This is a genomic window from Bradyrhizobium sp. 14AA, from assembly GCF_054185205.1.
On record NZ_JAVAYM010000004.1, the window covers coordinates 1 to 112,760 of the forward strand.

Consider the following 112,760-nt stretch of genomic DNA (forward strand, 5'->3'; position numbering starts at 1 on the left):
CTGCGCGGAACCGCTTGACCCATTTGGCAACGGTCTTCGGCGTCGTGTTGAATTGGAAAGCCGCGTCGGCCTGGCTCAGCCCGCCCTCGACCACGCTTCGGACCATCGCCTCTCGACCTTTAGGCGTTAAAGGCGCATTCTTGTGGACGTTCATCTGGTCTCTCCTTGGAACACTGAAGCTTCGCAACCTCAGCTTCCTCGGTTCAGACCAGATGGACAACCTCCTGAGAGACCACAACTAGGCCGGGACGACAAAGGTCACTGCCCGTGCTCGGTCAGCACCTTGTCGCAGCCCTTGCTCAGCCGCGTGCGGTTCTGCTTCAGGCAGGCGAGCACGGCCTGATCACCATTGTTCATCACGGGACGGCAGAAGCGCGTGACGTCGCGCGCGCAGGCATCGTGGCCGGGCTGCTGTTGCGCCGACGCGCTCGATGCGCACAGGAGCAAAGGAAAAATGAAAAGAAATCTGGTCATCGCTTAATGCCTCTACCCTTGAGATGTGCGGGCGAAGCTAGTGCGACGATCCCGGAGCCGCAACGGCTTTATTGTCTGGCGATCAGCGCCGCGTGGCCCCGGCTTGACGCCGGGGCACATCGCGAGGGGAGCTAACCGACGCAACGCTCGTGGTTGCGCGTGCTTACTGACTGTCCTGGGCGTCAGCGACCTTGCGTGAGGCGCCCTTGGCGAGGTCCTTGTCCATCACGGCGCGGCAACCGGCGCTCAGATCCGAGCGATGCTTCATCATGCACGCGGTGATCTTCGGAATGTTCGGGATTTCCGACGAGCACAGGCGGAAGGCATCGCCGGTGCACTGCTGCTGCGCTTCGGCCGAGAAGGCGAAGCTCGAGGTCGTCGAGACGATCGAGACGATCGAGACGATGGCGGCAAAGCCCAGTGCCAGGCCGGTGTCGCGGATCTTGCTACTCAGGGACTTGGCAGTGAACGACTTGGTCATTTGAAGCTCCCATTGGCACCGCCGTGGCGGGCCCGTTGTTAATGGGAACTACGATGCTCCAGCAAAACAGTTTCCACTGTGATGACGGTCACGGGAGCCCCACCCTCTGTGACTTCGGTCACTTTGGCGCACCTCGCTGAAATTCCACCGCATCCGCTGTCGTGTTGGTGTCACGTTAACTGTTCCTTCGCATTAATGGCTCGTCGCGCGGGGGATTCCGCCGGTTTGGTTGCGTAATTGGAAAGAGTAGCGATGCGTAATGCGTTGGGCCTGATGCTGGCCAGTGTAGTTGCGGCGGTCGTGATCGCCGCCGGCGGTTGGTTTTATTATTCCATGAGCGCCGATCAGGGTGCTCCCAAGACAGTTGCCGCCCGTGCCGCCGATCAATTGCCGGCACAGGCGAAAATCGCCGCCAGGGACGACGTCGCGACCACCGCGACGATCGCGGCGAAGCCAACGGCAGTTGCCCAGGCACCCGCGCCTGCGCCCGCTCCGGTCGCGCCAGTTCAGCCGAAGCAGGCCTGCGCCAATCCGAACGCTTTGGGCGTCGCCCGCGTGGTCGAGATCGACACCACCGGCGGCCCCGGCTTCGGCTTCGATCACTTCAAGCAGTTCGACTTCCTCACCGAGAAGGAGGTCGTGCTGACCTTCGACGACGGTCCGTGGCCGAACAACACGCCCGCCGTGCTCAAGGCGCTCGCGGACGAATGCACCAAGGGCCTGTTCTTCTCGGTCGGCAAGCATGCGACCTATCATCCGGAGATTCTGCGCCAGGTGCTGGCACAGGGCCACACCGTCGGCACGCACACCTGGTCTCACGTCAATCTGAACGGCAAGAAGATGACGGAGAGCCAAGCCAAGGATGAGGTCGAGAAGGGCTTTAGCGCGGTGAAATACGCGCTCGGCACCAATCCGGCGCCGTTCTTCCGCTTCCCGCAGCTTCAGCACAATCCGGCGATCGTGAATTATTTCGGCACCCGCAACGTCGCGATGTTCTCGACCGACATCGACTCCTTCGACTTCAGGAAGGGCGCGACGCCGGAGAAGATCGTCGAGACCGTGATGACCAGGCTCGACAAGCTCGGCAAGGGCATCATCCTGATGCATGACTTCCAGAAGCACACCGGCGAAGCACTGCCGACGCTGCTCGCGCGCCTGAAGGCCGGCGGCTACAAGGTCGTCCAGATGAAGGCCAAGACGACGCTTCAGACGCTGCCGGAATATGACGAGGCGCTGATGAAGGATCTCAAGGTGCCGACCGCTGCGACGAACGCGCGCCCGATCTCGAGCGTGGTGCAGACGGTTTCGCAGTAAGCGCGAACCAGCAGCGCTCCTCAATACACGCATGGCCGGGCTCTTGCCCGGCCATTTGCTTTGCAGCTCACCAGTAGATGCCGTGGCGATGCAGCTCGCTGACGATGCGGCGTTCGGTCCAGCGCTTCGGCTTCGGCTTGTCCGCCTTGGCCGTCGTCCTGGTGGTGGACTTGGTCGTCACCGGCGCTGACGATGTGGAGGCAACGACAGGGGTGGTCGCCACGGGCGCAGGGGCTGCGACCGCCGGCGGACGATCAACATATTTCGGAGCGTCGGTGACGGGAGCTGCCTCGCTCACCTGCGTCGCGGCGGTGGCGGTTGTGATGGCTGGCGGAGTGGCTGCGTGCTCGCTCGCCGCGGACAGCGAAAGGCTGCGGGAGCCGCCAGCCTGAGCCGATGCAGAAACCAGCACCATGGCGGCAACCAGAATGATCTTGCGCATGTGAAATCTCCCCGTATTGGCGTGACGGGGAGACTACGGAAGGCGGACCTGGGGTTCTGTGATCGCGATCACCCAGCCTGCCGTGCGATCGTGAACCGTGCGCCCATGCGGATGCACAGGTCAAAAACGCCGGGCTTGCGAGGATCGGATGAACCGGGGTGCTGGTGCCGCAAGAGGGATTCGAACCCCCGACCCCGTCATTACGAATGACGTGCTCTACCAACTGAGCTATTGCGGCAAACCCTGCCGGGACCGAGCAATGCCGGCCCCGATACGCGCTCCTGATATCGGGCATGGCCCGAATTGGCAAGGACAAGCCGGGTCCGAAATGCGCTTCACGCGCCCCAGCGGGACCAGAATCCGCGCCAGCCACCAGCCTGGGCTTTGGGCGTGCCGATTTGTTCCGCAAATTCATCGCTGGGGCCCTCGTCATCGATCCCGGGATCGTCAGGCGCGCGGACGATCGGGATGACGGCGGGGATCGGGGCCGGTTTGCCGAGGTCGGCGCGGGCCCGGAACACCGGCGTTGCCGCCGGCGGCGTTGATTCGGCAGGCTCGGGGGCCGGTTTGACCGGTTCGGCGGCCGTGGCCGCGGGCTCTTCCAGGGCAGCCGGGGGTGAATTGTCCTGTGCGGCGGGCGCGGGAGCGGGCGCCGTCACGGCCGGTTCCACCGGGCTCTCGCTCGGGCTTACCGTCACCCGCTTCGGCGGCGGGGCGGCCAGCATGGCTTCCTCGAACGCCGAGGATTCGATCGTGGCACCCCTGCCGGACGGCAGGCTCGCAACCGGCGTCTGCCACTGGAAGGCGTCGAGGCGGCCGGTGACCGGGGACACCGGCCGCCAGCGGTCGCTGACATAGCCGTCCGCGGTCCAGGCGGGATCGTGGCGGGCGCGCACTGCGCGCAAGGTCCAGGCACGGGCCCGGCCGCTATCGCCATGCTCGGCGCGCTCGATCTCGGCCATCAGCAGCGCGACGCGCTGGGTCGGGTCGTTGACGTAAGGCGCGAGCACCTCGCGCGCGCGGGTGAACTCGGAGGCATCGATCGCGGCGCGCGCGATCGCGAGCTGGCCTTCGACATGGCCGGGCTTGTCTGCAGACGTCTTGGCGGCGAGCGTCTCGACCCGCTGCAGGCGCTGCCGCGCGGAATCGCCGAGCTTCACGTGGGCATAGGCGTCGGCTAGATCGGGATGCGGATTGGCGAGCCAGGCGGCTTCCACCAGCTTCATGGCCCGGCGCACCTGATGCGCCTCGCTCTCGAACTTCGCGGCGAGCACCGCGGCGGGGACCAGCGTCGGCGCGAGCTTGATCGCGTCCATCACGCTCTCGCGCGCGACGTCGCGGTCCATCTTTTCCAATTCCAGCGCGCGTGCCGTGAGCAGCACGCCGCGCTGCCGGCGATGGGCCCGCTTGTCGATCAGTCCGGTGGACAGATTCGAATCGAGGATCGCGAGCGCACCGCTCCAGTCGCCGCGTGCGCAGCGGAAGCCGAGCACCGCGTGGGAAGCCCAGGTCGAGGACGGCGACAGCTTGATCGCTTCCTCCGCGATCATCACGGCGCCGACCGCATCGTCGGCGCGCTGCGCCTCGATGAACAGGCCGCGCAGGCCAAGCAGGCGCGTATCCTCGCGCTCGGCCATGGCGCGGAAGACGCGCTGTGCTTCGTCGCGATTGCCGTCGAGCTGCGCCGATTGCGCATGCAGGAGAAGCGCCAGCGGATCGTTCGGCGCATGCCGCCGCGCCGCTTCCGCGTGCCGCCGGGCGAGCGCGGTGTCGCCATGGCCGATCGCGAGCAGGCCATGGGTGATGGCGTGGCGGCCCCGCGCGTGGCGCTTTTCGTGCCGGCGGCGGCGCAGACGTCCCGGCGTTCGCCAGATCGTCGTCACGATGCTCCAGAGCACGACGATCGCTACCGCGAATATGCCGAGGCCGAGCACGAACACCGGAATGGTCGGCGAGGCCCGAAAACCGCCCCAGGTCATCACGACCTCGCCGGGCTGGTCGGCAACCCAGGCCGCGCCGGCGCCCACGAGCGCGATCAGAACGAGGAAGAGGACGATCCGAAGCATGGCGATCCCTATACGCGCGGATTGTTGCGCGAATCTTATTGAGCAGGCTTGACCGGAGCCGACTTGGCGAGATCCGCCATGGCATCATCTGCGAATTTGCGGGACGCGGCGAGCGCGGCGTCGCGGGCATCGGCCTTGTCGAGCCAGGCCTGCGCCGGTGCGCGATCGGCCTCGGGCAGCGTCTTCAGCTCGCGCCGCGCCTCCGCGAAATCGTTGCGCAGCGCCGCCGCCGTCACCCGCGCGACGATGGCGCCGCGATCATTGCCGACGCCGTCGGTGCGTTCGATGCGGACGAGTTTCGACGCACCGGCCTGGAGACGCTCGACGATGCCGGTGCCGCTGGTCTGGGCTTCCGCCGGCGGCGACAGTTTCGGCACGATGTTGAGGAGCTCGCGGCTCAGCGCGACCGGCGTCGGGATGCCTGACGATGCAAAGGTGTCGAGCGGCTTCAGCGTCTCGGGCTTTGCTGCCAGCGACCGCGCTGCGGCCAGTTGCGATTCGTAGGCGTCGCCGTGGCGAACGGCGACGTCGAGCAGAGCAGCCGCCACCACATGGCGCAGCGGCTTGTCGTCCATTGCCTTGTTGTCGGCGATCTTCTCGCCCCGCTGCGCGAGCTCGGCACGTTCGGTCTTGCTGGCGCGCTCGAGCTGGGCGATGCGCTCGCTGAGAGCAGCAAGATCAGGTGCGGCAGCGCGCGGCGCCGATTTCGCATCGTTCAACGCGCTCGCGGTCTTGTCGGACTGCGCGCGCAGATTGGCGATATCACTACGCAGACCGCTGGCGGATTTCTCCAGCTCGTCGATCCGTGCCGCCATGGCCGGATCGGCAGCGGGCTTGCCCGCCCTGGCTTCGACAGCTGCGACACGTCCGCTCAACGCATCGACCGTCGCGCTCGTCACCTGCGGTGCGGCCGGCGGCGCCTGCACCGCGGGCCAGCCCAGCATCCAGCCGACCGCGATCACGATCGCCGCTGCGACGGCGCCGGACAACGGAGCGATCACCCAGGGCGATACGGGCGCGGGTGCAACAGGCTTCTCCTCGGCGGGCTCGTGCCGGGGCCCGGCCTTGGCCTCTTCCCCCTTGACCTCATCCGACTTGGCCTCATCCGACTTGGCCTCTTCGAAATTGGCTTGCCCGTGCGCAACCTGGTCCGATGCCGGCGGAGCCTCGGGCTCGGCAGCCGTGTCCTGCGCCTGGGTCGAGACTTCGGTCGCCTCGAGGTCGATGGTGGGCGGAGTGCGCTTGGCACGACCGGTGTCGGGAGCCAATCCTGCGTCTTCAGGCTTGTCGTCGGCCATCGTGACGGTTCCTCACACTTACATGCCCTAAATGGACCCGATTGCGTCGGATTCGGCCCGACCTCTTACGCCAAACGGGTGCGCAAAGCACGCTCCAAGGTGTCGAATAAGGCATTTTCGTCCGGCGTCGCAGCCACCAGAACCTGCGACGCACCGGCATCGCGCAGCACGCTGGCGACCGTCTCGGACAGGCAGCATTGCGGAATTGCCAGCGCCGAGATTTCGACGCCCTCGTCTCGCGCCGCATCCAGGAAAGCCCGCGCGCTACGCCGGGAGTAGTGCAGCACCGCCTCGACCCCGTGGGCGGCAAAGCCCTCGCAGACCTCGCGCGGCAGATGCTTGACCGGCGCCATGCGATAGGACGTCTGCGTCACCACGCTAAAGCCCTCCGCGCCGAGCTCGCCGCCAAGATCCCGCGACAGATCCGCGCCGGCGAGATAAAGCAACGTACTCTTTTTCTTCAGCAGCTTGTCGCGCGCGCTCTGCAGCACCTTGTCGCGCAAGGCCGCGGCATCGCCGCCTGCGACGATGACCTCGGCAAAGCCGGCGTCGCGCGCAATCGCCGCAGTATGTTCGCCAACCGCAAAGAGCGGCAGCTCCAGGAGGCCAAGATCCCGCATTTGTGGCCCGACGGCACGGATCGCATTGGCCGACGTGACGATGACGGCACCGTAGCCCGCCTCGCTCTCGTCATGGAAGGCGACCGGCTCGAACTTGAGCACCGGCGCGAGCAGCACAACATGACCCCGGGCACGCAGATTTTCCGCCGTCGCCTCATTGTCGGGATGCGGCCGTGTGACAAGAATGGACATCGCAGGTGTTCCCGAACCAATTGGCGGCGACGCCTCCACGAGGACGGCTGCGCGTGACGATTGCGCAAGCCGACCCCGGAATGCTACCGGACGTACCAGAACTCTGCTTTACGGATGAGCGCAAGGCCGCAAATTGGATAACAATTCGCCAATGCTGGTATTGGGCATCGAAACCACCTGCGACGAGACCGCCGCGGCGGTGATCGAGCGCGCGCCCGACGGCAGCGGCAAGATCCTGTCCAATATCGTGCGGTCGCAGATCGAGGAGCACGCCCGCTTCGGCGGCGTCGTGCCCGAGATCGCCGCGCGTGCCCATGTCGACGTCCTCGACGGGATCATCGACCGCGCCATGCACGAGGCCGGTATCGACTATGCCCAGCTCGACGGCGTCGCAGCCGCGGCGGGACCCGGGCTGATCGGCGGTGTCATCGTCGGGCTCACCACCGCGAAGGCGATCGCGATGGTCCACGACACGCCGCTGGTCGCGGTGAACCATCTGGAGGCGCATGCGCTGACGCCCCGCCTCACCGACGGAATCGAATTCCCGTATTGCCTCTTCCTCGCCTCCGGCGGCCATACCCAGATCGTCGCGGTCACCGGCGTCGGCCAGTATGTGCGGCTCGGCACCACCGTCGACGACGCGATCGGCGAGGCCTTCGACAAGGTCGCGAAGATGCTGGGCCTGCCCTATCCCGGCGGCCCGCAGGTCGAGCGCGCGGCGGCGAATGGCGATGCCACGCGCTTTGCGTTGCCGCGGCCGATGCTGGGACGCCCCGACGCCAATTTCTCGCTGTCGGGATTGAAGACGGCGGTGCGCAACGAGGCGAGCCGGTTAGCCGAGATCACGCCGCAGGATATCAGCGATCTCTGCGCGAGTTTTCAGGCCGCCGTGCTTGATGCGACCGCCGACCGCTTGAGCGTCGGTCTCAGACTCTTCCGCGAACAGTTCGGCGCACCGCGCGCACTCGTCGCCGCCGGCGGCGTCGCCGCCAACCAGGCGATCCGCGGCGCCCTGCATGACGTTGCGCGGCAAGCCGGGACGCAGCTGATCATGCCGCCGCCAGCGCTCTGCACCGACAATGGCGCGATGATCGCCTGGGCCGGCGCCGAACGCCTTGCGCTTGGCCTGACCGACACGATGGAAGCACAGCCTCGCGCACGCTGGCTGCTCGATGCGAACGCGACGGCGCCGGCCGGCTACGGCAAGACGCGGGCGGGCTTCTAACCATGACTACGTTCCATTCCGTCGCGGTGATCGGAGCAGGCGCCTGGGGCACGGCGCTCGCAACCGTGGCGGCACGGGCGGGACGGAACGTCACGCTGTGGGCGCGCAATGCCGAGCATGCCGCGCGGATCGCCGCGACCCGCGATAATCCGCGGCTGCCCGGCGTGCCGCTTGCTCCAGAGATCGTCGTGACGAACGATCTCGCACTCGCTGCGCGCGCCGAGATGCTGCTGATTGCAACGCCGGCACAGCATCTGCGCGGTGCCGTCAACATGCTGGCCTCGCACCTCTCCAAGCCGATTCCGCTCGTGGCGTGCGCCAAAGGCATCGAGCACGGCACCCACAAATTCATGACCGAAATCATCACGGAGGCCGCGCCGCACGCGCAGCCGGCGATCCTGTCGGGCCCGAGCTTTGCCGACGACGTCGCGCGCGGCCTGCCGACTGCGGTGACGCTGGCGGCGAAGGACGAGGCGCTGGCCAGCAGTCTGGTGCAGGCGCTGGGGTCGGCGACGTTCCGGCCCTATCACACGACGGATATCCGCGGCGTCGAGATCGGCGGCGCAGCCAAGAACGTGCTGGCGATCGCCGCGGGCATCGTGGTCGGCCGCAACCTCGGCGCTTCCGCGCTCGCCGCGCTGACCACGCGCGGCTTCAGCGAGCTAGCGCGGCTCGGTCGCGCCTGCGGCGCGCGCGCGGAAACGCTCTCGGGCCTCTCAGGCCTCGGCGACCTCTTGCTGAGCTGCTCGACCGCGCAATCGCGCAATTTTGCGCTCGGGATCGCGCTCGGTCGCGGAGAGGCCGCGCCGGCGGGCAAGCTTGCCGAAGGCGCATTCACCGCGCCGGTGCTGGTCGAGCTCGCGGCCTCGCGAAGCGTCGACATGCCGGTCTCGCAGGCGGTCGCCGCCATCCTGGACGGCAGGTTGACGATCGACGCCGCGATCGAAGGGCTGCTGACACGGCCGTTCAAGGCCGAGGAATGACGACGGCCTGCGCATAGCAGGTAGCACTTCTCCGTCCGTGCACGCTGGTCTAGCCTAGCGGCACACCGCAGGATCCCGGTCCAACAACAACGAAACGGATCCAGGGGAAGAAACGCATGCGCAAACCGCATCACGCGATCGCATCGATCGCCATCATCACACTTGCCGCCATCACCTTACCCACCGCCGCCTACACCCAGGCCGCACCGTCCTACGACGACCTCGCCAAAAGCGAGGCGGCGGCCAATGCCGAAAACGGCAAGCGGGTCGCACCGGTCAAATCGATCGTCAATCCTGCCAATGAGGTCTCCTCCGACATGCAGGCCATGATCGGCGCGCCCTTTCCGCCGCATTTCAATGCGGACCCGAAGACGTCAGCCGACTGGAAAGAGCTGATCGATCGCCGCGCCAAGCTCTCGATCGCCAATGTTCCGGCGATGAAGGAGAAGCTCGGCGTCAAGGTCGAGGAGACGAAGATCGCGGGCGTGCATTGCTTCGTCGTCACGCCGAACAAGATTCCCGCCGAGAACCGGCGACGCCTTCTGGTCCACGTCCATGGCGGCGGCTACGTGTTCGGGCCCGGCGAGGCAGCGTTACCGGAAGCGATCATGATGGCGGGCTTTGGCGGCTTCAAGGTGATCTCGGTCGACTACCGCATGCCGCCCGACTTCCCCTATCCCGCCGCGATGGACGATGCGATGGCGGTGTGGAAGGAGGTCACCAGGGACCACGACGCACGGCGAATGGCGATCTTCGGGACCTCGACGGGCGGCGCGATGACGCTGGCGATGGTGCTGCGGGCCAAGGATGAGAAGCTACAGAGGCCGGCGGCGATCGCGCCGGGCACTCCGTGGTCCGACATCGACAAGGTCGGCGACACCTATGCCAGCAATGAGTGGGTCGACAACGTGCTGGTGACCTGGGACGGCTGGCTCGGCCGCGCCGCAAAACTCTACGCCAACGGAACGGACCTGAAGAACCCCTACATCTCGCCGATCTACGGCGACTTCAAGGGCTTTCCGCCGACCATCCTGACATCGGGCACGCGCGATCTGTTCCTCAGCAACACGGTCCGCACGCATCGCAAATTGCGCCGCGCCGGTGTGACCGCCGATCTCAACGTCTATGAAGGCCAGTCGCACGCGCAGTACCAGTTCAACGTCAATGCGCCGGAGACGCGGGAGGCCTTCACCGATATCGCAAGATTCTTCGATCGACATCTGAAGGAATGAGCGCTGCGATGGATATCGGGTGCCCGCGCTTGTCGCGGGCATCCGCGTGTCCTAAACATCTCGCACGCGAAATGGCGTAACGGGGCAAGTTGCGATGAACTACTGGCTGGTGAAATCCGAACCGTCGGTGTGGTCCTGGGACCAGCAGGTGGCAAAGGGCGCCAAGGGCGAGGCCTGGACCGGCGTGCGCAATTACACCGCGCGCCAGAACCTCGTCGCCATGAAGAAGGGCGACAAGGCGTTCTTCTATCACTCCAACGAGGGCAAGGAGATCGTCGGCATCGCGGAGATCATCAAGGAGGCCTACCTTGATCCGACCGACAAGACCGAAAAGTTCGTCTGCGTCGACATCAAGGCCGACAAGCCGCTGAAGACGCCGGTGACGATGGCGGCAGTCAAGGCCGAGAAGAAGCTCTCCGAGATGGCCCTGGTGAAATATTCGCGCCTGTCGGTGCAGCCGGTGACGGCGGAAGAATGGAAGCTCGTCTGCAAGATGGGCGGGATGTAATCATATCTAGCGTTCAGATTCGTAGGGTGGGCAAAGCGAAAGCGTGCCCACCATTCAAGATGAAGGCTCGCGGTTGACTGGTGGGTACGGCGCGCGAAGAGCGCGCCTTTGCCCACCCTACGGCTGGGGAGCTCACGTCTCCGGCAGTGCAAACACCTCGCACGGCGCGGCAATGCCGCGCAGCGAATGCGAGCCGAGCGCGATCAGAGGCATGTCGGTCTCCGCGGCCAGCGCGCCCGACACCAGCACGGTTCGCCCCAAGGGCTTGCACAATCCTTCGAGCCGGCTGGCGAGATTGACGGCGGGACCGATCGCCGTGAAATCCAGCCGGTTGGCGGCGCCGATATTGCCCCACAGCATCTCGCCGAGATGAAGCGCAGCACCGAATGCGAGCGGCGGCAATCCCAGTGCGCGGCGCTCCTTGTTGAGATAGGCCATCCCGGCCTCGGCTGCGCTTGCGGCACGCAGCGCGGCCTCGCACGCGCGGCGTGGTGACGCCTCGACCACCGGAAAGATCGCGAGCACGCCGTCGCCGATGAATTTCAGCACCTCGCCGCCGAAGGCGTGAACGGCGCCGGCAATGCGATCGAACCAGGCATCGAGCGCCGCGATGACAGCGGCAGGCGGATTGCCTTCAGACAAGGTCGTGAAATTGCGCAGGTCCGCATAGAGCAATGCGGCCTGAATGGTCTCGCCGAGATCGCGCCGGAGCGGCGCTGCCAGCACGCGCTCCGCGCTGCGCTTGCCCAGATAGGCATCCAGCGTTGCCCGTAGCGTGGCGCGCGCAGCGAGCACGGCGAGCGGTGTCGCAGCAAAGCGCGCGGCCTGGCGCAATCGCTCGATTTCGTCGCCGGTGAATGGACGCGGCCCGATCCAGCCGAGCTGCGGCCCATCGGGCCGTCCGACGACGTCTTCATGCACCTCCCCGCTTGCGATGTCGCGCAGCCAGCGGCGGCCGGCATCGTTGGGCGGGTCCGGTGCCAGTCCGCCCGGTGCGAAGCCGAGCGCTTCGATCACCTGGCCGCCGTCGGCGCGCCACAGCCAGGTGCGTTTCGCGATCAGCGGATGCGGCACCTCCAGCGTCAGGGCGCCGGCCGCAAGCGGCACGCCGTCGGCGACCAGACGGGCGCCGAGTTCCGCAAGCAGGCGGTCGGCCCCGGAACTATCCGAGGCGGCATCGACAAGCCAGGCGAGGGTCGGAGAGAGTTGCATGGTCCGATGATGACGAAGGCGGGCGGTCTTTGTCACGGGCAATCCTTGACGGGCCGCTGTGGCGCCGCCATGTCCCAAGGTCAGCCCAGGGATGATCGCCGATGACCGAACCGTTCATAGTGCGACGCGAGACCCAGATCGCGGCCCCGCGTGCCACCGTTTTCGCCTACCTGACCGATCCCGAAAAGATCCTGAGCTGGATGGGCTCCGACGCCACCACCGAGCCGCATCCCGGCGGGCTTTATCTGCTCAAGGGCGTCGGCCCGCGGGGCGGCGGCGCCCGCGGCGCCTTTCGCGAGGTCGTGCCGGTGCATCGTCTGGCCTACACATTCGGCTGGGAGGGCGGCCAGGAAGTGCCGCCCGGCTCGAGTCTGATCGAGATCGACCTGATCGAGCGCGACGGCGGCACGCTGCTGCGCATGACCCATAGCGGCCTGCCGACTGCGGAACAGGCTGCCGCACATGCAACGGGATGGGCGCATTATCTGGAACGGCTCACGATCGCGGCCGCAGGCGGCGATCCCGGTCCGGACAATGGTGTTTCAACGAAGACGTAGCTCGTAGGGTGGGCAAAGGCGCACTTGCGCCGGGCCCACCATCTATCCCAGCATCCCAGCAGAAATGGTGGGCACGGCGCGCGAAGAGCGCGCCTTTGCCCACCCTACGGCAGCGCGCCGCTACACCGCGGCTGTCGCCACCACCTGCGCCAGCAGCTGCTCGCGCCTCGCCTGTGAACGCTGGCCCTTCATGGTCGCGGCGAAGCGCTCGAGGATGCCGTCCTCGAAGGCGGTGACGATGGTGTCGTGGACGTAGCTCTTGCGGCAGATCGCCGGCGTGTTGGAGAGCTTGTCGGCCGCGGCACGGATCGCGTCCAGCACCTGCTTCTTGCGGCCGCGCTGGCTGGTCGCCGGCGTAATACGCGACAAGGACTCGACGACGACCGCAGAAGCCATCAACGTACGAAAATCCTTCAGCGAAATCTTGATGCCGGCGATCTCGCGCAAGAAAGCATTCACCTGGGTCGTATTGACCGCGCGCACGATGCCGTAGGCGTCGCGATACTGGAACATGCGCTTGCCGGGGACGCCGCGCAGGATGCCGATGGCGCGCACGAGCTTGGCCGCGTCGCATTCCTTCCGCACCGCCTTGCCGCCCTTCGCCTTGAAAGTCAGCACAAAGCAGTCGTCTTCCAGCGTGACGTTGGACTTCAGCAGCGTGGTCGCGCCGCGGGTGCCGTTGAGGCGGGCGTAGGATTCGTTGCCGGGGCGGATCGCGGTGCGCGCGATCAATTCGATCACCGCCGAGAGCGCGAATTCACGCGTCGGCTCGTCGCCCGACAGGAACGCCGAGACCTTGCGCCGGATCTTCGGCAGCGCGCCGACGAGCTTCTCGAGGCGATGCGCCTTGCGGTGCTCGCGGACCTTCTCCCAATCGGCGTGATAGCGATATTGCAGCCGGCCCGCGGCATCGCGGCCCACGGCCTGGAGATGCGAGCTCGGATCGGCCGAGTAGCGCACCTCGCGATAGGCAGGCGGCACCGCCATGGCGTGCAGCCGGCGGATGGTGCGGGCGTCGCGGATGTGGGCGCCGTTGGGGCGGACGAAGGAATAGCCCTTGCCGCGCTTGATGCGGCGGATCTTCAATTCGTTCTGGTCGCCGAGCCGCAGGCCCAGTTCCCTGGCGAGCGCCTCGACCGTCGCCGCAGGCGCCGTGTCGAAGACCTTTTTCGGGCTGGGACGGCCAGAAGCGGCCGGCTTCGGCCATTGTCCGAGGGCCTTGGCCAGCGCAACAGCTGCAGGATCGGCTGAAGCGGGCCGCATCGTCCCGAGATTCTGCTGATCCATCATAGTGTTACGCCTTAGCCCTGTCTGTTATCGGTCAATGCCGCTGTTCTGATCTTTGTTCCAAGGGGTCTCGTTGGACCCGGGTTGGCCATTTAGGGTGTTCCGAACCGTATTGCGAGTCCCGAATCGGTGAGGAAAGGTTTCTAAATACCTACTGCGGGTGCATGGGCCTCTGCGCGGCCCGGTTCCGGGGATTTGGGTAAAGGCCCGAAAGCCGTCCCCGGCCTGTTTCAGATTTGCGACAGTCGCACCTGTCGGCCTTGATCTTCCGCATGGCCGACCGCCCGTCGAAGGTCCAGCTTGTGGTCCTTGTCGGGTCCGGTTAGCCCGACGCATAATCATTCAATGATCAAGTCGGCTCGCCGGTCGCTAGCGTTCGGCCCGCCGTATGTGGAGGGAAGTATGTCCGAGAAGATCTACGACGTCCCCGCGGATTGGGCAAAGCGCGCCTGGGTCGACCAAGCCAAATACAAGGAGATGTACGCTCGCTCGATCTCGGACCCGAACGGTTTCTGGTCAGAACAGGCCAAGCGCATCGACTGGATGCATGCGCCGACCAAAATCGAGAACGTCTCGTTTGAGCCCGGCAACGTCTCGATCAAATGGTTCGAGGACGGCATCCTCAACGTCGCCCATAACTGCATCGATCGCCATCTGCACAAGCGCGGCAACCAGACCGCGATCATCTGGGAAGGCGACGACCCCTCACAGTCGAAGCACATCACCTACAAGGAGTTGCACGACGAGGTCTGCCGGATGGCCAACATCCTGCGCACCCGCAACGTCAAGAAGGGCGACCGCGTCACCATCTACCTGCCGATGATCCCGGAGGCCGCCTACGCGATGCTGGCCTGCGCACGCATCGGCGCGATCCACTCCGTGGTGTTCGCGGGCTTCTCGCCCGACAGCCTCGCCCAGCGCATCAACGACTGCCAATCCAAGATCATCATCACCGCGGACGAAGGCCTGCGCGGCGGCAAGAAGGTGCCTCTGAAGGCCAATGTCGACGCGGCGCTCACCAAGGCCGACGGCGTCGACTGGGTCGTCGTGGTCAAGCGCACCGGCGGCAAGATCGACATGAACCCGACGCGCGACCTCTGGTATCACGAGGCGGCAGCGATGGTGACGACGGAATGCCCGGTCGAGCACATGCACGCCGAGGATCCGCTGTTCATCCTCTACACCTCGGGCTCGACCGGCCAGCCCAAGGGCGTGCTGCACACCTCGGGCGGCTATCTCGTCTATGCCGCGATGACGCATCAATACGTCTTCGACTATCACGACGGCGACGTCTACTGGTGCACCGCCGACGTCGGCTGGGTCACCGGCCACAGCTACATTCTCTACGGGCCGCTGGCGAACGGCGCGACCACGCTGATGTTCGAAGGCGTGCCGAATTACCCGGACAATTCGCGCTTCTGGAACGTCATCGACAAGCACAAGGTCAACATCTTCTACACCGCGCCGACCGCGATCCGCGCCTTGATGCAGGGCGGCGACGAGCCCGTGAAGAAGACCTCGCGCGCCTCACTCCGTCTGCTCGGCTCGGTCGGCGAGCCGATCAATCCGGAAGCCTGGGAGTGGTATCACCGCGTCATCGGCGACGACCGCTGCCCGATCGTCGACACCTGGTGGCAGACCGAGACCGGCGGCATCCTGATCACGCCGCTGCCGGGCGCGACCAAGCTGAAGCCGGGCTCGGCAACGCAGCCGTTCTTCGGCGTTCTGCCTGAAATCGTCGACGCCGACGGCAAGGTGCTGGAAGGCGAGACATCGGGCAATCTCTGCCTGACGCGGTCATGGCCGGGCCAGATGCGCACGGTCTATGGCGACCACGTCCGCTTCGAACAGACCTATTTCTCGACCTACAAGGGCAAGTATTTCACGGGCGACGGCTGCCGCCGCGATGCCGACGGCTATTACTGGATCACCGGCCGCGTCGACGACGTCATCAACGTCAGCGGCCATCGCATGGGCACCGCGGAAGTCGAGAGTGCGCTGGTGGCGCATGAGAAGGTCTCGGAAGCCGCCGTCGTCGGCTTCCCGCACGACATCAAGGGCCAGGGCATCTACGCCTACGTCACCTTGATGGCCGGCACCGAACCGACCGAGGATTTGCGCAAGGAGCTCGTCACCTGGGTGCGCAAGGAAATCGGCCCGATCGCCTCGCCCGACCAGATCCAGTTCGCGCCAAGCCTGCCCAAGACGCGCTCCGGCAAGATCATGCGCCGCATCCTGCGCAAGATCGCCGAGGACGAGCCGGGCAGCCTGGGCGACACCTCGACGCTGGCCGATCCCGCCGTGGTCGACGATCTCGTCAAGAACCGGCAGAACCGGAAGCAGGCGTAGACTCCGCTCTCGTGCCCCGGACGCAGCGCAGCACGTTAGTGATGCGCTGCTGAGCCGGGGCCCATCCGGCCACACGCAACAGAAGAGCTGGGTCCCGGCTCTGCGCAGCAGCGCTTAAGGCGCTCCGCTTGTCCGGGAGACGAGGCTGCCTTTCGCGCCGACCCCTAAAACAACAGCCGTTCACACCCTCACGCACTTGTCAGGGCGCGCGGCGGCGTGGCCGCATCTTTCCAGCCAAGTGTTGTTTTCAGGTCATTTACTTTATTTCGAACATTTCCTTTGTTCCCCCTGCTGGCGGGCCCTTTGCGGCCGTGCGTGGAAACCATCCGGTTAACGGGCGCGGTTAAGAATGTCTGGGCACGCAGCCGATTGCCGGGTTTGCGTAGATTTTGGACGATCCGTTTAGGGCGAGGGGAAGCATCGATGTCGATGAGGATTGCAGTGGCGCTGGCCGCCACCATCGGGGCAGGGGTCTTGATGTCGACGGCGGCGGAGGCGCGGCCGGAGATGGTGGGAGCGCATCTGGCCGACTATTCGCCCGGCACCATCGTGGTCAAGACCAACGAGCGCCGGCTTTATCTCATCCTCGATAACGGTCACGCCGTGCGCTATCCGGTCGGCGTCGGCAAGTCCGGCAAGCAGTGGGCCGGCACCACCCGCATCGACGGCAAATATCGCAATCCGGCCTGGTCGCCGCCCGCCGAGGTGAAGCGCGACAAGCCGCAGCTTCCCGACGTGATCCCGGGCGGATCGCCACGCAATCCGATGGGCGTCGCGGCGATGACGCTGGCCGGCGGTGAATACGCAATCCACGGCACCAACGTGCCGGGCTCGGTCGGCGGCTTCGTCTCCTATGGCTGCATCCGCATGCTCAACGACGACATCACCGATCTCTACAGCCGCGTCTCCGTCGGCACGACGGTGGTCGTGACACGCTGATTGCCGGGATCTAGATAAAGACACCTAAGCCGCGTCCGACGACGCGGCTTTTTTGTTACCAGAAGCGCCAGCCGCGAGCGCACCAGCCGTCGCGGTGGCCACCATTGTAGCTCCGCGCGTAACCGCCGGCGAGCAGCGCCGCCGAGACGTTGGCGGTTCGCTTCGTCGCGACGTCGGCAAGAACGCGACCATATTTGTCGGGGCCAAGATTGCTGATGATCACACCACCCTGGGCGAGCAGATCGCGCAGCGCACGGGCCGCGGCTTCGGCCTTGTTCAGCTCATCCTGACAGGATGCTTTCATCTCGGGCGCGTCGATACCGCGCAGGCGGACACGCACCACGAGATCGCGGCCGTTGCCCTCGCGAAGGCGCGCGACGAAGGTATCGCCGTCAATGGTCCGGATGACATCGACCGGCTCGCGACTGTCGGCATGGCCGGACTGCTGCAGGACGACCTCTGCATTCTTTCGCTCCTGCCCGTCATGCGGAACGGGCCAGTTCATGCCGTGCCGGAATACGAACACCACGGCCATCACCACACCGACCACGAACATCCACGGCAGCAACCCGGAGAATCGCCGCCCGAACGGCGAGCCACCGAACTTTTGGCGATAGACATTGGGTCGGTCCTGGAAGCGCATCGATCCACGCTAGGGCTGAGTCGGGGGAACCCGCAAGCACGACGCTCCTCCAGTTGCAGAGGGACGCATGATCGACCGGGACGGTCCCGCGCCGATGGAGCGCAAGAAAGCGGAAGGCTATTTCTGATGTCCTATCACGAGGCCCCCCGCGATTGCCGCCAACCAGATCGGCTACGTCCATCTCAGCCTCGACCGCCCGCTGGTGTTCGAGGCCTATCGCGACGACCGCGACATGGGCAGCTTCATTCTGATCGATCCGATCAGCCACCGCGCGGCCGCGGCGGGAATGATCGATCTTTCACTGCGCCGCGCCACCAATATTCATTGGCAGCGGCTTGCCGTCGACAAGTCCGTGCGAGCACGGCTGAAGCAGCAGCGGCCCTGCGTGCTCTGGTTCACGGGACTCAGCGGTGCCGGCAAATCGACGATCGCCGTCGACCGCAGGCTTGCCAAACTCGGCCGCACTGCTCGACGGCGACAATCTCCGGCACGGCATCATCACCATCGACACATCGAACTGTCGACCGATGCGGCGTGCGAGCGCATCGTCAATTATCTCAGGGACAATCATTATCTGTAGTGGCGAGGCGGACGCCTTCCAGCCACCGCGGGTTCAGAAGTCGGAGGCGATGCCCTTGCGCTCCCAGTCGCCGTAGCGGGTGGGCTCGGGTCCCTTCGGCCCCTGCAGCTCCTTCGGCGCCGCCTTGGCATCGGCCGCGGCCTGCCGGCGCGCCTCGGCTTCGGCGAGCGCGCGCTGGGCGGCCGGTGTGAGCTGCTTGCGGTCGGGAGCGGGGGGCTGGTCGGTCATCGCCCGGCTTTCTAGCGCAGGACGAGGCGCGGCGCGACGTCCAATAACGCATTCCTGAAATCGGCCCAGAGGGCTGAAAATCCCGCAAGCGATTCTTACATTTGGCATATTCGCGTGCCAGAGATCGCTTTCTCAAGGCATGCGCCCATTGCGGCGGAACTGCCGCTAGCTCAGAACCTTGCTACTGCATGCCATCCCAACGTTTTGCCCCTCCGTCCGAAGTGCCTGGCCTTGCGGCACGGCGGATTGCCGCCGACATCGTCGACGGCGTGCTGCACAAGCACCGCACGCTCGACGACCAGCTCGACGGCAGCGGCGCCCATCCCGGATTGAAGACGCTCGCCGACCGCGACCGCGCGCTGATGCGGCGTCTGGTCGCGACCGTGCTGCGCCGGCTCGGCACGCTCGGCCATGTGCTCTCCCGCCTGCTCGACAAGGGCATTCCCTCCGACGCACCGCGCGCGCAGAGCGCGCTGCTGATCGGCGCCGCGCAGATCCTCTGGATGGACGTGCCCGATCACGCCGCCGTCGATCTCTCGGTTCGCCTCGTGCAATCCGACCGGCGCGCGGCGCGCTATGCCGGCCTCGTCAACGCCGTGCTGCGCCGCTGCGCGCGCGAGGGCCAGGCGCTGGTCGAGGAAGTTGCCGCGCAATCGCTGGATCTACCGCCCTGGCTGCTCGCGCGCTGGAGCGCGCATTATGGCGAGGCGACCACACGGGACATGGCGCTGGCGCTCGGTCACGAGCCCTCGCTCGACCTCACCGTGAAGTCGGACGCCGCGCAATGGGCGAGCCGCCTGCACGGCGAGACGCTGCCGACCGGAACGGTGCGGATGCTGTTGCACGGCTCGGTGACCATGCTGCCCGGATTCGCCGAGGGACAATGGTGGGTGCAGGATGCCGCGGCCGCGCTGCCGGCCCGGCTGTTCGGCGACATCAAGGGCAAGTCCATTGCCGATCTCTGCGCCGCCCCCGGCGGCAAGACCGCGCAACTGGTGCTATCAGGCGCGCAGGTCACGGCGATCGACCGCTCGCCCGCCCGGGTGGCGCGGCTGCGCGAAAACCTGACGCGGCTGTCGCTCCAGGCGGAAACTGTCGTTGCCGACGCCGTGGAGTGGGCCGGCCCGACTGGTGCCTTCGACGGCATCCTGATCGATGCGCCCTGCACCTCGACCGGCACGATCCGCCGTCATCCCGACGTGGCATGGCTGCGGCAGGAATCCGACGTCACCGCCATGACCGCGCTCCAGCAGCGGCTGCTGAAAAAATCGGTGTCGTTGCTCAAGCGGGGCGGGACGCTGGTCTATTGCACCTGTTCGCTGGAACCCGAGGAAGGCGAGCAGGCCGTGGCAACGCTGCTGGCCGCAGAGCCTGCACTTCGCCGGGTGCCGATCGAGGCGTCGGAGGTCGCGGGCCTCGACGAAATCCTCACCGCCGACGGCGACCTTCGCACCCTGCCCAGCCATCTGCCGAACGCCGATCCCAAGCTCGGCGGGCTCGACGGATTTTTCGCGGCCCGGCTCGTTAAATCCTGATTTTGCACTGGATTTTGCAACCACGACGCTGATTCGCGCCGTTCAGGGTGGTGTCAGCCGTCCGATTTTGAGATTAATAAGGATTCGTCGGAATCCTCTCCCCCCTTACAAGGCAAGGCGTGTCGGTCGCTCAACGCAGACGTATCTCGACGCTGGTCATGAACCGCTTCGCGCGGAACATGCTCGCGCGTGCGAGCGGCGGCTCCGTCGCGCTGTCGCGGGTCTGGCCCGGCCGCACCGACCGGCTGATCATCGCGCCGCACGACCTGCGCACGGCCGACGCGACCCGCGCCGCCGAGATCTATGCCGGCCGCTTCGTCTTCGCCGGCAAGATCGTCAATTGCCACGGCCGCTCGATCTTCGACCTCGAGCCGCCGTCGGAGGATTGGGAGGTCGCGCTGCTCGGCTTCGGCTGGCTGCGCCATTTGCGCGCCGCCGACACCGCGCTGACGCGGGCCAATGCGCGCGCGCTCATCGAGGACTGGATCGCCAACCCCGCCAACAAGCGCCGCCCCGTCGCGCGCCGCGCCGACGTGCTGGCCCGGCGCGTGATCTCGCTGCTGTCGCAGGCGCCCCTGGTGCTCAACGACACCGACAACAAATTCTATCGCCGCTATTTGCGTGCCCTGGCGCGCGAGATCCGCTTCCTGCGCTACACCATGGTCAACATCCCGGACGGGGTGCCGAAGCTGCAGGTGCTGATCGCGCTGTGCTACACGACGCTCTGCCTCGCCAACCAGGCCCGTCACATCCGCAACGCGTCGAAAAAGCTTTCGGACGAATTGCAGCGGCAGATCCTGCCTGATGGCGGACATGTTTCGCGCAATCCGGGCGCGCTGATCGAGCTCCTGATCGACCTGTTGCCACTGCGGCAGACCTTCGCCGCGCGCAACATCGCGCCGCCGCCGGCGCTGCTCAACGCGATCGACCGCATGATGCCGATGCTGCGCTTCTTCCGGCACGGCGACGGCAATTTCGCGCTGTTCAACGGCATGAGCGCGACGCCTTCGGACCTGCTCGCCACGCTGCTCGCCTATGACGATACCCACGGCGCGCCGATGGCGAACATGCCGCATACCGGCTTCCAGCGCCTCGATGCCGGCCAGACCACCGTGATCATCGACACCGGCCCGCCGCCGCCGGCCGGAATCAGCCACGACGCCCATGCCGGCTGCCTGTCGTTCGAACTGTCTTCCGGCATCAGCCGCATCGTCACCAATTGCGGCATGCCGACCACGGGCCGCGACAATTGGCGGCCGTTCGCGCGCGGCACCGCGGCGCATTCGACGCTCACCTATCACGGCACCTCCTCATGCCAGTTCGTCGAGATGTCGGCGATGAAGCGCCTCCTGCATGGCGCGCCCGTCACCAGCGGGCCCGTCGAGGTCGAGAGCTATCGCGAAATCGTGCAGAACGGCACGCTGCTCACGACCTCGCATGACGGCTATCTCGCCAAATTCGGCGCGATCCACCGCCGCGTGCTGATGATCGCCAATGATGGCGCGCGCATCGACGGCGAGGACACGCTGTCGCCGCCGCAGGGCGGACGTTTCAAGGGCGCGGATGCCGATTTCGCGGTGCGCTTCCATCTGCATCCGGCGGTGAAGGCGAGCCGGCTGTCCGATGCCCGCGGCGTGATGCTGGTGCTGCCCAACCGCGACGTCTGGACCTTCGAGGCGCTCGACGACAAGGTCGACCTCGAGGACAGCGTGTTCCTGGCCGGCAATGACGGTCCGCGCCGCACCGCGCAGATCGTGATCCGCCAGGACGCCCGCCAGGCGCCCTCGATCCGCTGGAGTTTCGTGCGTTCCACCGCCTCGCCGGCGGTGACCAATGCCCGCCGAAATGCGCGTCGGGAGCCGGAACTTCCGCTGTAAACCCGCGCCATTCGGCCCCATCTCGTCGTTGTGAAAACGGCCGAAAGCTGCTATCGAGCCCTCGCTCGCGCGACTGGCGACCTTGGATGGAGCACCATCGGGAAGCGCGGGACATAGAAGCCGCGCGCCTGGGCATAGACACTCCTTAAGACAGAGGATCTTGCTCATGACTGACCATCCCCGCCGCGTCACCCGCGCCCTGCTTTCCGTTTCCGACAAGACCGGCCTGATCGAATTCGCAAAGGCGCTTGCCGCCCACGATGTCGAGCTGGTCTCGACCGGCGGCACCGCCAAGGCGATCGCCGCGGCCGGCCTCAAGGTGAAGGACGTCTCCGACCTCACCGGCTTTCCCGAGATGATGGACGGCCGCGTCAAGACGCTGCACCCGAAGGTGCATGGCGGCCTGCTCGCGATCCGCGACAACAAGGAACACGCGGAAGCGATGAAGGCGCACGGCATCGCGCCGATCGACCTCCTGGTCGTCAATCTCTATCCGTTCGAGGCGACCGTCGACAAAGGCGCGGGCTTCGAGGATTGCATCGAGAACATCGACATCGGCGGCCCAGCGATGATCCGCGCCGCCGCGAAGAACCATGACGACGTCGCCGTCGTCGTCGAGGCCGAGGACTACAAGGCCGTGCTCGACGAGCTCGCCGCCAACAACGGCGCGACCACGCTGAAGCTGCGCCGCCGGCTTGCCGCAAAGGCCTATGCGCGCACGGGCGCGTATGACGCCGCGATCTCGAACTGGTTCAACCGGCAGCTCGAGATCGACGCGCCCGACTTCCGCGCCTTCGGCGGCAGACTGATCCAGTCGCTGCGCTACGGCGAGAACCCGCACCAGACCGCGGCATTCTACGCGACGCCCGACAAGCGCCCGGGCGTCTCCACCGCGCGGCAGATGCAGGGCAAGGAGCTCTCCTACAACAACATCAACGACACCGATGCGGCCTATGAATGCATCGGCGAGTTCGACACCAAGCGCACCGCGGCCTGCGTCATCGTCAAGCACGCCAATCCCTGCGGCGTCGCGGAAGGCGCGAACCTCGTCGAGGCCTATCGCAAGGCGCTGGCCTGCGACTCCACCTCGGCCTTTGGCGGCATCATCGCGATGAACCGCGCGCTCGACGCCGACACCGCGCGCGAGATCACGAAGATCTTCACCGAAGTGATCATCGCACCCGACGCCACCGAGGAGGCGATCGCCATCATTGGCGGGAAGAAGAATCTGCGCCTGCTGCTTGCCGGCAGCCTGCCCGATCCCCGCGCACCCGGCCTCACCGCCAAGACGGTCGCTGGCGGCCTCCTGGTTCAGAGCCGCGACAACGCCGTGGTCGACGACATGACCTTCAAGGTCGTGACCAAGCGCGCGCCCACTGACGCGGAGATGCGCGACCTGAAGTTTGCGTTCCGGGTCGCAAAGCACGTCAAATCCAACACCATCATCTACGCCAAGGATCTCGCCACCGTCGGCATCGGCGCGGGCCAGATGAGCCGGGTGGACTCAGCGCGGATTGCTGCACGGAAAGCCCTGGACGCGGCGAACGAGCTCAAGCTCGCCGAGCCGCTCACCAAGGGCTCGGTCGTGGCGTCGGATGCGTTCTTCCCGTTCGCCGACGGCATGCTCGCCTGCATCGAAGCCGGCGCCACCGCCGTGGTGCAGCCCGGCGGCTCGATGCGCGACGACGAGGTGATCAAGGCCGCCGACGAGCACGGCATCGCCATGGTGTTCACGGGCACGCGGCACTTCAGGCACTGAGTTTGGTGCGCTGAACTCTCAACGGGTCGTCCCGGCGAAGGCCGGGACCCATACGCCGCAGCAGTAGCTGTTTGAGAAGACTCGGAGTTACGAGCTGGTCCTATAACCACTCCCTGTGGTTATGGGTCCCGGCCTTCGCCGGGACGACATCGGGGTTGTGCTAGTCCTTCACCCGCATCAACAACCCCAGCCCCGCGACGAAGAACACCACCAGCACGGCCATGCCGGCCTTCTGGCTTGCGGTCGCGGCGGTAATCACGCCGATCAACAACGGTCCGATGAAGGACGTCACCTTGCCGGTCAGCGCGAACAGGCCGAAATATTGCGCGATACGATCCTTCGGCGCGAGGCGGATCAGCAGCGAACGCGAAGCGGCCTGGAGCGGCCCGCCGGCGGCACCGATGAGGCAGCCCAGCACGACATAGGCGCGCTCCGCGGCGGCGGCGAACAGCGCACCATCGGGCACCGGTGGCGCGACCTTGATGAAGAAGATCGAATCCCTGTCGACCAGAAGGATCCCTGCCACCGACAGCAGCAGGATCAGCATGCTTCCGGCGATGACGCGCTTCGGCCCGAGACGATCATCGAGCTTGCCGCCAAGCCAGGCGCCGAACGCACCGGCAATCGCGAGCAGGATGCCGAAGGTACCGATCTGGATCGTATGCCAGCCGAACGTTCCCGCGGCATAGATGCCGCCGAAGGCGAACAGCGACACCAGGCCGTCGGTGTAGATCATGTTGGCAAGGAGGAACGCCGCGAGCGATTTCTGCTGCGGCAAGCTCCTGATCGATTGCTTCAACTCCGACAGGCCTTCGCGCAGCGCCGCGCCCAGCGGTCGCTTCGCCGGATAATCCGGCGTGAACAGGAACATCGGAGTCACGAAGATGATGAACCACAGCCCAGTCAACGGACCCGCGGCGCGATCGCCCTGATGGCTGGCAGGATCGAGCCCGAACAATGGCGTGAGGCCGAGCAGCGTACGCCCGGTCGCGGGATTGGCCGCGAGCAGGCCGAGCACGATGATCAGGCTGACGATACCGCCGACATAACCCGTCGCCCAGCCGGTGCCGGAGAGCCGGCCGATGCGCTCCGGCGGCACCAGCGTCGGCATCATCGCATTATTGAAGACGGTGGCGAATTCCGCGCCGACGCTGGCGAGCGCAACCGCGGTGAGCAGCGGCGGAATGATCGAGGGATCGCCGGGCTTGCCGATCCACAGCGTGCAGGACGCCAGCACCAGGACGGCGCCGAACCCCGCAATCCACGGTTTCCGGCGGCCTGAAGCATCCGCGATGGCCCCCAGCACCGGCGACAGCAGCGCGATCGCAAGACCCGCGGCGGCCATCGCAAAGCCCCACAGCGACTGGCCGGTCGCAGGATCGGGCGCGATGCTGGTGGCGAAATAGGGCGCGAACACGAAGGTCGTGATCAAGGTGAAATAGGGCTGCGCGGCCCAGTCGAAGAAAATCCAGCTGACGACGGCGGCGCGCGGCGGATAGGTCCGCTCCACGCCGGCCATGCGTGCATCCTGGGCGATCGTCGTCATTCCGCAGTCCCCATCACGAACAGTTTTGCCTCACTCCGAGCAAACCGTATAGCATTGCGGTGACGCGTGTGAACTGGCCCGAAGCCACGGCGGAAATTTGATGATGTCGTCATATTCGACACGGCGGACATTTTTCGCCTTCATTGCCACTCTGGCGTTCGGTCTTGCACCGGCGACCGCGCAGGATGCACGGCGGGCCTATGTGCCGCCCGCGCTCGACATGGTGCACGCCGTTCCCGCCGAGCACGGCATGGTCGTGGCGCAGGAGAAGATCTCCGCGCGGGTCGGCGCCGATATCCTGCGGCGGGGCGGCAATGCGGTCGATGCCGCGGTCGCGACCGGCTTTGCAATGGCGGTGACCTATCCGCGTGCCGGCAATATCGGCGGCGGCGGCTTCATGGTGATCCATTCCGCCGATCGCAAGGAAGACATCACGATCGATTACCGCGAGACCGCGCCGGCCGCGACCACGCCGCAGATCTTTCTCGGCGCGGACGGCAAACCTGATCCAGCGAAGTCGCGTGATTCCGCACTCGGGGTCGGCGTCCCCGGCACCGTTGCCGGTCTTTCCCTGGCGCTGGAGAAATACGGCTCCGGCCAGTTCACGCTGGCTCAGTTGCTCGAGCCCGCCATTGCGCTTGCCCGCGACGGCTTCATCGTCAGCGACGACATCGCCGACACGCTGCCGGGCTGGCATCGGCGAGTGGCACGCTGGCCCTCCTCGGCCCGGATTTTTTCACGACCTGACGGCACGCCGCTCGGCGAGGGCGACCGGCTGATTCAGAGCGACCTTGCCGAAACGCTGTCGGCCATCGCCGCACAAGGACCGCGCGGCTTCTATGAAGGACCCGTTGCGGACAAGCTTGCCAAGGCGCTGGCCGATGCGGGCGGCATCATGACGCCGGACGATCTGAAGACCTATCGGGCGGTGATCCGCACGCCGGTGCGCGGCACCTATCGCGGCTACGATATCGTGTCGATGCCGCTGCCTTCGTCCGGCGGCGTGGTGCTGGTGGAGACGCTCAACATCCTCGAAGGCTTTCAGCTGGGCGATCTGAAGCAGGGCTCGCCGGCATCGCTGCATCTGCTGATCGAGGCCATGAAGCGCGCCTACGCGGACCGCGCGCGCTATCTCGGCGATCCCGCCTTCGTCAACGCGCCGATCGAGACGCTCACCGCAAAGGACTACGCCGCCAAGCTGCGCGCGGGTATCTCTATCGATCGCGCCACCCCGTCGAAAGAGCTCGTTGCCGCCGCCCCCTCGCCGCGCGAAGGCAGCAACACCACGCATTACTCCGTGGTCGATGCCCGCGGCAATGCCGTCAGCAACACCTATACGCTGAACTTCAGCTACGGCGTCGGCCTCGTCGCCGATGGCACCGGCGTGCTGCTCAACAACGAGCTCGACGATTTCACCGCGGCGGTCGGTGCTTCCAACGCCTACGGCCTCGTCGGCTTCGAGCCCAATCTGCCCGGGCCCGGCAAACGTCCGCTGTCCTCGATGTCCCCGACCATCGTCCTGAAGGACGGCAAGCCGGTGCTGGTGACGGGTTCGCCCGGCGGCAGCCGCATCATCTCCACCGTGCTTCAGGTGATGGTCAACGTGCTCGATTACAAAATGGATGTCGCCGCCGCCGTCGCCGCCCCGCGGCTGCATCACCAATGGTTGCCGGACGAGGTGCGCATCGAGCGCGGCTTTCCCGACGATGTCCTGTTCGAGCTGAAGGCAATGAACCACGTCATCGTCGAGCCGATGGGACAGACATCGGCCAATTCGATTCTCGTGACGCCGAGCGGTCCTCTCGGCGCGCCCGACCCGCGCACGCGCGGTGCGGAGGCAGCAGGGCAGTAACTCTGTCCCTGCATGGCGAGCGGACCTGCCGCGGCTTGCGCAGGCCACCGCGCGTGCTACCACCGCAGCACCAAGAAACTGCCGGGGAAACGCACATGACCACCGCCGATCCGAACCAGCGCATCGAGCGCGCGGAGATCGAGGACACCAGCCTTCTCGCCTTCTATCGCGACATGAACGGCGCCGAGCGCCGGACGTTCTGGGCCTGCGCCGCGGGCTGGGCGCTCGACGGCATGGACTTCATGATCTATCCGCTGGTGATCGGCACCATCATCGCGCTGTGGAAGGTCGATGCGGCCTCGGCCGGCCTTGCCGGCACGGTGACGCTGCTGGCTTCCGCCATCGGCGGCTGGCTCGGCGGTTATCTCTCCGACCATATCGGACGAGTGAGGACGCTCCAGATCACCATCATCTGGTTCTCGTTCTTTTCGCTGGTCTGCGCCGTCGTGCAGAATTTCGACCAGCTGCTGATCGCGCGCGCCGTGCTCGGTCTCGGCTTCGGCGGCGAATGGGCGGCGGGCGCCGTGCTGATGGGCGAGGCGATCCGGCCGCAATATCGCGGACGCGCGGTCGGCTCGGTGCAGTCCGGCTGGGCCGTCGGCTGGGGTCTCGCCGTGCTGTCGCAGGCGATCCTGTTCTCGCTTCTGCCGGCAGAGACGGCGTGGCGCTGGATGTTCGTGATCGGCGCACTGCCGGCGCTGCTGGTGTTCTACATCCGCCGCTCCGTCACCGAGCCGGAGATCGCAGCCGAGGCACGCGCCAGGCACGCCGAAACGGGCAGCCATCCGAAACTCTGGGAGATATTCACCTTCCCGATCGTGAAGACCACGGTGCTTGCGTCGCTGATGGCGACAGGCTGCCAGGGCGGCTACTACGCCGTCACCTTCTGGGTGCCGCAATTCCTGACCAAGGAGCGGCATCTGTCGGTCGTCGGCTCGACCGGCTATCTGGCGACGCTGATCATCGGCTCCTTCATCGGCTATCTCACCGGCGCGTGGCTCGCCGACCGGATCGGACGGCGCAACCTGTTCCTGATCTTCTCGATCGGCGCCATGGCCGTGGTGCTGCTCTACACGCAGCTGCCGCTCACCAACGAGATCCTGTGGGTGCTCGGTTTCCCGCTCGGCTTCTTCGCCTCGGGCTACTTCTCAGGCATCGGCGCATTCCTGACCGAGCTCTATCCGACCCGGCTGCGCGGTTCCGGCCAGGGCTTCTGCTACAATTTCGGTCGCGGCATCGGCGCGCTGTTTCCGTTCCTCGTCGGTGCGCTGTCGGCGACGACGTCGCTTGCGAACGCGATCGCGATCTTCGCGGTGGTGGCCTACGCGCTGTTCTTCATCGCCGCATTCGCGCTGCCGGAAACGCGGGGACGCGTGCTGCACGCGAACTAGTCACACTGTCATCCCGGGGCGATGCGAAGCATCGAACTATGGTGCGCAATTGCGCACCGGGGAATCTCGCGCCACAACCTCGAGATCCTCAGGTGCGCGATTGCGCACCTGAGGTCTGGTGCTTCGCACCATCCCGGAATGACGGGACTAACTACCGCCCCACCTGATACGGCCCGCCCTTCTCCAGCGCACGCGCGTAAGCCGGCCGCGCATGGATGCGCTCCAGGAACGCCATCGCCTTGGGATGACCCTGCTCCAGCCCACCGCGCGCTTGCGCGGCTTCGAGCGGGAAGCTCATCTGGATGTCGGCGGCGGTGAAGTCGTTGCCGGCGAACCACTCGGTCTTACCAAGCTCGCCTTCCCAATAATCCATGTGCTGCTTGAGCTGCGGATTGACCAGCGCGGTCAGCGCCTGGTTGCAGACCTTGCGCACCAGCGGGCGAAGCAGCGCCGGCGCGCGCTTCGGCATCAGCGTGAACAGCAGCTTGAGCAACAGCGGCTGCATCGCCGAGCCCTCGGCATAGTGCAGCCAGTAGGTGAAGCGCAGCCGCTCCGGCGTGTTCGGCGGCGGGATCAGCCGGCCGTTGCCGTAGGTCGCGATGAGATATTCGATGATCGCGCCTGATTCCGCGATGGTGTTGCCGTTGTCGGTGATGACGGGCGACTTGCCGAGCGGATGGATGGCGCGCAGCTCCTTCGGCGCGCGCATGTCGGGCTGACGCTGATAGCGCACGATCTCATAGGGCACGCCCAACTCTTCGAGCAGCCACAGCACGCGCTGCGAGCGGGAATTGTTGAGGTGGTGAACGGTCAGCATCGCGTGGTCCCCGGGGCTAGGCGTGGTCGGTCGGCCGAGGCCGTTCGTGCCAGCCCGGGAACACAATGTCGAGCCATCCGGATGATATTTTCACCCGGGTATATTGACGCCGCTAATTTACCCGGGTATTAAGGCGACCCAAGGTCACCAATATGGCAATGATTCCAATGCAAAAGACTTTCACCGCCTTTCAGGGCCAGCGCCGTCTGGTGTCCGGGCCGGCTGGCGAGGTCGCGCTGGTCGTCAAGCGGGTGGCGCCGCGGCCGGACGAGCCCATCATCATCTTCGAGGACGGCACGGGCCGGTCGATCGACTTCGATCTGCGCGGCGGGGACCGCGAGGTGCTGGCGCGCTTGGCGAAACTGATCCCGCCCCCGGTCGAGGAGACCGCACCACCGAGCGAGCCGCGCGGCCGCGGCCGGCCGAAACTCGGCGTGGTCGCGCGCGAGGTGACGCTGCTGCCGCGGCACTGGGAGTGGCTCAATGCCCAGCCCGGCGGCGCCTCGGTCGCGCTGCGCAAGCTCGTCGACGAAGCCCGGCGCGCGAGCGGCGACAAGGACCGCGAGCGGCAGGCGCGCGATGCCGCCTATCACTTCATGTCGACCATGGCCGGCAACCTGCCGCAGTTCGAGGAAGCTTCACGCGCCCTGTTCGCGGATGACCGGCGGCGCTTCACCGGACTGATCGCCGATTGGCCGACTGACGTGCGCGACCACATCGTCAAGCTCGCCTACAGCGACCGCGCCTAAAGAGCGCGCTCACACTCAACCCCATCGACGGCCGAGCCGCGCATTGCGCGGCAACGGCTTCGCACGCCCTGATGAAAGGTCAACCCATGTCCAACGCCACGCCGCTCTGGAAAACATTCCTGCGCTTCCTCGCGCCGTTGATGCTGAGCAACGCGCTGCAATCGCTGTTCGGCACCGTCAGCAATGTCTATCTCGGTCAGATGATCGGCGTCGACGCGCTGGCGGCGGTGTCGGCGTTCTTCCCGGTGATGTTCTTCCTGTTCGCCTTCGTCATGGGCCTCAGCACCGGCGCCACCGTGCTGATCGGCCAGGCGTACGGCGCCGGCGAGCACGGCAGGATCAGAAACGTGGTGGGCACCACGCTCGCGGTCGGCCTGCTGCTGTCGCTGTCGGTTGCATTGGTCGGCGGGATCTTCAGCCGGCCATTGATGGTGATGCTGGCAACGCCCGCGGACATTCTCGACCAGGCCAGTGATTATGCGCGCATCATGCTGCTGACGATGCCACTCGGCTTCGTCTTCCTGCTGATGACGGCGATGATCCGCGGCGTCGGCGACGCGGTAACTCCATTGCTGGCGCTGGCCATGTCGACTGCGATCGGCCTGATCCTGACGCCGATGCTGATCCGCGGCGTGCTCGGATTGCCGGCGGCCGGCATCACCAGCCCGGCCTGGGCGACCGCGATTGCCAACGTGCTGACGTTGATCGCGCTGGCCATCTATCTGCTGCGGAAGAAGCACGCGCTGGCGCCGGACGCTGCACTGCTGCGTCACCTGCGGCTCGATCGCGCCGTGCTCGGAAAAGTGCTCGGCATCGGGCTGCCGAGCGCGATCGGCATGGTGGTGATGGCGATCGCGGAGCTGGTGCTGCTCGGCCTCGTCAACGCCTACGGATCCAACGCCACCGCCGCCTATGGCGCCGTCAACCAGGTGATGGGCTATACGCAGTTCACGGCGATCTCGATTTCGATCGCGGTCTCGATTCTCGGCGCACAGGCCGTCGGCCAAGGCGACAGGGCGCGGCTCGACGGCATCGTGCGTACCGGTCTCGCGTTCAACATCGTCCTGACCGGCGGCTTGGTGGCGCTGATCTACCTCGCGCCGCGCGTCGTGCTCGGCATCTTCATCACCGACGGCGCCGTGCTCGACCTGGCGAAGGAATTGCTTCACATCGCCTTGTGGAGCTCGGTGCCGTTCGGCCTGGCGACGGTGTTTTCGGGCGCGATGCGGGCTGCGGGTGTCGCGCTCGCGCCGATGCTGCTGTCGATCTTCGCGATTCTCGCAATCGAATTGCCGTCCGCGGTGATCCTGAGCCGCACCGTTGGACTGAAGGGCGTGTGGGCCGCCTATCCGATCGTGTTCTGCGCCATGTTCCTCTTGCAGATGGGCTATTACCTCCTGGTGTGGCGCAAGCGGGCAATTCGGCGCCTGATCTGACCGTCAAAGTATTATGACCGTCATTAAACGGTAGACCTGTGGCGCGCCCTGCGCCACAATGGATGAAAAGCCAGCTCAGAAAGCTAGGTCAGGGAGAATGATTTTGGCCCGCACAGCCCCGCAATTCCTGTTCGATTTCGGCAGCCCGAACGCCTATCTCAGCCACCTCGCGATTCCCGCAATCGAGCAGCGCATCGGCGTGAAGTTCGAATACGTGCCGATCCTGCTCGGCGGCATCTTCAAGTCGACCAACAACAAATCGCCGGCCGAGACGCTCGCCGGCATCAAGAACAAGCGCGAATTCCAGGCGGTCGAGACCGAGCGCTTCATCAAGCGCTTCAAGGTCGCGCCTTACGTCTTCAATCCGCACTTCCCCGTCAACACGCTGAACCTGATGCGCACCGCGATCGCGGCACAGCTCGAGGGCGTGTTCGAGAAATATGTCGAGGCCGCCTTCCACCACATGTGGCGCGAGCCGAAGAAGATGGACGATCCTGAAATCGCGGCGAAGGCGCTGGCGTCCTCCGGTCTCGATGCGCAAAAGCTGTTCGCCCGCGCCCAGGAGCCCGAGGTGAAGGGCAGACTGATCAAGAACACCGAGGAGGCGGTCGCCCGCGGCGCGTTCGGCTCGCCGACCTTCTTCGTCGGCAACGAGATGTTCTTCGGCAAGGAGCAGCTGCGCGAGGTCGAGGAGATGGTATCGGGGAAGTGATTTTCGTATAGTAGATAGACCGAGCAATCATCTCCGGTGTCGTCCTGGCCTAGTGCGCAATTGCGCACGGGAGCCGGGACAGCGGCAAGAAGAAACAATAAGGACAATCCCATGCGTATCCTCGTGGTCGGCGCCGGCGCCATAGGCGGCTATTTTGGTGGCAGGCTGTTGCAGGCCGGCCGTGACGTCACCTTCCTGGTCCGGCCGCGCCGCGCCAGCGAACTGGCGAGCGCCGGCCTCGTGATCAAGAGCCCGAATGGCGATGTGACGCTGAAAAATCCGCCGACCGTGCAGGCCGACGCACTCAAGGAAAAATTCGACGTCGTGCTCTTGAGCTGCAAGGCGTTCGACCTCGACGACGCCATCAAGTCGTTTGCGGCGGCGGTCGGCCCGAACACGTCGATCATTCCCATGCTGAACGGCATGAAGCATCTCGACACGCTCGACGGCAAGTTCGGCAAGGAGCGCGTGCTCGGCGGCCTCTGCGCCATTGCCGCGACCTTGAACGAGAAGCGCGAGGTGGTGCAGCTCCAGCCGATGCAGTCGATCAATTACGGTGAGCGCGACGGCAAGCTGTCGGACCGGATCAAGGCGATCGACGAGGCCTTCAAGAGCGGCATCAACGGCGCCACCGCCAGCCAGAACATCATGCAGGACATGTGGGAGAAGTGGGTGTTCCTCTCCTCGCTCGCCGCAAGCACCAGCCTGATGCGCACCTCCGTCGGCAACATCCTCGCCGCACCCGGCGGCCAGGACTTTCTGCTCGGCATGCTGGACGAGACCAGCGCCATCGCCACCGCGTCAGGCTATCCGCCGGGCGGCCCGTTCTTCGAGCGCGTGAAGGGCAATCTGACCGCCGAGGGCTCGCCGATGACGGCCTCGATGTTCCGCGACATCAAGGCTGGCCTGCCGGTCGAAGCCGATCACGTGATCGGCGATCTCATCGCCCGTGCAGATGCCGCCAAGGTGCCGGTGCCGAAGCTGCGCATCGCGTACACACATCTGAAGGCGTATGAGAAGCAGCGGGCGGGGTAGTTTGCTAACCGCACACTCAGTGGTCGTCCCGGCGAAGGCCGGGACCCATAACCACAGGGTGCAGTTTGGCGAAGACTGATAGTTGTTCGGTTTCCCGCGGTACTAACCTCCACTTACCGATGGATCACGCGGTATGGGTCCGGGCCTTCGCCGGGACGACAATGGAGGTTGCGGCGACACCCAGCACTATTTGAGATACGCCAGATAGTGCGAGACGGCCGTGATTTCCTCGTCGCTCATGTGATAGGCGACATCGGCCATCGCCGCGACGCCGCCGCCCACGCGAGCGCCCGCCTTATAATCATGTAGCGCCTTGATCAGATATTCCTCGCGCTGACCCGCAAGCCGCGCCACCGCCTTGGTGCCGGCAAAGCTGTCCGTGTGGCATGAGGCGCAGCGCCGGCCGACGGCAGCTTGCGCGCCCTTTTTCGACAAGTCGGGATCAGTGTCTTCCGCTGCCTTCGGCGGGGTCATCTGCGAGAAATAGGCGCCGAAGTTGCGAATGTCCTCGTTGGTGATCTCTTCGACGATCGGCTGCATCTGGTCGTTCTTGCGCGAACCGGCGCGGAAGAACACGAGCTGCCACTGTATGAATTGATCGGGCTGCCCCGCCAGCGAGGGGATGTTCTCGGTCTGCGAGATACCGTTCTCGCCGTGGCAGCCGGAACAGACGGCGGCCTTCTCCTTGATCGCGGCATTATCGGCGGCAACTGCGGGAAGAACGGCGAGCGCTGCGAGCGCAACCGTGCTGATTGCGTGAGAGATGAACTGCCGGCGCATGGTGAGAATTCCGATCTGTCGAGCTGGCCATTCCGGGGCGTGCGGAGCACGAGCTACGATGCGCGATTGCGCATTTGAGAATCCATAACCCCCGTTCGTGGGTATGGGTTCCTGACTTGCGCGCAGGTAGCGCGCGATCCGGAACGACAGCGTGGGATTTTGAAAATGAAAGAGGCTGCGGCCCCTCGCGGCCACCGCAGCCTCTTATCGTTCGCGCGCTACTTCTTGCTGTAGCTGATGCGATAGATCGCGCCGGCCCAGTCGTCGGCAACGAGGATCGATCCGTCCTTGGCGAGGATGATGTCGTCGGGACGACCGAGATAGCCCTGGTCGCCCTCGATCCAGCCGGAGGCGAACACCTCCTGCTTGGCATTCTTGCCGTCGGGCCCGACGATCACGCGCATGATGCGGCCGCCCTGGTACTTGTGGCGATTCCAGGAGCCGTGCTCGGCGATCAGGATGTTGTTCTTGTACTCAGGCGGGAATTGGTCGCCGGTATAGAACTTCATGCCGAGCGGAGCGACATGCGCGCCGAGATTCAGCACAGGCGGCGTGAACTCGGAACACTTGTGACCCATCGCGAACTTCGGATCGGGCAGATCGCCCTGGTGGCAATAGGGATAGCCGAAATGCTCGCCCATCTTCGAGATCATGTTCAGCTTGTCTGAGGGCAGATCATCGCTGATCCAGTCGCGCGCATTCTCGGTGAACCAGTATTTGCCGGTGCGCGGATCGACGTCGCCGCCGACCGAGTTGCGGACGCCGAGCGCGTAGATTTCCGCGTTGCCGGTCTTGGGGTCGACGCGGCGGATCTGCGACACGCTGGTCGGGGGCACGCCGACGTTGAAGGGCGGTCCGAACGGAATGTAGAACCAGCCTTCCTTGTCGACCGCGATGTACTTCCAGCCATGCGCGGCATAGGACGGCATGTCGTCATAGACGACCTTGCCGTCGCCGAGCTTGTCCAGATTGGCCTCGGCGTTGTCGTAGCGGATCAGCTTGTCGACGGCGATGACGTAGAGCGCGCCGTCCCTGAAGGCGAGACCGGTGGGCATGTTCAGCCCCTTGAGGACGGTCTTGACCTCCTTCTTCCCATTGTTGTCCTTGATGGCATAGACGTTGCCGAGACCGAACGAGCCGACGAACAGCGTGCCCTTGTCGCCCCAGGCCATCTGCCGCGCGGCCAGCACGCCGGAGGCGTAGACCTCCATCTTGAAGCCCGCCGGCAGCTTGACCTTCTTGACGATGTTGGCGAGCTCGGCGTCGGAGGCGCCAGTCGGCGGGCCCGATGGCGGCGCGAGACCCTTCTGCGCCTCGGTCTCGTCGCCGAGGAACCAGTCATCCGGCGGATGGGTCCAGAACTCCTTGGTCCCGGATTCGTATTTCTTCAGCGGCTTGCTCTTGTCCTGCTGTTGCGCATTGCCGGCGCTGGTCCCCGCAAGAAGGGCCACGGCCGCAAGCGCCAACACGGATCGATGGAACATCGATGTCATCGCGTCACTCCCCTAAGGCAGCCGTCAGGGCTGCGATTTATTTTGTTTTGCTAGTCGAGAGGCGAAGTGGAATCTGTCAGGACGACAGACGCAAAAAGGTTAGCACATCTGCGAGCACTGAGAAGCGCGTCGCGCGCAGTGCGGTTGCGCTCAATAAAAATTGAGACGGAATTTCTTCGAACGCGAACGCGGCGACGAAAACGCTCTCGCTGCAACGCGGAATCAAAACGGCGCGCGCCTCATTTGCGGGCAGCACGAGGCGCGGACAACACAAAAACGCGAAAACAACCCCATGCACAGTAGAACGGCTGAGGTCGCTTTGCGCGCGGTGACTCCCGATAGGCATTTGACCGATCGAGCAAAACGGCAAAGGCGGCGATCATGAGGCGACAGGATAGGGTCCCTCGTCGAATGTCGTCTCGTGATAGCCTTTCGACCCGATCTCGCGCGCCAGCGTGCTGCGAAAATCCGCGCCCGCACGCAGGCTGTTCAGGACGTGCGCAAAGTCGAACCCGGGCCGCCAGCCCAGCTCGCGCCGCGCACGTTCGTTGACATAGACACGGTCGATCCCGGGAAACAGACGCCAGCCGCGCGCCGCATAGAGCTGCCCACAATCCGGATAGAGCTCGCGCACGACATTGGCTGCGTCGCGCGCAAGCGCGGCGAGGTGGCGTTGCTCGAATGGGCTGGTGGCGGAGACGATGTAGCGCGCGAAGCCGATCTCCGGCGCGCGCTCGGCGGCGAGCAGATGGGCACTCACCGCATCCGCTATATCCAGCCGGCGATAGAGCAGCTCGTTGGCCTGCGCATTCTCCAGCGCATAACGCGACCGCATCGCCGGATCGTCATCGTCCTCCGGAAAGAAGCGCGAGGTTCGCAACACGACGACAGGCAGGCCGCGCTCGCGAAAGAACAGCTCGCAGAGAGTTTCCGCCATCAGCTTGGTCGTGCCGTAGATGTTCTTGGGCACCGGCGGCAGATCCTCGGTGACCCACACGGCGGCCTGTCCGTCCCCGGGGCGAAGCTGCGAGCCGAACGCGCTGGTGGTGCTGGTGAAGACGAAGCTCTGCACGCCGGCAGCCGCGGCCGCCTCGAGCAGATTGAGCGTGCCGGTGACGTTGGTGTCGACAAAATCCTGTTTGCCGTGGGTCCCGACATGCGGCTTGTGCAGCGTCGCGGTGTGGATCACAGCGGAGACGCCGTCCATCTGGCGCCGCACGAAGCCCGCATCGACGATCGAGCCGACGGCATCAGTGAAGGGCGATGTCTTCAGATCTATCCCGCGCGCAGGCGAGCCGCGAGCCCGGAGGGTCCGCAGAATCGCCTCCCCGAGGTGGCCTGCGCTGCCGGTGATGAGAATTGTCATTGCTCCTCCGGGATCGATCGTTCTTCGCGGCGCCAGGCGAGGCGGAACTGGTTCAAACCAGCCTCGCGCTTCGCCCACCACCCAGCGACCGTTTGCGGCCGGAAGGGCCTGCCGTCAATCACAGGCCGAAGCGGCGCGCGTCGTCGGCGAGAAATTCCTGGCCGCTGCGATGCTTCACGCTGGGCAGCGCGGCAATCCGTGCGCGCCACGCGATGAGCGCGGAGCAGTCGTCGGGAACCGCGAGACCCGCAGCGTCGGCGAACATCAAGCCGGCGAAGACGGTGATGTCCGCCATCGAAAATGTGTCGCCGGCGATGTACGGCTGCCGCTCCAGCACGCCATTGAAATAGCTCATCCCCGCGCGGGCTCGTTCGCCCTGCCGCTGTCCCCACTCGGCGCGGCCGTTCCAGTCGGGGCTCTTGAAGGCCTGAAGCTGCGGACCGAGACCCGGGGTGGCGTGATGGAAATAATCGCCGACGGCGTCGAGTAGTTCGGCTTCCGCGCGCCGCTGCATCATGTGGATCAGTGCTCTCTGTCTGGGCGTCGCGCCCGTCAGCGTCGGGCGACCATCCAGATGATCGAGATATTCGGTGATGGCCGTCGATTCGGAGATGAAGGTGCCATCTTCGAGCTCAAGCACGGGCAGGACGCCGGACGGGTTCTTTTTCAGGAACGCGGGGCTTTTGTGCTCGGCCCCGATGAGGTCGATCGGGACGAATTCGACCTGGGAGTCGAGCTGTTTTTCCGCAAGGGCGATGCGGATACGGGCGGGGTTCGGGAAGCCTGGACGGTCGTAGATCTTCATACGGCACCTTCATTTATCTGTCTATCGATAGATAGGTTGGCGACCCGCTTTATTCCCCTTCTCAGCGGCCCGGTCAACAGCTATCTATCGGTTGATAGGTAACGTTTCGATGGCAAAGACCAAAACTGACATGCGAGAGGCCGTTCTGGCGGCCGCGCGCGCCACCGTGCAGGCGCGCGGATACACCGCGCTGAGCTTTCGCGAGCTGGCGAAGGAGGTCGGAATCAAGAGTGCCAGCGTGCACTACCATTTCCCGACGAAGGGCGATCTCGGGGTGGCCCTGGCCCGGCGCTACACGGAGGAGGGCACGGCCTATCTGGAGGAGGTCCTCGCAACGGCACCCGATCCGCATGCGTGCTTCGACCGCTATATCGAGATTTTTCGTGCCGCGCTCGCTAACGGCAATCGCATGTGTCTGAGCGGCATCATGAGCGCCGAGCTCGACGATCTTCCTGAGGAAGTGAAGCACGAGATCGATCGTTTCCCTCGCATGAATATCGCCTGGATCACGCGTGTGCTCGCGACGGCCAACGCCTGTGCCAGCGAAGATGAAAGAAGCGAGCGCGCGATGGCGATCTTCGCCGCGATCACGGGCGCGCAATTGATTGCGCGCGGACGCAACGACATCTCGGTCTACGATCGTGCCATCGAGACCTACCGCGTCTCGGGATTGATTCCCTGATCAGCGCGGGGCTCGCACGAGGCAAACCGAAGCGAACTTCGCTTATGGGGGCGCTGGATGCTTGGGAAAAAATTGGAGCGGGCGAAGGGGCTCGAACCCTCGACCCCGACCTTGGCAAGGTCGTGCTCTACCACTGAGCTACACCCGCATCCTGTGTCGGTCGCGTGACGCGCCGGCAACGGCTGTCGTATGCCAAAAGCGGGAGGGGAATGCAACAGCTACCGGCGGGATAGATTGGGTTCTTGAGGCCCTATATGGACCCTGAATGCGGCCAAACCGCCCGAAAACGCCCCGGAACAGCCGAATCGGCCTCGGCGGATTGAAATTCGGCCGCCCCGGCCCAATTTAGGAGCCGACAGCGAAGCATATGTGATGGCGACGTGCTAAAGACCCGCCATTCCAGACATCAGACGAGGGAATCCCGTGACGATCATCGACCAGGGTAACGGAGCGGCGGGCCCGGCTGCGGCCGATCTGATCAAGGACACCACCACCCAGACCTTCGTGAAGGACGTCATCGAGGAATCGAAGCGCCAGCCGGTGCTGATCGACTTCTGGGCGGAGTGGTGCGGCCCCTGCAAGCAGCTCACCCCCGTGCTGGAAAAGGCGGTCAAGGCCGCCAAGGGCAAGGTCAAGCTGGTCAAGATGAACATCGACCAGCACCCGGCGATCCCGGGCCAGATGGGCATCCAGTCGATCCCGGCCGTGATTGCCTTCGTCAACGGCCAGCCGGCCGACGGCTTCATGGGCGCGGTGCCGGAGAGCCAGCTCAACGCCTTCATCGAAAAGCTGACCAAGGGCGTGACCGCGCCGGGCGAGGTCAACGTCGCCGAGATCGTGCAGGAAGCCGATGCCGTGCTCGCCGAGGGCGACGCGGCGGCCGCAGCGCAGATCTATGCCGAGGCGCTTCAGCATGATGCGACCAACATCGCGGCCCTTGCCGGCCTTGCGAAGTGCTACGCTGTCGCCGGTGCGATGGAGCAGGCCAAGCAGACACTGGCCATGGTGCCGGAATCCAAGCGCAACGATCCCGCGGTGAAAGCCGTGCAGACCGCGATCGATCTCGCCGAGCAGGCGGAGCAGCTGGGCCCGGTGCCCGAGCTGGAACAGAAAGTTGCCGCAAATCCGCTCGATCATCAGGCCCGGTTCGACCTTGCCACCGCGCTGAATGCGCAGGGCAACCGCGCGGCCGCCACCGAGCATCTGCTCGAGATCGTCAAGCGCGACCGCAAATGGAACGAGGACGGCGCCCGCAAGCAGCTGGTGCAGTTCTTCGAGGCCTGGGGCGGCACGGATGATGCAACCGTCGAAGGACGCAAGCGCTTGTCGACGATCCTGTTTTCGTAAGGGTTATTGTTGGAGCATGATCTTGTCGGAAGACCGCTTCACACTTTGCGCTAACGCGGCCCTTCGGGTCCGGATCATGCTTTAGCCAAGTCAGCGGGGACCAGATGCCGATCAACATCGAATATCGCGGCCCCGCCGACCTCCCGGAAATCATCCCGGTATTTCCGCTGCCGGGCGCGCTGCTGTTGCCGCGCGGCCAGATGCCGCTCAACATCTTCGAGCCGCGCTACCTCTCGATGGTCGACGACAGCTTCCGCGACGGTCATCGCCTGATCGGCATGATCCAGCCTGATGTGGCGCACTCGCCGAAGAATTCCGACAAGCCGGCGCTGTTCCGCGTCGGCTGCGTCGGCCGCATCACCCAGCTCGCCGAGTCCGGCGACGGCCGCTACATCCTCGAGCTCACCGGCGTCTCGCGCTTCAAGGTGGTCGAGGAACTCGAGGTGCTCACCGCCTATCGGCAGTGCAAGGTGGATTTCTTCGCCTTCGTCGACGACTTCACCGCGCGCATGGGCGAGGACGAGGTCGATCGCGAAGCGCTGCTGGCGGTGCTGGCGGACTTTTTGAAGGCCAACAATCTCAAGGTCGACTGGGAAGGCGTCGAGAGCGCCCCCAACGAGGCGCTCGTCAATGCGCTGGCGATGATGTCGCCCTATGGCCCCGCGGAAAAGCAGGCGATGCTGGAGGCGCCGGATTTGAAGACCCGCGCCGAAATCCTGATCGCGGTCACCGAGATGGACCTCGCCAAGAAACGCACCAGCGGCGATCCGCCGTTGCAGTGACGGCGCGGGTGCTCACGCGGCGCGGACGGCTGCCCGGACACCACGCCTCAGCAATTTCGCGACGCCGGATGCAGGCATCGGCCGGCCGAAGTAATAGCCTTGCGTTTCACCACACCCCTCGTCACGGAGGATGTTCAGCTGCTCCTTCGTCTCGACGCCTTCGGCAGTCGTCGTCTTGCCGAGGCTGACTGCGAAGCGAACCACGGCCCGCGCGAGATGGTGCGCGTCTTCCCTTCCGTTGGACAGTTCGTTGACGAAGCTGCGGTCGACCTTGATCTTGTCGAATGGGAATCTTTGCAGAAAGCTCAGCGACGAATAGCCGGTGCCGAAATCGTCCAGGGCGATTCGCACGCCGAGTTCGCGCAATTGACCGAGTGCTGCGAATACAGCTCCGCTGTCATGCATGATCACCGTCTCGGTAACCTCGAGCTCGAGCCGGTGTGGCGCAACTTTCGAACTCGCCAGTGCGCCGATGATGACCGGGACAAGCTCCTTGCTCCTGAATTGAGCGGGAGACAAGTTGATCGCGATCCTGAGATGGGCAGGCCATTTGGCGGCCTCCGCACAGGCGGTCCTCAAGATCCATTCTCCCAGCGGCACGATCAAGCCGGTCTCCTCCGCGAGCGGGATGAATTCGCCGGGCATGACCAGACCTCGCCGCGGGTGATGCCAGCGTAGCAAGGCTTCGAAGCCGCGGATCTCGCCGGTCGCGGTATCGACGAATGGCTGGTAGTGCAGCTCGAATTCACCGTCGGCAAGCGCATCCCGCATGTCGCGCTCCAGGTTGCGTCGCGCATGCATGAGCTCGTCGAGTTCCGGCTCGAAGAAACGGAATGCACCGCGTCCGCCGCTCTTGGCCGAGTAGAGGGCTAGATCTGCGCCCTTCATGAGCACGTCGGAATCGTCGCCATCGCGCGGCGCGATGGCAATGCCGATGCTGGTGCCCACCGTGACCCGGTGATCGCCGAGGTCAAAGGGTTCGCAAAGCGCCTTTCTGACGTTCTCGGCGAGGGTGGCAGCCTCGACGGCCGGGTTGGTCACGTAGTCGATCACGGCGAACTCGTCGCCGCCCAGCCGCGCGATCAACGCGGTTTCCGTGGTGCATTCGCGCAGACGCGCCGCGACGGCGCGCAACAGGGAATCGCCCGCCGGATGTCCCAGCGTGTCGTTGACTTCCTTGAAGCGATCGAGATCGAGCATGAGCACGGCCAGATCGAGGCCGCCATTGCGCGTAACGGCAAGGGCATGCTCCATCCGCTCCCTGAGCAGCACGCGATTTGGCAGATCGGTCAAGGCATCGTGTTGCGCCATGTGAGCGATCTTGGCCTCGGACCGGCGTTGCTCGGTGACATCAAGATGGGTCGCGACCCACCCGCCGCCGGCCATCGGCTGTCGCGTCACGCAAATCAGCCGACCATCCGCAAACTCGTCGATTCGGCTCGAGACTGCATCGAACGGCAGGGCGGCCAGTTTCGAGATGAATTGCCCGGCAGCGCCCTCGCTGGTGTCGCCCTTGAGGACGCCGTTCGCAACGCGATGCCGGATGATGTCGGAATGTGGGGTCCCCGTTCTCAGCAGTTCCGGCGGCAGCCGATAGAGCAGGGCATAGCGTTCGTTGCAGACGACTAGTCGCTTCTCCGCATCGAACATGCAGAGCGCCTCGACCATGTTGTTGATGGCCGTATCCAGCCTGAGTTTCTGGTCCTGGATTTCCTGTTGCGAATCTTCCACCTGCTGCCTGGCGCGCGAAAGCTGGCTGATGATTTCCTCGAACCTGCTGGTTCTGGTCGCAAGGCGGCGATCCGCCAGCACGCCGACGAAGCTCATCCCGAGCACCGACAGGGCCACACCCGCAATTGCCACGGCGAGGAAGGTCGGCGAAAGCGACAATGTATCGTGTGCCAGCGTCGGGTCTGGAACGATCTGCACGGCCCCCATGGCCGTGAAATGATGCGACACGATGGCGAGCGTCAGCAGCAGCGCCGCGACGAAGGTCCCCGACTTGCTCTTGCGGCCCAGGACAACCGCGAGCGCGGCGTAGCCCAGGACCATGCCGAGGACGATCGAGATGAACACCAGCCCCGGCAACCAGGTCACGCGGCCCGGCACTTCGAGGGCCCACATGCCGATATAGTGCATGCTCGCAATGCCGGCGCCGATGATGCCGCCGCCGGCAGCCGCGCGCCAACGGCCGGAGTTGTTGACGGCAACGCCGAACCCGCCTGAGGTCAAGATCATCGCCGCCGCGAGCGACAGCGCTGTCAGCACGAGGCCGTAACCGGTCGGGACGCCGGGCTCGTAGGCGAGCATTGCGACAAAATGCGTTGCCCAGATTCCGTAGCCGATGGCCGCGCCGGCAATCGCAATCCACATCAGCCGCGTCCACGCGCGCGAGGCGATTGCTCGATGAAAGATGCTGACGGCTACAATGCTTGCAGCGAAGCAAACCAGGCCGGCGAGCATGACAAGCCGCCAGTCGTGCTCCGCCGTGAGGCAGGTAAAAACGCGGAACATTCAATATCGCTCCCTCGTCAATACTATCGAGGATTGATCCGATCGGGCTTTCTCCGCGTTAATTTTCTGCAATGCCTAGTTGCATGCCTATCGCGAGGTAAATGCTTCCCGGCAAATGACGCCAGTTGGAGGTAGTTATGCGGGTTAGGACGGTTCCAGCCCCGTGAAACTACGCGGTTGAGCAGCCTGTGGTTGCATCCGCTGGAACTCAACCGATTCCGTTTAGGGATGATGCCGGATGCGCTTGCGTCCCGTGATCATCGCGCGGATCAAATTCTCGCGCTGGAGAATTCCCATCAGCACCACGCCCACGACGTGGAGCACGACCAGGATGATGACCGCGTCCGACGAATAGTGGTGGGTGTCCTCGACCCACCAGACGCCGAAGAAGGTCACGGTCACCGACATCGCGCCCGTAATCGTCGAGACGGCGATCGCCAGCAGCAGCGCCACCAGCATCAGGGTGCCGGCGGGATTGAGTCCGATATAGCGGCCGGTGATGCCGCGGCGCAGATTCCAGAGATAGCGTGGCGCGGCACGAAGCCTGACGCCGACCATGCGGAAGCGCGAATAGCGGCTTCCCCAGAAGCCCCAGACCAGACGGAAGGCGAGAAGCCCAAGCACCGTGTAGCCGACGATGCGATGAAGCCGATCATAGACGGTGGGCGTGAACCATGCGGCGAGAATGCTCGCCGCAAGCGCCCAGTGCCAGAGGCGCAGCGGGAGATCCCAGACTGCAACCGTCCGCGAAGCGACTCGATCCGCGGGGGTCCCGTCGGACACCCCGCGCGCTTGTGGCACCGCTTCTTCGATCAAGCGAGGATGACCCTTACTTGGCGACCGTCTTCTTCAGGCTGAGATCTTCGGGGCTGTAGAACAGCTCGTAGAGCTTGCCTTCCTTGACGCCATAGACCTCGTAGCAGGAGCCTTCGATCTTCGAGCGCCGCACCTCGTAACCCAGCGCCTTGGCCTTGGCTTCGGCCTCGCTGGCCGGCTTCCACGACGCCTTGTCGAGCTTGGTGCAATCCTTGAAACCGTCGGCCATGGCCGTCGATCCCGCGCCAATCCCAATCGTCAGTGCAATGGCAACAACACGAATGACCTTCACGAACGTCTCCTCCTCTGTCGGTCGCGCTGCGCGGAGCCGCGAAGCGGGACCGAAGGAAGCAAAGGAGAGGGTGAAGTCAATCGGGGTCGGGGCCCGCTGGCTTTAGATTTATTCTAACGGCCGAGAAAAGGTCAGCGCTGTCCGTGGGCAGCACGCATTTGGATGGCCGCTGCGGCCTTACGCCTCACGATTTGGGATAGCCTGCCGACCTCGCCAGCTGCGCTATGCCGCACTTCGCATCCCCGGATAGTTGCGCTGCAGCCAGTCCGTCCAGGTGAGACGTCCGCGCACGCCCCGGCTCACGACAAAACCCATGCCGCGCGCCTTCGCCTCCGGAAGATCGACCGGCAGGATTTTTCGATGCAGTCTCCTCGCATCCTGATACTGGCGGGCAAAGGCGACGAGATCGAGGTCCTCGGGGCCACCAATCTCCGCGCGGACACCGCGCTGCCCATCGAAGGTGCAGGCCACGACGTGGTCGGCAACGTCGGAAGTATCGACGGGATCGAACCGCGTCGTCGGCACCGGCCACACCGGAAGCCAGCCGAGGCCCGCGAGCAGCTTGTCGAGCAAATAGTAGAACGGCATCGCGCGAACGACGGACCAGGACAGGACGGATGCGCGCACCAGCCGTTCGCCGGCGAGCTTGACCCGGGCGTAGGGCAGGGTCGCTTCGTCGAGCCCGACGATCGAGACGTGGAGGAAGTGCCGCACCCCGGCTTCCCCAGCGAGCGACAGCAGCCGCTCCGTGCCCTCGACATCCACGGCCGAAGGCGACCTGAAGAAATCGATCGGGCGAATGCCGCCGCGGCGCGCGATCGGAGAACAGGTCGCCGCGTTGATGACCGTGTCGACGTCATGCAGCGCTGGCCGCAGCCCGGCGCCCGTGGCGAGATCGCCTGCGGCCCATTCGACGTCCGACCGCGCGCCCGGCGATCGCGCAAGGACCCGGACGCGACGTCCATCGCGAACGAGACGGTCGACGATATCCCGGCCGAGATGGCCCGTGCCCCCGGTCACCAGCGTCAGCGCCATGCCTCTACTCCCCTTTGGCGGTCAATAACCGGCGATCGCCATCGCGACGACCGCACTGAGCGCCATCCAGCCGAAGTGCCGGCCGCGCGTCGCCCATGCGTTGGCGAACGCGGAGAAGCCGAACACGCCGGCCATGGTGATGACGATCCAGTGCCGCGCCGGTTCCGAGCTCATCCAGGGCGCCGCGATCAGGAGTACGCCACCGCCGATCCAGGCAACGGTCGAGGCCTGCCAGACCAGGCGAATCAGGGTGCGGAGCCGTTCCGGCTCGATGTGGGCGCGCGCGAAGACCTTGGTCTCGCCGAGGATGCCATGAATGAGGGCCACGACGATGGTCAGGACGCCGGCGCACTGGAGCAGGAGATCGCGCATCAATGCCTCCATACAGTCATGTATGGTCAAATAGGCGCTCGCCTGCCGTCTGTCAATACACTAGTGTATGGTTGGATTTGGAACCCGACATGACGGAACAGCTCTCGGCCGACGACTGGATCAAGGAAGGCCTGAAGGCGCTTGCCAAAAGCGGCTTCACCGCGCTGAAGGCCGATCCGCTGGCAAAAGCCATGGGCGTCTCGCGCGGCAGCTTCTATTGGCATTTCGCCGATCTCGGCGCGTTCCACGCCGCCGTGCTGAAGCGCTGGCGCGAGATCGCGGCCGAGCAGATCATCGCCGACGTCGAAGCCGCCGGCGATGAACCGCTCAAGGCGCTGCTGCGGAGATCCTTCGGCGCGAAGCTCGACCTCGAGCGCGCGGTACGCAACTGGGCGGCGTTCGACGCGGCCGCGCAAGCGGCGGTGCGTGCAATCGACCGCCGCAGGCTCGACTATATCGAGGGGCTGCTTGCGATGCGCGGGCTCGAGGCGGCGACAGCGCAGGCCCGCGCGCAGATCCTGTACTGGACCTTTCTCGGCTTCGCGCTGTCGGGCCCACCGGTGCAGGCGGCACGGCTCCAGGGCATGCTCGACGAGCTCCTGGCGATGATCGCAGCCTGAGCCCGCGATGGGCGGACGCGAATTTCTGTGCTAGAGGCAAGCGATGCCGGAGACCCCCATGAACGCGCCTACCGAACGTCCCGAAGCCAGCGTCGATCCCAAATTGCTGGAGATTCTGGTCTGCCCGCTGACCAAGGGCCCGCTCGAGTTCGATTCCGCAAAGCAGGAGCTGATCTCGCGCAGCGCCAAGCTCGCCTACCCGATCCGCGACGGCATTCCGATCATGCTGCCGGAAGAGGCAAGAAAGATCGATTGAGGTCGTAGCGGAGCTTCGTCGTTTGGAGCGATGCCCGCGCCACACCCTCGGTGTCGTCCTGGCGAAAGCCAGGACCCATAACCACCGAATTGCGTTGCTGCATGCGCTGGCAACTCCGGATCTTCGCAAAACGATTGCTGCGGAGTATGGGTCCCGGATCTGCGCGCGCGTGGGGGCGCGCTTGTCCGGGACGACGACGGAGTGTGTGATGCGAGCGAAACCTATAACGCCTCGCCCTTCAGCAGCCGCGGCACCTCGCCCGTCAAGCCGGCGGCCTGGCGGATGAAGAGGTTCTTCAGCGGCGGGGCGCGGTCGACGAGGCCGAGGCCGATGTCGCGCACGGTGCGCAGCAGCGTCGACTGGTTCGAGAACAGGAAGTTCAGCGAGTTGGTGGCAACGCCCATCGCCATGGTGTCGAAGCGGCGCCAGCGCTGGTAGCGCTCGAGCACGTCGGCACCGCCGAGATCCATGCCGAGCCGCGCGGCGTCGACGACGACCTCGGCCAGCGCCGCGACATCCTTCAGCCCCATGTTGAGACCCTGGCCCGCAATGGGGTGGATGACGTGCGCGGAATCGCCGACCAGCGCGAGGCGCTCGGCGATGAAGGAGCGCGCGACGAAATAAGACAGCGGGAACGCGCGCGGCTTGTCGAGCGCCTTGACCTCGCCGAGATGCAGGCCGAAGCGCTGCTCGAGCTCGCGATGAAACTCTTCGTCGCTGAGCGCGATGATGCGCGCGGCCTCGGCCCGGCGTTCGGTCCACACCAGCGATGAGCGTTTTCCGGTGAGCGGCAGGATCGCGAAGGGACCTGCGGGCAGGAAGTGTTCTTCGGCGCGGCCCTCGTGATCGCGCTCGTGACCGACGGTAACGACGATGCCGGACTGGTCATATTCCCAGCCATGGGTGGCGATGCCGGCGCGCTCGCGCAGCTTCGACCGCGCGCCGTCGGCGGCGACCAGCAGACTGGCGGCGATGACGCTGCCGTCGCCGAGCGTCACGTCGATGCCGTCGGGACGCGCGTCGTAGGACGACACGGTGGTGGCGCGCAGATCGATGCCCTCGGCCTCGGCGCGCAGCACCAGCGCATCGATCAGGCGGCGGTTCTCGACCATGTGCGCAAAGGGCTCGCCGGGCGCGACATCGCCGGCAAAGTTCAGGAACACCGGACGGGTGGCGTCCTCCAGCCTGGAATCGGTGACGACCATGTCGAGGATCGGCTGCGCCTCGCCCTTGACGTCGTCCCAGGCGTCGATCGCCTCGAACAGGCGGCGGCAGGCGGCCACGATCGCGGTCGCGCGCGGATCGCGACTCGGCCGTACGCTGAGCGCGGGATCGGCGACGACGACGGGGATCTCGGGCCCCAGCCCCTGGCGCAGCGCCAGGGCGAGCGCCAGGCCTGCAAAAGCGCCGCCGCCAATGACAATGCTACCCTGTACCGACATACCAAGCTTCCCGGCCACCACTTCGCCAATTCCCGGTCTTGCTAGCAGACTTGAGGTGGGCGAAACAGGGCGGTGAAACAAGGGCTGAACGGCCCGAATGTGCCATTCCGGAGCAGCGGCCCGGAATGACGGCAAGAAAGTTCACGCCATGTCCAAAAGCCTGTTCGACCTCATTTCGATCCTCGACCTCGAACAGCTCGAGGTGAACCTGTTCCGCGGCAACAGTCCGAAAACGGACTGGCAGCGGGTGTTTGGTGGCCAGGTGATCGGGCAGGCGATGGTCGCGGCCTGCCGCACCGTCGAGGGGCGCCTGCCGCATTCGCTGCATTGCTATTTCATCCTGCCGGGCGATCCGCAGGTCCCGATCATCTACCAGGTCGAGCGCCTGCGCGACGGCAAGAGCTACTCGACCCGCCGCGTCACCGCGATCCAGCACGGCAACGCGATCTTCTCGATCATGGTGTCCTTCCACGCCGAGGAAGAGAGCACGTTCGATCACCAGGACAAGATGCCCGACGTGCCGCCGCCGGAAAAGCTGACCGCGGAGGAAGTCGCGAAGCAGCCGATCTTCAAGGAGATGCCGGAGTTCATCCGCCGCTACTACGAGATGGATCGCCCGATCGAATTGCGTCCGGTCGAGATCGGCCGCTATTTCGGCCAGAAGGTCGAGGACGGGCGCATCAACATCTGGATCCGCACGGCTGCGAAACTCCCCGACGATCCCGCGCTGCATCTGTGCGCGCTCGCCTACGCCTCGGATTTCTCGCTGCTCGACGCGATCATGGCGCGCTATGGCCGCACGCTGTTCGACAAGCGCATGATGCCGGCGAGCCTCGATCACGCGATGTGGTTCCACCGCCCGTTCCGCGCCGACGAATGGCTGCTTTACGCCCAGGATTCGCCGAGCGCGCAAGGCGGCCGCGGCCTGAGCCGCGGTCTCATCTTCAAGCCTGATGGCACGCTGGTGGCCTCGGTGGCGCAGGAAGGCTCGGTGCGCGAGCGCAGAACGTGATCTTGGCTGCAGGAGGCGTCAGCCGCCCTGCAGGCCCGTCGCCTTGATCACCGGGCCCCATTTGAGCCGCTCCTTGGTCTCGAACCGGGCAAGGTCCGCCGGTGTTCCACCGGCCGGATCGAGTCCCAGCTCGTGTAGCCGCTTCTTGGTCTCGGGCAAGGCGAGCGCCTTGGCGAACTCGCCGTTCAGAAGCTCGATGACGGCCTTTGGCGTGTCGCGCGGCGCGTAGAAGGCATTCCATCCCGCCATCTCGAAATCAGGCACGCCCTGCTCGGCGACGGGCTTCACGCCCGGCAGCAGTTCGCTCGGCTTCAGCACGGTGATGCCGAGCGCCTTCAGCTTGCCGTCTTCGATCTGAGTGCGCACCGCCGTGACCGTGTCGATCAGCAGCGGCACCTGTCCGCCGAGCACGTCGGTCATCGCCGTCGCCGAGCCCTTGTAGGGAACGCCGAACATCGGCGCGCCGGTCACCTCCTTGAGAAACTCGAAGATGACACGCGCCGTCGTGCTCGGCAGCGCGATGTCGATCCTGTCCGGCTTCGCCTTGGCCGCCGAGATCAGGTCGACCACGTTGTTTCCGGCGAACGACGGACTGGCCGTGATCACCAGCGGCAGCTTGCCGACCAGGATGATCGGGGCAAAGTCCTTGTCCGGCGCGAACCCCATCGCGGGATACATGAACTCGTTCATGGTCTGGGTGGCGTTGGTGCCCATCAACAGCGTGTAGCCGTCGGGCTCCGAATGCGCCACCTGCTCGGCACCGATATTGCCGCCGGCTCCGGGCTTGTTCTCGACATAGAAGCGCTGGCCCAGCGTCCGCGACAGATGGTCGGCGAGATAGCGCGCCACGACGTCGGTGCCCTGGCCCGCCTGATAGGGAACGATGATCTTGACCGGCCTCGTCGGATAGGTCTGCGCAAGGCTTGCGCAACTCCATAGCAGGGCCAGCCATCCCACGGCCCATCTCGCGGACTTCAGCATGCTCGTTTCCTCTCGTTATGATTATTTTGGTCGTCTTCTTGTTGTTGGCCGTCTTGTCGTTACGCGGTGTCCTTTCGTTGCGGCGCGACGATGCCGCCCTCGATCAGACTGTCGATCGTTCTCGCATCGAAACCGGCATCCGCCAGAATCTCGCGGGCATGCTCGGCGAAGCGGGGCGGCCGCCGCCCGGCGCGACCGGGTGTCTGACCGAGCTTCACGGGAATGCCGGGTGCACGGTGGCCCTCGCTTTCGACCAGCATGTCGCGGTGGGCGACATGGGCCTGCGCGAACGCCTGCGGCACGGTGTTGACGGCGCCGGCGGGAACGCCGGCCTGCATCAGATCGCGGCACAGGGTGGCCGATTCGAAGCCGGCCAGCGTGTGCTCCAGCTCCCTGCGAAGCGCGGCCACGTGAGCGAGCCGATCGGCGTTGGTGCGAAAGCGCGGATCATCCAGCAGGTCGCAGCGCCCGACCTTTTGGCAGAAGCGGCGAAATTGGCCGTCATTGAGGATGCCGAGAAAGATCTCGCCGTCGGCGACCGCGAACTTGTCGTAAGGCGCGATGTTGGGATGGGCGCTGCCGAGCCGACCGGGCGTATTGCCCGAGCAGATCCAGTTCGCCGCGTGTGGCACCAGAAGGCCGAGCGCGGTGTCGAACAGCGTCGCCTCGACGCGCTGCCCTCGTCCGGTCCGTTCGCGCGCCGCGAGCGCCAGCAAGACGCCCGTGAGCGCATTGTAGCCGGTGAGGTAGTCGACGATCGGAATGCCGACGCGCGTGGCGCCGGAGTCTTGAGTCCCGTTGATGCTCATCAGGCCGCACATGGCCTGGAGCACCGCATCGTAGCCGGGCAGTCCGCCGAGTGGCCCGTCGGCGCCGAAGCCCGAGATGGCGCAGTAAATCAAGCGCGGAAAGCGCTCGGACAGACGGGCCTCGTAACCGAGTCCCCAGCGCTCCATGGTGCCGGGCAGGAAGTTCTCCACCAGCACGTCGGCATCCTCTAGCAGGGCTTCAAGCACCGCACGCCCTTCTGTGCGCGACAGGTCGAGCGCCATGCCGCGCTTGCCGCGATTGACGGCGCCGAAATACGCCGCTTGTCCCGCCGCATCGAAGGGCGGACCAAGGCCGCGTGTCTCATCGCCCGATGGCGGCTCGATCTTGACGACATCCGCGCCATGATCGGCCAGCATCTGCGTGCATAGCGGCCCCGCCAGCACGCGCGAGAGATCGACGACCTTGAGGCCGGTGATCGCGCCGCGCGTGAGATCAGGTGCGGGCATGCTCATTCGCCCAGTTGGTGGTTGTCAGCTACGGTTCGGCAGCTCCACGATGCCGGTGCCGAGAACCGAGACCTCGTTGTCCTGGTTGTGGGCTTCCTGCTCGATCTCGACCAGGTGACGGCCGTTCTCGACGAATTTGCGCTTCACCTTGCCCTTGATGAACAGGATGTCGCCCTCGGGATTGTGCCGGCGGATCTTGCAGGTCGCGCGGCGCAGGAAACCGTCATCGCCCATCCAGTTGGTGAGGTGATGGGTGAGCCAGGAGCAGCGCTCCGGACCGTAATCATAGGCGCCGGGCGCGCCGACCTCGAGCGCGAACTCCTCTTCCCAGTGCACGCGCTCGGGACAATCGGGGATATTGAAGCGGTTCGGGATGCCGAGGCCGCGATGGGCGTCCTGCAGCTTCCAGGCGAGCTTGTTGGCGCGGATGTAGAGACCGCCCCAGCCTTGCGCATAGGCGATGAAGCCGGTGACCGTCATCGGTCCCTTCAGCATCACCGGCAGCGCCTCGCCTTCGGTGACGTCCTGCCAGTAGCGCGGACGCGAGCCCTGGATTCGCTCCTCGGCATAGTGCTTGTAGGCTGCGGCCAGCTCCTCCTCGCTGTAGCGGCGCGGTGCGCGGGCCTTGACCTCGCGGTACTTGGTGCCCTGGTCGCGCGCATGGTCGCGCTCGGTCCGGAAGCACCAGCTATCCGCCTCGGCGACGAGGTCGCCCTGCTGGTTGAAGAAGTCGACATGGTAGGTCTGCTGGATCGCGCGGCCGGCAAAGCGCGTCTGGTGCTCGACGAGATCCTTCAACTTGGCCTCGGTCGAAATGACGTCATTGCGCCTGACGGCCTTGTGCCAGGTCCAGTCCGCGCCCGACCACATGGCGTGGACGCCGGGCATCCCGCCGACATAGCCCGACACGATGCGGCTGGTGGAGAACAGGAAGCTCGGCAGGGCGATGATGCCGCCATAGCTCGATTTGGCGGCGTAGTCGGGATCGCACCACAGCGGGTTGTCGTCGCCGATGCCGTGCGCGTAGTGGCGGATGTTGTCGCGCGTCGCCTCATAGCACCAGGGCTCGGCGGTCACGCCGATGGTGATGCCGATGCGCTTGCGCAGATCGTCGAGGCCCTCTTCGGTGATCTTCGGAAATCTGGTTTCGGCCTTGTCCAGCATGTGACGTTTCCTTTCCTCTAATTCGTCGCTTCTGATTGTTTGGCGGCCCGCTCGCGGTCACGCAGCACCTTGCGGTTGACCTTGCCGGCCGGCGTCTTCGGCAGCTCCGTGACGAAGCTGAGGAGACGCGGATATTCGTGATGGCTGAGGCGCTGGCGCACGACGTCCTGGATCTCGTGCTCGAAGCACGTATCGCCCGGTCGGTCGGCGACCACGAAGGCCTTCACCACCTGGCCACGGAGCGGATCGGGGACACCGATGGCCGCGGCCTCGCGCACATGCGGGTGCTTCAGGATCGCATCCTCGATCTCGACCGCGCTCATGGTCCAGCCGGCGGAGATGATGACGTCGTCGGCCCGGCCGCCGTGATAGAAGTAGCCGTCCTCGTCGATGCGCCCGAGGTCCTTGGTCGCGATCCACTCGCCGCGGCGCCAGACCTTCAGCTCGCCGGTGACGCCGGGCGCGCAGGGCTGGCCTTCGGTGTCCTGCACCTCGACACGCCCGCCGGGGATCGGCTTGCCCAGGGATCCCGGCTTGACGACGAAATCGCGCGCGCCGGGATAGCTCACCAGGATCACGCCGATCTCGGTGGTGCCGTACATGCTGCAAACCTGATGGCCGAAGGTGTCGCTGACGAAGGCCGCCGTCTCGCTGTCGATCGGCTCGCCGGTGAACGACATTTTCTCCAGCACGTAGCGATAGCGCGGCGCCGCGCCCGAGTTCCGCATCATGCGGTAATGCGTGGCGGCCGCGGAGATGTTGGTGAACTGATGCTGCTCGAGCGCGGCCAGCAGCCGCTCCGGATTGAACTTGCCGGCATAGGCCCCGATGGTGATGCCGAGCGCCAGCGGCGCAAGGGTGCCGTGCCAGAGACCGTGTCCCCAGGCCGGCGATGACGGGCAGATGAAGCGATCACCGGGACGCAGACCGGTGCCGTACAACGCCGCGACCATCAGCGTCACGATCGAACGATGCGTGTGCTTGACCGCCTCGGGCAATGCGCGCGTCGTCCCCGACGTGTATTGAAACAGCGCCATCGCGTCGGCCGCCGTTTCAGACGTGAAATGCGGCGCGAAGCGCTGCAGGCCGTGCAGGAAGGCGTCGTCGGCGACCACGACCTCGGTGCCGATCCCGGAGAGAGCCGCCGCCTTCTCCGCGTTCGTCACGATCAACCGCGGCTTGCAGTCGTCCACACGCAGCTTGACACCGTCGGGACCGAACAGCGTGAACAGCGGCACAGCGATGGCGCCGGCCTTCATGGTGCCGAACACCGCCACATAGAAGGCGCGCGAGGGCTCCAGCATGACCGCGACGCGATCACCGACCTTGATTCCCCGGCTCACCAGATCATGCGCAAAGCGCGAGGACGCTTCCGCAAGCTCGGCAAAGCTCAGCACCTCGTCCGGACCATCGGCGTGAACCACGATCACCGCCGGGTTGGATCGGCCGGCGTGCCGGTCGATGCATTCATGCGCGATGTTCAGCCGTGCGCGATTGCCGTCGAACAATTCCCAGAGCTTCTCCGGGGAGAACATCGTCTGCGCGGCGGCGTAGCTCGTGAAGTCGGTCAGCTTGCTCATGACCGGCAAGATACCGACGCCGCACTAATTGTCAAATAGCACTATCAATTGTATATATACAATTAGCGAAACGACGAACCTTGCCGCGCATGCGGCGCAACGAGGACGATGAAAGCTCTGCTGGTGATGCTGCGACGGTGTTGTTGCACTCGGGCGGCTGTTGTACCGATACGATCATGCCGAATGCCAAATCACCCCGTGTCCGTGCCGTGCCTGCGGTCACGCGCGCCGTCGCCATCCTCCGCCTGCTCAGCCGCAGTCCCACGCCGCAGACTCTCAAGGCGATTGCGGAGACTCTCGAGCTGGTGCCGAGCACGGCGTTGCACATCGTGCGCGCGCTGCTGGCGGAGGATCTCGTGCAGATCGATCCGCAGACCAAGCGCTACAGCCTCGGCGTCGGCATGCTGCCGCTGGCGCGCGCGGTGCTGGAGAACGCCGATTTTCCCAGCCTGATGCGGCCGCGGCTCGAGGAGATTTCAAGTCGCTACGGCGTCACGGCGATCGGCGTCGAGGTGCCGGACCTCGACAACATGATCGTCGTCGCGCTGGCGCGCAGCCAGGCGCCGGTGCGGCTTCACGTCGACATCGGAAGCCGTTTTCCGGCGCTGATCAGCGCGACGGGCCGTTGCGTCGCCGCCTTCAGCGGCCAGCCGGAGAAGGAGATCGAGAAGCGCTTTCGCCTGCTGCGCTGGCACAACGCGCCGACCTTCGAGGCCTGGCGCAAGGAAGTCGATCAGGTGCGCAAGCAGGGCTTCAGCATCGATCGCGGCAATTACATTGCCGGCGTGACGATCGTCGCCGTGCCGGTGCTGAATGCAAAGGGAACGATCTCGCACACCATCGCGGCCGTCGGTCTCGGCAGCCAGCTGGATCGTGCAACCTCGCTGGCGCTGGCGCGCGACATGCGCACGGTTGCGGAAGCGATCGCGCCGCAACTGTCAATTCACGCCTAGAGCTTTTTCCGTTCCGATCAAATCGGAACGGAAGCTTCGTGTGCGGGTGGAAGAGCCGGTCGCCTTAGACAGAGCCGCGCGGAGCGAGCTCGGTCTGCGAGGCAAACCAGCTCATGATCCAGCGATACACCCACGGGATCGGGATAATGAGGCTGCACAGGATCGCAGCCACGATGCCGCGCCAGAGGATGTCGAGACCGCTACCCCTGAACACGATCTCGCGCCGCGTGCCCTCGATGCTGCGGCAGAACCAGCGCATCTGGGCGGCGGCCACCCAGGCCCAGCCGATGATGGTGATAATGGAAATCGCGAACAGCAGATTCCAGCCGATATAGGCCCAGACCGAACCGGAGAAGCTGAGACCGAGCGGCTGCCCGTTGGAAGCAAGGTTTGCGATCATCCATTTGATCAGCAGCCAGTAGAGCACGATCTGGACGATGAACAGCAGATTGCTCAGCAACTGGCTGCCGACAAAGCCGAGCGCGATCGCCAGAACGATGAAGCCGAAGAACCAGGGCACCAGCGTCATCGCGTTGCCGGTGAAGCTGAGATTGGGCCGCCCGGGAACCTTGAAGCAGGGCACGATCCATTTCGTGTACCAGACGAACAGCCACGGCACCGGAATGACGAAGCAGGAGCCGATCACGAGCACGAGCGTGCGCCAGGTGAACTCGAGGATGCCGAAATCGACGGCGAGTGATCCGCCGCTGGCCGCCCCACCGTAACCACCAGCGCCCCTCATCGGGGGCCCGCCGCCCGGAATCATCGGCGGCGCACCGCCGCCGAGCAGCCCGGGAATCTCGGCAGCCTTCTGCCAGCCGGCCATGCCCTCGGTCCACACCAATGTGTCCGGGCGCACGATGCCCTGAGCGACCAGATCGCGGAATTGCCCTTCCGGATAGGGCCCCTGCTGCTTGCCCTCGGATGCGTAGAACCAACTCGCCATGAAGCGTCCCCCTCGAACATACTTATGTACCGGCCCGGACGCTTGGGTTCACCGCATCCATGCCAAAAATGCATTGTGAAGGATGAACGGCTGCCCTGTACAGAGGCGGCCATTCACATGGCCCAACGTTTTTCCGCTTCAATCTGCAACTTTTTTATGCCATTTGCCCGGAAAGATGCCAGATTGACGCTGCGCCGGAGACATGCGGCGCGGCGCATCCCGGGGAATAGGCCTGACCATGAAACTCGTCGTCGCGATCATCAAACCCTTCAAGCTCGATGAGGTCCGCCAGGCCCTGACGGCGATCGGCGTCCACGGCATGACCGTGACCGAGGTGAAGGGCTATGGACGCCAGAAGGGCCACACCGAGATCTATCGCGGCGCCGAATATGTCGTGAACTTCCTTCCCAAGCTGCGCATCGAGATCGCGGTCGCCTCCGACGTCGCCGACAAGGCGGTCGCCGTGATCACCGCGACCGCGCGCACCGGGCAGATCGGCGACGGCAAGATCTTCGTCACGCCGATCGACCACGCGCTGCGCATCCGCACCGGCGAAACCGACAGCGACGCGCTCTAACCACCGACGTCCAAGATCGCACCGGGCAACGACGCCACAGCGTGCGACGTAATTTCTGTGCTGGGGGAAACGACATGGCGGGATTGTTGCGCCGCGCAGCCTGCATGGCTGCGCCGATCGGATTTGTGTCCGCCATGGCTTCGCCGGCGCACGCCGCAGGCTCCGAGATCAACACCGCCGATACCGCCTGGATGATCGTCGCCACCGCGCTGGTGCTGATGATGACGATTCCCGGGCTCGCGCTGTTCTATTCCGGCATGGTGCGCAAGAAGAACGTGCTCGCCACCATGGCGCAGAGCCTTGCCGCGGTGACGATGATCTCGATTCTCTGGGTCGCGTTCGGCTATTCGCTCTGCTTCGTCGGCGACGGCCCGTGGATCGGCACGCTCGACCGCTGGTTCCTCGCCGGCATGACGATGGACAGCGTCAACCCGGCGGCAAAGACGATTCCGGAATCGCTGTTCATGCTGTACCAGATGACGTTTGCGATCATCACGGTGGCGCTGGTCGCGGGCTCCGTCGCCGACCGCATGCGGTTCTCCGCCTATCTCCTGTTCTCCGTCGCCTGGTTCATCTTCGTCTACATTCCGCTGGCGCATTGGGTGTGGGGCGGCGGCTTCCTCAACAGCCTGGGCGTGCTCGACTTCGCCGGCGGCCTCGTGGTGCATCTGTCGGCCGGCACCGCCGGCCTCGTCGCCGCGAAGGTGATGGGACGCCGTCATGGCTACGGCACCGAAAATCTCTCGCCGTTCGATCTGTCGCTCGCGGTGATGGGCACCGGCCTGCTCTGGGTCGGCTGGTTCGGCTTCAACGGCGGCTCGGCAGGCGCGGCCAATTCGCGCGCAGTGCTGGCGATCATCGCGACGCATCTTGCGGCCTGCTCCGGCGCGCTGACCTGGGGCGCGATCGAGTGGTCGACCCGGCGCAAGCCTTCCGTGCTCGGCATGATCTCCGGCGCGGTGGCCGGGCTCGGCACCATCACGCCGGCCTCCGGATTCGTGGCGCCCTGGCATGGCATCGTCATCGGCGTGATCGCAGGTCTCGTCTGCTACTGGGCCTGCACCTGGCTGAAGCAGCGCTTCAACTATGACGATTCGCTCGACGTGTTCGGCGTTCACGGCATCGGCGGCCTGACCGGCACCCTGCTCGCCGGCGTGTTCGCCACCAGCGCGATCGGCGGCACCGCCGGCCTGCTCGAGGGCCACCCGCAGCAGCTGCTGATCCAGCTCTATGGCGTCGCCGTCACCTTCGTCTGGTCGGCGGGCGTGAGCTTCATCCTGCTCAAGCTGGTCGGCCTGTTCGTGCCGCTGCGCGTATCCCGTGAGCACGAACTCGAGGGGCTGGATATTTCGCAGCACGGCGAAGCCCTTCAGTAATCGGGGCTTGCGCAACACATAAGCGCGTGCTTATGTGTTGCCATGATCGAAGCCGACATCTTCAAGGCGCTGGCCGACCCGACGCGCCGAAAGGTCTTTGAGAAGCTCGCTGGCGGAAGCCTGAATGCCAGCGCTTTGCGCGACGGATTGGAGATCAGCCAACCTGCGATGTCGCAGCATCTTTCGGTGCTGCGCGCCGCTGGCCTCGTGCGCGAGCAGCGGCAGGGCCGCTTTGTGAATTACGAAGTCGACCCGGATGGAATCGTCGCCATCGGGACATGGCTCGCGCGCTACCGCGCCTATTGGCCGAAGCGCATGGACGCACTCGCCGATCTCCTAAAGGACATGGACCAATAAGGACCTGGATCAATGAGCGACGCAGCAAAGCCTGATCCCGCCGACGTAGCCGTCGTAGTCGAAGAAGCCCTGGTGCTCGAATATGATTTCGATGCGCCGCCGGCAAAGGTCTGGCGCGCCGTGACCATTCCAGCGCTGCGCGAGCGCTGGCTGCCGGATTGCGACCTTGCGGGCGCCGAGCCGGAATCATCGATCGCGGGCGAAGAGGTGCGGTACCGGCTTCGCGATTCCGAGCCGCCATTTCGCGAAAGCCACGTCATCTTCCGGATCGAGCCGAACGTGTCAGGCGGCACCCGCTTTCGCATCATCCAACAAGCCTGCGATATCAGCGCGAAGCTGCCGCAGGCGGCCAACGGCAATTGCTGCCTGATGCGCGCAGCGGCCTAACAGCAAACAGACTTCATCATCTGCAGACATGGAGGTCGCCGATGCGCGACATGCTTCAGCTCGTCCCTATGGTCGTCGAACAATCCGCCCGTGGCGAACGATCCTTCGACATCTACTCGCGGCTCCTGCGCGAGCGCATCATCTTCCTCAACGGCGAGGTCAATGACGCGATGTCCGGACTGGTCTGCGCGCAGCTCTTGTTCCTGGAGGCGGAGAATCCGAGCAGGCCGATCAATCTCTACATCAATTCCTATGGCGGCGTGGTCACCAGTGGTCTCGCGATGTACGACACCATGCAGTTCATCAAGGCGCCGGTTCATACGCTGTGCATGGGCACCGCGCGCTCCATGGGCTCGTTCCTGCTGATGGCCGGCGAACCCGGTCACCGCGCCGCTTTGCCCAATGCGAGCCTTCACGTGCATCAGCCACTCGGCGGCTTCCAGGGCCAGGCGTCCGACATCCTGATCCATGCCAACGAGATGCAGGAAACCAAGCGGCGCATCACCCGGCTCTATGCGCAGCATTGCGGACGAACTGAAGAGGAGGTCGAACGGACCCTGGACCGCGACCACTTCATGACCGCGCAGCAGGGGGTCGAATGGGGCCTGGTCGATCGGGTTTTTGCAGAGCGCGACGCCGCCTGATGGTCCGACAGCGGCCTTCAGCCGGATACCTTTCGGCGAGGCTCGTCCGCTCGACCTTGTCCGCCCTGCGCGTATCCCGTGAGCAGCGGGCGCGAAGGGCGCGATATCTCTCAAGCGCTTCCGTAATATGATACCTTTTGGCTGCCCGACGCGTGAGCAACATTGTGTCGGCAGCCTGTCGTGCACTTATTTTAATCAGTCGTGACCACGTATTGAGCGCGACGTAATAGCGCACTGCAGCGCAATACGCGCCGGGCGCGAAAACACCCGTTTTCATAGTCCGTTAGGCAACACGCCCGATCTGGCACGGCATTTGATTCTAGGGGGTCTGGCTGTGCCCGCGTAGTGAACTTCTCCCTCGTGGCGAACCAGTCGAGAAACGCCCGGCCACGTCCGGACCGGGCCCAAGCGGGGATAGGACCCATGAAAATTGTTATGGCGATTATCAAGCCATTCAAGCTGGAAGAAGTCCGCGACGCCCTGACCGCCATTGGCGTTCACGGTCTCACGGTGACGGAAGTCAAGGGATATGGCCGTCAGAAAGGCCATACGGAAATCTATCGCGGCGCCGAATACGCCGTGAGCTTCCTGCCCAAGATCAAGATCGAGGTCGCTGTCGCCTCCGACCAGGTCGACAAGACCATCGATGCCATCACGTCCGCCGCGAAAACCGGACAGATCGGCGACGGCAAGATCTTCGTCATCAACCTCGACCATGCGGTCCGCATCCGCACCGGCGAGGCCGATGCCGCGGCCCTTTGATTTCGCGCGCAACCTTTACCAATCAGGAGTGAATAAGATGACGTTTAAGCGTCCCTATGGCGCGGGATTGGCGGCTCTCGCAGTCGGCCTGTTCGCTGCGACCGCAGCCTACGCCGAGCCAACGGTCAACAAGGGAGACAACGCCTGGATGCTGACATCGACAGTGCTCGTGCTGTTGATGACCATCCCCGGCCTCGCGCTGTTCTACGGCGGTCTCGTCCGTTCCAAGAACATGCTCTCGGTCCTGATGCAGGTGTTCTACACCGTCTGCGTCGTCACCGTGATCTGGGCCGTGTACGGCTACAGCCTCGCCTTCACCGGCGGTTCCGACTTCATCGGCGGCTTCTCCAAGGCCTTCATGATGGGCGTCACCACCGACTCGAAGGCCGCGACCTTCTCGGTCGACGCCAACATCTCGGAGCTCATCTATATGTGCTTCCAGATGACCTTCGCGGCGATCACGCCCGCCCTCATCGTCGGCGCTTTCGCCGAGCGCATGAAGTTCTCGGCAATCGCTCTCTTCATCCCGCTCTGGGTCACGCTGATCTACTTCCCGATCGCGCACATGGTCTGGTACTGGCCCGGCCCGGACATGATCCAGGATGCGGCCAAGGCTCTGGCTGCTGCCACTGACGCGGCGGCCAAGACCGCGGCGCAGGCCAAGCTCGACGAGATCAATGCCGACGCCGGCTGGATCTTCAAGGCGGGCGCGATCGACTTCGCAGGCGGCACCGTGGTGCACATCAACGCCGGCATCGCAGGTCTCGTCGGCGCTCTCCTGATCGGCAAGCGCGTCGGTTACGGCAAGGAGCTGATGGCCCCGCACTCGCTGACCATGTCGATGATCGGCGCCTCGCTGCTCTGGGTCGGCTGGTTCGGCTTCAACGCCGGCTCCAACCTCGAAGCCAACGGCGGCGCAGCCCTCGCCATGACCAACTCCTTCGTCGCCACCGCAGCCGCCGCGCTGTCGTGGATGTTCGCGGAGTGGATCGTGAAGGGTCATCCGTCGGTGCTCGGCGTCATCTCCGGCGCTGTCGCGGGTCTCGTGGCCGTCACGCCTGCCGCCGGCTTCTCCGGCGTCATGGGCGCGATCGTCCTCGGCCTCGTGGTCGGCGTGGTCTGCCTGTTCTTCTGCACCGTCGTGAAGAACGCGCTCGGCTATGACGACTCTCTCGACGTGTTCGGCGTGCACTGCGTCGGCGGCATCGTCGGCGCCCTCGGCACCGGCATTCTCGTCAACCCCGCCCTCGGCGGCGCCGGCATCATCGACTACACCGCGATCCCGCCGAAGGTCGCCGATTACGACTTCGCGGTTCAGATGCTCGCCCAGCTCAAGGCCGTCGGCACCACGCTGGTGTGGTCGGGCGTCGGTTCGGCGATCCTCTACAAGGTCGTCGATGTGATCGTTGGCCTCCGCGCCAATGTCGAGAGCGAGCGTGAAGGCCTCGACATCACCGAGCACACCGAGCGCGCCTACAACATGTAACTCTCCTCCCGGACGCGGTCTCACCCGGGACCGCGTCCACAACTACGGTTTGGGCACATACCCGGCAATGCCCCGACCGTTGAGGGGCTCCAGCGCAAGTTGGAGCCCCTTTCTTTTTGCCTCGCATGCCGAAGAAAAAGATTGCCATTCAGCACGGCCGGCGCAGAAATATCGACCTCAAGAACAACAAACGGGAGGTCGTCATGCGTTTGGAAGGCGGATGCTATTGCGGTGAAGTGCGCTATGTGGCCGAGGGCGATCCGATGATGCAGGCCCAGTGTCATTGCCGCGAGTGCCAGTACATCTCGGGCGGCGCGCCCAACACCTTCATCGCGATGCCGGCGGCGGGCTTCAGCTACATCACCGGCCAGCCCAAGCAGTTCATGCGCAAGGACCTCGAACGCGCCGTGACGCGCGAGTTCTGCGCCGAATGCGGCACGCATCTGGTGACCAAGGTTCCGGGTCTGCCGGCCGCGATCCTGAAAGTCGGCACGCTGGACGAGCCAAAGCAGTTCCATCCGCAGATGGCGATCTACACCTGCGACATGCAGGACTTCCACGCAATCCCCGCCGGGATGAAGACATTCGAGAAGCTGCCGGGGCACTGAGGCCGCGATGACAGTGCGCTCCCTCCCCCGCCTGCGGGGAGGGCAGGGGAGAGGGTGTCTCAACATCGAGATAGTCCCTATGTGGAGAGAACCCTCACCCGGCGCTACGCGCCGACCTCTCCCGCAAGCGGGAGAGGTGCAACCAGCCCCGCCCTGAGCTTCGCATCCCGTTGTTATCCGGCCCCAATATTCCTGCTCTGGACGGAGGCGGCGGCCGATGGTTAATCGCGTCTTAACCTCGCCCTATCTATGGTGAACTGAACCGCTTCCCGCCGGCGCTTTGGTGCGACCGGCCGTTCCAAGAGTACTGGCGCCCAGAATGGTCATGACCGCTTCATCCCGCGCGCCGCAGAGCGGTGGAAGCTCCGATACCGAACGCTCGCCCTTTGTCCGGCTGAACGAGCTGCTGGCGCCGCATCAACCTGGCAAGCCCTTGATTTCGCTTGCAGTCGGCGAACCGCAGCATCCGGTACCTGATTTCGTCGGCCCGGTGCTGGCCAAGCACATCGCCGATTTCGGCCGCTACCCGATGAACCAGGGCACCGAGCCGTTTCGTAACGCAGCGAGCGCCTGGCTGTCGTCGCGCTTCAAGCTGCCGCGACCGCTCGACCCCAAGACCGAGCTTCTGGTCCTCAATGGCAGCCGTGAGGGGCTGTTCCTCGCCGCGATCGCAGCCGCGCGTTATGTCGGCCCGCGTCCCGGCAAGCCGGCCATCCTGATGCCGAACCCGTTCTATCCGGTCTATGGCGCCGGCGCCGGCGCCGCGGCCTGCGAGTCGATCTATCTGCCGACCACGGTCGAAAACGGCTTCCTGCCCGATCTCGACGCCATCGACGAAGCGACGCTGGCGCGCACGGTGGCGTTCTACCTGGCCTCGCCGGCCAATCCGCAGGGCTCGGTCGCCAAGCCCGACTATTTCAGGCGATTGAAGCAGCTCGCCGACCGCTACGGTTTCGTGATCCTCAGCGACGAGTGCTATTCCGAGATCTACACCCGCGAGGCTCCGGGCAGCGCGCTGGAATGCGCCGGCCCCGACTTCACCCGCGTGGTTGCGTTCCAGTCGCTGTCGAAGCGCTCCAACCTGCCAGGCCTGCGCGTCGGCTTCGCCGCCGGCGACAAGAAGTTCATCGGCATGTTCCTCGAGCTGCGCAACATCGCAGCGCCGCAGGTGCCGGTGCCGCTCCAGCACGTCGCAACCGTTGCTTACGGCGACGAGGCGCATGTCGAGGAGAACCGCAGGCTGTACCGGATCAAGTTCGATCTCGCCGACCAGATCATCGGCAACCGTTACGGCTATCGCCGTCCCGACGCCGGCTTCTGCGTCTGGCTCAACACGTCCGCGATCGGCGACGACGTGTCGGTGTGTCTGAAGCTCTTCAAGGAAGCAGGCGTGCGCGTGGTGCCCGGCAGTTATCTGGCGCGGCTCCAGCCCGACGGCTTCAATCCCGGCGCGGGCTACATTCGCCTCGCGCTGGTGCAGGATGGCGAGACCACGGCGCAGGCGCTGCATCGCCTGGTCGAGACTCTGGGTTAGGCGGGGCCCGTGAGCATGTCGGCAATCGAACGTGTCATTCCACTGGTCGGCCATCTGCCGCCCTCGATCCGCGAGGGGCTGGCGCGGCGCATGCGCGAGCTCACCGGGCTCGGGCTGATCGCGCTGTCGGGCGTCGCCTCGGCCGCGCTGATGACCTGGTCGGTGCAGGATCCCAGCCTCAGCCACGCGACCTCGCGGCCGATCCGCAACATTCTCGGCTACGCCGGCGCGATCGGCGCCGACCTTGCCATGCAGATCCTCGGGCTCGGCGCCATCATGCTGGTCCTGACGGTCGCGGTCTGGGGCTGGCGGATGATGACGCATCGCCCGTTCGACCGCGAAGCGCTGCGGCTCGGCTCCTGGATTCTCTGCACGGTGATCGCCGCGGGCTTTGCCAGCTGCTGGCCGCATGGCGGCGCCTGGCCGCTCCCGACCGGAATCGGCGGCGTGGTCGGCGATGCGCTGGTGCGTGCGCCCGCGGTCGTGTTCGGCCCGCCCGGCGCGATCTACCGCATGGTGCTCGGCGTCATCCTGTTCGTCGCGATGGCCGCAACCTTCCTGATCGCCTGCGGCGTCGGCGCGCGCGAGCATGACGACGAGCTCACGGAGATCGAGGACGACGACAAGCCACTCGACGAGGACGAGGAGAGCGATCGCGGCTCGGTGTCGCTGGGCTGGCTGTTCCATGCGCTGATGAGCACCAAGGCACGGCTGATCTGGCTGTGTGGCGCTGCCTACCGCTCGCTGGTGTCGAGCGGACCGAAGACCAAGGCCGTTGCGTTCAGCCGCCAGGAGCCGAATCTCGGCGGCGGCCGCGCCGCACCCTCGATCTCGCCGCAGGCCGAGGACGAGGACTACGAAGACCGGCACGAAGCAGCAGAGGAAGACGAGGAGGAGGAAGAGGAAGAGCCGGCCGCGCGCGCACCGCGCAAGAAGGCCGCGCCGAAGGCGGCTTCCAAGAAATCCTCCGACAAGTTCGAGCTTCCGTCCGTCTCCGTACTGGCGGCGCCCAAGGCCGGCGATCGCCAGCCGCTCAGCAAGGCCGAGCTGGAAGCCAATTCGCGTTCGCTCGAAGGCGTGCTCCAGGATTTTGGCGTGCGCGGCGAGATCGTCAAGGCCAATCCGGGTCCCGTCGTCACGTTGTACGAGCTGGAGCCCGCGCCCGGCATCAAATCGTCGCGCGTGATCGGGCTTGCCGACGACATCGCCCGCTCGATGAGCGCGCTGTCGGCGCGCGTCGCCGTCGTGCCCGGCCGCAACGCGATCGGCATCGAGCTGCCGAACGCGCATCGCGAAAAGGTCTATCTGCGCGAGCTGCTGGTCGCCAAGGAAACCGTCGACACGGTGGCAAAACTGCCGCTCTGCCTCGGCAAGACCATCGGCGGCGATCCTGTCATCATCGATCTCGCACGCACGCCGCACATGCTGATCGCCGGTACCACCGGCTCGGGCAAATCGGTCGCCATCAACACCATGATCCTCAGCCTGGTCTACCGGCTGCGCCCGGACCAGTGCCGGCTGATCATGGTCGATCCGAAGATGCTCGAACTCTCCGTCTATGACGGCATTCCGCATCTGCTCACGCCCGTCGTGACCGACCCGAAGAAGGCGGTGGTCGCGCTGAAATGGGCGGTGCGCGAGATGGAAGAGCGCTACAAGAACATGGCCAAGCTCGGTGTGCGCAACATCGACGGCTACAATGCACGCCTGCTCGAAGTGAAGGCCAAGGGCGAAGAGCCGACGCGCACGGTGCATACCGGCTTCGACAAGGAGACCGGCAAGGCGATCTACGAGGAAGAGAAGCTCTCGCTCGAGCCGCTGCCCTACATCGTCATCATCGTCGACGAGATGGCCGACCTGATGATGGTCGCCGGCAAGGACATCGAAGGCGCGGTGCAGCGCCTCGCGCAGATGGCGCGCGCCGCCGGCCTGCACGTGATCCTCGCGACGCAGCGCCCGTCGGTCGACGTCATCACCGGCACCATCAAGGCGAACTTCCCGACCCGCATCGCCTTCCAGGTGACCTCCAAGATCGACAGCCGCACCATCCTCGGCGAGATGGGCGCCGAGCAGCTGCTGGGCCAGGGCGACATGCTCTACATGGCCGGCGGCGGCCGCATCAGCCGCGTGCACGGACCGTTTGCCTCGGACGAGGAAGTCGAGAAGGTGGTGCGTCATCTCAAGACGCAGGGCCAGCCGGAATATCTCGAAGCCGTGACCGCCGAAGAGCCGACCGAGGACGAGGACGGCGCCGTGTTCGACGCCACCGGCATGGGCGGGGATGGCGGCGGCGATCTTTTCCAGCAGGCCGTTGCCATCGTCAAACGCGATCGCAAGGCCTCGACCAGCTACATCCAGCGCCGCCTGCAGATCGGCTATAACCGCGCCGCATCGCTGATGGAGCGCATGGAACTGGAAGGCATCGTCGGGCCCGCCAACCACGCCGGTAAGCGCGAGATTCTGGTCGAGGAAGAAGACAGCCATATGTGAGGCGAGGCGCCTCTAAACATAATTTCACGCAAAATCGATATCTGCTTTTGCCCGAAATCACGGTAAAAGGGCGCCCAGCCATACAGGACGACGCGTTGATCACACATCCGGACATTCGATTCGCTGCCTCCGTCGCCGCGAGAAGCGTGCGCGTTGCCGGCGCACTTCTCGTCACCGCCGCGATCGTGACCGCGTCCTCATTCGCGCAGAACGTCCCCGTGCCGAAGCCCGCGCCGAAGGGCCGCGACGGCGGCGCGTCCGCCGGCGGCCCCGCCGTCACCGGCGCGACGCAGACGCCGCCGAACCCGGTGATTCCGGATCCGCGCCGCAACGTGCCGAGCAGCATCTTCCAGACCTTCGATGCCAACCAGAAGGCGCAGGCGGCCAAGGTCAGCGCCTATCTGTCGTCGCTGTCGACGCTGGTCGGGAATTTCGTCCAGGTCGGCCCCGACGGCAGCAAGACGCAAGGCGACTTCTACATCCAGAAACCGGGCAAGGTGCGCTTCGAATATGACGCGCCGAGCCCGATCGACATCGTCGCCGACGGGTCGTCACTCGTGGTGCGCGACCGCAAGCTCGCGACCCAGGACGTCTATCCGCTGTCGCAGACGCCGCTGCGCTTCCTGCTGTCCGACCGCATCGACCTGATGAAGGACACCAACGTCGTCAACGTCTCCGCCGACGACGTCTTCGTCAGCGTCACCATCGAGGAGAAGCAGGCGCTGGTCGGCACCAGCCGCCTCCTGCTGATGTTCGGTGCCAAGGACGGCCAGCTGAAGCAGTGGACCGTCACCGACCCGCAGGGCTACGACACCACGATCGCGGTCTACAATCTCGACGCGACCAAGAAGCTCGATCCCGGCATGTTCAAGATCGATTTCACCAACTACGGCCCGTCGCCGGGATAGGTGCGTAGGGTGGGCAAAGGCGCTCTTGCGCCATGCCCACCACCTTTCCCCGTCGCGATCGGCACGTGGGCACGCTTCGCTTTGCCCACTCTACGAGAGCACGCCCAGACCCTGACATCCCAAGCCCGAAAAGACGGTGGGCACAGCGCTTTGCGCCTTTGCCCACCCTACGAGAGCTTGCTAAGACGCATCCCTCATGCGTCTTTCCCTGACAACCTGGAACATCAACTCGGTGCGGCTGCGCATCGATCTGGTCGCGAAATTCCTCAAGAGCGCGCGGCCGGACGTGCTGTGCCTGCAGGAGACCAAGTGCATCGACGATGCCTTTCCGCTGAAGCGCTTCAAGCGGCTCGGCTATGAGCATGTCGCGCTGAACGGGCAGAAGGGCTATCACGGCGTCGCCATCGTCTCGAAGATTCCGTTCGAGTCCAAGGACGTCCGCACCTTCTGCGACAAGGTGGATTCGCGCCATATCTCGGTGTCGTTCGGCGAGAAAGCGAACATCGCAAAGCCGCTGGTGCTGCATAATTTCTACGTGCCCGCCGGCGGCGACATTCCCGATCCCGCGCTGAACGAGAAATTCGACCACAAGCTTCGCTTCCTCGACGAGATGAAGGCGTGCGAGCCGCTGCATCCGCGCGGGGAGGATCGCCACATCCTGGTCGGCGATCTCAACGTTGCCCCGCACGAGAACGACGTCTGGTCGCACAAGCAGCTGCTGAAAGTGGTCTCGCACACGCCCATCGAAACCGAGAAGCTGCAGGCGGCGCTGAACGCCGGCGAATGGATCGACGTCGCGCGCGACCGCATCCCGATGTCGGAAAAGGTCTATACGTGGTGGAGCTACCGCTCCGCCGACTGGACCGTCGGCGATCGTGGCCGCCGGCTCGATCACATCTGGGTCTCGCGCGCGCTGAAGGATGCCGTCAGCGATTTCAAGATTTTGCGCGACGCGCGGAGCTGGGAGCGGCCGTCGGACCATGTGCCTGTCACGGTGACGCTGGATCTATGATCGTCGCCCTGGCTTTCGCCAGGACGACTTAAGACGTCAGCTTCGCGCCCGCCATCAGGATATCGCTCGCAATCTGGCTTGAGCGAGCCGCGAATTCATCACGCAGCCGAACGGCGGCGGCGGGGTCGCTCTCGAGCACGCGCTGGAACAGGCTGCGGGCGACGCGGATGACGGAGGCGTGCTCCAGCGCGATCGCGCTCGACGGACGCTTCATCGGCACCACCAGCGCGAGCTCGCCGATCAGCGCGCCGGGACCGGCGATCATCTCGGCGCCGGCGCCGTCGTCGACCCGGAAGGCGCCGCGCTGGACCACGAAGCCGGCATCGGCGTCGTCGCCGAGATTGAACAGCACGTCGCCGCGGACGAAGTCACGCTGCTCGGATCCGATCGCCAGCATGCGCAACGAGGCGTCTCCCAACAGGCGCAGTGTCGGGACACGCTCGAGAAGCGCTACGTCGTCGTCGATTGACATTCAGATCCGAGGCTCAAGGGGGCGCGATCTAAAACGATTCGCACGCTCCCCAAAGCGTATCACGGCACCAGCTTGTAGCCACCGGCTTCCGTGACCAGGATCTCCGGGTTGGCGGCATCCTTCTCGATCTTCTGGCGGAGGCGGTAGATGTGGGTTTCCAGCGTGTGGGTGGTGACGCCGGAATTATAGCCCCAGACCTCCTGGAGCAGGGTCTCGCGCGACACCGGCATCTGGCCGGCGCGGTAGAGGAAGCGGAGGATCGCGGTTTCCTTCTCCGTCAACCGCACCTTGCGCGCGTTGGCGGCGGTCAGCATCTTGGAGCCGGGCCGGAAGGAGTAGGGGCCGACCGAGAACACCGCGTCCTCGCTGGCCTCATGCTGGCGCAGCTGGGCGCGAATGCGGGCCAGCAGGACGGCGAAACGGAACGGCTTTGCGACGTAGTCGTTGGCGCCGGATTCCAGCCCCAAAATCGTATCGGAATCGGTGTCATGCCCGGTGAGCATGATGATCGGAGCCTTGAACCCGCCCTTGCGCAAGGAGCGGACAACTTCGCGACCGTCGGTGTCGGGCAGGCCGACATCCATCAGAACGAGATCGGGGGCATTGGCCTTTGCGGCGCTCGCGCCCTTGGCGCCGGTATCGACGGCGGAGGCTTCGAATTCTTCGTGCAGCGATAATTGCTCCACCAACGTATCGCGCAGATCGGTATCGTCATCCACGATCAGGATCTTGCGGGCATTGGCCATAGGGGGTCATCCTTTTGGGGGCCGGCTCGGCGCGCATGCATGCTGCACCCAGCCGGGAGGGAAGTTTAGGGGTCGCCGTTATTATTGTTGTTCGTGTTGAAGTAGTGGGCTGTTACCGATTCTCAAGCCAGAACCACTCTAACTCAGAATAGCAGGGCGTCTTGATGAATGTCCTGTAATGAATTCGACATCGCACGTTCACATGAAAAACGAAGCGACTTCAGTTGGTTACGCCATGAATCGAAGCGCCAGACCACTCTCCGCGATCCACGTTAAGGCTGCTGCAGGGAATCCCCGCAGAGGCTGGCTGACGGCCGGAGCGCTGACCATCCCGGTGGCGCTGGGCCGGGGCGGCATTCTGGCCAACAAGCGTGAGGGCGATGGCGGCACCCCAAGGGGCAGCTTCCGGCCCCGGCAATTGTGGTGGCGGGGCGATCGGCACAGCCGGCCGCAGACTTTCCTGCCGGCGCGGACCATCACCGGCGAGGACGCCTGGTGCGAGGATCCCGGAGATCGCCATTACAACCAGGGAATCCGCCTCGGCGCGGAGCAGGGCGGCGATCGGCTCATGCGGGCCGACCATCTCTATGACTTCATCATCGAAATCGACCACAACACCAGGCCGCGCATCGCCGGCCGCGGCAGCGCGGTGTTTCTGCACCTCGCCCGCGACAATTTCGGCCCGACGGCGGGCTGCGTCTCCATGACGAAATCCGCGATGCTGCAATTGTTGCGGCGATTGGGACCAAGAACAAGAATCATCATCGGGTGAGGGCACATGCTCGACAACGACCAGATTGCCACGGCATCGCGCGTCCTCTTCCAGAATTGGCGCGACGGCACCAAGCTCGACGCGCTTGAGCCGCGCCTGCGACCGCAGAGCCGCACGGAGGGTTATGCCGTTCAGGCCGGGCTCGAAACATTGTCGCGCGGAAAGTTGTTCGGCTGGAAGATCGCGGCAACGAGCGAGGCCGGACAGAAGCACATCAACGTCTCGGGACCGCTGGCCGGGCGCATCATGAGCGACACGGTGATTGCCGATGGCGGCACCGCCGCGATGAAGGGCAACGAGATGCGCGTCGGCGAGCCCGAATTCGCCTTCCGCATGGGACGCGACCTGGTGCCACGCACGACGCCGTACACGGTCGACGAAGTGCTTGCTGCCGTCGACACCTTGCATCCCGCGATCGAGATTCCCGATTCGCGTTTTGCCGATTTCGCGAGCGCCGGCGAGGCGCAGCTCATCGCCGACAATGCCTGCGCGCATCTGTTCGTGCTGGGCGCGGCGACGGCTGCGAACTGGCGCGCGATGGATCTCATCGAGGAGCGGCCGCAGATCTCGCTGCGCGGCCAGCGTTACATCGGTCACGGCAAGAACGTGCTCGGCGATCCCCGCGCAGCACTCGCCTGGCTCGTCAACGAGCTGCGCGGGCTCGGCATCATCTTGCGGGCAGGGGAGGTGGTGACGACAGGCACGTGTCATCCGCCGCTGCCGATCCATGCCGGCGATCATTTCGCGGCGGATTTTGGCGCGTTGGGGAAGGTGTCGGTGGGGTTTGTGTAGCTACAGCTGTCGTCCTGGCGAAAGCAGGACCCATACCGCGTGATCTACGCAAGGGGCAGGATGGTCGTTGCCCTGGTCTTCGCCAAACAAGCTATTGGGGTAATGGGTCCTGGCTTTCGCCAGGACGACCAAAAATAGATTCGCCGATAATCACCGATGCCCGAAGATCGCGCTGCCCACCCGCACATGCGTGGCGCCGAGCATGATGGCTGTCGCGAAATCCGCGCTCATGCCCATCGAGAGGTTCGTCAATCCGTTGCGCGCGGCAATCTTTGCGGTGAGGGCAAAATGCGCCGCCGGCGGTTCGTCGACCGGCGGGATGCACATCAGCCCGGAGATCGTCAGCCCATAGGTGTCGCGGCAGCTCGCGAGGAAGGCATCGGCCTCGCCGGGGGCGATGCCGGCCTTCTGCGGCTCCTCGCCGGTGTTGATCTGGACGAACAGCTGCGGGTGCTTTTTCTGGGATTCGATTTCCTTGGCTAACGCCTGGCAAATGCTCGGGCGGTCGACCGAATGGATGGCATCGAACAGTGCGACCGCTTCCTTCGCCTTGTTGGATTGCAGCGGTCCGATCAGGTGCAGCGCGATATCCGGGTAAACAGCCGTTAACGCCGGCCACTTGCCCTTGGCCTCCTGCACCCGATTCTCGCCGAATACGCGCTGTCCGGCGTCGATGACCGGGGTAATTGCATCTGCGGCGAAAGTTTTCGACACCGCGATCAACGTGACGGAGGCGCGATCACGCCGCGCATCCTTGCAGGCACGCGCGATTTCGGCTTCGACCGCGGCGAGCGCGTTTGGTGAATGGCCGGTTACCGGCGCGGCGTTTTCTTCTGTCATGATGTTCGATTGGCTGTGGTCGTAACCGAGGTAAGTCCAATTTTACCGAGTTCAAGAAAGAGTTTTTGAACCCTTCGCTTTACCTTGGCCCATGGGGTGGGTAGCGAAGATGGCAAACGTCAGTCTCAACCGCAAACGAGCGAAACTCAAGCGGGTTCTCGGAATCCGGGCGCGGCTTGCGTTGCTCGCGGTGATTCTGGTGGCGCCCTTGATGTTCGAGCGCATCCGTTCGCTCGAAGACACGCGCACGCGGCAGATCGCGCAGGCCGCGGCTGAATTCACCACCGTCGCACGGCACAGCGCCGATGCGCAGCGCGAGGTGATCTCGTCGGTCGAGACCATCCTGAAATCGGAAGCCTTCATCCGCGCCTCCGCCGGCGGCATCAGCAAGAGCTGCGACGTGCTGCGCGCGAGCCTGCCGTCGAGCCTGCCCTGGATTCGCACGCTGCTGATCGCCGGCCAGGATGGACGCATCCAGTGCGCCACCAACAACATGTATGTCGGCCTCGACCTCAGCGACCGGCCCTACTTCCAGCAGGCGCAGGAAACCGGCCGCTTCGTGCTGAGCGACTTCATCATGTCGCGGCCGGTGCCGTCACCGACCGTGATGGCGGTCTATCCGGTGTCCGCCTTCAGCGGCGTCGCCGACGCCGTCGTGCTCGCCACCGTCAACCTCGACTGGATGTCGAAGGTCATGAACAATCTGGGTGGCCGCGCCGGCATCACCGCCGTGCTGGTCGACAGCACGGGCACCGTGCTGGCCGCGCCCGCCGACCAGCACAGCGCGGTGGGCCGTCCCCTCGACAACATGCCGCTGATGTCCGCGATCGCCGACAAGGCGCTGCGGTCGGACCAGGATGAGGGCTCGCTGTCCTTCCTCGCCGCCGACGGCTCGCGCCGCGCGGTCAGCTACATCCGCATCGCCGGCACCAATGCCCGCCTGATCGCCAGCATCGACGAGGATAAGGTGTCTGCGGCCGTGAGCCGCGACATCCGCACTGCCTATCTCCAGCTCGCTTTCGTCGTCCTGTTCGTTCTGCTCGGCGCGCTGATCGCTGCCGAGAAGCTGGTGATCAAGCCGATCGAGATGCTCGCCGACATGGCCAAGCGCCTCGGCGAAGGCGATCTGTCGGCGCGCGCCGCGCGCAACCGCCTGCCGGCCGAGTTCGTGCCGCTGGCCCGCGCGTTCAACGCGATGGCCGCACAGCTCAGCCAGCGCGAGCGCGAGCTGATCGCCAGCAACGACCGCCTGACCGTGATGGCTTCGATCGACATGCTCTCGGGGCTAGCCAACCGCCGCGGCTTCCAGAGCCGGCTCGACTTCGAATGGATGCGCGCGCAGCAATATGGCAGCGACCTCGCGCTCCTGATGATCGACGTCGATCACTTCAAGCTGTTCAACGACACCTACGGCCATCTCGAAGGCGATTCCTGCCTGACGCGTCTCGGCGAATCGCTGTCGGGCATCGCGGCCGACACGATGGGCTTTGCCGCCCGCTACGGCGGCGAGGAATTCTGCCTGCTGCTGCCGAACACCGATGTGATGCGCGCCGTCGAGATCGGCGAGCAGGCGCGCGCGGCCGTGCTCAAGCTGTGCCTGCCGCACATCACCTCCGCCCACATGATCGTCACCGTTTCGATCGGCGTTGCCGCAACGAGGCCCAATGAAGCCCTGCGCCCCGGCGATCTCATCGAGGCCGCCGACGCCGCGCTCTATGCCGCGAAGCATCGTGGCCGCAACAATGTCGTCGAGCACGGCGTACAGGCGATCGAGAGCGGCGCGGCAGCCATGATGCTGGCCGCCAGCGCCTAGCCCGCGGCCCCGGCGCGATCGAGCTCGATCTCAGTCACCACGCGATTGCGGCCGCCGCCCTTGGCGAGGTAGAGCGCGCGATCGCAGCGCTCGACGAGGTCGGTGATTGCTTCGCCGCGCCGGTATTGCGCCACGCCGATCGACACGCTGATGATGGGCAGGGTCTCCCCGGTCGAGCGGCGCGTGATCTTGCATTCGGCGATTGCGTGCCTGATGCGCTCGGCGATCTCCGTGCAAGCGGCGAGATCGGCATCCGGCAGCACCGCGATCAGCTCCTCGCCGCCATAGCGGGCCGGCAGATCGTGCTCGCGAACCTTTTCGCGCAGCACTTTCGCCATCAGGCGCAGCACCTGGTCACCGACGCCGTGGCCGAAATTGTCGTTGAAGGTCTTGAAGTGGTCGATGTCGAGCATCAGCACGCTGAGCGGCTCACCCCAATCCGCCGTCGCCTGCGCCTTGCGCAGGAATTCATCGCGCGCCCGCCGGTTCGCGAGGCCCGTCAGCGTGTCGGTCCGCGCGCGCTCCTCGGACTTGGAAAGCGAATCCCTGATGACATCGAGCTCACGGGCCTTTTCGGCAAAGCCCGCCTCCAGACGCGTTGCCCGAGTGGCGGCCCGCGCCAGCTCGTTCATGAGCTGGGCAACCAGCGCCTTGGGGTCGACGCCGGCCGTGCCCTGGTCGGCGACCTCGCTGATCGCCCGCATCTGCGAACGGTTGTCGGCGATCGCGGTCGCCAGAAACTCCTTCGCCGTCCCCATCAGGGCATGCAGCCGCTCGGACGTGACGACGACGGCGCTCACCTGGGGGGCAACGTAGGTCTCGAACAGATCCTGATTGGTGCGGGTGTCGAAGGGACGGTTGTGGTCGATCAGGAGATCGATGGCATTGCGCAGATCGTCATGGCTGCCGGCGAAATACTGGAACCAGACCGCAAAGTTGGTCGGCGTCGGCGGAATCCGCTGCTCGGCCATGCTTCGCATCGCCCGTCCGGCGATGGACGCGGCATAGTCGTAGTCGAGCTCGTCCAAGCTGGCGTCCATCGCGGATATGAGGGTCCTGGGCAGGCGCAACCTCGCACCGACCCCTTAATCCCATCCCAATGGCGGCCTCAGTAGTTGTGCGGGGTCGCCCCAAGGGCCCGAGCGGTTGCGGCAACCCATTGACCCCTTGCGGACTTCTATGGCCTAGTCCGCCCTCCTTTAGACGGCCGAACTCACGAAAACCCAACGATTCCATGACCTCCGAACGCTATAACGCCCGCGACGCCGAACCGCGCTGGCAAGCCGCCTGGGACCAGCAGGCGATCTTCGTCTCCAAGAACGACGATTCGCGGCCGAAATACTATGTGCTGGAGATGTTCCCCTATCCGTCCGGGCGCATCCATATCGGCCATGTCCGGAACTATACGCTCGGCGACGTGCTGGCCCGCTTCATGCGCGCCAAGGGGTTCAACGTACTGCACCCGATGGGCTGGGACGCCTTCGGCCTGCCGGCCGAGAACGCCGCCATCGAGCGCAAGGTCGCGCCGAAGGCCTGGACCTACGACAACATCGCCGCGATGAAGAAGCAGCTCCGCTCGATCGGGCTGTCGCTGGATTGGTCACGCGAATTCGCGACCTGCGACCCCAGCTACTACAAGCATCAGCAGAAGATGTTCCTGGACATGCTCGCCGCCGGCCTCGCCGAGCGCGAGAAGCGCAAGCTCAACTGGGATCCGGTCGACATGACCGTGCTCGCCAACGAGCAGGTGATCGACGGCCGCGGCTGGCGCTCCGGCGCCGTTGTCGAGCAACGGGAAATGAGCCAGTGGGTCTTCAAGATCACGAAGTATTCGCAGGAGCTGCTGTCGGCGCTTGATGGGCTCGATCGCTGGCCCGACAAGGTGCGGCTGATGCAGCGCAACTGGATCGGCCGGTCGGAGGGCCTGCTGATCCGCTTCGCGCTGGACGCGGCGACGACGCCGGCCGGCGAGAGCGAGCTGAAGATCTTCACGACCCGCCCGGACACGCTGTTCGGCGCGAAGTTCATGGCGATCTCATCGGATCATCCGCTCGCGCAGGCCGCCGCCGCGAAGAACCCGAAACTTGCGGAGTTCATCGCCGACATCAAGAAGATCGGCACCGCGCAGGAGATCATCGACACCGCGGAGAAGCAGGGTTTCGACACCGGCATCCGCGCGGTTCACCCGTTCGATCCGTCCTGGAAGCTGCCGGTCTATGTCGCCAACTTCGTGCTAATGGAATACGGCACCGGCGCGATCTTCGGCTGTCCCGCGCACGACCAGCGCGATCTCGACTTCGTCAACAAGTACAATCTCGGCAACACGCCGGTGGTGTGTCCCGAGGGCCAGGATCCGAAGACGTTCGTCATCACCGACACCGCCTATGACGGTGACGGCCGCATGATCAATTCGCGCTTCCTCGACGGCATGACCATCGACCAGGCCAAGGAGGACGTGGCCAAGCGTCTCGAGGCCGAGCTGCGCGGCAACGCACCGGTCGGCGAGCGTCAGGTGAACTTCCGCCTGCGCGACTGGGGTATTTCGCGCCAGCGCTATTGGGGCTGCCCGATTCCGGTGATCCACTGCCCGAAGTGCGACGTGGTGCCGGTGCCGGATGCCGACCTGCCTGTGGTGCTGCCGGAGGATGTGAGCTTCGACAAGCCGGGCAACGCGCTCGATCATCACCCGACCTGGAAGCACGTCACGTGTCCCAAGTGCGGTGGCAAGGCGCAGCGCGAGACCGACACCATGGACACCTTCGTGGATTCGTCCTGGTACTTTGCGCGCTTCACTGACCCCTGGAACGAGAATGCGCCGACGACGCCGGCGGTCGCCAACCGCATGCTGCCGGTCGACCAGTATATCGGCGGCGTCGAGCACGCGATCCTGCATCTGCTCTACAGCCGCTTCTTCACCCGCGCGATGAAGGCGACCGGGCACATCGCGCTGGACGAGCCGTTCGCCGGCATGTTCACGCAGGGCATGGTGGTGCACGAGACCTACCAGAAAGCCGATGACACCTGGGTGCAGCCGGCCGAAGTGAAGGTCGAAGGCACCGGCAATGACCGCCGCGCGACGCTGCTTGCGACCGGCGAAGACATCAGGATCGGCCCGATCGAGAAGATGTCGAAGTCGAAGAAGAACACGGTCGATCCCGACGACATCATCCAGACCTACGGCGCCGACGTTGCCCGCTGGTTCATGCTGTCGGACTCCCCGCCCGACCGCGACGTGATCTGGAGCGACGAGCGCGTCCAGGGTGCCTCGCGCTTCGTGCAGCGGCTGTGGCGGCTGGTGAATGATTCCGCGGAACTCGGCAAGACTGCGCCGGTGGCCCGGCCGGCTTCATTCGGCGCGGATGCGACCACCTTGCGGAAGGCCGCCCATGGCGCGCTGGACAAGGTCACCACCGGTATCGAGCGGCTGCACTTCAACGTCTGCCTCGCCCATATCCGCGAATTCGCCAACACGTTCTCGGAGGTGCTCCAGCGCCCCGGCCAGCCGCCCGCAGACCTCGCCTGGGCAATCCGGGAGGCCGGCCAGATCCTGGTCCAGCTGTTCTCCCCGATGATGCCGCATCTGGCCGAGGAGTGCTGGCAGGTTCTGGGCCACAGCGGGCTGGTTTCGGAGGCCAATTGGCCGCAAATCGAACGCGATTTGCTGGTTGAAGACAGCGTGACGCTGGTGGTCCAGGTCAACGGCAAGAAGCGGGGTGAGGTCACAGTTGCAACAGCGGCCCAGAATCCGGAAATCGAGGCTGCCGTTTTGGCGCTCGATGCGGTAAAGCTGGCCCTGGACGGCAAGCCCGTCCGCAAGGTGATCATCGTCCCCAAGAGGATCGTGAATGTTGTCGGCTAGGATCCGAATCGCAGCCCGCTTGCTGGCGGTTGCCGCTCTGGCGGCGCTGACGGCCGGCTGCTTCCAGCCGATGTATGCCGAGCGTGGCGACGGCACTCCCGGCCTGCGCGAGAAGCTGATGGGGGTCGAGCTGCCCCCGATCAGCAAGGCCAACGCCTCGCGCGAAGCCCGCGTCGGCGTCGAGGTCCGCAATGCCCTGGCCTTCAAGCTTTACGGCACCGCGACGGGCATGCCGCCGACCCACCGTCTGGAGATCCGCTTCACCTCCAGCCGCTCGTCCCTGATCGTCGATCCCAATACCGCCCTGCCGAGCAGCGAAAACTACGGCATCGACGCCCAGTACAATCTTGTCGAGGTCGTGACCAACAAGTCGGTGATGACCGGCACCACGTTCTCACGCGTGTCCTACGACATGCCCGGCTCCTATCAGCGCTTCTCCCGCAACCGGGCAGTGCGCGACGCCGAGGATCGTGCCGCCAACGAGATCGCGGAAAACATCGCGACCCGCCTCGCCTCGTTCTTCACCGCCGGCACGTAATTCATTCCCTTCATTCCGGAGCAGTGGGCCCGATGGTCGCGCTACGCGGAAAAGAGATCGACGCCTTCCTCGCCCGTCCCGATGCGGGCCGTCCGATCATCCTGCTGTACGGTCCCGACGCCGGCCTCGTGCGCGAACGCGCCGATGCGCTGATCGCCTCCGCCGTCGACGATCCCAACGATCCCTTCTCGCTGGTCAAGCTCGACGGCGACGAGCTCTCCGGCGAGCCGTCGCGCCTGGTCGACGAGGCCATGACGGTGCCGCTGTTCGGCGGCCGTCGTGCCATCCGCATTCGCGCGGGGTCGCGCAGCTTTGCCAGCGGTGTCGATACGCTGGCGGAGATGTCGGTGAAAGATTGCCGCGTCGTGATCGAGGCCGGCGAGCTGCGCCCGGAATCGCCGCTGCGAAAAGCCTGCGAGAAGGCCAAGACAGCCGTGGTTATCGGTTGCTATCCGGACACCGAGCGCGACCTCGCAAAACTGATGGAAGACGAGCTGCGCATCGCGAATTTGCGCATCGCGCAGGACGCCCGCGCGGCGCTGATGTCGTTCCTCGGCGGCGACCGCCAGGCCTCACGCAACGAGCTGCGCAAGCTGACACTCTATGCCCATGGCAAAGGCGAGATCACGCTGGATGACGTGATGTCCGTGGTCGCCGACGCATCCGAGCTGAAGCTCGATCCGATCGTCGACGGCGCCTTCGCCGGCCGGCCCGACATCGTCGAGACCGAATTCGCCAAGGCCATGATCGCCGGCACCTATCCCGGCGTGATCATCTCCGCCGCACAGCGGCAGGCCGCATGGCTGCACAAATCGGCGCTGGCGATCGCCGACGGCCAGCCTGCCTCCGCCGTGCTCGACGGCGGCTATCCGCGTCTGCATTTTTCACGAAAGCCGGCGGTGGAAACGGCGCTGCGCAATTTCAGCGTGGCGCGGCTCGCCGCGATCATCGAGCAGCTCGCAACCGCCGCGCTCGATACCCGCAAGCAATCGACGCTCGCCGCCGCGATCGCCCAGCGCACGCTGATGGCCATTGCCGCGAATGCGAAGCGGCGGGGATAGTCCTCCCGTTCTCACCACGTCATTGCGAGCGCAGCGAAGCAATCCAGAATCTTTCCGCGGAGGGACTCCGGATTGCTTCGCTACGCTCGCAATAACGATCTTGGTGCAGACGCCCGCCAAATACTCAGCCGTCGTCCTGGCGGAAGCCAGGACCCGTTACCCCAGCGAGGAGTTTGGCGAAGACTGGTCGTTCGGGATTAGCAGCCCACGCACTCGAGAGATCACGCGGTATGGGTCCTGGCTTTCGCCAGGACGACACCGAGGTGTAGGCTAGAGATTGCCCTTCGCGAGCCGCTTCATCACCTCGTCCAGCTGATCGAGGTTGCGGTAGTTGATCTGGACGGAGCCGCCGGGATCGCGATGATTGACGGTGACCTTGAGGCCGAGCGCATCGCTGACGCGCTTTTCGAGATCGATCGTGTCGGGGTCCTTTTCCTTGCCTCCGGTCGCGCGCGCCTTCTGCGGCTTGCGCTCCGGCACGCCTTCTTCATGCGCCAATGCCTCGGCCTGGCGGACGTTGAGGCCCTCCTCGACGATGCGCTTGGCGGCCGTGAGCGGATCGGGCACGCCGATCAGCGCGCGGGCGTGACCGGCCGTCAGCTCGCCGCTCGTGATCAAGGCCTGCACCTCGGCCGGCAGCTTTGTCAGCCGCATCATGTTGGCGATGTGGCTGCGGCTCTTGCCGACAACCTTTGCGATGTCGTCCTGGCTGCGTTTGAACTCATTGGCGAGCGCGTGATAGCCCTGCGCCTCTTCCATCGGATTGAGGTCTTCGCGCTGCACGTTCTCGACGATCGCGAATTCCAGCGCATCGCTGTCGCTGATGTCGACCGGAACGATCGGCACTTCGTGCAGACCGGCGATCTGCGAGGCGCGCCAGCGCCGTTCGCCGGCGATGATCTCGTAGCGGTCCTGCGCGCCCTTCACCGGACGCACCACGATCGGCTGGATCACGCCGTGCTGCTTGATCGAATCGCTGAGCTCCTTGAGCTCGATTTCCGAAAAGGTGCGGCGCGGATTGCGCGGATTGGCCTTGATGAACTCGATCGGCACCTTGCGCTGCGCGCGCGGCCGATCGACGTGCTGAGCCTCGCCGCCGACGTCACCGATCAGACTTGCAAGACCCCGGCCCAGTCGCGAACGCGCTTCGTCGGCCATCGCCAGCTCCCTTGGATTCACGGTGCAGCACTCCAGAACTGAATTTCGAATCGTAGATCGTAGGGTGGGTTAGCGCAGCGTAACCCACCATTGTTTCGTTCGAGGTGGCAGAATTGGTGGGTTACGCCTTCGGCTAACCCACCCTACGCACCGGTGTTGGATCAATGCGTAACGCGCAGCTCGCGCTCGCGCTGAATCACTTCGGTGGCGAGCCGCAGGTAAGCTTCGCTGCCGACGCATTTGAGATCATAGACCAGCACCGGCTTGCCGTAGGACGGCGCTTCGGAGATGCGCACGTTGCGCGGGATCATGGTCTTGTAGACCTTCTCGCCCATGAACTGCCGGACGTCGGCGACGACCTGGTTCGAGAGGTTGTTGCGCGAGTCGAACATGGTCAGCACGATGCCGTGGATCGACAGGTTCGGATTGAGCGTCGAGCGCACCTGCTCCACCGTCTGCAGCAATTGCGACAAACCTTCGAGCGCGAAGAACTCGCACTGCAGCGGCACCAGGATCGCATCGGACGCGGCCATCGCGTTCACCGTGAGCAGGTTGAGCGAGGGCGGGCAATCGATCAGCACATAGGTGTAGTCGGCATCCGGCGAGACGTTGTTGTTGAGCGCGCCGATCGCATCGCGCAGCTTGAAGGCGCGGCCGGGCGTGGTGCCGAGCTCGAGCTCGAGGCCGGAGAGGTCCATGGTCGAGGGCGCGATGTGCAGCCGGGGCACCGCGGTCGAGACCACGGCTTCACGCAGCGGGGCTTCACCGATCAGCACGTCATAGGTCGAGCAGGAGCGGTTGCGACGATCGATGCCGAGGCCGGTCGAGGCGTTGCCCTGCGGATCGAGATCGACGATCAGGACGCGTTCGCCGATCGCCGCGAGTGCGGTACCGAGGTTGATCGCTGTGGTTGTTTTTCCCACACCGCCCTTCTGATTCGCCAGCGCCAGGATGCGCGGATGGCCATGCGGGACCTCGGCGGTCTGTTCTTGTTGCGGCTCGTCAATCACGCTCATCGAAATTCCCCACTCCCCCTGAACGCCTCACCCGCGCCGTTCGGCGGCACCGAGCTCCACGATCCAACCGTCACCGGTGCGGCTCCGATGGAGCTGAGGCCGAATATTCCAATATTTAGCGGCTTCGGTCAATTCAGCCTCTACATCTTGACCCTTGAGAAATAGCGCCTTTGCGCCCTGGCGCATCAGCGGCTCCGCAAAGCCGATGAGTTGATGTAGCGGAGCCAGTGCGCGCGCGGTGACGCAATCGACGGGGCCGGTGATTCTATCCACATTATCCCCGATCTCAGCGAGATGTACGACTCCCGGAGAGGTGGTGACGCGAATCGCTTCGCGCAAAAATGCGGCCTTCTTGGCGATGCGCTCGACGAGATGGACGCTGGCGCCCGGCGTGCCGGCCATGACACAGGCCAGGACGACACCGGGAAAACCGCCGCCGCTACCAAGGTCGGCCCAGCGCTTTGCGCCAGGGGCAAGATCGACGAGCTGAAGCGAATCGGCGATGTGGCGGGTCCAGAGATGCGGCAGGGTCGAGGGCGCGACCAGATTGGTCTTGGCTTGCCACTCCCGCAGCAGCGCGATGTAGCGATCGAGCCGCGCTTCCGTTTCATGTGAAACGGGCGCGAGCTTCAGCGCGGCTTTCTTGTCGGCAGCGATGATGGAGTCGAGCGCCTGGTCGTTGGCGCTGGCTTTGTCGATCTTCGGTTTACTCGGCGCCGGCTCGGATCGTCGCACAGTGCCCTCACCTGTTCCGGGTCGTCGCGTTAGCGGTCTGTCTCCGCCCGGTCCGCGCTGTTTCACGTGAAACGCCTATGCGATTGGCTTATGCGATTGCTTTGGAGGTCTTCCGTGCCTCGCGGCGGAGATAGGCCGCGAGGATGCCGAGCGCCGCCGGCGTCATGCCATCGATCCGGCCGGCCTGGCCGACGGTGAACGGCCGCGCCTTCTCCAGCTTGGCACGGACCTCGTTGGAGAGACCGGGGACCTGCTGGTAGTCGACGTCTGACAGCACCATCCCCTCGTCGCGCCGGAAGGCTTCAACGTCGGCGCTCTGGCGCTCCAGATAGACATCGTACTTCGCATCGATCTCGAGATGGGTGGCGATGATGGGGTCGATGGCGGACAGCTCCGGCCAGATAGCGCGGACCTGGCTCCAGCCGATATCGGGATAGGCCATCAGCTCGAAGGCCGACCGGCGCTGGCCATCCCGGTTCAGCGACAGTCCGTGCTTGATCGCCTCGTTCGGGGTGATGGTCAGGGACTTCGAGAGCGCCCGGGCGGCGTTCAAGGCATCCATCTTGGTGCGATGGTGCTGGGTCCGGGCACTGCCGACACAGCCCAGAGCGATCCCCTTCTCGGTCAGGCGCTGATCGGCATTATCGGCCCGCAGCGTCAGCCGGTATTCGGCCCGCGAAGTGAACATCCGATAGGGCTCGCTGATCCCGCGGGTCACGAGGTCGTCGATCATCACACCGAGATAGCCGTCGGCACGGTCGAACACGGTCAGTGCGGCCCCGCTCGCAGCCAGTGCCGCGTTCAGGCCGGCCACGATGCCCTGCCCGGCGGCTTCTTCATAGCCAGTGGTGCCATTGATCTGCCCGGCCAGGAACAGACCGCGCAGGCGCTTGGTCTGCAGGGTCGGATCGAGCTCCCGGGGATCGATGTGGTCGTATTCGATGGCATAGCCCGGGCGGACCATCTTCACCCGCTCCAGACCAGGGATGCTGGCGAGGATCGCGAGCTGAACCTCCTCAGGCAGCGAGGTCGAGATGCCGTTGGGATAGACCGTGCTGTCGTCGAGCCCCTCCGGCTCCAGGAAGATCTGGTGGCCGTCGCGATCGCCGAAGCGGACGATCTTGTCCTCGATCGAGGGACAATAGCGCGGTCCGGAGCTCTTGATCTGGCCGGAGTACATCGGAGAGCGATGGACGTTCGCCCGGATCACCTCATGGGTCGCAGACGTCGTCCGGGTGATCCCGCACTGGATCTGCGGGGTCGTGATCCGCTCGGTCATGACCGAGAACGGCTCCGGCGGCTCGTCGCCGGGCTGCATTTCGACCGCCGACCAGTCGATCGTGGTGCCGTCCAAACGCGGCGGAGTGCCGGTCTTGAGCCGTCCGAGGGTGAAGCCGGCGCGCTCGAAGGAGCTGGAAAGACCCATTGCAGGCGCCTCACCGACCCGTCCGGCGGGCCAATTCTTCTCACCGAGATGGATCAGACCGCGCAGGAAGGTCCCGGTGGTGACAACGATAGCCCCTGCGCGAAGCTCCCGGCCGTCCGCCAGGCGCAGCCCGGTCACCCGTCCCTCGACCACGATCAGCTCGTCAGCCTCGCCTTCGATGACGGAGAGACCCTCAGTCTCCCGGATCGCGGCTTGCATCGCCGCCGCATAGAGCTTCCGATCCGCCTGGGCCCGGGGACCACGGACAGCGGGGCCCTTGCGGCGGTTGAGAACGCGGAACTGGATGCCGCCGGCATCGCCCACCCGGCCCATCAGACCATCGAGGGCATCGACCTCGCGGACCAGATGGCCCTTGCCGAGCCCCCCGATGGCGGGATTGCAGGACATCGCGCCGACGGTGGAGAAACGGTGCGTCACCAGAGCGGTCGTCGCACCCATCCGGGCAGCAGCAGCCGCGGCTTCACAGCCGGCATGACCGCCGCCAATCACGATGACGTCGAAGCTCTCTCGCTCTGTTCGCATGAGCGGACTTCTATCTCAGCGACGGGAAAGCCGGAAGTAGAAACTGGTGAAGCGGATGTTTCACGTGAAACAGGGCGGGTGCCGGGGCCTCGAATACAGTTTCGCGAAAACAACCCCATGCACAGTAGAACGGGCGTTGTTCGGACTGCTGTTTCACGTGAAACGAAAATAGGTCCGGGGATGCGAGGGTGACCTCGGTGCCGTCACACCGCCAGACTGGAGATCAATGGAAAGCGGGAACCGCACGCCGCGCGCCATTGCGAGCGTAGCGAAGCAATCCAGGATGCCTCTGCGGAGGGATTCTGGATTGCTTCGTCGCAAGGGCTCCTCGCAATGGCGAGATTGAAAGGTGGGTCCACAAAACTCTCATCGCCCGTCAGTATCAGACCACGCGACCGAACCGCCGGGGCTGAAACCGGAAAATCAAGCCGCTGTCTCTCGTGAAACATACCGGGACGGACAAGCTGGTGTTTCACGTGAAACGGACCAGAACCATCTCATTGCTGTTTCGCGTGAAACGCAAACAATGGAGCAAGCGCTAGTTCTAGACTGAAGAACTAGCGCTACTTTCCGATACAGAATTTCTGGAAAATCGCCCCGAGGACGTCCTCGACGTCCACCCGGCCCAGTAGCCGGCCCAGGGCATAAGCGGCAGCGCGCAGCTCTTCGGCGGCCAGCTCTTCGCCGTCTTCTACAAGTTCCAGACTCCGGCGCAAGCTGTCTGACGCGCGGTTCAACAGGTCCCGCTGGCGGGCCCGGGTCACTACAGCACCCTCACTGCCGCCGAAGAACTCGGCCGCAAATTTCACGAGGGCCTCGACCAGCTCGGGGATGCCATCGCCCCGGCTCGCCGAGATCCCGAACTCGCCGCTTTGATCGGCCGCCCCGATCCCGCCGACATCGATCTTGTTGCGCACGATCCAGATCGAGCCGCCGGACTTCAGCGACCGCATCGCATCGGGATCGACGGCTTGCTCCCCCTCCACCAGCCACAGCACGAGGTCGGCGTCCTCGGCCCGGGCTCGCGCGCGGCGCACGCCCTCCTGCTCGACCGGATCATCCGTCTCGCGAATGCCGGCGGTGTCGATGACCGTGACGGGATAGCCATCGAGATCGAGCTGGACCTCGATCACGTCGCGCGTCGTGCCGGCATGCGGCGAGACGATCGCGACCTCGCGGCGCGCAAGCTGATTCATCAGCGTCGACTTGCCGACGTTCGGCTCGCCCGCGATCGCAACCACCAGGCCGTCACGCAGCCGTTCAGAATGTCCCTGTGCCGCAAGGACTTTTGTGATTTCGTCATGCAGGGCCTTGATCGCCTTCACCGCCGGCGCCCTCAGCTCCGCCGGCACATCGCCCTCATCGGAAAAATCGATGCCGGCTTCGATCAGCGCCGAGGCCTCGATGATGCGCTCGCGCCAGTCGCGCGCGCGGTCCCCGAGCAGGCCCTGCAACTGGCGCAGCGCCTGGCGACGCTGGCGATCGGTGTCGGCGTGGATGAGATCGTCGAGGCCCTCGGCTTCGGTGAGGTCGAGCTTGCCGTTCTCGAAGGCGCGCCGCGTGAACTCGCCCGGCTCGGCCGTGCGCGTATTCTGAATTACCGAAATATCAGCAAGAAGCGCGCCCAGCACCGCCCGGCCGCCATGGACGTGAAATTCGGCGATATCCTCGCCGGTCGCGCTGCCCGGCCCCGGAAACCAGAGCACGACCGCATCGTCGATCGGCTGGCCCAAGGCGTCGCGGAGCAGCCGGCGGCTCGCCTGCCGCGGCGCCGGCAGCTTCCCCGCGAGCGTCGTCAGGACCAGGCTGGCCTGCGAGCCCGACACCCGCACCACGGCGATCGCACTCGGCGCCCGGCCGGACGACAGCGCAAAGATGGTCTGGTCTCGCGGATGCATGGCCTATTTGTCCGGCTGGCGTCGAAAAGGCAAACGGCCCCCGTGGCGGCCCCTATTTTGCTGCGCTCCGGCCCGCAGCAGTATCCTTATTGCAGTGCAATATGAGCGTGGCGTTTTGCTGCAAAGCCGCCTCAGTCCCCCGGACGACCAGTAATCAAAGTCAAGTATTCGATAGAGATATCAATATCTTCCTAAAGACCGGGATGTGCTTTGCGGCCGCTCGTCATGCTGCACCTTCGCTGCAACAAACCCGCACAACCAAAAAGGGCGCCCGAAGGCGCCCTTTGAATTCTTGCTGCACCGCACTCAGGTGTTCATGGAGTCGAAGAACTCCGAATTGCTCTTGGTCGAGCGCAGCTTGTCGAGCAGGAAGTCGATCGCGTCCATCGTGCCCATCGGATTGAGGATGCGGCGGAGGACGTACATCTTCTTGAGCACCTGCGGATCGGTGATGAGCTCCTCCTTGCGGGTGCCGGAGCGGGAGATGTCGATCGCCGGGAAGGTGCGCTTGTCCGAGACCTTGCGGTCCAGGATCAGTTCCGAGTTACCGGTGCCCTTGAACTCTTCGAAGATGACTTCGTCCATGCGGCTGCCGGTATCGACCAGCGCGGTCGCGATGATGGTCAGCGAGCCGCCCTCCTCGATGTTACGGGCGGCACCGAAGAAGCGCTTCGGGCGCTGCAGCGCGTTGGCGTCGACACCGCCGGTCAGCACCTTGCCGGATGACGGCACCACGGTGTTGTAGGCGCGGCCGAGGCGGGTGATCGAATCGAGCAGGATCACGACGTCGCGGCCATGCTCGACCAGACGCTTGGCCTTCTCGATCACCATCTCGGCGACCTGGACGTGGCGCACCGCCGGCTCGTCGAAGGTCGAGGACACGACCTCGCCCTTCACCGAGCGCTGCATGTCCGTGACTTCTTCCGGACGCTCGTCGATCAGCAGCACGATCAAATAGCATTCGGGGTGATTGTGCGTGATCGAATGCGCGATGTTCTGCATCAGCACGGTTTTACCCGTGCGCGGCGGCGCGACGATCAGCGCGCGCTGGCCCTTGCCGATCGGCGCGACGATGTCGATCACGCGTGCGGAGAGGTCTTTCCGCGTCGGATCGTCGATTTCCATGCGGAAACGCTGATTCGGAAACAGAGGCGTGAGGTTGTCGAAATTGACCTTGTGCTTGGCCTTTTCCGGGTCCTCGAAATTGAGCGTGTTGACCTTCAGCAGCGCAAAATAGCGTTCGCCCTCTTTCGGGCTGCGGATATGGCCTTCGATGGTGTCGCCGGTGCGCAGGCCGAAGCGGCGGATCTGCGAGGGCGAAACGTAGATGTCGTCCGGACCCGGCAGATAATTGGCATCGGGCGAGCGGAGGAAGCCGAAGCCGTCGGAGAGCACCTCGACGACGCCCTCACCGACGATATCCGTCTCGGCGAGCGCAAGCTGCTTGAGGATGGCGAACAGCAGCTCCTGCTTGCGCATCGTGCTGGCGTTCTCGACCCCATGCTCTTCCGCGAACGAGACGAGCTCGGCCGGCGTCTTTGACTTGAGGTCCTGAAGTTTAATTTCCCGCATTGGGGTGGTCCTGTGGGGTAACCTTGGGAGGGGTGCGAGGAGGCTCTGAAATGCGGACGTGAGAAGATAAGGTCCGCAGGTCTGGCAAGGAGAGTGCCGGTAGGGGCTTCAAACCTGATGCGGTGTCCGGCCTCTGGAAAGCTCAGACACAACCACATCCGCCTGCGTTGGGTGGGATATCGCTAATATAGAAAATCGCTCCATGCTCCGCAAGCCGAAGCGCTGAGCGATTCGTCACGGGCCTTGCCTAGAACGGCTTCACGATCACCATGATCACGATGAAAATCATCAGAGCAGTCGGCACCTCATTGATTATTCGATAGAATTTCTGAGTTCGGGGGCGCCGGTCGGCAGCGAAGTCCTTCAGCCAGCGCGAAAAAAAGCCGTGGACCGCAGACATAGCCAGGACCAGTGCCAGTTTTACGTGCAGCCAGCCGGAGGCGAACCAATGGCCCGACCAGGCGAGATAGAGACCGGCCAGCCAGGTCACGATCATGGCGGGGTTGATGATCGCCTTGAACAGCCGGCGCTCCATGATCTTGAACGTTTCGGACTGCTTCGAGCCGATTTCAGCCTCGCAATGATAGACGAACAGCCGCGGCAGATAGAGCATGCCCGCCATCCAGGAGATGACGGCGATCACGTGCAGCGCCTTGATCCAGTGATAGACGTCGTCGAACATTTTCTGCGCCCGCATTTCCGCCCAGCGCAGGGAACGCTGGGGATAGTAAGAACTCGTTAAGGTCTTACCCTGCACACATATCCGTCCGTAGCGCCTTCCTCAAATCTAGAATCTTAGATTCTTAAGGTTTGAGTCTATGTGACCGTGGATTGGACTCACGCAATTCCGTCCGCGCGTTCACCCGCGCTTGTTCACATCCATCAACATATCCCTGATAGCTCCGGCGACTTGCGATAAGTCGGCCAGCTTCAAGGGCTTGCGCGCTTCTGTCGGCAGCTTATCAAGGGGGTTGTCCGCGCAATCCCGTTTCCGTGGCGCGAGGGCGCCAGACTTGTCCTGACGGGCAGCAGTGTGAAGAAAATTGGCACTTGTCCCGCCCCTGGTGTCGCACAACCCTTTCCGAGGGGTTAAGGTCCACAGAAATCCACACGCCACCCCGCCTTCATCCAAAGAGTTTTTGTGCCCACCTCGAACAATTATTTCCATCTGCACCTCGTCTCCGACTCCACCGGCGAGACGCTGATCACGGTCGCACGCGCCGTCGCCGCGCAATACGCCAACGTGACCCCGGTCGAGCACGTCTATCCGCTGGTGCGCAGCCAGAAGCAGCTCGATCGCGTGCTCGACGAGATCGAGGAAGCACCGGGGATCGTGCTGTTTACGCTGCTGGAGAAGGATCTGGTTTCGCGGCTCGAGGACAAGTGCAAGGGGATCAACGTTCCGAGCCTGTCGATCATCGGGCCGGTGATGCAGTTGTTCGAGGCCTATCTTGGCGCTGCGACCACGGGACGCGTTGGCGCCCAGCACGTCCTCAACGCGGAATATTTCAAGCGCATCGATGCGCTCAACTACACGATGATCCATGACGACGGTCAGCACGTCGAAGGCCTCGACGATGCAGACGTCGTGCTCGTCGGTGTGTCACGAACGTCGAAGACGCCGACGTCGATTTATCTCGCCAATCGCGGCATCCGCACCGCCAACGTGCCGCTGGTGCCCGGCATTCCGGTGCCGGAGCAATTGGGGAAGCTGACGCGGCCACTGGTCGTAAGCCTTCATGCGACACCGGAACGGCTGATCCAGATTCGCCAGAACCGCCTGCTTTCCATGGGTGCGGAGTCCGGCAGCGAGACCTACACCGACAGGCAGTCGGTCACCGAGGAAGTCGCGTTTGCGCGCAAGCTCAGCGCCAAGCATGACTGGCCGCTGCTCGATGTCACGCGGCGCTCGATCGAGGAAACCGCCGCGGCGATCATGAAGCTCTACACCGACCGCCAGCGCAACCGTCCCTCGGAATAGTCTCGCGATGGGTCTGTGGCTCGGCAAATCTCCGTTGATCCTGGCCTCGCAGAGCAGCGCGCGCAAAATGCTGCTGGCCAATGCCGGGCTGGAGTTCAAGGCGATTACGGCGGATATCGACGAGCGTGGCATTCAGGCTGCGTCGAAGCTTTCGAACCCGCGCGACATCGGTCTGTTGCTGGCGCGCGAGAAGGCCAAAGCCGTCTCGGCGCATCATCCCGGGAGCTATGTGATCGGGGCCGATCAGACGCTGGCCCTTGGGAACCGTCTCTTCAACAAGCCCGTCGGCCGTGCGCAGGCGCTGGCGCAATTGCGCGATCTCGCCGGCCAGAGCCATGAGCTGAGCTCCGCCGTGGCCGTGGCGCACGACGGCAAGATTGTCTTCGAGGATGTCTCGGTGGCCCGCATGACCATGCGGCCGATGACCGAGGCCGAGCTTTCGGCCTATCTCGACGCCGCCGGCGATACCGTCACCACCAGCGTCGGCGCCTATCGGCTCGAAAGCCTCGGCATCCATCTGTTCGAGCGCATCGAGGGCGACCACTTCACCATTCTCGGCCTGCCGCTGCTGCCGCTGCTTGCGTTCCTGCGGCGCGAGCGGCTAGTTGCGGTGTGAATGACAGAGATGGCTGTGGCTTGATGCGGATCCTCGGACTGACCGGCTCGATCGGGATGGGCAAATCCACCACCGCGAAATTGTTCGCGGAGGCCGGTGTTCCCGTCTACGACGCCGATGCCGCCGTCCATCAGCTCTATGAGGGCGAGGCAGCCCCCGCGATCGAGGCCGCCTTTCCCGGGACCACCGCGAACGGCAAGGTGGACCGGCCAAAACTCTCCGCGCGCGTGGTGCATGATCCCGCCGCCATCAAGCAGCTCGAGCAGATCGTCCACCCGATGCTCGGCGAATCCCGGAAAAAATTCTTCGCCGATGCGGAAGCTGCCGGCGCGCCGGTCGTGGTGCTGGACATTCCGCTGCTGTTCGAGACCGGCGGCGAGAAGCGAATGGATGCCGTGGTCGTGGTCTCGACGTCGCCGGAACTGCAGCGCGAGCGGGTGCTGGCGCGCGGCACGATGGACGAGGCAAAACTCGACGCCATCATTGCCAAGCAGACGCCGGACGCCGAGAAGCGCAAGCGGGCCGATTTCGTGGTGGATACGTCACACGGACTTGAGCCCGTGCGCGCCCAGATCGCGCACATCCTGGCCGAGGTCGTTAAGATGCCGCAGCGGCGGGCCTGATTCGCCGCCCCCACACGGCGTCTTAAAATCATGCGTGAAATCGTTCTCGACACCGAAACCACCGGCCTCGATCCGCTCCGTGGCGATCGTCTGGTCGAAATCGGCTGCGTCGAGGTCTTCAATCGCATGCCGACGGGACAGACGTACCACGTCTATATCAACCCCGAGCGGGACATGCCGGCGGAAGCCTTTGCGGTGCACGGACTGTCGGCGGAATTCCTGTCGACCAAGCCGCTGTTCCACGAGGTCGCCGATGCGTTTCTGGAATTCATCGGCGACGCGCCGCTGGTGATCCACAACGCCTCGTTCGACATCGGCTTCATCAATGCCGAGCTCGACAAGATCAAGCGTGCGGCGATCCCGCGTGAGCGGCTGGTCGACACGCTGCTGTTGGCGCGGCGCAAGCATCCCGGCGTGTCGAACCGGCTCGACGATCTCTGCTCGCGTTATTCGATCGACAATTCACACCGCACCAAGCACGGCGCGCTGCTCGACGCCGAACTGCTCGCGGAAGTCTATGTCGATCTGGTCGGGGCGCGGCAGTCGCAGCTGCTTCTGGCTTCGGAAGCCGAGGACATCAGAGTCAATGCAGCTGGCGACGCGCCGCGGCGGCAGCGGTCCGTGCCGCTCGCGCCGCGGGTTTCCGATGCCGAGCGCGAGGCCCATCGGGCCTTCATCGCGACGCTCGGCGACAAGGCGATCTGGAACGAGTTTTTGCCCGCTCCAGCGGCCCCTCCGGCTGGTTAGGCCTGTCAGTTAGGCTTTGTAGTTAGGCCTGGCCGGCCTGACCCTGGGCGGCCATTTGCCGCTCCATGTTCTGGCGATAGAGACCGACGAAATCGACCGGGTCCAACATCAGGGGCGGGAACCCGCCGTCGCGCACGGCCGTGGCAATGATCTCGCGGGCGAACGGGAACAGCAGGCGCGGGCACTCGATCATGACCAGCGGATGCAGGTTCTCCTTCGGCACGTTCGCGATGCGGAACACGCCGGCATAGGCGAGCTCGAACGAGAACATGATCTTACCGGCGGTCTCGGCCTTGCCTTCGACCGACAACGTCACCTCGAACTCCTGTTCGCTGAGGTTGTTGGCGCTGACATTGATCTGGATGTTGATCTGGGGAGGCTGGCTTTGCTGCTGGAGCGAGCCCGGCGCGTTCGGATTTTCGAACGACAGGTCCTTGGTATATTGCGCCAGCACGTTGAGCTGGGGAGCCTGGGCCGCCTCGGGAGGGGTGCCGTTACCGTTGGTCATCTGAGTGTCTCCTTACCCGATTGGGGCTGAATTTCGCGGCGGTTGGCTAACATAGGGCCACCTCGTTCCACAAGGACGAACGGTCCCGGATGGCGGATTCGGGCCGCGCCCGCAACTGTGACGTTTACCCCGCCCTTTATTCGAAATCGCGGCTTAAACGATTGAAGATGCGCGATTTCCGGGCAGGATCGGGTTTCCCCTTAAGCATAAAACGCGCTACACTGGATGCTGTGCCAAAAGGCGCCATTGGCCGGGCAAGATTTCGTGCCTACATCCCACGGACCTGACGCGGCGGACCTAACATGGTGATGTAGACTTGCCGTTCCCGTACGGAACGGTCTACTGGCCGGATTGATTTTCCCGGCGACGACCCCAAAGCAAAGACCAGAAAGCGAATACGACGTGGACATCTACACCATCATCTTCCTGGCGCTGGCGGTCTTCATCTTCCTGAGGCTGCGCAGCGTGCTGGGGCAGCGCACGGGTAACGAACGGCCGCCGTTCGACCGCAACGCGCTCCAGGGCGCCCAGGAGAAGAACGTCGTGACCATGCCGGGCAAGGTGATCGACCAGGCCCCGCTGGCGCCCACGGCCGAGCCGACCCCGCCCTCCGACCGCTGGAAGGGCCTGACCGAGCCGGGCACTGCGCTGGCGCAGGGCCTCGATGCCATCGTCGACAAGGACTCCACCTTCGATCCGCGCCATTTCATCTCGGGCGCCCGCGGCGCCTACGAGATGATCGTGCTCGCCTTTGCCAATGGCGACCGCCGCGCGCTGCGCGACCTCCTGTCCGCCGAGGTCTATGAAAGCTTCGACGCCGCGATCAAGGAGCGCGAGAAGAACGAGCAGAAGACCGAGACGCGCTTCGTCTCGATCGACAAGGCCGAGCTGGTCGGCGCCGAGCTGCGCGACCGCACCGCCCAGCTCACGATCCGCTTCGTCTCGCAGATGATCTCGGCCACCCGCGACAAGGCCGGCAACATCGTCGACGGCAGTGCCGACACGGTCGCCGACATCACCGACATCTGGACTTTCGCCCGCGACACCACCTCTCGCGATCCGAACTGGAAGCTGGTTGGCACCGGAAGCGCGAATTAAGGGTTTCCTGAAGAATAGCGCGGCGGCGCTTTGCGCAAGTGTCGTCGCGCTATCGTCGTTTTCGCTGGGCGCCGAGGCGGCGCGGCGTCACTATCGCAACCATCACCACCACGCCCCGGCATTGCCGGCGATCCCCCCGCGGGCCCTGCCCTATCCGCAGCTTCTGCTGCCGTTCGAAATCCCCGGCGCGCAATATCTGCCGCTGGCCTGGGTGGACGTGAAGGGCTGGAGCGACGACGATCATCTCGCCGCCTACAAGACCTTTCGCGCCAGCTGCCGCACCATCAATGCACAGGCCGGCGCGCCTGAGCCGAAGGCCGAATCCAAAGCACTTGGCGCATCACTGAGCGAACCCTGCCGGGCCGCCAAATCGCTCGAGCTCACCGACGACGCCAGGGCCAAGACTTTCTTCGAGGAGAATTTTGCGCCGCTGCGCATCTCGCGTCTCGGCGAGCCCGACGGGTTCGTCACCGGCTATTACGAGCCGGTGCTGGAGGGATCGCGCACCCAGACCGACGTCTTCAACGTTCCGGTCTATCGACGCCCCTCGAACCTGTTCGTGCGCGGCTACAAGCAGGATTCGGTCAGCCTGCCCAACAAGGGCCCGGTCTATCGCAAGATCGGCCGCCGCAAGCTGGTGCCCTATTACGATCGCGGCGAGATCGAGGACGGCAAGATCGCCGGCCGCGGGCTGGAGATAGCCTGGCTGAAGGACCCGACCGATCTGCTGTTCGCGCAGATCCAGGGCTCGGCGCGGATCAAGTTCGACGACGGCGGCACGGTCCGGCTCAATTACGACGCCTATAACGGCTATCCCTACACGGCCGTCGGGCGCATCCTGATCGAGCGCGGCATCATTCCGAAGGAAGAGATGTCGATGCAGAAGATCAGGGAGTGGATGGCGCAGAACCCTGATGGTGCCAAGGAGCTGCGCCGCCAGAACCGCGCCTACATCTTCTTCCGCGAGGTCAATCTGTCCGACAAGGAAGAGGCGGTCGGCGCGCAAGGGATTCCGCTCACGGCCGGCCGCTCGATCGCCGTCGACAAGGCACTGCATGTCTACGGCACGCCGTTCTTCATCGAAGGCGAGCTGCCGATCGATTCCGAGCGGTCGAAGACGCCGTTCCATCGGCTGATGATCGCGCAGGACACCGGTTCGGCCATCATTGGACCTGCGCGCGCCGATCTCTACTTCGGCGCCGGTCAGGAGGCCGGCCGCGTCTCCGGGCGGCTGCGTCACCCCATGCATTTTGTGATGCTGGTGCCGAAAGGCCTCGATCCCGCCGTGCGCGCTGCGAGGTTGCCCGTGCCGGATCCGCGGCCCTCGGAAAAGATCGCAAAGCTGTTTCCGCAGACCGATCCCGGCAAGACGGGCACGCCTGCTGCAGCCGCGACGCCAGGCAAGAACGAAACGGTTGCCATTGCCGGCCCCGTTCCGCTACCGGTGCCGCGTCCCGTGATCGAGCCGGTTCAAGAGCCGCGTCGGCCGGTGAAGAATCGTTCCCATCGGCAGCAATGAAGCGATCGTCCCGTCCGCCCGTGCTGGAGCCTCGTCCCTTGCCGCGTCGCCGCGCGCTGAGCGAGGAGGAGCGCGAGCTCTGGGATCTCGTCGCAAGGCAGGTCAAGCCGCTCCGGAAGCATCGCGCGGCGAAGACGCGTGCCGCGCCGCGTGCCGAGCCGTCGCCGGCAGCGACCGCCACGCGGCCCGCGTCATCGCCCCGGCCGGTTGCCGCGGCGCCGGCGCCGCGTGTCGCCAAGCCGTCCGTCCCGCCTTTGGCACCGCTCGGCAAGCGCGAGCGCACAAAACTGTCGCGCGGGCGCAGCGAGATCGAGGCGCGGCTCGATCTGCACGGCATGACCCAGATGCGCGCTCATCGTGCCCTGACCGGCTTCCTGCACCGCGCCCATCACGACGGCCTGACCTTCGTGCTCGTCATCACCGGCAAGGGACGGAGCGGCGGCGAAAGCGGCGTGCTGCGTCGCCAGGTGCCGGAATGGCTGAGCCTGCCGGAATTCCGCGCCTTCGTCGTCGGCTTCGAGACCGCGCATATCGGCCATGGCGGCGAGGGCGCGCTGTATGTCCGGATCAGGCGGGCGAGGTTTTAGAACGGCCGCACGATTCCGACGCGCGGGATCAGTGTGACGATCACGCCGAAGATATTGGTCTTCCGATCCTCCGCCGGAATGAGCGGCGCGTCCCGTCCGGCGGGCAGCATCTTCACCGCATGCAGGATCAGGACCATGCAGACCGCCCAGTTCGAGATCCAGCGCGAATAGTCGAACACCATTGCGAACATCACGAGATAGGCGAGGCTGATTCCGATCAACGTTGCGATCACGAGACGCCGGTGCATCTCGCTGGCGAGCGCGCCGATCAGGTTCGCGAAATAGCGCCACAGCGGCGTGTGCAGCCAGATCAGCAGTGCGAACACGGGCACGCCGAGGATGTTGTGCGGCAGGCGGCCCCAGGTGTCCGAAATCTCCTTCGCCAGCGGCTGGTACCAGATGTAGCCGAATTGCAAGAGATCGGTCCGCGAGGGGTCGGCCATTCGCGTCTTCAGATACGCGACGAAATCCGCCTCCGGGATCGGCATCGTTCCCAGGAATTGTGCCGCGAAGAACAGTGCCGAGACGATGGCGAATGCGATGACGCCGAATGCGATGTTGGACCGGTTGTAGCCATAAGTCAGATAGTGCCTGATCACGACGATGGTGATGATGGTCGGCACATACATCAAGAGATGGATGTGATGGATCAGCACGAGAACGATCGAGAACAGCGCGGCCAAAGCCACGAACAGAAGCGAGCCCGCCGGCATCAGCAGCAGGATGATCGCCAGCGCGCAGCCATAGATGTCGAAATGGCCGAGCGTGTGCATGAAATTCTTCAGGAAGAACGGCGAGCCCGCGATGAAGACGAACAGTGGCAGCGTCGTCGCGGTGAAGCCGAACGTCTTCTGGAACAGTCTTGCGTACAGCCCGAGCGTTACCAGCCAGGTCGCGCCGCCGAGCGCGAACACGGCCCACACCGGCACCTTGGCCGTGAACAGCGCGACGATCGCCCCGATCAGCGCGCGCTTGATGAAGCCGAAATGGTAGTCGACGAGGAGGTGGATGTAGGGGACGTAAGGCGGCAGCTGGATCTTGTGGATGAACACGCCGACGATGATTGCGGCGTTGATCGCGAGCAGCAGCCGCCAGGGGCTTTGCTGGATGCTAGCGGGCAAGCGGCACCCGGCGCGCATCCAACGTCGTCCCGGCGAAAGCCGGGACCCATACCCACGAATGTTTGCTATGAGCCAAGGCTAGGGCCGCAATCTTTTCTAACAAGAAACCGCTGGGGTAATGGGTCCTGGCTTTCGCCAGGACGACGGCTTCCTAGATAGCGCGGCAGCCCAAAATCACAAAATGAACCGGCTCAGATCCGCGTTCTTGGCGAGGTCGCCGACATGCTTCTGCACGAAGTCGGCATCGACCCGGACGGTCTCGCCGCTGCGGTCGGGGGCCGTGAAGGAGATTTCGTCCAGCACCCGCTCCATCACGGTCTGAAGCCGCCGTGCGCCGATGTTCTCGACCGTGGAGTTCACGGCCACCGCGACGTCAGCGAGCGCGTCGATGGCGCTGTCGGTGATGTCGAGCGTCACGCCCTCGGTCTGCATCAAGGCGACATATTGCTTGATCAGCGAGGCCTCTGGTTCGGTCAGGATGCGCCGCATGTCGTTGCGGGTCAGCGCCTGCAATTCGACGCGGATCGGCAGGCGGCCCTGCAATTCCGGCAGCAGGTCGGACGGCTTGGCGACGTGGAAAGCGCCGGACGCGATGAACAGGATGTGGTCGGTCTTCACCGCGCCGTGCTTGGTCGAGACCGTGGTGCCTTCGATCAGCGGCAGCAGATCGCGCTGCACGCCTTCGCGCGAGACGTCCCCGGCGGCACGGCCTTCGCGCGCGCAGATCTTGTCGATCTCGTCCAGGAACACGATGCCGTTGTTCTCGACCGCGCTGATCGCCTCCAGCGTCAGCTGGTCGGTGTCCAGCAGCTTGTCGGATTCCTCGTTGACGAGGATCTCGTGCGAGCCTTCCACCGTCAGCCGCCGCGTCTTGCTGCGGCCGCCGAGCTTGCCGAAGATGTCGCCGATCGAGATCGCGCCCATCTGCGCGCCGGGCATGCCCGGGATTTCGAACATCGGCATGCCGCTGCCGGACGATTGCGTCTCGACCTCGATTTCCTTGTCGTTCAATTCGCCGGCGCGCAGCTTCTTGCGGAAGGATTCCCGCGTCGCCGCGCTGGCATTGGCGCCGACCAGCGCATCGAGCACGCGTTCCTCGGCGGCGAGCTGCGCCCGCGCCTGTACGTCCTTGCGCTTCTTCTCGCGCACCTGGGCGATCGCGACCTCGACGAGATCGCGCACGATCTGCTCGACGTCGCGGCCGACATAGCCGACCTCGGTGAACTTGGTGGCTTCCACCTTCAGGAACGGAGCATTCGCGAGCCTGGCGAGCCGCCGCGCGATCTCCGTCTTGCCGACGCCGGTGGGGCCGATCATCAGGATGTTCTTCGGCAGCACCTCTTCGCGCAGGGAGCCTTCGAGCTGCTGCCGGCGCCATCGATTGCGCAGGGCGATCGAGACGGCGCGCTTGGCATCAGCCTGGCCGACGATGAAGCGGTCGAGTTCGGAAACGATTTCGCGGGGAGAGAAGTCTGTCATGGGACCTTAGCTAGGATCAGATGCGGGCCGGGACAAGCCGCTTTTTCAACCGTCAGATGATGGGCGGACCGGATTGCCATTGTTTCACGGCCTCGATCGGATGGATCAGCATCAGGATATTCAGCGTCAGATTGTCGCGAATATGCAACGCCAGCATGATCTCGAAGCCGAGCCCGAGCAGGACGGTCACCGTCACGGGCAGCACGCGCGCGGCGAGGAACCCCAGCATCATGGCCAGATTGTCAGAGACCGAGTTGACGATGCTGTCGCCGAAATAGTCCAGCGAGATCGTGCCGGCGCGGTAGCGCTCGATGATGAAGGGTGAGTTCTCGACGATCTCCCAGGCGCCTTCGATCAGCATGGCGATGATCAGCCGTGCCGGCCAGGATAAACTTGGAAGAGAGAGCTGCAGCAATGGCAGCCGCGCGAACAGCAGCCAGGTCAGGCCATAGAACAGGAAGCCGTGCAGGATGTGCGAGAAGGTGTACCAGTCCGCGATGTGCTGCGAATTCTCCGAGCTGTTCACCACGCCATGCCAGAGCTTGACGTAACCGCAGGTGCAGATCGGCACCCGTCCCATCGCGAACAGGATGGAGGCCTGCAGCGCCAATAGCAGCAGCGCGATGCCGACCCAGGCGAGCGGTGGAAATGCGATCTTGCTTTGTTGCGCGCTGGTCAACGTCACGGCTCACGCACCATCAACAGTGCCGCTCCGTCTGGAGTCTCGACCACGCGGTCGCGGACAAAGCCCGCCTTCTCATAGGCGCGCACGGCACGCGCGTTGAGTGGATCGGGATCGGTGACGATGCGCGGCAGGCCGTTTCGCAACTGCGCATCGACGAATTGGCGGATGAACGCCGAGCCATGGTCGCGTGCGATCATGTCGCCGTCGCCGATGAACTGGTCGATTCCACGCGTGCCCTCCGGTTGCGGCCCCAAGCCCGTATTCCAGGCGGTCAGGCTGTAGCACTGAAGATAGCCGAAGGGGCGATCCGCGGCCAACACGATGAACTGGTCCATCGCCGGTTCAATGAGGTCGCCGCTCACGAGCGCAAGCTGCTCGTCCGGATCGCCCCACCATTCCCGGACATGTGCCTCACCCAGCCACCGCCGGATCAGCGGCAAATCGGCCGCGGTCATCGGGCGGAAGCCGTAGGAAGGTGCCATGCTCTAGTCGGTCGCCAGGCTCTCGATGGTCAGGTTGCGGTTGGTGTAGACGCAGATATCGGCGGCGATGTCGAGGGAGCGCCGGACGATGGTCTCGGCGTCCTTGTCGGTGTCGAGCAGGGCCCGCGCCGCTGCCAGAGCGTAGTTGCCGCCGGAGCCGATCGCCATGACGCCGGCCTCGGGCTCGAGCACGTCGCCGGTGCCTGTCAGCACCAGGGAGACATCCTTGTCGGCCACGATCATCATGGCCTCCAGCCGCCGCAGATAGCGGTCGGTGCGCCAGTCCTTGGCGAGCTCCACCGCGGCCCGGGTCAGCTGCCCCGGATATTGCTCGAGCTTGGCTTCCAACCGCTCAAACAGCGTGAAGGCGTCGGCGGTCGCGCCGGCAAAGCCGCCGATGACGTCGCCCTTGCCGAGCTTGCGGACCTTTTTGGCGTTGGACTTGATCACGGTCTGGCCGATCGAGACCTGGCCATCGCCGCCGACCACCACCTTGCCGCCCTTGCGGACCGTCAAAATCGTGGTGCCGTGCCAGCCCGGCGAGCTGTTCTGGGAATCCTGCATGAAGTACCTCGTTGTCCGGCCTGATTTAGGCGGTCGGGGGCAAGGGGACAACCGGGGCACAACGGGCCGCTCCGGCCCCAATTCGCTCACCATAGGTGGAAGTGCCGCCCAGCCAAGGCGATCCCGCGGTAGCGAAGGCGTCATTTGGCTGTTAAAAGACCGGCGTTTTCGGCCCCGAGCCAGGATGAGAGCTAGTTTCAATGCGCACCGCGACGATCAAGCGCAAGACCAAGGAAACCGACATCGAGGTCACCGTGAACCTCGATGGCACCGGCGTGTCCGATATCGCGACCGGCATCGGCTTTTTCGACCATATGCTCGATCTCCTCGCCCGCCATTCCCGCATCGACCTCACGGTCAAGGCAGTGGGCGATCTGCACATTGACTATCACCATACCACCGAAGACACCGGCATCGCGCTCGGCCAGGCGGTCAAGCAGGCGCTCGGCAACATGGCGGGCATCACCCGCTATGCCGGCATGCACATGCCCATGGACGAGACGCTGTCGCGCGTGGTCATCGACATCTCGGGCCGCCCGTTCCTGGTGTTCAAGGCTGATTTCCCCCGCGACAAGATCGGCGAGTTCGACACCGAGCTGGTGCGCGAGTGGTTCCAGGCCTTCGCCATGAACGCCGGCGTGACTCTGCACGTCGAGACCCTATATGGCGATAACAGCCACCATATCGCCGAGTCCTGCTTCAAGGGTCTGGCGCGGGCGCTGCGGACGGCGGTCGCGATCGATCCGAAGGCTGTGGGTGAAATCCCGTCCACCAAGGGCTCGCTCGGCGGCTGACATTCTGTCTCGCGGCGACACGCGCGGCTTGCAGTTTCACTGAATTCAGAGAACGGGGCATCACCATGCCTGTCTACACAGTTCATGCTCCCTCCCCTGCCGGAGCCGATCTGCGCGCGACCGACAAGTTCGTCTTCGTGCGCGACGGCTTCCATTTCTGGGCGATGGTGTTAGGCCCGTTCTGGCTGCTCTGGAACAGGCTCTGGCTGGCCCTGATCGGATGGATCATCTTCCTGGCGGCATTCGATGCCGGGCTGCACAGCCTCGGTGTTGGCCGCAGGTCGATCTTCCTGGCCAATATCGTCGTCGCGCTGCTGATGGGCTTTGAAGCCTCGAGCCTGCGCCGCTGGACCTTGTCGCGCGGCAAATGGCGCCAGCTCGACGTCGTGATTGCCGACGACGAGGACACCGCCGAGCGCCGCTTCTTCGAGCGCTGGAGCCAGAAGCAGCACGGCATCGTCAACGATCAATGGGCCGTCGATCGCGGCGGCCCGCCACCGACCCGCGGCGTGCCGGGTCAACAATTCTCGAACCCGCCGCCCATTCCGGCCGGCGGCATCATTGGATTGTTTCCAGAACCGGGAGGGTCAAGATGAGCGTCGCCATCATCGATTACGGTTCCGGCAATCTTCATTCCGCCGCGAAAGCCTTCGAGCGCGCCGCGCGCAGCCTCGAAAATCCGCAAAAGGTTTTCGTCACCAGCGATCCCGATCAGGCCTACGAGGCCGACCGCCTGGTGCTGCCGGGCGTCGGCGCCTTCGCCGATTGCCGGCGCGGGCTTGATGCCGTCAACGGCATGGTCGAGGCCATCACCGAGGCGGTGCGCGTCAAGGCGCGCCCGTTCTTCGGCATCTGCGTCGGCATGCAGCTGATGGCGAGCCGCGGCAAGGAACATGTCATCACCGAAGGCCTGAACTGGATCGGCGGCGACGTCGAGAAGATCACGCCGCGCGACGAGAACCTGAAGATCCCGCACATGGGCTGGAATACGCTCGAGGTGCTGAAGGAGCATCCGGTGCTGAACAAGCTGCCGCTCGGCCCCAAGGGCCAGCACGCCTATTTCGTGCACTCCTACCACCTCAACGCTGCCAGCGAGGCGGACGTGCTCGCGCGCGCCGACTACGGCGGTCCCGTCACCGCGATCGTCGGCAAGGACACCGCCATCGGCACGCAGTTTCACCCCGAGAAGAGCCAGCGTTTCGGGCTGGCCCTGATCTCGAACTTTTTGCGATGGAAACCGTGATTCTCTTTCCCGCGATCGATCTCAAGAACGGCCGGTGCGTGCGCCTCGAGCAAGGCGACATGGCGCGTGCAACGGTGTTCAACCTCAATCCTGCCGCGCAGGCGCAGAGCTTTGTCGAGCAGGGCTTTGAGTATCTCCATGTCGTCGATCTCGATGGCGCCTTTGCCGGCAAGCCGGTGAACGCTGAGGCCGTCGAGGCGATGCTGAAGACGATCAATATCCCGGTGCAGCTCGGCGGCGGCATTCGCGATCTCAAGACCGTCGAAGCCTGGCTCGACAAGGGCATCACCCGCGTCATCATCGGCACCGCCGCGGTGCGCGATCCTGAGCTGGTGAAGGCGGCGGCGAAGAAATTCCCCGGCCGCGTCGCGGTCGGGCTCGATGCCCGCGACGGCAAGGTCGCCGTCGAAGGCTGGGCCGAGACCTCGCAGGTCACGGTGCTGGAGATCGCACAGCGGTTCGAGGATGCCGGCGTTGCCGCCATCATCTTCACGGACATCGCGCGCGACGGCCTGCTCAAGGGCCTGAACCTGGACGCGACCATTGCGCTGGCCGACGCCATCTCCATCCCCGTGATCGCCTCCGGCGGCCTCGCCTCGATCGAGGACGTCAAGGCGATGCTGACGCCGCGCGCCAAGAAGCTCGCTGGCGCGATCGCCGGCCGTGCGCTCTATGACGGCCGGCTCGATCCCGCCGCCGCCCTGACCCTGATCCGCAACGCGCGCGCGCCTGGGAGCTGACACATGTTCAAGGTGCGCGTGATCCCCTGCCTCGACGTCAAGGACGGCCGCGTCGTCAAGGGCGTCAACTTCGTCGATCTGCGCGATGCCGGCGACCCGGTCGAAGCCGCGATCGCCTATGACGCGGCCGGGGCCGACGAGCTGACCTTCCTCGACATCACCGCGACCCATGAGAACCGCGGCATCATGCTGGACGTGGTCCGGCGTACGGCGGAGGCCTGCTTCATGCCCGTCACCGTCGGCGGCGGCGTGCGTGAGGTCAACGACATCAAGACACTGCTGCGCGCCGGCGCGGACAAGGTCTCGATCAACAGCGCCGCGGTGTCGCGGCGCGAGTTCGTCAAGGAAGCCGCCGAAAAGTTCGGCGAGCAGTGCGTGGTGGTTGCGATCGACGCCAAGCGCGTCAAGCGCCCGGGCGGCGAGCGGTGGGAGATATTCACCCATGGTGGCCGCAATTCGACCGGCATCGACGCCATCGAATACGCCCAGGAAGTGGTCTCGCTCGGTGCCGGTGAAATCCTGCTCACCTCGATGGATCGGGACGGCACCCGGCAAGGCTTCGACATCCCGTTGACCCGGGCGATCGCCGACAGCGTTCCCGTCCCCGTGATCGCCTCGGGCGGCGTCGGCAATCTCGACCACCTCGTCGACGGTATCCGCGACGGGCATGCCACGGCCGTGCTGGCCGCCTCGATCTTCCACTTCGGGGAATTCACCATCCGCGAGGCCAAGGAGCACATGGCCCGGCGTGGACTGCCCATGCGCCTCGATGCCTGACGACTCCCGTTCGTAAAAATGCTACACAGGCCGACGGGGAATGGCCTCCGTCGGCAAGTGTGTTGCCAAGCGTGTTTCTGAGTAATTCCGATGCCGCGTTTCACGATCCACGATCTGGCCGAGACCATCGACGCCCGCGCGGCGGCCGGAGGCGAGGCCTCCTATACCCGCAAGCTCCTGGACAAGGGCGCCGAACATTGCGCCAAGAAGTTCGGTGAGGAAGCAGTCGAAACCGTAATCGCAGCAGTCGAAAACGATCGCGCGCATCTGATCGCCGAGAGCGCAGATCTGCTCTATCATTTCCTTGTGCTGCTCAAGGCGCGCGGCGTAAAGCTGGACGAGGTCGAGGCCGCGCTGGGCAAGCGCACCTCGATGTCAGGGTTGGAAGAAAAGGCGTCGCGCAAAAGCGATTGAGCAGGGCAACGGAAAGGCGGCGTCATGGATATCCGCGCACCCGAGCAGCAGTACAATCCGTACCGCGTCTACACGCGCGAGCAGTGGGCGCGCTTGCGCGACGATACGCCGATGACGCTGGAGCCGGGCGAGTTCGACCGCCTGCGCTCGCTGCATGATCGCCTCGATTTGCAGGAGGTCGAGGACATCTACCTTCCGCTGTCGCGCCTGCTGTCGATCTATGTCGATGCGATGCAGCGCCTGTATTACGCGGAGCGCCAGTTCCTCAACATCCGCGATCGCAAGATGCCCTACATCATCGGCGTCGCCGGTTCGGTCGCGGTCGGAAAATCCACCACCGCCCGCGTGCTCCAGGCGCTGCTGGCGCGCTGGTCGCCGCGGCCCAAGGTCGAATTGATCACGACGGACGGATTTCTCTATCCGAACGCCGTGCTCGACCGGCAGGGCATCATGCAGAAAAAGGGCTTTCCGGAGAGCTACGACCTGCCGCTGCTGCTCAGCTTCCTCTCCGACATCAAGGCCGGGCGCCACCATGTGCGCGCGCCGGTCTATTCGCATCTGACCTACGACATCGTGCCGAACCAGTGGGCCGAGATCGATCAGCCGGACATCCTGATCGTCGAAGGCGTCAACGTGCTGCAAACCGGCAAGTTGCCGCGTGACGGCAAGGCGGTGCCGGTGGTTTCGGACTTCTTCGATTTCTCGGTCTATATCGACGCCGACGAAGCGGCGCTGCGGCGGTGGTACATCAAGCGTTTCCTGGCGCTGCGCGACACCGCGTTCACCAATCCCAAATCCTACTTCAACCGCTATGCGCTGCTGTCGGACGAGGAAGCGACCGCGACCGCGATCGCGATCTGGGAGCGCACCAACCTCGCCAATCTCGAGGACAACATCTTGCCGACCCGCCCCCGCGCGACGCTGATCCTGAAGAAGGGCGCCGACCACGTGGTGGAGAGCGTGGCGCTGCGAAGGCTGTAGGCCGAGGTGCCGTAGGGTGGGCAAAGGCGCAAAGCGCCGTGCCCACCATCGATCAGCGAGAGCGGAAGCGTATCACTTGCCGGCCTTGGCAATCCAATCCGCGGACTTGATACGCCCGGCAAAGGTAGCGAGGCCGGAGCCGTTGGCCTGGTAAACGAAGGCCTCGCCTTCCTGGACGTCACCGGCGTCCTTGCCGAAGGCATCGGCGATGTTCGTCTTGTGGGTGACCAGAAAGGTGTTTGTGCCTGCCTTCGGAGGCGCGTCGACGAGCTGACGCACCGCCGATCCGGCCTTTGCATTGGCACCGCTCGGGTTGGCCATTCCCGACCCGCTGGCGTTGCTGCTGTCCGTCAAGGCATCGACCGGCTTGACCTCGCGGCCGGAGATCAGCTTGCCGGCCTCGATCGCGCGGTTCAGCCTGCTGGTGTAGACATCGCCGATCGGGATTGTGAGCAGCCCGATCGCCTCACCGATCCGGCGTGCCGCGTCCCTGCCTTTTTCACTGAGCTGACGCTGGGCGCCCATGTCGTCGACCTTGAAGGGGTAGACATCCTTCTGGCTGTCGTCGGTGGCGGTATGCCGAAACACCAGGACGTAGCCGCCTTGCTTGAGCGAGGCGATCAGGTCCGGCGTGTCGGACGCGGTGGTTGCTTGGGGAAACCCGCAGAGCAGGACAATGGCGGCGAGGCGGCAAGGCACGTTCATGCGCGACATCCTCTTCCCGAATGACGGCCCCCAGGAGGATGGTGACGTGCAACGCGATCGATTTCAATTATCGATTGCCGGCAGAGCTGAGGTTCCCGGGACTTTCGGGATCAGACTGCCAGCTGCCGTGACGCGGCAAGCCCGGTCAGCGCCTCGTCCAGCTTGTCGCGATCGAGCGGCTTGATCAGAAATCCGTTCATACCCGCCTCGAAGCAGGCGTAGCGGTCTTCCACCAGCGTATTGGCAGTCAGCGCGAGGATCGGCGTGCGGCTGCCGCCGGTGGCCGCCTCGTGGGCGCGGATGCGCTTTGTCGTCTCGATGCCATCGAGACGCGGCATCTGGATGTCCATCAGGACGAGATCATAGGGCGTCCCGGCCGACGAAGCGGCGAGCCAGGATTCCAGCGCGGCCTCGCCATGGACGGCGATGACGACGCGATGACCGAGCTTGGCCAGCAGCGAGCGCATCAACAACGCGTTGATCTCGTTGTCCTCGGCAACGAGGATTGAAAGGCCCCTCGCCGGCGTTGCGCCGGCGCCAGCCGGCGGCTCCGGCGCGAGATCGGGCGAGGCGACCTCCGGCGTCAGCGACAGGCGTGCGGCGAGCGAGGCCGCGCGCAAAGGCTTCACCAGGAAGCCGGTGAAGGCAGGCGAAATCTTCTCGTGGCGCGAGCTCGAGGTCAGCAGCACGAGGCGCTGTAGCGCATGCGTCCGGGCCATTTCGCCCAGATGGTCGGCAACGGCAGCACCGATCGCGCGGTCGACCAGCATTGCATGCCATGAGCGTTCCGGCAGCAGCGCCTCCGCGACAGCTGCGTCCGTCACCATGCAGATCTGGCCGCCCCAGCGCTCCAGGCGCCGCGCGATCAGTGACGCCTCGATGCCGTCGGCGACGAGGAGGATCGACTTGCCGGCAAGATCGGGGCTCGGGAACGCCGTCTGTCCCGCGCCGGCCTGCGACGCCGCGAGCGGGATCGCGACCTCGAAGGTCGAGCCTTTGCCCGGCTCGCTCGTGAGCGTGATGCGTCCGCCCATGCGCTTGACGATGCGCTCGCTGATGGCCAGCCCAAGCCCGGTGCCGCCGTAGGTGCGGGCGACGCGCTCGTCGGCCTGCTCGAATTCGCGGAAGATGCGCTGCTGCGCTTCGGCTGCGATGCCGATGCCGGTATCGCGAACCAGGAAGCTGATCTCGTTCGGCCAGATGCCGGGCTCGACGATCAGCGCGACACCGCCGCGCGCAGTGAACTTGATGGCGTTGCCGGCGAGGTTGAGCAGCACCTGGCGCAACCGCGCGGCATCGCCGACCACCTCCAGCGGCAGGCGCTCGTCGACATAGGCGGCGATCTCGAGGGTCTTGGCCTGCGCGCGCGGCGCCAGCAACTCGGTGATTTCCTCGATCAGGGTGGAGAGCGCAAAGGGACGCTGCTCGAGATCGAGCTTGCCGGCCTCGATCTTGGAGTAATCGAGCAGTTCCTCGATCAGGGCCATCAACGCTTCGCCGGAGGTCTTCACGGCCTTCGCGTAGGTCGCCTGCTCCGGCGTCAGATTGGTGTCGAGCAACAGCCCGCCCATGCCGATGATGCCGTTCAGCGGTGTGCGGATCTCGTGCGACGCCATAGCAAGGAAACGCGATTTCGCGCGATTGGCGGCATCGGCCTGGTCGCGCGCGTCGGACAGGGCGCGTTCGGTCTCGGTGCGGTCAGTGACGTCGCGCCCCACGCTCTGCAATTCGGCGGGCTGGCCGGCATCGAGGCGTACGAAACCCTCGCGCCAGGCGATCCAGCGCGCGCCGAGCGGCGTTGCGATCTTCTGGTCGTGGATGCGCGTGCCGTTGCTCTCGCGCGCGCTGTCGCCCTGCTCCAGCAGGTCGAAATCGAAGCGCGTGCCGACCAGCGCGCCGCGCGCCTGTCCTGCGAGCGCGCAATAGGCCTCGTTGGCGAACGTGATGCGGCCCTGGTGGTCGCGCAGCACGATCAAATCGCCCTGCTGCTCGAACAGGCTGCGGGCGCGTTCTTCGGCTTCCTTCAATTCCCAATTGCGGTCGATCAACGCTTCGTTGTGAGCGGCGAGCGCGCGCATCCGCTTGTTGACGAAGCGCAGCCGCATGCTGAGCGTCGCAAGGCCGAGGCAGGCGAGGGCGAACAGGAAGCTCGCGCCGATCGCGAATGTGTTGGGATCGTAGCCGGAATTCTCGGAGCGGCTGCCTGTGACGAAACCATAGGCGCCGCCGAAGGTCGCCGAGAAGATCATGAAGGAGCGGATCGCGAAGGCAATCTTGGGGTACTGTCGCCTGAAGCGGCGCATGCGCACCTTGATCCGGAACGTCCGACCCATCGCCACCGACCCCGACTCTTTTCCGAAACCCCGTCGCCGCTGCGTGCGACGATGTCGCGCCGACCTTGCGAACAGCTTGAGGCTTTCGCGCTGCCTCCAAACAGGGTTGACGAAGTGTTAACGCTTCAGAGCGAGGCGGCCTGGAGCGGGAGCGGGCGGTGGCCGCCATGGGCACCGACGATCAGCGCCGCGGCCTCGCGCTGTGAGAACGTCTTGGAGCGCACATAGATGCGGTAATCCGCCGGCCCCTCGGTGGAGAGATAGATCACCTGGCCGCCGTCGACGGGCTGCGCGGCAATCGAGATCAGGCGCGTCGATGGATTGGCCTGGCAGGAATCCGGCTCGGAGCCGAGGCCGTCGTCCACGACCGCGAAGTCCGCGGCATCGGCATCGTCGGTGATCTGAACCCGCACCGTGGCCCGTTCCGGATCGTCGGTGAAGGCGACATGCGTGCCGGCGGTCCAGAACAGGGATGTCAGCTCGACCGAGGTGTCGCCGAGGGCGATGCAGGGATGCGAGACCGATCCGATCTCGCTGCGGGCGAACACCGCAGCCGCCAATAGGGGAACAACCGAGGCCAGGATCTTGAAACGCAACATGACACTCTACTCGCCAGGCCCCGGGGAACTCACGGTGAGAACCCGCGTCGGGAACTCTTGGGCCTTATGGTTTGCAGAGCGTAAAGGAAACTCGTTACCGCCGGGTTGATGCGCAGAATGATCAAGCCAGCTGCCGCACATCCTCCGCGAGTGCGCGGTAGGACAGCGCTTCGGCGAGATGCAGCCGGCCGATCTTGTCCGCGCCGTCGAGGTCGGCGAGCGTGCGCGCAACCCGCAGCACGCGGTGATAGCCGCGTGCCGACAGCCGCATGGTCTCGGCGGCATCGCGAAGCAGCTTTTGACCTTGCGCGTCGGGTTTTGCGATGTCCTCCAGCACGGACGCCGGCGCTTCGGCATTGGTGCGGATCTGCGGCAGGCCGGCATCGGCATAGCGCGCGAGCTGGATGTCACGCGCCGCTGCCACGCGCGCGGCGACCTCGGCTGAGCCTTCCGCCGGCGGCGGCAGGATCAGATCGGCCGCCGTCACCGCCGGCACCTCGATGCGCAGGTCGATACGGTCCATCAGCGGGCCGGAGATGCGCGCCTGATAATCGCCGGTGCAGCGGTCGATGCGGCCGCGCTTGCAGGCATAGCCAGGCTCGAACGCATTGCCGCAGCGGCACGGATTCATCGCCGCGACCAGCATGAAGCGGGCAGGGTAGGTGACGCGGTGATTGGCACGCGACACCGCGACCTCGCCATTCTCCAGCGGCTGGCGCAGCGAATCCAGCACGCGCGGATCGAACTCCGGCAGCTCGTCGAGGAACAGCACGCCCTGATGCGCCAGCGAAATCTCGCCCGGCTTGGCGCGCATGCCGCCGCCGGTGAGCGCGGCCATGCTGGCGGAATGATGCGGCGAACGGAACGGCCGCCGCGCGGTCAGCGCGCCGCCCTCGATCTCGCCGGCGACGGAGGCGATCATCGAGACCTCGAGCAATTCGCCCGGCGAGAGCGGCGGCAGGATCGAGGGCAGGCGTGCCGCCAGCATCGATTTGCCGGCGCCGGGCGCGCCGATCATCAGGAGGTGATGCCCACCGGCGGCTGCGATCTCCAGCGCGCGCTTGGCGCTTTCCTGGCCCTTGATGTCGCGCAGGTCGAGCGTGGAGGCGGCGGCTTCGTGCACTTTCGGTGAGGGCCGCGACAGCACCTGCGTGCCCTTGAAATGGTTGGCGATCTGGATCAGCGATTGGGCCGCGATGATCTGGATGTCGGGGCTCGCCCAAGCCGCTTCGGAGCCGCAGGCCGCCGGACAGATCAGCCCCTCCTCGCGCTCGTTGGCGCCGATCGCGGCGGGCAGCACGCCGGCCACCGGCGCGATCGAGCCGTCGAGGCCGAGCTCGCCGAGCACGGTAAAACCCGTCAGCGCGTCCGGCGGGATCGCGCCGATCGCCGCCATCAGCCCGAGCGCGATCGGCAGGTCGTAATGGCTGCCTTCCTTCGGGACGTCGGCCGGCGCCAGATTGACGATGATCCGCCGCGCCGGCAGGGCCAGGCCGGAGGCGATCAGCGCCGAGCGCACCCGCTCGCGCGCCTCCGACACCGCCTTGTCCGGCAGGCCGACGATGGCGAAGGCCGGCAGACCCGGCGCGACCTGCACCTGCACGTCGACCGCACGGGCCTCGATCCCCTCAAAGGCGACGGTAGAAACCCGCTGAACCATGCCCGAACCAGCCTGCCCTTTCGCACAATCAAGGGTAGCAGGGAGCGACGAGCTTCGCAAGAACAATACGGGAACATTTCCGGAGCCACGCAAGCCCTAACAAGTCGTCAACGCGACCTCGACACTACGCCTCGAATGCGAGCGGCTGTTCTCAGCACATTCCAACGAATGTCCGCTACTCCTAGGGCTGCGGGATGGGCCGTGGTCTAACGGGTGAACAATTCAAATGCTTGCAAATCGCCGGAGAAGCGAACGTCGGGTGTGCAGCCGGCTCGCCAAGATTCATTTTGGCGCGGGCTCGCTGCCCAGGGACTGCACGATCACGGATATCTCGGACGGTGGCGTGAAAGTGGTGGCGGAATTCCTGGAAGTGCCGCCGCAATTCACCATCATCTTCGCGCCTGATTATTCCCGCCAGTGCCGCCTGCGCTGGCGCATCGGCTGCGAATTCGGTGCCGAGTTCACCGACTAGGGCCGGAAAGGCCCGTCCCTTAACGGGACTTTAGCGTTAATCGGTAAGCATCTCTGATCAGTCGCCGAGTGATCAGAGTATGTCCAAGCGTTCGTCCCTCGCCTCCCCCCCGGCGAGATTGCTGCTTCCCGCGCTCCTCGTGCTCGCGCTCGGCGGTTGCCAGACCGTCGGCATCGAGGACGTGACCGGCGCGCTCGGCGGCAAGTCGGAAACGGCCAGCAAGGCCGATCCGAAGTCGGACATGGATGCATTGCGCGAGCGCTATCGCGCCAAGCCCGGTGATCCCAACCTCGCGCTCGATTACGGTAAGGCGCTGCGCGCGAGCGGCCAGCGCGCGCAAGCGGTCGCCGTGCTCGAGCAGGCCGTGCTCGCCCATCCCAGTAACAAGGCGCTGCTCGCCGGCTACGGCCGCGCGCTCGCCGACAATGGCAATTTCCAGCAGGCTTTCGACGTGCTGGGCCGCGCGCATTCGCCCGAGGATCCGGACTGGCGCATCCTGTCGGCGCAGGGCGCCGCGCTCGATCAGCTCGGCCGCAACGAGGAGGCGCAGCAATATTACGCCGCGGCGCTGAAGATCGTCCCCGACGAGCCGACCGTGCTGTCCAATCTCGGCCTGTCCTATATGCTGCAAAACAATCTGTCGAAGGCCGAACAGGTGCTCGGCCGCGCTTATCAGCGCAATCAGAACGATGCGCGGGTCCGCGCCAATCTCGCGGTCGTGCTGGGATTGCAGGGCCGCCAGTCCGAGGCCGAAATCCTCGTGAAGGCAGATTTGCCGCCGGATCAGGCTGCGGCGAAGATTGCGGCGTTGCGCCAGGTGCTGGCCAAGAAACAGCAAAGGGCGGACAAATAGTCCGCCCTCTTCCCGGTCTTTGCGAGCTCAGCTCCTTACGACGCCTTGCGATGCGGCGCTGAGCTGCGGTTTGACCTGCCCTTCAGCTTCTTCAGCAGCGGTCCGAGCAGCGAGCGTTTCGGCTTCTTGACCTCGCCGCGTCCGGCAAGGCGGTTCGCCATGTTCTGGAACAGCTCGGTGGTGCGGTGGTTCTTGGAGACCTCCGCGATCATCTGGCCGTTATTGGCGGCGGTCGAGAACAGCTTCGAATCGAACGGGATCACCGCGATCGGCTGGCTCTCCATGGTCTTGGCAAACGCCTTGACCTCGATCTCGGCGCGCTTGTGCATGCCGACCTGGTTGATGCAGTACAGCGGCGGCCGGTCGTTGGGCCGCGCCGCCTTCAGCACGCTCAGCATGTTCCTGGTGTTGCGCAGATTGGCGAGATCGGGCTCGGCCACGATCACGATGTCGTCGGCGTTGACCAGCGCGCGCCGCGTCCAGCCCGACCATTGATGGGGAACGTCGAGCACGATGCAGGGTGTGGTCATGCGCAGCGTGTCGAACACCGCGTCGAAGGCTTCGGCGCCGAAATCATAGACGCGGTCAAGGGTGGCAGGCGCAGCAAGGAGGCTGAGGCGCTCGGTGCATTTGGCGAGCAGGCGCTCCATCAGCGCCGTGTCCGGCCGATCCTGCGACAGCACCGCGTTGGCGATGCCCTGCACGGGGTCCTGGTTGTAGTCGAGGCTCGCGGTACCGAAGGCCAGGTCGAGATCGATCACGACGGAATCGAGCGAGAGGTCGCGTGCAATGGTCCAGGCCACGTTGTGCGCGACCGTGGACGCGCCGACGCCGCCCTTGGCGCCGACCACCGCGATGACGCGGCCGGTGATGATGGCTTCGGAGGCCGAGAACAGGCTGCAGATCGAGCGGACGACGTCGAGGGTTTCGACCGGTCCCACCACATAGTCGTTGACGCCGCGGCGAACCAGCTCGCGATAGGGCGCGGTGTCGTTGGGATTGCCGATCACGACCACGCGGGTCCCGGGATCGCAGACGCCGGCGAGGTCGTCGAGGCCCTCGAGGATGTCGCGCGTGCCGTCGGACTCGATGACGATCACGTTCGGCGTCGGCATCGATTCGTAGACTTCGATCGCCGCGGCGAGGCCGCCGTCCCTGGCGGTGAGGTGCGCCTTGGCGAGCCGGCGATCCTCGCCCGCCGCGGTTACCGCGGCGAGCGTCTGATCGGTCTCGCAGAAGGCCTGCACCGAGATGCGAGGAACCGGCGCAATGTGTTCCTCGGGGTGCTGCGGACCGTCCGCTTCGTCGTCGTGAATGCCTGTCATTTGCCGGTGTCGCTGAGCTTGGCCTTGTCGGCCTCGGGATTGGGAGTGGCGATCGCGGTGCCCTTGCGATAGCGCTCGAAGGCGATGTCGCGCCGTGCGGTATAGGCCGGCGTCTCGGCGCGTGGCTGCTCGAGGTCGGCCGGATTGTCGATCATGGCCGCGAGGTTGCGCTGGCTGGCGCAGCCCAGATTGAAGTAGGGCCGGTTCTCGTTGTAGCCGGGATCGAGGATGGACGGTCCGACGTCTTCCGGCCACAACCCGCAGGGGCCGGCGACCGCGGCGATCCTCGAATAGCTCAGGCGGATGGTGGGGAGCAGGCCGGGATCCTCGGGCCGATAGGAATGCCGGACGATGGCACGCGACGGCACGCCGCCGGACGCCAGCACGGAACGGATCTCCTGATAGCTTGCCGCCGCTGCGCGCGAATTCGCGGTGTCGACGGGCACGTCGACGACGACGGAGCCGGTGCCTTCGCGCGTCCAGTCCCGCGCAATGCCCGCGACGTCCGATTGCTGCGCGGCCGAGAGGCCGCCTCTCGCCTTGCCGACGAAGATCACGATCGACTTCTTGCCTTCCTGCACCGCGATCGGGTGGCGCTGGCGATAGTCGGTCGGCACA

At 65.0% G+C, this 112,760-nt stretch carries 110 protein-coding genes, 2 tRNA genes, 1 pseudogene and 1 riboswitch (1 of these 114 running past the window's edge); of the genes and pseudogenes, 59 read left to right on the forward strand and 54 right to left on the reverse strand.

Annotated features, from left to right (window positions below; translation table 11 throughout):
* The 3 genes from RAD15_RS09965 to RAD15_RS09975 all read right to left on the reverse strand — a co-directional run.
* The coding region (locus tag RAD15_RS09965; protein ID WP_458177385.1) for a helix-turn-helix domain-containing protein at positions 1-154 on the reverse strand (154 nt) is incomplete at its 3' end.
* Between the two features lie 104 nt (positions 155-258).
* Positions 259-474, reverse strand: a complete 216-nt coding sequence (locus RAD15_RS09970) for a hypothetical protein (protein ID WP_458176806.1) — start codon at positions 472-474, stop codon at positions 259-261.
* A 163-nt stretch (positions 475-637) separates the two neighbouring features.
* Positions 638-955: a hypothetical protein gene (locus RAD15_RS09975; RefSeq protein ID WP_458176808.1), complete on the reverse strand. Its 318-nt coding sequence runs from the start codon at positions 953-955 to the stop codon at positions 638-640.
* Between the two features lie 252 nt (positions 956-1,207).
* On the opposite strand from RAD15_RS09975, the gene RAD15_RS09980 reads away from it, so the two are divergent.
* Positions 1,208-2,269, forward strand: coding sequence for a polysaccharide deacetylase family protein (locus RAD15_RS09980; RefSeq protein WP_458176810.1), 1,062 nt, complete (start codon positions 1,208-1,210; stop codon positions 2,267-2,269).
* Positions 2,270-2,336: 67 nt separating this feature from the next.
* On the opposite strand, the gene RAD15_RS09985 is transcribed toward RAD15_RS09980, so the two are convergent.
* The 5 genes from RAD15_RS09985 to RAD15_RS10005 form a co-directional block, all read right to left on the reverse strand.
* Complete coding sequence (locus RAD15_RS09985; RefSeq protein ID WP_458176812.1) at positions 2,337-2,711, reverse strand: hypothetical protein; 375 nt, start codon at positions 2,709-2,711, stop codon at positions 2,337-2,339.
* Positions 2,712-2,873: 162 nt separating this feature from the next.
* Positions 2,874-2,949 (reverse strand) — tRNA-Thr (locus tag RAD15_RS09990).
* Between the two features lie 97 nt (positions 2,950-3,046).
* A complete protein-coding gene (locus tag RAD15_RS09995; protein WP_458176814.1) occupies positions 3,047-4,777 on the reverse strand; it encodes a heme biosynthesis HemY N-terminal domain-containing protein in 1,731 nt (576 codons plus the stop codon).
* Between the two features lie 35 nt (positions 4,778-4,812).
* The gene (locus RAD15_RS10000; protein ID WP_458176816.1) at positions 4,813-6,075 is read right to left on the reverse strand and encodes a COG4223 family protein; all 1,263 of its coding nucleotides are present in this window, start codon (positions 6,073-6,075) and stop codon (positions 4,813-4,815) included.
* A gap of 65 nt (positions 6,076-6,140) precedes the next feature.
* On the reverse strand, positions 6,141-6,887 hold the full coding sequence (locus tag RAD15_RS10005; RefSeq protein WP_458176818.1) for a uroporphyrinogen-III synthase: 747 nt from the start codon (positions 6,885-6,887) through the stop codon (positions 6,141-6,143).
* Between the two features lie 151 nt (positions 6,888-7,038).
* Here RAD15_RS10005 and tsaD point away from each other — a divergent pair, with 151 nt between their 5' ends.
* The 4 genes from tsaD to RAD15_RS10025 all read left to right on the forward strand — a co-directional run bounded on the left by tsaD (position 7,039) and on the right by RAD15_RS10025 (position 10,835).
* Positions 7,039-8,112, forward strand: coding sequence for a tRNA (adenosine(37)-N6)-threonylcarbamoyltransferase complex transferase subunit TsaD (gene tsaD, locus RAD15_RS10010; protein ID WP_458176820.1), 1,074 nt, complete (start codon positions 7,039-7,041; stop codon positions 8,110-8,112).
* 2 nt (positions 8,113-8,114) lie between these two features.
* Positions 8,115-9,095: an NAD(P)H-dependent glycerol-3-phosphate dehydrogenase gene (locus RAD15_RS10015; RefSeq protein WP_458176821.1), complete on the forward strand. Its 981-nt coding sequence runs from the start codon at positions 8,115-8,117 to the stop codon at positions 9,093-9,095.
* Positions 9,096-9,211: 116 nt separating this feature from the next.
* The gene (locus tag RAD15_RS10020; RefSeq protein ID WP_458176823.1) at positions 9,212-10,327 is read left to right on the forward strand and encodes an alpha/beta hydrolase; all 1,116 of its coding nucleotides are present in this window, start codon (positions 9,212-9,214) and stop codon (positions 10,325-10,327) included.
* Positions 10,328-10,421: 94 nt separating this feature from the next.
* Complete coding sequence (locus tag RAD15_RS10025) at positions 10,422-10,835, forward strand: EVE domain-containing protein (RefSeq protein WP_458176825.1); 414 nt, start codon at positions 10,422-10,424, stop codon at positions 10,833-10,835.
* A gap of 132 nt (positions 10,836-10,967) precedes the next feature.
* Here RAD15_RS10025 and RAD15_RS10030 read toward each other — a convergent pair whose 3' ends face one another.
* A complete protein-coding gene (locus RAD15_RS10030; RefSeq protein ID WP_458177387.1) occupies positions 10,968-12,047 on the reverse strand; it encodes an adenylate/guanylate cyclase domain-containing protein in 1,080 nt (359 codons plus the stop codon).
* Positions 12,048-12,148: 101 nt separating this feature from the next.
* Here RAD15_RS10030 and RAD15_RS10035 point away from each other — a divergent pair, with 101 nt between their 5' ends.
* On the forward strand, positions 12,149-12,604 hold the full coding sequence (locus RAD15_RS10035) for an SRPBCC family protein (protein ID WP_458176827.1): 456 nt from the start codon (positions 12,149-12,151) through the stop codon (positions 12,602-12,604).
* Positions 12,605-12,724: 120 nt separating this feature from the next.
* Here the strand turns inward: RAD15_RS10035 and RAD15_RS10040 are convergent, their stop codons facing one another.
* Complete coding sequence (locus RAD15_RS10040; RefSeq protein ID WP_458176829.1) at positions 12,725-13,894, reverse strand: DNA topoisomerase IB; 1,170 nt, start codon at positions 13,892-13,894, stop codon at positions 12,725-12,727.
* A 399-nt stretch (positions 13,895-14,293) separates the two neighbouring features.
* Between RAD15_RS10040 and acs the strand changes: the two genes are divergently transcribed.
* Positions 14,294-16,240 (forward strand): acetate--CoA ligase, encoded by a 1,947-nt coding sequence (gene acs / locus RAD15_RS10045; protein ID WP_458176831.1) that lies wholly within the window; start codon positions 14,294-14,296, stop codon positions 16,238-16,240.
* A 423-nt stretch (positions 16,241-16,663) separates the two neighbouring features.
* The gene (locus RAD15_RS10050) at positions 16,664-17,179 is read left to right on the forward strand and encodes a L,D-transpeptidase (RefSeq protein ID WP_458176832.1); all 516 of its coding nucleotides are present in this window, start codon (positions 16,664-16,666) and stop codon (positions 17,177-17,179) included.
* 55 nt (positions 17,180-17,234) lie between these two features.
* On the opposite strand, the gene RAD15_RS10055 is transcribed toward RAD15_RS10050, so the two are convergent.
* The gene (locus RAD15_RS10055; RefSeq protein ID WP_458176834.1) at positions 17,235-17,822 is read right to left on the reverse strand and encodes a thermonuclease family protein; all 588 of its coding nucleotides are present in this window, start codon (positions 17,820-17,822) and stop codon (positions 17,235-17,237) included.
* Positions 17,823-17,979: 157 nt separating this feature from the next.
* Here RAD15_RS10055 and RAD15_RS10060 point away from each other — a divergent pair.
* Positions 17,980-18,319, forward strand: a pseudogene (locus RAD15_RS10060) (elongation factor 1-alpha C-terminal domain-related protein); the annotation flags it as partial.
* 116 nt (positions 18,320-18,435) lie between these two features.
* On the opposite strand, the gene RAD15_RS10065 reads toward RAD15_RS10060, so the two are convergent.
* Complete coding sequence (locus tag RAD15_RS10065; protein WP_458176835.1) at positions 18,436-18,630, reverse strand: DUF1674 domain-containing protein; 195 nt, start codon at positions 18,628-18,630, stop codon at positions 18,436-18,438.
* 188 nt (positions 18,631-18,818) lie between these two features.
* On the opposite strand from RAD15_RS10065, the gene RAD15_RS10070 reads away from it, so the two are divergent.
* The 3 genes from RAD15_RS10070 to purH all read left to right on the forward strand — a co-directional run bounded on the left by RAD15_RS10070 (position 18,819) and on the right by purH (position 23,801).
* Positions 18,819-20,165: an RsmB/NOP family class I SAM-dependent RNA methyltransferase gene (locus tag RAD15_RS10070; protein WP_458176837.1), complete on the forward strand. Its 1,347-nt coding sequence runs from the start codon at positions 18,819-18,821 to the stop codon at positions 20,163-20,165.
* A gap of 158 nt (positions 20,166-20,323) precedes the next feature.
* Positions 20,324-22,042 carry a heparinase II/III family protein gene (locus RAD15_RS10075; protein ID WP_458176839.1) on the forward strand — a complete coding sequence of 573 codons (1,719 nt, stop codon included), beginning with the start codon at positions 20,324-20,326 and terminating at the stop codon, positions 22,040-22,042.
* A 59-nt stretch (positions 22,043-22,101) separates the two neighbouring features.
* Positions 22,102-22,183, forward strand: a riboswitch (ZMP/ZTP riboswitch).
* Between the two features lie 25 nt (positions 22,184-22,208).
* Complete coding sequence (purH, locus tag RAD15_RS10080) at positions 22,209-23,801, forward strand: bifunctional phosphoribosylaminoimidazolecarboxamide formyltransferase/IMP cyclohydrolase (protein ID WP_458176840.1); 1,593 nt, start codon at positions 22,209-22,211, stop codon at positions 23,799-23,801.
* Between the two features lie 160 nt (positions 23,802-23,961).
* Here the strand turns inward: purH and RAD15_RS10085 are convergent, their stop codons facing one another.
* Positions 23,962-25,347 (reverse strand): MFS transporter, encoded by a 1,386-nt coding sequence (locus RAD15_RS10085; RefSeq protein ID WP_458176842.1) that lies wholly within the window; start codon positions 25,345-25,347, stop codon positions 23,962-23,964.
* Positions 25,348-25,447: 100 nt separating this feature from the next.
* Here RAD15_RS10085 and ggt point away from each other — a divergent pair, with 100 nt between their 5' ends.
* Positions 25,448-27,199 (forward strand): gamma-glutamyltransferase, encoded by a 1,752-nt coding sequence (ggt, locus tag RAD15_RS10090; protein ID WP_458176844.1) that lies wholly within the window; start codon positions 25,448-25,450, stop codon positions 27,197-27,199.
* A 95-nt stretch (positions 27,200-27,294) separates the two neighbouring features.
* Complete coding sequence (locus RAD15_RS10095; protein WP_458176845.1) at positions 27,295-28,590, forward strand: MFS transporter; 1,296 nt, start codon at positions 27,295-27,297, stop codon at positions 28,588-28,590.
* 151 nt (positions 28,591-28,741) lie between these two features.
* Here RAD15_RS10095 and RAD15_RS10100 read toward each other — a convergent pair whose 3' ends face one another.
* The gene (locus RAD15_RS10100) at positions 28,742-29,407 is read right to left on the reverse strand and encodes a glutathione S-transferase family protein (protein WP_458176847.1); all 666 of its coding nucleotides are present in this window, start codon (positions 29,405-29,407) and stop codon (positions 28,742-28,744) included.
* A gap of 152 nt (positions 29,408-29,559) precedes the next feature.
* Between RAD15_RS10100 and RAD15_RS10105 the strand changes: the two genes are divergently transcribed.
* The 4 genes from RAD15_RS10105 (at position 29,560) to panE (ending at position 33,339) form a co-directional block, all read left to right on the forward strand.
* Positions 29,560-30,156 (forward strand): DUF2239 family protein, encoded by a 597-nt coding sequence (locus tag RAD15_RS10105; RefSeq protein ID WP_458176849.1) that lies wholly within the window; start codon positions 29,560-29,562, stop codon positions 30,154-30,156.
* Between the two features lie 86 nt (positions 30,157-30,242).
* Complete coding sequence (locus RAD15_RS10110) at positions 30,243-31,592, forward strand: MATE family efflux transporter (protein WP_458176851.1); 1,350 nt, start codon at positions 30,243-30,245, stop codon at positions 31,590-31,592.
* Between the two features lie 103 nt (positions 31,593-31,695).
* Positions 31,696-32,304, forward strand: coding sequence for a 2-hydroxychromene-2-carboxylate isomerase (locus tag RAD15_RS10115; protein WP_458176853.1), 609 nt, complete (start codon positions 31,696-31,698; stop codon positions 32,302-32,304).
* A 111-nt stretch (positions 32,305-32,415) separates the two neighbouring features.
* Complete coding sequence (panE, locus tag RAD15_RS10120; RefSeq protein ID WP_458176855.1) at positions 32,416-33,339, forward strand: 2-dehydropantoate 2-reductase; 924 nt, start codon at positions 32,416-32,418, stop codon at positions 33,337-33,339.
* Between the two features lie 186 nt (positions 33,340-33,525).
* On the opposite strand, the gene RAD15_RS10125 is transcribed toward panE, so the two are convergent.
* The 5 genes from RAD15_RS10125 to RAD15_RS10145 all read right to left on the reverse strand — a co-directional run bounded on the left by RAD15_RS10125 (position 33,526) and on the right by RAD15_RS10145 (position 37,783).
* Positions 33,526-34,119: a c-type cytochrome gene (locus RAD15_RS10125; protein WP_458176857.1), complete on the reverse strand. Its 594-nt coding sequence runs from the start codon at positions 34,117-34,119 to the stop codon at positions 33,526-33,528.
* A 218-nt stretch (positions 34,120-34,337) separates the two neighbouring features.
* Positions 34,338-35,612 (reverse strand): PQQ-dependent sugar dehydrogenase, encoded by a 1,275-nt coding sequence (locus tag RAD15_RS10130; RefSeq protein WP_458176859.1) that lies wholly within the window; start codon positions 35,610-35,612, stop codon positions 34,338-34,340.
* A 76-nt stretch (positions 35,613-35,688) separates the two neighbouring features.
* Positions 35,689-35,958: a hypothetical protein gene (locus tag RAD15_RS10135; protein WP_458176861.1), complete on the reverse strand. Its 270-nt coding sequence runs from the start codon at positions 35,956-35,958 to the stop codon at positions 35,689-35,691.
* A 33-nt stretch (positions 35,959-35,991) separates the two neighbouring features.
* Positions 35,992-36,978 (reverse strand): NAD-dependent epimerase/dehydratase family protein, encoded by a 987-nt coding sequence (locus tag RAD15_RS10140; RefSeq protein WP_458176863.1) that lies wholly within the window; start codon positions 36,976-36,978, stop codon positions 35,992-35,994.
* Between the two features lie 118 nt (positions 36,979-37,096).
* A complete protein-coding gene (locus RAD15_RS10145) occupies positions 37,097-37,783 on the reverse strand; it encodes a glutathione S-transferase family protein (RefSeq protein WP_458176865.1) in 687 nt (228 codons plus the stop codon).
* Positions 37,784-37,892: 109 nt separating this feature from the next.
* Between RAD15_RS10145 and RAD15_RS10150 the strand changes: the two genes are divergently transcribed.
* Complete coding sequence (locus RAD15_RS10150) at positions 37,893-38,465, forward strand: TetR/AcrR family transcriptional regulator (protein WP_458176867.1); 573 nt, start codon at positions 37,893-37,895, stop codon at positions 38,463-38,465.
* A gap of 73 nt (positions 38,466-38,538) precedes the next feature.
* Here the strand turns inward: RAD15_RS10150 and RAD15_RS10155 are convergent.
* A tRNA-Gly gene (locus tag RAD15_RS10155) sits at positions 38,539-38,613 on the reverse strand.
* Between the two features lie 275 nt (positions 38,614-38,888).
* On the opposite strand from RAD15_RS10155, the gene trxA reads away from it, so the two are divergent.
* Both trxA and RAD15_RS10165 read left to right on the forward strand, forming a co-directional pair.
* Entirely contained in the window at positions 38,889-39,812 is a 924-nt protein-coding gene (trxA, locus tag RAD15_RS10160) for a thioredoxin (protein WP_458176869.1), read from the forward strand.
* A gap of 104 nt (positions 39,813-39,916) precedes the next feature.
* A complete protein-coding gene (locus RAD15_RS10165) occupies positions 39,917-40,594 on the forward strand; it encodes an LON peptidase substrate-binding domain-containing protein (protein ID WP_458176871.1) in 678 nt (225 codons plus the stop codon).
* 12 nt (positions 40,595-40,606) lie between these two features.
* Here the strand turns inward: RAD15_RS10165 and RAD15_RS10170 are convergent, their stop codons facing one another.
* From RAD15_RS10170 to RAD15_RS10190, 5 genes are all read right to left on the reverse strand, one after another.
* Complete coding sequence (locus tag RAD15_RS10170) at positions 40,607-43,108, reverse strand: EAL domain-containing protein (RefSeq protein ID WP_458176873.1); 2,502 nt, start codon at positions 43,106-43,108, stop codon at positions 40,607-40,609.
* A 222-nt stretch (positions 43,109-43,330) separates the two neighbouring features.
* Positions 43,331-43,924 (reverse strand): cytochrome b/b6 domain-containing protein, encoded by a 594-nt coding sequence (locus RAD15_RS10175; protein ID WP_458176875.1) that lies wholly within the window; start codon positions 43,922-43,924, stop codon positions 43,331-43,333.
* 13 nt (positions 43,925-43,937) lie between these two features.
* On the reverse strand, positions 43,938-44,216 hold the full coding sequence (locus RAD15_RS10180; protein ID WP_458176877.1) for a PepSY domain-containing protein: 279 nt from the start codon (positions 44,214-44,216) through the stop codon (positions 43,938-43,940).
* Positions 44,217-44,438: 222 nt separating this feature from the next.
* Complete coding sequence (locus RAD15_RS10185; protein ID WP_458176879.1) at positions 44,439-45,251, reverse strand: SDR family oxidoreductase; 813 nt, start codon at positions 45,249-45,251, stop codon at positions 44,439-44,441.
* A 21-nt stretch (positions 45,252-45,272) separates the two neighbouring features.
* Positions 45,273-45,623 carry a hypothetical protein gene (locus RAD15_RS10190; protein WP_458176881.1) on the reverse strand — a complete coding sequence of 117 codons (351 nt, stop codon included), beginning with the start codon at positions 45,621-45,623 and terminating at the stop codon, positions 45,273-45,275.
* Positions 45,624-45,712: 89 nt separating this feature from the next.
* Here RAD15_RS10190 and RAD15_RS10195 point away from each other — a divergent pair, with 89 nt between their 5' ends.
* Both RAD15_RS10195 and RAD15_RS10200 read left to right on the forward strand, forming a co-directional pair.
* The gene (locus tag RAD15_RS10195; protein ID WP_458176883.1) at positions 45,713-46,243 is read left to right on the forward strand and encodes a TetR/AcrR family transcriptional regulator; all 531 of its coding nucleotides are present in this window, start codon (positions 45,713-45,715) and stop codon (positions 46,241-46,243) included.
* 58 nt (positions 46,244-46,301) lie between these two features.
* Positions 46,302-46,499, forward strand: a complete 198-nt coding sequence (locus tag RAD15_RS10200; RefSeq protein ID WP_007598651.1) for a Trm112 family protein — start codon at positions 46,302-46,304, stop codon at positions 46,497-46,499.
* A gap of 221 nt (positions 46,500-46,720) precedes the next feature.
* Here RAD15_RS10200 and RAD15_RS10205 read toward each other — a convergent pair whose 3' ends face one another.
* Positions 46,721-47,941, reverse strand: coding sequence for a ubiquinone biosynthesis hydroxylase (locus RAD15_RS10205; RefSeq protein WP_458176885.1), 1,221 nt, complete (start codon positions 47,939-47,941; stop codon positions 46,721-46,723).
* 148 nt (positions 47,942-48,089) lie between these two features.
* On the opposite strand from RAD15_RS10205, the gene tesB reads away from it, so the two are divergent.
* Positions 48,090-48,953, forward strand: coding sequence for an acyl-CoA thioesterase II (gene tesB / locus RAD15_RS10210; protein WP_458176887.1), 864 nt, complete (start codon positions 48,090-48,092; stop codon positions 48,951-48,953).
* Between the two features lie 18 nt (positions 48,954-48,971).
* Here tesB and RAD15_RS10215 read toward each other — a convergent pair whose 3' ends face one another.
* From RAD15_RS10215 to RAD15_RS10230, 4 genes are read right to left on the reverse strand one after another with little or no spacing between them, the layout of a single operon-like run.
* Complete coding sequence (locus RAD15_RS10215; RefSeq protein ID WP_458176889.1) at positions 48,972-49,934, reverse strand: Bug family tripartite tricarboxylate transporter substrate binding protein; 963 nt, start codon at positions 49,932-49,934, stop codon at positions 48,972-48,974.
* A gap of 59 nt (positions 49,935-49,993) precedes the next feature.
* Positions 49,994-51,211 (reverse strand): CaiB/BaiF CoA transferase family protein, encoded by a 1,218-nt coding sequence (locus RAD15_RS10220; protein ID WP_458176891.1) that lies wholly within the window; start codon positions 51,209-51,211, stop codon positions 49,994-49,996.
* Between the two features lie 24 nt (positions 51,212-51,235).
* On the reverse strand, positions 51,236-52,375 hold the full coding sequence (locus RAD15_RS10225; protein ID WP_458176893.1) for an FAS1-like dehydratase domain-containing protein: 1,140 nt from the start codon (positions 52,373-52,375) through the stop codon (positions 51,236-51,238).
* A gap of 17 nt (positions 52,376-52,392) precedes the next feature.
* Positions 52,393-53,955, reverse strand: a complete 1,563-nt coding sequence (locus RAD15_RS10230) for an acyl-CoA synthetase (RefSeq protein WP_458176895.1) — start codon at positions 53,953-53,955, stop codon at positions 52,393-52,395.
* 176 nt (positions 53,956-54,131) lie between these two features.
* On the opposite strand from RAD15_RS10230, the gene RAD15_RS10235 reads away from it, so the two are divergent.
* A complete protein-coding gene (locus tag RAD15_RS10235) occupies positions 54,132-54,908 on the forward strand; it encodes an IclR family transcriptional regulator (protein WP_458176897.1) in 777 nt (258 codons plus the stop codon).
* Between the two features lie 64 nt (positions 54,909-54,972).
* Here RAD15_RS10235 and RAD15_RS10240 read toward each other — a convergent pair whose 3' ends face one another.
* The gene (locus RAD15_RS10240; protein ID WP_458176899.1) at positions 54,973-55,854 is read right to left on the reverse strand and encodes a GYF domain-containing protein; all 882 of its coding nucleotides are present in this window, start codon (positions 55,852-55,854) and stop codon (positions 54,973-54,975) included.
* A 238-nt stretch (positions 55,855-56,092) separates the two neighbouring features.
* On the opposite strand from RAD15_RS10240, the gene RAD15_RS10245 reads away from it, so the two are divergent.
* From RAD15_RS10245 to xth, 12 genes are all read left to right on the forward strand, one after another.
* Positions 56,093-56,431 carry a P-II family nitrogen regulator gene (locus RAD15_RS10245; protein WP_008142802.1) on the forward strand — a complete coding sequence of 113 codons (339 nt, stop codon included), beginning with the start codon at positions 56,093-56,095 and terminating at the stop codon, positions 56,429-56,431.
* 74 nt (positions 56,432-56,505) lie between these two features.
* Positions 56,506-57,807 (forward strand): ammonium transporter, encoded by a 1,302-nt coding sequence (locus tag RAD15_RS10250; protein WP_458176901.1) that lies wholly within the window; start codon positions 56,506-56,508, stop codon positions 57,805-57,807.
* A 42-nt stretch (positions 57,808-57,849) separates the two neighbouring features.
* Complete coding sequence (locus RAD15_RS10255; RefSeq protein ID WP_458176903.1) at positions 57,850-58,164, forward strand: ArsR/SmtB family transcription factor; 315 nt, start codon at positions 57,850-57,852, stop codon at positions 58,162-58,164.
* Positions 58,165-58,176: 12 nt separating this feature from the next.
* Entirely contained in the window at positions 58,177-58,551 is a 375-nt protein-coding gene (locus RAD15_RS10260) for an SRPBCC family protein (RefSeq protein WP_458176905.1), read from the forward strand.
* 41 nt (positions 58,552-58,592) lie between these two features.
* Positions 58,593-59,195 (forward strand): ATP-dependent Clp protease proteolytic subunit, encoded by a 603-nt coding sequence (locus tag RAD15_RS10265; RefSeq protein WP_128930524.1) that lies wholly within the window; start codon positions 58,593-58,595, stop codon positions 59,193-59,195.
* A 423-nt stretch (positions 59,196-59,618) separates the two neighbouring features.
* Positions 59,619-59,957 (forward strand): P-II family nitrogen regulator, encoded by a 339-nt coding sequence (locus RAD15_RS10270; protein ID WP_008142813.1) that lies wholly within the window; start codon positions 59,619-59,621, stop codon positions 59,955-59,957.
* 37 nt (positions 59,958-59,994) lie between these two features.
* Positions 59,995-61,443 (forward strand): ammonium transporter, encoded by a 1,449-nt coding sequence (locus RAD15_RS10275; RefSeq protein WP_458176907.1) that lies wholly within the window; start codon positions 59,995-59,997, stop codon positions 61,441-61,443.
* A 203-nt stretch (positions 61,444-61,646) separates the two neighbouring features.
* The gene (locus tag RAD15_RS10280; protein ID WP_458176909.1) at positions 61,647-62,051 is read left to right on the forward strand and encodes a GFA family protein; all 405 of its coding nucleotides are present in this window, start codon (positions 61,647-61,649) and stop codon (positions 62,049-62,051) included.
* Positions 62,052-62,370: 319 nt separating this feature from the next.
* Positions 62,371-63,585 carry an aminotransferase class I/II-fold pyridoxal phosphate-dependent enzyme gene (locus RAD15_RS10285; RefSeq protein WP_458176911.1) on the forward strand — a complete coding sequence of 405 codons (1,215 nt, stop codon included), beginning with the start codon at positions 62,371-62,373 and terminating at the stop codon, positions 63,583-63,585.
* A gap of 9 nt (positions 63,586-63,594) precedes the next feature.
* Positions 63,595-66,075 (forward strand): DNA translocase FtsK, encoded by a 2,481-nt coding sequence (locus RAD15_RS10290; RefSeq protein ID WP_458176913.1) that lies wholly within the window; start codon positions 63,595-63,597, stop codon positions 66,073-66,075.
* A 95-nt stretch (positions 66,076-66,170) separates the two neighbouring features.
* Positions 66,171-66,983: an outer membrane lipoprotein carrier protein LolA gene (locus RAD15_RS10295; RefSeq protein WP_458176915.1), complete on the forward strand. Its 813-nt coding sequence runs from the start codon at positions 66,171-66,173 to the stop codon at positions 66,981-66,983.
* Positions 66,984-67,179: 196 nt separating this feature from the next.
* Positions 67,180-67,995 (forward strand): exodeoxyribonuclease III, encoded by an 816-nt coding sequence (xth, locus tag RAD15_RS10300; protein ID WP_458176917.1) that lies wholly within the window; start codon positions 67,180-67,182, stop codon positions 67,993-67,995.
* A gap of 28 nt (positions 67,996-68,023) precedes the next feature.
* Here the strand turns inward: xth and RAD15_RS10305 are convergent, their stop codons facing one another.
* Positions 68,024-68,467, reverse strand: a complete 444-nt coding sequence (locus RAD15_RS10305) for a Crp/Fnr family transcriptional regulator (RefSeq protein WP_458176919.1) — start codon at positions 68,465-68,467, stop codon at positions 68,024-68,026.
* Positions 68,468-68,526: 59 nt separating this feature from the next.
* Positions 68,527-69,213: a response regulator transcription factor gene (locus RAD15_RS10310; RefSeq protein ID WP_007598630.1), complete on the reverse strand. Its 687-nt coding sequence runs from the start codon at positions 69,211-69,213 to the stop codon at positions 68,527-68,529.
* Positions 69,214-69,448: 235 nt separating this feature from the next.
* Here RAD15_RS10310 and RAD15_RS10315 point away from each other — a divergent pair, with 235 nt between their 5' ends.
* On the forward strand, positions 69,449-69,985 hold the full coding sequence (locus tag RAD15_RS10315; protein WP_458176922.1) for a L,D-transpeptidase family protein: 537 nt from the start codon (positions 69,449-69,451) through the stop codon (positions 69,983-69,985).
* A 6-nt stretch (positions 69,986-69,991) separates the two neighbouring features.
* Positions 69,992-70,777 carry a 2-keto-4-pentenoate hydratase gene (locus RAD15_RS10320; RefSeq protein ID WP_458176924.1) on the forward strand — a complete coding sequence of 262 codons (786 nt, stop codon included), beginning with the start codon at positions 69,992-69,994 and terminating at the stop codon, positions 70,775-70,777.
* Between the two features lie 150 nt (positions 70,778-70,927).
* Here RAD15_RS10320 and RAD15_RS10325 read toward each other — a convergent pair whose 3' ends face one another.
* A complete protein-coding gene (locus RAD15_RS10325) occupies positions 70,928-71,617 on the reverse strand; it encodes a YggS family pyridoxal phosphate-dependent enzyme (RefSeq protein WP_458176926.1) in 690 nt (229 codons plus the stop codon).
* A gap of 109 nt (positions 71,618-71,726) precedes the next feature.
* Here RAD15_RS10325 and RAD15_RS10330 point away from each other — a divergent pair, with 109 nt between their 5' ends.
* The gene (locus RAD15_RS10330; protein WP_458176928.1) at positions 71,727-73,430 is read left to right on the forward strand and encodes a diguanylate cyclase domain-containing protein; all 1,704 of its coding nucleotides are present in this window, start codon (positions 71,727-71,729) and stop codon (positions 73,428-73,430) included.
* Here the strand turns inward: RAD15_RS10330 and RAD15_RS10335 are convergent.
* Positions 73,427-74,401, reverse strand: coding sequence for a GGDEF domain-containing protein (locus RAD15_RS10335; RefSeq protein ID WP_458177389.1), 975 nt, complete (start codon positions 74,399-74,401; stop codon positions 73,427-73,429). The two genes, RAD15_RS10330 and RAD15_RS10335, sit on opposite strands and share 4 nt — an antisense overlap.
* A 263-nt stretch (positions 74,402-74,664) precedes the next feature.
* Between RAD15_RS10335 and leuS the strand changes: the two genes are divergently transcribed.
* The 3 genes from leuS to holA are packed head-to-tail and all read left to right on the forward strand — an operon-like array spanning position 74,665 to position 78,888.
* On the forward strand, positions 74,665-77,289 hold the full coding sequence (leuS, locus tag RAD15_RS10340) for a leucine--tRNA ligase (RefSeq protein ID WP_458176930.1): 2,625 nt from the start codon (positions 74,665-74,667) through the stop codon (positions 77,287-77,289).
* The gene (gene lptE / locus RAD15_RS10345; protein WP_458176932.1) at positions 77,276-77,827 is read left to right on the forward strand and encodes an LPS assembly lipoprotein LptE; all 552 of its coding nucleotides are present in this window, start codon (positions 77,276-77,278) and stop codon (positions 77,825-77,827) included. Before leuS ends, lptE begins: the two co-directional genes overlap by 14 nt.
* Positions 77,828-77,859: 32 nt before the next feature.
* Entirely contained in the window at positions 77,860-78,888 is a 1,029-nt protein-coding gene (holA, locus tag RAD15_RS10350) for a DNA polymerase III subunit delta (protein WP_458176934.1), read from the forward strand.
* 270 nt (positions 78,889-79,158) lie between these two features.
* On the opposite strand, the gene RAD15_RS10355 is transcribed toward holA, so the two are convergent.
* From RAD15_RS10355 to hemJ, 7 genes are all read right to left on the reverse strand, one after another.
* Entirely contained in the window at positions 79,159-80,046 is an 888-nt protein-coding gene (locus tag RAD15_RS10355; RefSeq protein ID WP_458176936.1) for a ParB/RepB/Spo0J family partition protein, read from the reverse strand.
* A gap of 161 nt (positions 80,047-80,207) precedes the next feature.
* Positions 80,208-81,062: a ParA family protein gene (locus tag RAD15_RS10360; RefSeq protein WP_458176938.1), complete on the reverse strand. Its 855-nt coding sequence runs from the start codon at positions 81,060-81,062 to the stop codon at positions 80,208-80,210.
* A 27-nt stretch (positions 81,063-81,089) separates the two neighbouring features.
* Complete coding sequence (rsmG, locus tag RAD15_RS10365) at positions 81,090-81,863, reverse strand: 16S rRNA (guanine(527)-N(7))-methyltransferase RsmG (protein WP_458176940.1); 774 nt, start codon at positions 81,861-81,863, stop codon at positions 81,090-81,092.
* Between the two features lie 22 nt (positions 81,864-81,885).
* Positions 81,886-83,766 (reverse strand): tRNA uridine-5-carboxymethylaminomethyl(34) synthesis enzyme MnmG, encoded by a 1,881-nt coding sequence (gene mnmG, locus RAD15_RS10370; RefSeq protein WP_458176942.1) that lies wholly within the window; start codon positions 83,764-83,766, stop codon positions 81,886-81,888.
* A 563-nt stretch (positions 83,767-84,329) separates the two neighbouring features.
* Positions 84,330-85,664 (reverse strand): tRNA uridine-5-carboxymethylaminomethyl(34) synthesis GTPase MnmE, encoded by a 1,335-nt coding sequence (gene mnmE, locus RAD15_RS10375; protein ID WP_458176944.1) that lies wholly within the window; start codon positions 85,662-85,664, stop codon positions 84,330-84,332.
* Between the two features lie 306 nt (positions 85,665-85,970).
* Positions 85,971-87,236 carry a transcription termination factor Rho gene (gene rho, locus RAD15_RS10380; RefSeq protein ID WP_028133442.1) on the reverse strand — a complete coding sequence of 422 codons (1,266 nt, stop codon included), beginning with the start codon at positions 87,234-87,236 and terminating at the stop codon, positions 85,971-85,973.
* Positions 87,237-87,483: 247 nt separating this feature from the next.
* Entirely contained in the window at positions 87,484-87,918 is a 435-nt protein-coding gene (gene hemJ, locus RAD15_RS10385; RefSeq protein ID WP_458176946.1) for a protoporphyrinogen oxidase HemJ, read from the reverse strand.
* Positions 87,919-88,377: 459 nt separating this feature from the next.
* Between hemJ and RAD15_RS10390 the strand changes: the two genes are divergently transcribed.
* From RAD15_RS10390 to dnaQ, 4 genes are read left to right on the forward strand one after another with little or no spacing between them, the layout of a single operon-like run.
* A complete protein-coding gene (locus RAD15_RS10390) occupies positions 88,378-89,217 on the forward strand; it encodes a pyruvate, water dikinase regulatory protein (RefSeq protein WP_458176948.1) in 840 nt (279 codons plus the stop codon).
* Positions 89,218-89,224: 7 nt separating this feature from the next.
* On the forward strand, positions 89,225-89,833 hold the full coding sequence (locus RAD15_RS10395) for a Maf family protein (RefSeq protein WP_458176950.1): 609 nt from the start codon (positions 89,225-89,227) through the stop codon (positions 89,831-89,833).
* Between the two features lie 23 nt (positions 89,834-89,856).
* Positions 89,857-90,456 carry a dephospho-CoA kinase gene (gene coaE / locus RAD15_RS10400; RefSeq protein ID WP_458176952.1) on the forward strand — a complete coding sequence of 200 codons (600 nt, stop codon included), beginning with the start codon at positions 89,857-89,859 and terminating at the stop codon, positions 90,454-90,456.
* 30 nt (positions 90,457-90,486) lie between these two features.
* Positions 90,487-91,203, forward strand: coding sequence for a DNA polymerase III subunit epsilon (gene dnaQ, locus RAD15_RS10405; protein WP_458176954.1), 717 nt, complete (start codon positions 90,487-90,489; stop codon positions 91,201-91,203).
* A 22-nt stretch (positions 91,204-91,225) separates the two neighbouring features.
* Here the strand turns inward: dnaQ and secB are convergent, their stop codons facing one another.
* The gene (gene secB / locus RAD15_RS10410) at positions 91,226-91,711 is read right to left on the reverse strand and encodes a protein-export chaperone SecB (RefSeq protein WP_458176956.1); all 486 of its coding nucleotides are present in this window, start codon (positions 91,709-91,711) and stop codon (positions 91,226-91,228) included.
* A 402-nt stretch (positions 91,712-92,113) separates the two neighbouring features.
* Between secB and RAD15_RS10415 the strand changes: the two genes are divergently transcribed.
* Genes RAD15_RS10415 through RAD15_RS10425 form a run of 3 tightly spaced genes read left to right on the forward strand, consistent with a single transcriptional unit; the run spans position 92,114 to position 94,915 of the window.
* Positions 92,114-92,809: a Tim44/TimA family putative adaptor protein gene (locus RAD15_RS10415; RefSeq protein ID WP_458176958.1), complete on the forward strand. Its 696-nt coding sequence runs from the start codon at positions 92,114-92,116 to the stop codon at positions 92,807-92,809.
* On the forward strand, positions 92,787-94,328 hold the full coding sequence (gene mltA, locus RAD15_RS10420) for a murein transglycosylase A (RefSeq protein WP_458176960.1): 1,542 nt from the start codon (positions 92,787-92,789) through the stop codon (positions 94,326-94,328). Before RAD15_RS10415 ends, mltA begins: the two co-directional genes overlap by 23 nt.
* Positions 94,325-94,915: a Smr/MutS family protein gene (locus tag RAD15_RS10425; protein ID WP_458176962.1), complete on the forward strand. Its 591-nt coding sequence runs from the start codon at positions 94,325-94,327 to the stop codon at positions 94,913-94,915. Before mltA ends, RAD15_RS10425 begins: the two co-directional genes overlap by 4 nt.
* On the opposite strand, the gene RAD15_RS10430 is transcribed toward RAD15_RS10425, so the two are convergent.
* The 5 genes from RAD15_RS10430 to hslV all read right to left on the reverse strand — a co-directional run bounded on the left by RAD15_RS10430 (position 94,912) and on the right by hslV (position 99,246).
* Entirely contained in the window at positions 94,912-96,036 is a 1,125-nt protein-coding gene (locus RAD15_RS10430; protein ID WP_458176964.1) for a hypothetical protein, read from the reverse strand. The two genes, RAD15_RS10425 and RAD15_RS10430, sit on opposite strands and share 4 nt — an antisense overlap.
* A gap of 174 nt (positions 96,037-96,210) precedes the next feature.
* Positions 96,211-97,515, reverse strand: a complete 1,305-nt coding sequence (hslU, locus tag RAD15_RS10435; protein WP_458176966.1) for an ATP-dependent protease ATPase subunit HslU — start codon at positions 97,513-97,515, stop codon at positions 96,211-96,213.
* A gap of 52 nt (positions 97,516-97,567) precedes the next feature.
* Positions 97,568-98,200, reverse strand: a complete 633-nt coding sequence (locus tag RAD15_RS10440; protein WP_458176968.1) for a DUF2585 domain-containing protein — start codon at positions 98,198-98,200, stop codon at positions 97,568-97,570.
* Entirely contained in the window at positions 98,197-98,682 is a 486-nt protein-coding gene (locus RAD15_RS10445; RefSeq protein ID WP_458176970.1) for a GNAT family N-acetyltransferase, read from the reverse strand. The genes RAD15_RS10440 and RAD15_RS10445 overlap by 4 nt, the downstream gene beginning before the upstream one ends.
* A gap of 3 nt (positions 98,683-98,685) precedes the next feature.
* Positions 98,686-99,246, reverse strand: coding sequence for an ATP-dependent protease subunit HslV (gene hslV / locus RAD15_RS10450; RefSeq protein ID WP_458176972.1), 561 nt, complete (start codon positions 99,244-99,246; stop codon positions 98,686-98,688).
* Between the two features lie 200 nt (positions 99,247-99,446).
* Between hslV and hisB the strand changes: the two genes are divergently transcribed.
* The 7 genes from hisB (at position 99,447) to coaA (ending at position 104,195) form a co-directional block, all read left to right on the forward strand.
* Positions 99,447-100,040: an imidazoleglycerol-phosphate dehydratase HisB gene (hisB, locus tag RAD15_RS10455; protein WP_458176974.1), complete on the forward strand. Its 594-nt coding sequence runs from the start codon at positions 99,447-99,449 to the stop codon at positions 100,038-100,040.
* Between the two features lie 65 nt (positions 100,041-100,105).
* Positions 100,106-100,636 (forward strand): DUF2628 domain-containing protein, encoded by a 531-nt coding sequence (locus tag RAD15_RS10460; RefSeq protein ID WP_458176976.1) that lies wholly within the window; start codon positions 100,106-100,108, stop codon positions 100,634-100,636.
* A complete protein-coding gene (gene hisH / locus RAD15_RS10465) occupies positions 100,633-101,283 on the forward strand; it encodes an imidazole glycerol phosphate synthase subunit HisH (RefSeq protein ID WP_458176978.1) in 651 nt (216 codons plus the stop codon). The genes RAD15_RS10460 and hisH overlap by 4 nt, the downstream gene beginning before the upstream one ends.
* Positions 101,280-102,023 (forward strand): 1-(5-phosphoribosyl)-5-[(5-phosphoribosylamino)methylideneamino]imidazole-4-carboxamide isomerase, encoded by a 744-nt coding sequence (gene hisA / locus RAD15_RS10470; RefSeq protein WP_458177391.1) that lies wholly within the window; start codon positions 101,280-101,282, stop codon positions 102,021-102,023. The genes hisH and hisA overlap by 4 nt, the downstream gene beginning before the upstream one ends.
* Positions 102,024-102,026: 3 nt before the next feature.
* Positions 102,027-102,800, forward strand: coding sequence for an imidazole glycerol phosphate synthase subunit HisF (gene hisF, locus RAD15_RS10475; RefSeq protein WP_458176980.1), 774 nt, complete (start codon positions 102,027-102,029; stop codon positions 102,798-102,800).
* 90 nt (positions 102,801-102,890) lie between these two features.
* The gene (locus RAD15_RS10480; RefSeq protein WP_458176982.1) at positions 102,891-103,214 is read left to right on the forward strand and encodes a phosphoribosyl-ATP diphosphatase; all 324 of its coding nucleotides are present in this window, start codon (positions 102,891-102,893) and stop codon (positions 103,212-103,214) included.
* A 24-nt stretch (positions 103,215-103,238) separates the two neighbouring features.
* On the forward strand, positions 103,239-104,195 hold the full coding sequence (gene coaA / locus RAD15_RS10485; protein WP_458176984.1) for a type I pantothenate kinase: 957 nt from the start codon (positions 103,239-103,241) through the stop codon (positions 104,193-104,195).
* Positions 104,196-104,267: 72 nt separating this feature from the next.
* On the opposite strand, the gene RAD15_RS10490 is transcribed toward coaA, so the two are convergent.
* The 4 genes from RAD15_RS10490 to RAD15_RS10505 all read right to left on the reverse strand — a co-directional run bounded on the left by RAD15_RS10490 (position 104,268) and on the right by RAD15_RS10505 (position 109,492).
* Positions 104,268-104,900 carry a histidine phosphatase family protein gene (locus RAD15_RS10490; protein WP_458176986.1) on the reverse strand — a complete coding sequence of 211 codons (633 nt, stop codon included), beginning with the start codon at positions 104,898-104,900 and terminating at the stop codon, positions 104,268-104,270.
* Positions 104,901-105,010: 110 nt separating this feature from the next.
* Entirely contained in the window at positions 105,011-107,233 is a 2,223-nt protein-coding gene (locus tag RAD15_RS10495) for an ATP-binding protein (RefSeq protein ID WP_458177393.1), read from the reverse strand.
* Positions 107,234-107,358: 125 nt separating this feature from the next.
* Positions 107,359-107,832: a hypothetical protein gene (locus RAD15_RS10500; protein WP_458176988.1), complete on the reverse strand. Its 474-nt coding sequence runs from the start codon at positions 107,830-107,832 to the stop codon at positions 107,359-107,361.
* A gap of 121 nt (positions 107,833-107,953) precedes the next feature.
* Positions 107,954-109,492 (reverse strand): YifB family Mg chelatase-like AAA ATPase, encoded by a 1,539-nt coding sequence (locus tag RAD15_RS10505; protein WP_458176990.1) that lies wholly within the window; start codon positions 109,490-109,492, stop codon positions 107,954-107,956.
* A 226-nt stretch (positions 109,493-109,718) separates the two neighbouring features.
* Here RAD15_RS10505 and RAD15_RS10510 point away from each other — a divergent pair, with 226 nt between their 5' ends.
* Positions 109,719-109,964 (forward strand): PilZ domain-containing protein, encoded by a 246-nt coding sequence (locus RAD15_RS10510; RefSeq protein ID WP_011083489.1) that lies wholly within the window; start codon positions 109,719-109,721, stop codon positions 109,962-109,964.
* Positions 109,965-110,043: 79 nt separating this feature from the next.
* Positions 110,044-110,817 carry a tetratricopeptide repeat protein gene (locus RAD15_RS10515; protein ID WP_458176992.1) on the forward strand — a complete coding sequence of 258 codons (774 nt, stop codon included), beginning with the start codon at positions 110,044-110,046 and terminating at the stop codon, positions 110,815-110,817.
* Between the two features lie 35 nt (positions 110,818-110,852).
* Here the strand turns inward: RAD15_RS10515 and RAD15_RS10520 are convergent, their stop codons facing one another.
* Both RAD15_RS10520 and RAD15_RS10525 read right to left on the reverse strand, forming a co-directional pair.
* Positions 110,853-112,142: an AAA family ATPase gene (locus RAD15_RS10520; RefSeq protein ID WP_458176994.1), complete on the reverse strand. Its 1,290-nt coding sequence runs from the start codon at positions 112,140-112,142 to the stop codon at positions 110,853-110,855.
* Positions 112,139-112,760, reverse strand: partial view of a CpaD family pilus assembly protein gene (locus tag RAD15_RS10525; RefSeq protein WP_458176996.1) — the 3' portion only. It continues 113 nt past the right edge of the window; the window shows 622 of its 735 coding nt (coding positions 114-735); its start codon lies beyond the right edge, outside the window; its stop codon occupies positions 112,139-112,141. The genes RAD15_RS10520 and RAD15_RS10525 overlap by 4 nt, the downstream gene beginning before the upstream one ends.

Coding starts and splice junctions, on each gene's coding strand:
- secB (WP_458176956.1), bottom strand. CDS start 91,711: ATGACCAACGGTAACGGCACCCCTCCCGAGGCGGCCCAGGCTCCCCAG.
- RAD15_RS10315 (WP_458176922.1), top strand. CDS start 69,449: ATGAATCGAAGCGCCAGACCACTCTCCGCGATCCACGTTAAGGCTGCT.
- RAD15_RS10215 (WP_458176889.1), bottom strand. CDS start 49,934: ATGCTGAAGTCCGCGAGATGGGCCGTGGGATGGCTGGCCCTGCTATGG.
- RAD15_RS10130 (WP_458176859.1), bottom strand. CDS start 35,612: ATGACATCGATGTTCCATCGATCCGTGTTGGCGCTTGCGGCCGTGGCC.
- RAD15_RS10480 (WP_458176982.1), top strand. CDS start 102,891: ATGCCGCGTTTCACGATCCACGATCTGGCCGAGACCATCGACGCCCGC.
- panE (WP_458176855.1), top strand. CDS start 32,416: ATGCGTATCCTCGTGGTCGGCGCCGGCGCCATAGGCGGCTATTTTGGT.
- RAD15_RS10225 (WP_458176893.1), bottom strand. CDS start 52,375: ATGCTGGACAAGGCCGAAACCAGATTTCCGAAGATCACCGAAGAGGGC.
- RAD15_RS10230 (WP_458176895.1), bottom strand. CDS start 53,955: ATGAGCAAGCTGACCGACTTCACGAGCTACGCCGCCGCGCAGACGATG.
- RAD15_RS10325 (WP_458176926.1), bottom strand. CDS start 71,617: ATGACAGAAGAAAACGCCGCGCCGGTAACCGGCCATTCACCAAACGCG.
- RAD15_RS10255 (WP_458176903.1), top strand. CDS start 57,850: ATGATCGAAGCCGACATCTTCAAGGCGCTGGCCGACCCGACGCGCCGA.
- RAD15_RS10075 (WP_458176839.1), top strand. CDS start 20,324: ATGAACCGCTTCGCGCGGAACATGCTCGCGCGTGCGAGCGGCGGCTCC.
- RAD15_RS10235 (WP_458176897.1), top strand. CDS start 54,132: ATGCCGAATGCCAAATCACCCCGTGTCCGTGCCGTGCCTGCGGTCACG.
- acs (WP_458176831.1), top strand. CDS start 14,294: ATGTCCGAGAAGATCTACGACGTCCCCGCGGATTGGGCAAAGCGCGCC.
- RAD15_RS10205 (WP_458176885.1), bottom strand. CDS start 47,941: ATGTCGGTACAGGGTAGCATTGTCATTGGCGGCGGCGCTTTTGCAGGC.
- RAD15_RS10510 (WP_011083489.1), top strand. CDS start 109,719: ATGCTTGCAAATCGCCGGAGAAGCGAACGTCGGGTGTGCAGCCGGCTC.
- RAD15_RS10200 (WP_007598651.1), top strand. CDS start 46,302: ATGAACGCGCCTACCGAACGTCCCGAAGCCAGCGTCGATCCCAAATTG.
- RAD15_RS10165 (WP_458176871.1), top strand. CDS start 39,917: ATGCCGATCAACATCGAATATCGCGGCCCCGCCGACCTCCCGGAAATC.
- mnmE (WP_458176944.1), bottom strand. CDS start 85,664: ATGCATCCGCGAGACCAGACCATCTTTGCGCTGTCGTCCGGCCGGGCG.
- RAD15_RS09985 (WP_458176812.1), bottom strand. CDS start 2,711: ATGCGCAAGATCATTCTGGTTGCCGCCATGGTGCTGGTTTCTGCATCG.
- RAD15_RS10125 (WP_458176857.1), bottom strand. CDS start 34,119: ATGCGCCGGCAGTTCATCTCTCACGCAATCAGCACGGTTGCGCTCGCA.
- RAD15_RS10245 (WP_008142802.1), top strand. CDS start 56,093: ATGAAACTCGTCGTCGCGATCATCAAACCCTTCAAGCTCGATGAGGTC.
- RAD15_RS10280 (WP_458176909.1), top strand. CDS start 61,647: ATGCGTTTGGAAGGCGGATGCTATTGCGGTGAAGTGCGCTATGTGGCC.
- RAD15_RS09975 (WP_458176808.1), bottom strand. CDS start 955: ATGACCAAGTCGTTCACTGCCAAGTCCCTGAGTAGCAAGATCCGCGAC.
- RAD15_RS09980 (WP_458176810.1), top strand. CDS start 1,208: ATGCGTAATGCGTTGGGCCTGATGCTGGCCAGTGTAGTTGCGGCGGTC.
- RAD15_RS10460 (WP_458176976.1), top strand. CDS start 100,106: ATGCCTGTCTACACAGTTCATGCTCCCTCCCCTGCCGGAGCCGATCTG.
- RAD15_RS10335 (WP_458177389.1), bottom strand. CDS start 74,401: ATGGCCGAGCAGCGGATTCCGCCGACGCCGACCAACTTTGCGGTCTGG.
- rho (WP_028133442.1), bottom strand. CDS start 87,236: ATGCGGGAAATTAAACTTCAGGACCTCAAGTCAAAGACGCCGGCCGAG.
- RAD15_RS10220 (WP_458176891.1), bottom strand. CDS start 51,211: ATGCCCGCACCTGATCTCACGCGCGGCGCGATCACCGGCCTCAAGGTC.
- RAD15_RS10110 (WP_458176851.1), top strand. CDS start 30,243: ATGTCCAACGCCACGCCGCTCTGGAAAACATTCCTGCGCTTCCTCGCG.
- RAD15_RS10495 (WP_458177393.1), bottom strand. CDS start 107,233: ATGGGTCGGACGTTCCGGATCAAGGTGCGCATGCGCCGCTTCAGGCGA.
- leuS (WP_458176930.1), top strand. CDS start 74,665: ATGACCTCCGAACGCTATAACGCCCGCGACGCCGAACCGCGCTGGCAA.
- tsaD (WP_458176820.1), top strand. CDS start 7,039: ATGCTGGTATTGGGCATCGAAACCACCTGCGACGAGACCGCCGCGGCG.
- RAD15_RS10040 (WP_458176829.1), bottom strand. CDS start 13,894: ATGATGGATCAGCAGAATCTCGGGACGATGCGGCCCGCTTCAGCCGAT.
- hisB (WP_458176974.1), top strand. CDS start 99,447: ATGCGCACCGCGACGATCAAGCGCAAGACCAAGGAAACCGACATCGAG.
- hemJ (WP_458176946.1), bottom strand. CDS start 87,918: ATGTTCGACGACGTCTATCACTGGATCAAGGCGCTGCACGTGATCGCC.
- RAD15_RS10310 (WP_007598630.1), bottom strand. CDS start 69,213: ATGGCCAATGCCCGCAAGATCCTGATCGTGGATGACGATACCGATCTG.
- RAD15_RS10285 (WP_458176911.1), top strand. CDS start 62,371: ATGGTCATGACCGCTTCATCCCGCGCGCCGCAGAGCGGTGGAAGCTCC.
- coaE (WP_458176952.1), top strand. CDS start 89,857: ATGCGGATCCTCGGACTGACCGGCTCGATCGGGATGGGCAAATCCACC.
- RAD15_RS10020 (WP_458176823.1), top strand. CDS start 9,212: ATGCGCAAACCGCATCACGCGATCGCATCGATCGCCATCATCACACTT.
- RAD15_RS10250 (WP_458176901.1), top strand. CDS start 56,506: ATGGCGGGATTGTTGCGCCGCGCAGCCTGCATGGCTGCGCCGATCGGA.
- hisH (WP_458176978.1), top strand. CDS start 100,633: ATGAGCGTCGCCATCATCGATTACGGTTCCGGCAATCTTCATTCCGCC.
- holA (WP_458176934.1), top strand. CDS start 77,860: ATGGTCGCGCTACGCGGAAAAGAGATCGACGCCTTCCTCGCCCGTCCC.
- RAD15_RS10320 (WP_458176924.1), top strand. CDS start 69,992: ATGCTCGACAACGACCAGATTGCCACGGCATCGCGCGTCCTCTTCCAG.
- RAD15_RS10145 (WP_458176865.1), bottom strand. CDS start 37,783: ATGAAGATCTACGACCGTCCAGGCTTCCCGAACCCCGCCCGTATCCGC.
- RAD15_RS10055 (WP_458176834.1), bottom strand. CDS start 17,822: ATGCGCTTCCAGGACCGACCCAATGTCTATCGCCAAAAGTTCGGTGGC.
- RAD15_RS10240 (WP_458176899.1), bottom strand. CDS start 55,854: ATGGCGAGTTGGTTCTACGCATCCGAGGGCAAGCAGCAGGGGCCCTAT.
- RAD15_RS10185 (WP_458176879.1), bottom strand. CDS start 45,251: ATGGCGCTGACGCTGGTGACCGGGGGCACGGGCCATCTCGGCCGGGAT.
- RAD15_RS10195 (WP_458176883.1), top strand. CDS start 45,713: ATGACGGAACAGCTCTCGGCCGACGACTGGATCAAGGAAGGCCTGAAG.
- RAD15_RS10095 (WP_458176845.1), top strand. CDS start 27,295: ATGACCACCGCCGATCCGAACCAGCGCATCGAGCGCGCGGAGATCGAG.
- RAD15_RS10445 (WP_458176970.1), bottom strand. CDS start 98,682: ATGGCACCTTCCTACGGCTTCCGCCCGATGACCGCGGCCGATTTGCCG.
- RAD15_RS10000 (WP_458176816.1), bottom strand. CDS start 6,075: ATGGCCGACGACAAGCCTGAAGACGCAGGATTGGCTCCCGACACCGGT.
- RAD15_RS10515 (WP_458176992.1), top strand. CDS start 110,044: ATGTCCAAGCGTTCGTCCCTCGCCTCCCCCCCGGCGAGATTGCTGCTT.
- RAD15_RS10140 (WP_458176863.1), bottom strand. CDS start 36,978: ATGACAATTCTCATCACCGGCAGCGCAGGCCACCTCGGGGAGGCGATT.
- RAD15_RS10490 (WP_458176986.1), bottom strand. CDS start 104,900: ATGAACGTGCCTTGCCGCCTCGCCGCCATTGTCCTGCTCTGCGGGTTT.
- coaA (WP_458176984.1), top strand. CDS start 103,239: ATGGATATCCGCGCACCCGAGCAGCAGTACAATCCGTACCGCGTCTAC.
- RAD15_RS10330 (WP_458176928.1), top strand. CDS start 71,727: ATGGCAAACGTCAGTCTCAACCGCAAACGAGCGAAACTCAAGCGGGTT.
- RAD15_RS10360 (WP_458176938.1), bottom strand. CDS start 81,062: ATGAGCGTGATTGACGAGCCGCAACAAGAACAGACCGCCGAGGTCCCG.
- RAD15_RS10270 (WP_008142813.1), top strand. CDS start 59,619: ATGAAAATTGTTATGGCGATTATCAAGCCATTCAAGCTGGAAGAAGTC.
- xth (WP_458176917.1), top strand. CDS start 67,180: ATGCGTCTTTCCCTGACAACCTGGAACATCAACTCGGTGCGGCTGCGC.
- mnmG (WP_458176942.1), bottom strand. CDS start 83,766: ATGCGAACAGAGCGAGAGAGCTTCGACGTCATCGTGATTGGCGGCGGT.
- hslU (WP_458176966.1), bottom strand. CDS start 97,515: ATGACAGACTTCTCTCCCCGCGAAATCGTTTCCGAACTCGACCGCTTC.
- RAD15_RS10135 (WP_458176861.1), bottom strand. CDS start 35,958: ATGCCTATCGGGAGTCACCGCGCGCAAAGCGACCTCAGCCGTTCTACT.
- hisF (WP_458176980.1), top strand. CDS start 102,027: ATGTTCAAGGTGCGCGTGATCCCCTGCCTCGACGTCAAGGACGGCCGC.
- RAD15_RS10030 (WP_458177387.1), bottom strand. CDS start 12,047: ATGCAACTCTCTCCGACCCTCGCCTGGCTTGTCGATGCCGCCTCGGAT.
- lptE (WP_458176932.1), top strand. CDS start 77,276: ATGTTGTCGGCTAGGATCCGAATCGCAGCCCGCTTGCTGGCGGTTGCC.
- tesB (WP_458176887.1), top strand. CDS start 48,090: ATGTCCAAAAGCCTGTTCGACCTCATTTCGATCCTCGACCTCGAACAG.
- RAD15_RS10265 (WP_128930524.1), top strand. CDS start 58,593: ATGCGCGACATGCTTCAGCTCGTCCCTATGGTCGTCGAACAATCCGCC.
- RAD15_RS10085 (WP_458176842.1), bottom strand. CDS start 25,347: ATGACGACGATCGCCCAGGATGCACGCATGGCCGGCGTGGAGCGGACC.
- hslV (WP_458176972.1), bottom strand. CDS start 99,246: ATGCAGGATTCCCAGAACAGCTCGCCGGGCTGGCACGGCACCACGATT.
- RAD15_RS10355 (WP_458176936.1), bottom strand. CDS start 80,046: ATGGCCGACGAAGCGCGTTCGCGACTGGGCCGGGGTCTTGCAAGTCTG.
- dnaQ (WP_458176954.1), top strand. CDS start 90,487: ATGCGTGAAATCGTTCTCGACACCGAAACCACCGGCCTCGATCCGCTC.
- RAD15_RS10025 (WP_458176825.1), top strand. CDS start 10,422: ATGAACTACTGGCTGGTGAAATCCGAACCGTCGGTGTGGTCCTGGGAC.
- RAD15_RS10150 (WP_458176867.1), top strand. CDS start 37,893: ATGGCAAAGACCAAAACTGACATGCGAGAGGCCGTTCTGGCGGCCGCG.
- RAD15_RS10260 (WP_458176905.1), top strand. CDS start 58,177: ATGAGCGACGCAGCAAAGCCTGATCCCGCCGACGTAGCCGTCGTAGTC.
- RAD15_RS10050 (WP_458176832.1), top strand. CDS start 16,664: ATGTCGATGAGGATTGCAGTGGCGCTGGCCGCCACCATCGGGGCAGGG.
- RAD15_RS10105 (WP_458176849.1), top strand. CDS start 29,560: ATGGCAATGATTCCAATGCAAAAGACTTTCACCGCCTTTCAGGGCCAG.
- RAD15_RS09970 (WP_458176806.1), bottom strand. CDS start 474: ATGACCAGATTTCTTTTCATTTTTCCTTTGCTCCTGTGCGCATCGAGC.
- RAD15_RS10170 (WP_458176873.1), bottom strand. CDS start 43,108: ATGTTCCGCGTTTTTACCTGCCTCACGGCGGAGCACGACTGGCGGCTT.
- RAD15_RS10035 (WP_458176827.1), top strand. CDS start 12,149: ATGACCGAACCGTTCATAGTGCGACGCGAGACCCAGATCGCGGCCCCG.
- ggt (WP_458176844.1), top strand. CDS start 25,448: ATGATGTCGTCATATTCGACACGGCGGACATTTTTCGCCTTCATTGCC.
- RAD15_RS10275 (WP_458176907.1), top strand. CDS start 59,995: ATGACGTTTAAGCGTCCCTATGGCGCGGGATTGGCGGCTCTCGCAGTC.
- purH (WP_458176840.1), top strand. CDS start 22,209: ATGACTGACCATCCCCGCCGCGTCACCCGCGCCCTGCTTTCCGTTTCC.
- RAD15_RS10500 (WP_458176988.1), bottom strand. CDS start 107,832: ATGTTGCGTTTCAAGATCCTGGCCTCGGTTGTTCCCCTATTGGCGGCT.
- RAD15_RS10425 (WP_458176962.1), top strand. CDS start 94,325: ATGAAGCGATCGTCCCGTCCGCCCGTGCTGGAGCCTCGTCCCTTGCCG.
- RAD15_RS10520 (WP_458176994.1), bottom strand. CDS start 112,142: ATGACAGGCATTCACGACGACGAAGCGGACGGTCCGCAGCACCCCGAG.
- RAD15_RS10070 (WP_458176837.1), top strand. CDS start 18,819: ATGCCATCCCAACGTTTTGCCCCTCCGTCCGAAGTGCCTGGCCTTGCG.
- RAD15_RS10005 (WP_458176818.1), bottom strand. CDS start 6,887: ATGTCCATTCTTGTCACACGGCCGCATCCCGACAATGAGGCGACGGCG.
- RAD15_RS10305 (WP_458176919.1), bottom strand. CDS start 68,467: ATGTCAATCGACGACGACGTAGCGCTTCTCGAGCGTGTCCCGACACTG.
- RAD15_RS10395 (WP_458176950.1), top strand. CDS start 89,225: ATGGGTCTGTGGCTCGGCAAATCTCCGTTGATCCTGGCCTCGCAGAGC.
- RAD15_RS09995 (WP_458176814.1), bottom strand. CDS start 4,777: ATGCTTCGGATCGTCCTCTTCCTCGTTCTGATCGCGCTCGTGGGCGCC.
- RAD15_RS10190 (WP_458176881.1), bottom strand. CDS start 45,623: ATGCGCGATCTCCTGCTCCAGTGCGCCGGCGTCCTGACCATCGTCGTG.
- RAD15_RS10065 (WP_458176835.1), bottom strand. CDS start 18,630: ATGACCGACCAGCCCCCCGCTCCCGACCGCAAGCAGCTCACACCGGCC.
- RAD15_RS10015 (WP_458176821.1), top strand. CDS start 8,115: ATGACTACGTTCCATTCCGTCGCGGTGATCGGAGCAGGCGCCTGGGGC.
- RAD15_RS10505 (WP_458176990.1), bottom strand. CDS start 109,492: ATGGTTCAGCGGGTTTCTACCGTCGCCTTTGAGGGGATCGAGGCCCGT.
- RAD15_RS10100 (WP_458176847.1), bottom strand. CDS start 29,407: ATGCTGACCGTTCACCACCTCAACAATTCCCGCTCGCAGCGCGTGCTG.